This window comes from Polynucleobacter campilacus (assembly GCF_002206625.1).
GTDB classification, from domain to species: Bacteria; Pseudomonadota; Gammaproteobacteria; order Burkholderiales; family Burkholderiaceae; genus Polynucleobacter; species Polynucleobacter campilacus.
Window position 1 is genome coordinate 57,672 of the sequence record NZ_NGUP01000003.1, and the last position, 114,495, is coordinate 172,166.

Annotated in this window: 117 protein-coding genes, 4 tRNA genes and 2 pseudogenes (2 of these 123 running past the window's edge); 58 read left to right on the forward strand and 65 right to left on the reverse strand. The window is 45.5% G+C overall.

Annotation, left to right across the window (positions count from 1 at the left end):
* Nucleotides 1-1,344, forward strand: partial view of a CoA-acylating methylmalonate-semialdehyde dehydrogenase gene (locus tag CBI31_RS03710; RefSeq protein WP_088525089.1) — the 3' portion only. Its footprint begins 177 nt before the window's first position; the window shows 1,344 of its 1,521 coding nt (coding positions 178-1,521); its start codon lies off the left edge, out of view; the stop codon is at nt 1,342-1,344.
* A gap of 79 nt (nt 1,345-1,423) precedes the next feature.
* Here CBI31_RS03710 and CBI31_RS03715 read toward each other — a convergent pair whose 3' ends face one another.
* The 22 genes from CBI31_RS03715 to rpsO form a co-directional block, all read right to left on the reverse strand.
* Nucleotides 1,424-1,918 (reverse strand): DUF1178 family protein, encoded by a 495-nt coding sequence (locus tag CBI31_RS03715; RefSeq protein WP_088525090.1) that lies wholly within the window; start codon nt 1,916-1,918, stop codon nt 1,424-1,426.
* A 65-nt stretch (nt 1,919-1,983) separates the two neighbouring features.
* Nucleotides 1,984-2,583 (reverse strand): NUDIX domain-containing protein, encoded by a 600-nt coding sequence (locus CBI31_RS03720; protein ID WP_088525091.1) that lies wholly within the window; start codon nt 2,581-2,583, stop codon nt 1,984-1,986.
* Between the two features lie 14 nt (nt 2,584-2,597).
* Nucleotides 2,598-4,097, reverse strand: coding sequence for an NADH-quinone oxidoreductase subunit NuoN (gene nuoN / locus CBI31_RS03725; protein ID WP_088525092.1), 1,500 nt, complete (start codon nt 4,095-4,097; stop codon nt 2,598-2,600).
* A 10-nt stretch (nt 4,098-4,107) separates the two neighbouring features.
* Nucleotides 4,108-5,574, reverse strand: a complete 1,467-nt coding sequence (locus CBI31_RS03730; RefSeq protein ID WP_088525093.1) for an NADH-quinone oxidoreductase subunit M — start codon at nt 5,572-5,574, stop codon at nt 4,108-4,110.
* Between the two features lie 9 nt (nt 5,575-5,583).
* Nucleotides 5,584-7,635 (reverse strand): NADH-quinone oxidoreductase subunit L, encoded by a 2,052-nt coding sequence (gene nuoL / locus CBI31_RS03735; RefSeq protein WP_088525094.1) that lies wholly within the window; start codon nt 7,633-7,635, stop codon nt 5,584-5,586.
* Nucleotides 7,636-7,637: 2 nt separating this feature from the next.
* Entirely contained in the window at nt 7,638-7,946 is a 309-nt protein-coding gene (gene nuoK / locus CBI31_RS03740; protein ID WP_088525095.1) for an NADH-quinone oxidoreductase subunit NuoK, read from the reverse strand.
* Nucleotides 7,943-8,590 (reverse strand): NADH-quinone oxidoreductase subunit J, encoded by a 648-nt coding sequence (locus CBI31_RS03745; RefSeq protein ID WP_088525096.1) that lies wholly within the window; start codon nt 8,588-8,590, stop codon nt 7,943-7,945. The genes nuoK and CBI31_RS03745 overlap by 4 nt, the downstream gene beginning before the upstream one ends.
* Before the next feature lie 21 nt (nt 8,591-8,611).
* Nucleotides 8,612-9,103 (reverse strand): NADH-quinone oxidoreductase subunit NuoI, encoded by a 492-nt coding sequence (nuoI, locus tag CBI31_RS03750; RefSeq protein ID WP_088525097.1) that lies wholly within the window; start codon nt 9,101-9,103, stop codon nt 8,612-8,614.
* Nucleotides 9,104-9,114: 11 nt separating this feature from the next.
* Complete coding sequence (gene nuoH, locus CBI31_RS03755; RefSeq protein WP_088525098.1) at nt 9,115-10,188, reverse strand: NADH-quinone oxidoreductase subunit NuoH; 1,074 nt, start codon at nt 10,186-10,188, stop codon at nt 9,115-9,117.
* A gap of 8 nt (nt 10,189-10,196) precedes the next feature.
* Entirely contained in the window at nt 10,197-12,512 is a 2,316-nt protein-coding gene (gene nuoG / locus CBI31_RS03760) for an NADH-quinone oxidoreductase subunit NuoG (RefSeq protein ID WP_088525099.1), read from the reverse strand.
* Between the two features lie 30 nt (nt 12,513-12,542).
* Nucleotides 12,543-13,841, reverse strand: a complete 1,299-nt coding sequence (gene nuoF / locus CBI31_RS03765; RefSeq protein ID WP_088525100.1) for an NADH-quinone oxidoreductase subunit NuoF — start codon at nt 13,839-13,841, stop codon at nt 12,543-12,545.
* A complete protein-coding gene (gene nuoE, locus CBI31_RS03770) occupies nt 13,838-14,344 on the reverse strand; it encodes an NADH-quinone oxidoreductase subunit NuoE (RefSeq protein ID WP_088525101.1) in 507 nt (168 codons plus the stop codon). The genes nuoF and nuoE overlap by 4 nt, the downstream gene beginning before the upstream one ends.
* 21 nt (nt 14,345-14,365) lie before the next feature.
* Nucleotides 14,366-15,619, reverse strand: coding sequence for an NADH-quinone oxidoreductase subunit D (locus tag CBI31_RS03775; RefSeq protein WP_088525102.1), 1,254 nt, complete (start codon nt 15,617-15,619; stop codon nt 14,366-14,368).
* A 3-nt stretch (nt 15,620-15,622) separates the two neighbouring features.
* Nucleotides 15,623-16,222 carry an NADH-quinone oxidoreductase subunit C gene (locus CBI31_RS03780; protein WP_088525103.1) on the reverse strand — a complete coding sequence of 200 codons (600 nt, stop codon included), beginning with the start codon at nt 16,220-16,222 and terminating at the stop codon, nt 15,623-15,625.
* A gap of 3 nt (nt 16,223-16,225) precedes the next feature.
* Nucleotides 16,226-16,708 (reverse strand): NuoB/complex I 20 kDa subunit family protein, encoded by a 483-nt coding sequence (locus CBI31_RS03785; protein ID WP_087910080.1) that lies wholly within the window; start codon nt 16,706-16,708, stop codon nt 16,226-16,228.
* A 5-nt stretch (nt 16,709-16,713) separates the two neighbouring features.
* On the reverse strand, nt 16,714-17,073 hold the full coding sequence (locus CBI31_RS03790) for an NADH-quinone oxidoreductase subunit A (protein ID WP_011902892.1): 360 nt from the start codon (nt 17,071-17,073) through the stop codon (nt 16,714-16,716).
* A 102-nt stretch (nt 17,074-17,175) separates the two neighbouring features.
* Nucleotides 17,176-17,260, reverse strand: a tRNA-Leu gene (locus CBI31_RS03795).
* An 86-nt stretch (nt 17,261-17,346) separates the two neighbouring features.
* Nucleotides 17,347-17,691 carry a preprotein translocase subunit SecG gene (gene secG, locus CBI31_RS03800; RefSeq protein WP_088525104.1) on the reverse strand — a complete coding sequence of 115 codons (345 nt, stop codon included), beginning with the start codon at nt 17,689-17,691 and terminating at the stop codon, nt 17,347-17,349.
* A 21-nt stretch (nt 17,692-17,712) separates the two neighbouring features.
* Entirely contained in the window at nt 17,713-18,471 is a 759-nt protein-coding gene (tpiA, locus tag CBI31_RS03805) for a triose-phosphate isomerase (RefSeq protein WP_088525105.1), read from the reverse strand.
* 16 nt (nt 18,472-18,487) lie between these two features.
* Nucleotides 18,488-19,486, reverse strand: coding sequence for an NAD(P)H-quinone oxidoreductase (locus CBI31_RS03810; RefSeq protein ID WP_088525106.1), 999 nt, complete (start codon nt 19,484-19,486; stop codon nt 18,488-18,490).
* Between the two features lie 32 nt (nt 19,487-19,518).
* On the reverse strand, nt 19,519-21,672 hold the full coding sequence (pnp, locus tag CBI31_RS03815; protein WP_088525107.1) for a polyribonucleotide nucleotidyltransferase: 2,154 nt from the start codon (nt 21,670-21,672) through the stop codon (nt 19,519-19,521).
* A 267-nt stretch (nt 21,673-21,939) separates the two neighbouring features.
* Nucleotides 21,940-22,209, reverse strand: coding sequence for a 30S ribosomal protein S15 (gene rpsO / locus CBI31_RS03820; protein ID WP_068948469.1), 270 nt, complete (start codon nt 22,207-22,209; stop codon nt 21,940-21,942).
* Nucleotides 22,210-22,484: 275 nt separating this feature from the next.
* On the opposite strand from rpsO, the gene CBI31_RS03825 reads away from it, so the two are divergent.
* Nucleotides 22,485-22,871: a DUF3302 domain-containing protein gene (locus tag CBI31_RS03825; RefSeq protein WP_088525847.1), complete on the forward strand. Its 387-nt coding sequence runs from the start codon at nt 22,485-22,487 to the stop codon at nt 22,869-22,871.
* 2 nt (nt 22,872-22,873) lie between these two features.
* Entirely contained in the window at nt 22,874-23,830 is a 957-nt protein-coding gene (locus tag CBI31_RS03830; RefSeq protein ID WP_088525108.1) for an HlyD family secretion protein, read from the forward strand.
* 282 nt (nt 23,831-24,112) lie between these two features.
* On the opposite strand, the gene CBI31_RS03840 is transcribed toward CBI31_RS03830, so the two are convergent.
* Genes CBI31_RS03840 through CBI31_RS03850 form a run of 3 tightly spaced genes read right to left on the reverse strand, consistent with a single transcriptional unit; the run spans nt 24,113 to nt 27,146 of the window.
* Complete coding sequence (locus CBI31_RS03840) at nt 24,113-25,087, reverse strand: GNAT family N-acetyltransferase (RefSeq protein ID WP_088525110.1); 975 nt, start codon at nt 25,085-25,087, stop codon at nt 24,113-24,115.
* Nucleotides 25,087-25,473, reverse strand: coding sequence for a lactoylglutathione lyase (gene gloA, locus CBI31_RS03845; protein ID WP_088525111.1), 387 nt, complete (start codon nt 25,471-25,473; stop codon nt 25,087-25,089). Before gloA ends, CBI31_RS03840 begins: the two co-directional genes overlap by 1 nt.
* Before the next feature lie 2 nt (nt 25,474-25,475).
* Nucleotides 25,476-27,146, reverse strand: a complete 1,671-nt coding sequence (locus CBI31_RS03850; RefSeq protein WP_088525112.1) for an electron transfer flavoprotein-ubiquinone oxidoreductase — start codon at nt 27,144-27,146, stop codon at nt 25,476-25,478.
* A gap of 190 nt (nt 27,147-27,336) precedes the next feature.
* Here CBI31_RS03850 and CBI31_RS03855 point away from each other — a divergent pair, with 190 nt between their 5' ends.
* The 17 genes from CBI31_RS03855 to CBI31_RS03935 all read left to right on the forward strand — a co-directional run bounded on the left by CBI31_RS03855 (nt 27,337) and on the right by CBI31_RS03935 (nt 42,297).
* Complete coding sequence (locus tag CBI31_RS03855) at nt 27,337-28,038, forward strand: CoA transferase subunit A (protein ID WP_088525113.1); 702 nt, start codon at nt 27,337-27,339, stop codon at nt 28,036-28,038.
* A gap of 39 nt (nt 28,039-28,077) precedes the next feature.
* A complete protein-coding gene (locus CBI31_RS03860; RefSeq protein WP_088525114.1) occupies nt 28,078-28,728 on the forward strand; it encodes a CoA transferase subunit B in 651 nt (216 codons plus the stop codon).
* A gap of 35 nt (nt 28,729-28,763) precedes the next feature.
* Nucleotides 28,764-30,626: an alpha/beta fold hydrolase gene (locus tag CBI31_RS10615; protein WP_088525115.1), complete on the forward strand. Its 1,863-nt coding sequence runs from the start codon at nt 28,764-28,766 to the stop codon at nt 30,624-30,626.
* 13 nt (nt 30,627-30,639) lie between these two features.
* Complete coding sequence (locus CBI31_RS03870) at nt 30,640-32,652, forward strand: RelA/SpoT family protein (protein WP_088525116.1); 2,013 nt, start codon at nt 30,640-30,642, stop codon at nt 32,650-32,652.
* A 32-nt stretch (nt 32,653-32,684) separates the two neighbouring features.
* A complete protein-coding gene (locus CBI31_RS03875; protein WP_088525117.1) occupies nt 32,685-33,470 on the forward strand; it encodes a M48 family metallopeptidase in 786 nt (261 codons plus the stop codon).
* Nucleotides 33,471-33,581: 111 nt separating this feature from the next.
* A tRNA-Val gene (locus CBI31_RS03880) sits at nt 33,582-33,658 on the forward strand.
* 127 nt (nt 33,659-33,785) lie between these two features.
* On the forward strand, nt 33,786-35,708 hold the full coding sequence (gene thrS, locus CBI31_RS03885) for a threonine--tRNA ligase (protein ID WP_088525118.1): 1,923 nt from the start codon (nt 33,786-33,788) through the stop codon (nt 35,706-35,708).
* A 33-nt stretch (nt 35,709-35,741) separates the two neighbouring features.
* A complete protein-coding gene (gene infC / locus CBI31_RS03890; protein ID WP_420812073.1) occupies nt 35,742-36,275 on the forward strand; it encodes a translation initiation factor IF-3 in 534 nt (177 codons plus the stop codon).
* A gap of 140 nt (nt 36,276-36,415) precedes the next feature.
* Nucleotides 36,416-36,613 carry a 50S ribosomal protein L35 gene (gene rpmI / locus CBI31_RS03895; RefSeq protein ID WP_011902674.1) on the forward strand — a complete coding sequence of 66 codons (198 nt, stop codon included), beginning with the start codon at nt 36,416-36,418 and terminating at the stop codon, nt 36,611-36,613.
* A 25-nt stretch (nt 36,614-36,638) separates the two neighbouring features.
* Nucleotides 36,639-37,004 carry a 50S ribosomal protein L20 gene (gene rplT / locus CBI31_RS03900; protein ID WP_088525120.1) on the forward strand — a complete coding sequence of 122 codons (366 nt, stop codon included), beginning with the start codon at nt 36,639-36,641 and terminating at the stop codon, nt 37,002-37,004.
* Nucleotides 37,005-37,029: 25 nt separating this feature from the next.
* Complete coding sequence (pheS, locus tag CBI31_RS03905; protein ID WP_088525121.1) at nt 37,030-38,076, forward strand: phenylalanine--tRNA ligase subunit alpha; 1,047 nt, start codon at nt 37,030-37,032, stop codon at nt 38,074-38,076.
* A gap of 18 nt (nt 38,077-38,094) precedes the next feature.
* The gene (gene pheT, locus CBI31_RS03910; protein ID WP_088525122.1) at nt 38,095-40,551 is read left to right on the forward strand and encodes a phenylalanine--tRNA ligase subunit beta; all 2,457 of its coding nucleotides are present in this window, start codon (nt 38,095-38,097) and stop codon (nt 40,549-40,551) included.
* A 48-nt stretch (nt 40,552-40,599) separates the two neighbouring features.
* A complete protein-coding gene (locus CBI31_RS03915) occupies nt 40,600-40,923 on the forward strand; it encodes an integration host factor subunit alpha (protein WP_088525123.1) in 324 nt (107 codons plus the stop codon).
* Nucleotides 40,901-41,251, forward strand: coding sequence for a MerR family transcriptional regulator (locus tag CBI31_RS03920; protein WP_088525124.1), 351 nt, complete (start codon nt 40,901-40,903; stop codon nt 41,249-41,251). The genes CBI31_RS03915 and CBI31_RS03920 overlap by 23 nt, the downstream gene beginning before the upstream one ends.
* A gap of 25 nt (nt 41,252-41,276) precedes the next feature.
* A tRNA-Pro gene (locus CBI31_RS03925) sits at nt 41,277-41,353 on the forward strand.
* Nucleotides 41,354-41,383: 30 nt separating this feature from the next.
* Nucleotides 41,384-41,806, forward strand: coding sequence for a PaaI family thioesterase (locus CBI31_RS03930; RefSeq protein ID WP_088525848.1), 423 nt, complete (start codon nt 41,384-41,386; stop codon nt 41,804-41,806).
* Nucleotides 41,807-42,012: 206 nt separating this feature from the next.
* Nucleotides 42,013-42,297, forward strand: coding sequence for an H-NS histone family protein (locus CBI31_RS03935; protein WP_088525125.1), 285 nt, complete (start codon nt 42,013-42,015; stop codon nt 42,295-42,297).
* Between the two features lie 61 nt (nt 42,298-42,358).
* Here CBI31_RS03935 and CBI31_RS03940 read toward each other — a convergent pair whose 3' ends face one another.
* Complete coding sequence (locus tag CBI31_RS03940; RefSeq protein ID WP_088525126.1) at nt 42,359-43,057, reverse strand: helix-turn-helix domain-containing protein; 699 nt, start codon at nt 43,055-43,057, stop codon at nt 42,359-42,361.
* Between the two features lie 298 nt (nt 43,058-43,355).
* Between CBI31_RS03940 and CBI31_RS03945 the strand changes: the two genes are divergently transcribed.
* The 9 genes from CBI31_RS03945 to bamC all read left to right on the forward strand — a co-directional run bounded on the left by CBI31_RS03945 (nt 43,356) and on the right by bamC (nt 54,763).
* The gene (locus tag CBI31_RS03945; protein ID WP_088525127.1) at nt 43,356-46,211 is read left to right on the forward strand and encodes a 2-oxoglutarate dehydrogenase E1 component; all 2,856 of its coding nucleotides are present in this window, start codon (nt 43,356-43,358) and stop codon (nt 46,209-46,211) included.
* Between the two features lie 38 nt (nt 46,212-46,249).
* Nucleotides 46,250-47,449: a 2-oxoglutarate dehydrogenase complex dihydrolipoyllysine-residue succinyltransferase gene (odhB, locus tag CBI31_RS03950; RefSeq protein WP_088525128.1), complete on the forward strand. Its 1,200-nt coding sequence runs from the start codon at nt 46,250-46,252 to the stop codon at nt 47,447-47,449.
* A gap of 12 nt (nt 47,450-47,461) precedes the next feature.
* The gene (gene lpdA / locus CBI31_RS03955; protein WP_088525129.1) at nt 47,462-48,898 is read left to right on the forward strand and encodes a dihydrolipoyl dehydrogenase; all 1,437 of its coding nucleotides are present in this window, start codon (nt 47,462-47,464) and stop codon (nt 48,896-48,898) included.
* Complete coding sequence (gene zapE, locus CBI31_RS03960; protein WP_088525130.1) at nt 48,899-50,002, forward strand: cell division protein ZapE; 1,104 nt, start codon at nt 48,899-48,901, stop codon at nt 50,000-50,002.
* Nucleotides 50,003-50,011: 9 nt separating this feature from the next.
* On the forward strand, nt 50,012-50,863 hold the full coding sequence (locus CBI31_RS03965) for a 3',5'-nucleoside bisphosphate phosphatase (protein WP_088525131.1): 852 nt from the start codon (nt 50,012-50,014) through the stop codon (nt 50,861-50,863).
* 29 nt (nt 50,864-50,892) lie between these two features.
* Entirely contained in the window at nt 50,893-52,095 is a 1,203-nt protein-coding gene (locus CBI31_RS03970) for a tryptophan--tRNA ligase (protein ID WP_088525132.1), read from the forward strand.
* Nucleotides 52,082-52,669: a class I SAM-dependent methyltransferase gene (locus CBI31_RS03975; RefSeq protein ID WP_255530897.1), complete on the forward strand. Its 588-nt coding sequence runs from the start codon at nt 52,082-52,084 to the stop codon at nt 52,667-52,669. Before CBI31_RS03970 ends, CBI31_RS03975 begins: the two co-directional genes overlap by 14 nt.
* A 76-nt stretch (nt 52,670-52,745) precedes the next feature.
* Nucleotides 52,746-53,618 (forward strand): 4-hydroxy-tetrahydrodipicolinate synthase, encoded by an 873-nt coding sequence (gene dapA / locus CBI31_RS03980; protein ID WP_088525850.1) that lies wholly within the window; start codon nt 52,746-52,748, stop codon nt 53,616-53,618.
* Complete coding sequence (gene bamC / locus CBI31_RS03985; RefSeq protein WP_088525133.1) at nt 53,615-54,763, forward strand: outer membrane protein assembly factor BamC; 1,149 nt, start codon at nt 53,615-53,617, stop codon at nt 54,761-54,763. Before dapA ends, bamC begins: the two co-directional genes overlap by 4 nt.
* 61 nt (nt 54,764-54,824) lie before the next feature.
* Here bamC and CBI31_RS10415 read toward each other — a convergent pair whose 3' ends face one another.
* Both CBI31_RS10415 and CBI31_RS03990 read right to left on the reverse strand, forming a co-directional pair.
* Nucleotides 54,825-54,992: a hypothetical protein gene (locus CBI31_RS10415; protein ID WP_169709854.1), complete on the reverse strand. Its 168-nt coding sequence runs from the start codon at nt 54,990-54,992 to the stop codon at nt 54,825-54,827.
* Nucleotides 54,993-55,088: 96 nt separating this feature from the next.
* On the reverse strand, nt 55,089-56,225 hold the full coding sequence (locus CBI31_RS03990; protein ID WP_240553721.1) for a cupin domain-containing protein: 1,137 nt from the start codon (nt 56,223-56,225) through the stop codon (nt 55,089-55,091).
* 161 nt (nt 56,226-56,386) lie between these two features.
* Here CBI31_RS03990 and CBI31_RS03995 point away from each other — a divergent pair, with 161 nt between their 5' ends.
* Entirely contained in the window at nt 56,387-56,995 is a 609-nt protein-coding gene (locus CBI31_RS03995; protein WP_088525851.1) for an FKBP-type peptidyl-prolyl cis-trans isomerase, read from the forward strand.
* A 15-nt stretch (nt 56,996-57,010) separates the two neighbouring features.
* Here the strand turns inward: CBI31_RS03995 and cysE are convergent, their stop codons facing one another.
* The gene (gene cysE / locus CBI31_RS04000; protein WP_088525135.1) at nt 57,011-57,769 is read right to left on the reverse strand and encodes a serine O-acetyltransferase; all 759 of its coding nucleotides are present in this window, start codon (nt 57,767-57,769) and stop codon (nt 57,011-57,013) included.
* Between the two features lie 23 nt (nt 57,770-57,792).
* Nucleotides 57,793-58,542 carry an RNA methyltransferase gene (locus tag CBI31_RS04005; protein WP_088525136.1) on the reverse strand — a complete coding sequence of 250 codons (750 nt, stop codon included), beginning with the start codon at nt 58,540-58,542 and terminating at the stop codon, nt 57,793-57,795.
* Nucleotides 58,543-58,640: 98 nt separating this feature from the next.
* On the opposite strand from CBI31_RS04005, the gene CBI31_RS04010 reads away from it, so the two are divergent.
* Complete coding sequence (locus tag CBI31_RS04010) at nt 58,641-59,429, forward strand: inositol monophosphatase family protein (protein WP_088525137.1); 789 nt, start codon at nt 58,641-58,643, stop codon at nt 59,427-59,429.
* 21 nt (nt 59,430-59,450) lie between these two features.
* On the opposite strand, the gene CBI31_RS04015 is transcribed toward CBI31_RS04010, so the two are convergent.
* Genes CBI31_RS04015 through CBI31_RS04025 form a run of 3 tightly spaced genes read right to left on the reverse strand, consistent with a single transcriptional unit; the run spans nt 59,451 to nt 61,596 of the window.
* On the reverse strand, nt 59,451-60,239 hold the full coding sequence (locus tag CBI31_RS04015) for a UDP-2,3-diacylglucosamine diphosphatase (RefSeq protein WP_088525138.1): 789 nt from the start codon (nt 60,237-60,239) through the stop codon (nt 59,451-59,453).
* Nucleotides 60,236-60,739 carry a peptidylprolyl isomerase gene (locus CBI31_RS04020; protein WP_088525139.1) on the reverse strand — a complete coding sequence of 168 codons (504 nt, stop codon included), beginning with the start codon at nt 60,737-60,739 and terminating at the stop codon, nt 60,236-60,238. Before CBI31_RS04020 ends, CBI31_RS04015 begins: the two co-directional genes overlap by 4 nt.
* On the reverse strand, nt 60,739-61,596 hold the full coding sequence (locus CBI31_RS04025) for a tetratricopeptide repeat protein (protein ID WP_206075451.1): 858 nt from the start codon (nt 61,594-61,596) through the stop codon (nt 60,739-60,741). Before CBI31_RS04025 ends, CBI31_RS04020 begins: the two co-directional genes overlap by 1 nt.
* An 87-nt stretch (nt 61,597-61,683) precedes the next feature.
* Between CBI31_RS04025 and cysS the strand changes: the two genes are divergently transcribed.
* The 10 genes and pseudogenes from cysS to cobA all read left to right on the forward strand — a co-directional run bounded on the left by cysS (nt 61,684) and on the right by cobA (nt 72,263).
* Nucleotides 61,684-63,102 carry a cysteine--tRNA ligase gene (cysS, locus tag CBI31_RS04030; RefSeq protein WP_088525140.1) on the forward strand — a complete coding sequence of 473 codons (1,419 nt, stop codon included), beginning with the start codon at nt 61,684-61,686 and terminating at the stop codon, nt 63,100-63,102.
* Nucleotides 63,087-63,758: a DNA-3-methyladenine glycosylase family protein gene (locus CBI31_RS04035; protein WP_088525141.1), complete on the forward strand. Its 672-nt coding sequence runs from the start codon at nt 63,087-63,089 to the stop codon at nt 63,756-63,758. The genes cysS and CBI31_RS04035 overlap by 16 nt, the downstream gene beginning before the upstream one ends.
* Before the next feature lie 9 nt (nt 63,759-63,767).
* Nucleotides 63,768-64,740, forward strand: a pseudogene (locus CBI31_RS04040) (acetyl-CoA carboxylase carboxyltransferase subunit alpha).
* A complete protein-coding gene (gene tilS, locus CBI31_RS04045) occupies nt 64,706-66,001 on the forward strand; it encodes a tRNA lysidine(34) synthetase TilS (RefSeq protein WP_088525142.1) in 1,296 nt (431 codons plus the stop codon). The pseudogene CBI31_RS04040 and the gene tilS overlap by 35 nt, the downstream one beginning before the upstream one ends.
* 84 nt (nt 66,002-66,085) lie before the next feature.
* Nucleotides 66,086-67,336 (forward strand): aspartate kinase, encoded by a 1,251-nt coding sequence (locus CBI31_RS04050; RefSeq protein ID WP_088525143.1) that lies wholly within the window; start codon nt 66,086-66,088, stop codon nt 67,334-67,336.
* Between the two features lie 77 nt (nt 67,337-67,413).
* Nucleotides 67,414-67,508: transfer RNA gene (locus tag CBI31_RS04055), tRNA-Ser, on the forward strand.
* A gap of 173 nt (nt 67,509-67,681) precedes the next feature.
* A protein-coding gene (locus CBI31_RS04060; RefSeq protein ID WP_088525144.1) for an IS3 family transposase occupies nt 67,682-68,823 on the forward strand; the annotation gives its coding sequence in 2 pieces (ribosomal slippage) (nt 67,682-67,949 and nt 67,949-68,823; 1,143 coding nt in all).
* Between the two features lie 328 nt (nt 68,824-69,151).
* Nucleotides 69,152-70,873 carry a nitrite/sulfite reductase gene (locus CBI31_RS04065; protein ID WP_088525145.1) on the forward strand — a complete coding sequence of 574 codons (1,722 nt, stop codon included), beginning with the start codon at nt 69,152-69,154 and terminating at the stop codon, nt 70,871-70,873.
* On the forward strand, nt 70,870-71,469 hold the full coding sequence (locus tag CBI31_RS04070; protein ID WP_240553723.1) for a DUF934 domain-containing protein: 600 nt from the start codon (nt 70,870-70,872) through the stop codon (nt 71,467-71,469). The genes CBI31_RS04065 and CBI31_RS04070 overlap by 4 nt, the downstream gene beginning before the upstream one ends.
* Nucleotides 71,466-72,263 (forward strand): uroporphyrinogen-III C-methyltransferase, encoded by a 798-nt coding sequence (cobA, locus tag CBI31_RS04075; RefSeq protein ID WP_088525146.1) that lies wholly within the window; start codon nt 71,466-71,468, stop codon nt 72,261-72,263. The genes CBI31_RS04070 and cobA overlap by 4 nt, the downstream gene beginning before the upstream one ends.
* Here the strand turns inward: cobA and CBI31_RS04080 are convergent.
* The gene (locus CBI31_RS04080; protein WP_088525147.1) at nt 72,183-72,548 is read right to left on the reverse strand and encodes a sirohydrochlorin chelatase; all 366 of its coding nucleotides are present in this window, start codon (nt 72,546-72,548) and stop codon (nt 72,183-72,185) included. The two genes, cobA and CBI31_RS04080, sit on opposite strands and share 81 nt — an antisense overlap.
* Before the next feature lie 414 nt (nt 72,549-72,962).
* Between CBI31_RS04080 and CBI31_RS04085 the strand changes: the two genes are divergently transcribed.
* Nucleotides 72,963-73,178, forward strand: a complete 216-nt coding sequence (locus CBI31_RS04085; RefSeq protein WP_088525148.1) for a hypothetical protein — start codon at nt 72,963-72,965, stop codon at nt 73,176-73,178.
* A gap of 38 nt (nt 73,179-73,216) precedes the next feature.
* Nucleotides 73,217-74,440, forward strand: a complete 1,224-nt coding sequence (locus tag CBI31_RS04090) for a glycerophosphodiester phosphodiesterase family protein (protein ID WP_088525149.1) — start codon at nt 73,217-73,219, stop codon at nt 74,438-74,440.
* Nucleotides 74,441-74,740: 300 nt separating this feature from the next.
* Here the strand turns inward: CBI31_RS04090 and CBI31_RS04095 are convergent.
* A pseudogene (locus tag CBI31_RS04095) lies at nt 74,741-75,355 on the reverse strand (glutamate synthase-related protein); the annotation flags it as partial.
* 147 nt (nt 75,356-75,502) lie between these two features.
* Nucleotides 75,503-76,171 carry a ceramidase domain-containing protein gene (locus CBI31_RS04100; protein WP_088525150.1) on the reverse strand — a complete coding sequence of 223 codons (669 nt, stop codon included), beginning with the start codon at nt 76,169-76,171 and terminating at the stop codon, nt 75,503-75,505.
* Between the two features lie 208 nt (nt 76,172-76,379).
* Here CBI31_RS04100 and CBI31_RS04105 point away from each other — a divergent pair, with 208 nt between their 5' ends.
* Nucleotides 76,380-76,820, forward strand: coding sequence for a tautomerase family protein (locus CBI31_RS04105; protein ID WP_088525151.1), 441 nt, complete (start codon nt 76,380-76,382; stop codon nt 76,818-76,820).
* Between the two features lie 177 nt (nt 76,821-76,997).
* Here CBI31_RS04105 and trpB read toward each other — a convergent pair whose 3' ends face one another.
* From trpB to CBI31_RS04185, 16 genes are all read right to left on the reverse strand, one after another.
* Complete coding sequence (trpB, locus tag CBI31_RS04110) at nt 76,998-78,191, reverse strand: tryptophan synthase subunit beta (RefSeq protein ID WP_088525152.1); 1,194 nt, start codon at nt 78,189-78,191, stop codon at nt 76,998-77,000.
* A gap of 30 nt (nt 78,192-78,221) precedes the next feature.
* Nucleotides 78,222-78,899, reverse strand: coding sequence for a phosphoribosylanthranilate isomerase (locus CBI31_RS04115; protein WP_088525153.1), 678 nt, complete (start codon nt 78,897-78,899; stop codon nt 78,222-78,224).
* A gap of 17 nt (nt 78,900-78,916) precedes the next feature.
* On the reverse strand, nt 78,917-79,744 hold the full coding sequence (gene truA, locus CBI31_RS04120; RefSeq protein WP_088525154.1) for a tRNA pseudouridine(38-40) synthase TruA: 828 nt from the start codon (nt 79,742-79,744) through the stop codon (nt 78,917-78,919).
* 18 nt (nt 79,745-79,762) lie between these two features.
* Entirely contained in the window at nt 79,763-81,052 is a 1,290-nt protein-coding gene (locus tag CBI31_RS04125; RefSeq protein WP_240553725.1) for a FimV/HubP family polar landmark protein, read from the reverse strand.
* Nucleotides 81,053-81,152: 100 nt separating this feature from the next.
* Nucleotides 81,153-82,310, reverse strand: a complete 1,158-nt coding sequence (gene asd / locus CBI31_RS04130; RefSeq protein WP_088525155.1) for an aspartate-semialdehyde dehydrogenase — start codon at nt 82,308-82,310, stop codon at nt 81,153-81,155.
* 32 nt (nt 82,311-82,342) lie between these two features.
* Nucleotides 82,343-83,413, reverse strand: a complete 1,071-nt coding sequence (gene leuB, locus CBI31_RS04135; RefSeq protein ID WP_088525156.1) for a 3-isopropylmalate dehydrogenase — start codon at nt 83,411-83,413, stop codon at nt 82,343-82,345.
* Nucleotides 83,414-83,434: 21 nt separating this feature from the next.
* Nucleotides 83,435-84,082 carry a 3-isopropylmalate dehydratase small subunit gene (gene leuD / locus CBI31_RS04140; RefSeq protein ID WP_088525157.1) on the reverse strand — a complete coding sequence of 216 codons (648 nt, stop codon included), beginning with the start codon at nt 84,080-84,082 and terminating at the stop codon, nt 83,435-83,437.
* 23 nt (nt 84,083-84,105) lie between these two features.
* Nucleotides 84,106-84,321 carry a hypothetical protein gene (locus tag CBI31_RS04145; RefSeq protein WP_088525158.1) on the reverse strand — a complete coding sequence of 72 codons (216 nt, stop codon included), beginning with the start codon at nt 84,319-84,321 and terminating at the stop codon, nt 84,106-84,108.
* A gap of 12 nt (nt 84,322-84,333) precedes the next feature.
* On the reverse strand, nt 84,334-85,743 hold the full coding sequence (leuC, locus tag CBI31_RS04150; RefSeq protein ID WP_088525159.1) for a 3-isopropylmalate dehydratase large subunit: 1,410 nt from the start codon (nt 85,741-85,743) through the stop codon (nt 84,334-84,336).
* 18 nt (nt 85,744-85,761) lie between these two features.
* Nucleotides 85,762-87,075, reverse strand: a complete 1,314-nt coding sequence (gene gltA / locus CBI31_RS04155) for a citrate synthase (protein ID WP_088525160.1) — start codon at nt 87,073-87,075, stop codon at nt 85,762-85,764.
* A gap of 56 nt (nt 87,076-87,131) precedes the next feature.
* A complete protein-coding gene (locus tag CBI31_RS04160) occupies nt 87,132-87,401 on the reverse strand; it encodes a succinate dehydrogenase assembly factor 2 (protein ID WP_088525161.1) in 270 nt (89 codons plus the stop codon).
* Nucleotides 87,398-88,102, reverse strand: a complete 705-nt coding sequence (locus CBI31_RS04165) for a succinate dehydrogenase iron-sulfur subunit (protein ID WP_088525162.1) — start codon at nt 88,100-88,102, stop codon at nt 87,398-87,400. The genes CBI31_RS04160 and CBI31_RS04165 overlap by 4 nt, the downstream gene beginning before the upstream one ends.
* A gap of 16 nt (nt 88,103-88,118) precedes the next feature.
* A complete protein-coding gene (sdhA, locus tag CBI31_RS04170; RefSeq protein WP_088525163.1) occupies nt 88,119-89,897 on the reverse strand; it encodes a succinate dehydrogenase flavoprotein subunit in 1,779 nt (592 codons plus the stop codon).
* Nucleotides 89,898-89,901: 4 nt separating this feature from the next.
* A complete protein-coding gene (sdhD, locus tag CBI31_RS04175; protein ID WP_088525164.1) occupies nt 89,902-90,267 on the reverse strand; it encodes a succinate dehydrogenase, hydrophobic membrane anchor protein in 366 nt (121 codons plus the stop codon).
* Between the two features lie 24 nt (nt 90,268-90,291).
* On the reverse strand, nt 90,292-90,711 hold the full coding sequence (gene sdhC, locus CBI31_RS04180; protein ID WP_088525165.1) for a succinate dehydrogenase, cytochrome b556 subunit: 420 nt from the start codon (nt 90,709-90,711) through the stop codon (nt 90,292-90,294).
* A gap of 131 nt (nt 90,712-90,842) precedes the next feature.
* Nucleotides 90,843-91,580: a GntR family transcriptional regulator gene (locus CBI31_RS04185; RefSeq protein WP_088525166.1), complete on the reverse strand. Its 738-nt coding sequence runs from the start codon at nt 91,578-91,580 to the stop codon at nt 90,843-90,845.
* Between the two features lie 149 nt (nt 91,581-91,729).
* On the opposite strand from CBI31_RS04185, the gene CBI31_RS04190 reads away from it, so the two are divergent.
* Together CBI31_RS04190 and CBI31_RS04195 are read left to right on the forward strand one after the other, a co-directional pair.
* On the forward strand, nt 91,730-92,719 hold the full coding sequence (locus tag CBI31_RS04190; RefSeq protein WP_088525167.1) for a malate dehydrogenase: 990 nt from the start codon (nt 91,730-91,732) through the stop codon (nt 92,717-92,719).
* Between the two features lie 13 nt (nt 92,720-92,732).
* A complete protein-coding gene (locus CBI31_RS04195; protein ID WP_088525168.1) occupies nt 92,733-93,107 on the forward strand; it encodes a hypothetical protein in 375 nt (124 codons plus the stop codon).
* Nucleotides 93,108-93,181: 74 nt separating this feature from the next.
* On the opposite strand, the gene CBI31_RS04200 is transcribed toward CBI31_RS04195, so the two are convergent.
* Entirely contained in the window at nt 93,182-94,393 is a 1,212-nt protein-coding gene (locus tag CBI31_RS04200) for a DUF2863 family protein (protein ID WP_088525169.1), read from the reverse strand.
* Nucleotides 94,393-95,169 (reverse strand): peroxide stress protein YaaA, encoded by a 777-nt coding sequence (gene yaaA / locus CBI31_RS04205; RefSeq protein WP_088525170.1) that lies wholly within the window; start codon nt 95,167-95,169, stop codon nt 94,393-94,395. The genes CBI31_RS04200 and yaaA overlap by 1 nt, the downstream gene beginning before the upstream one ends.
* A 59-nt stretch (nt 95,170-95,228) precedes the next feature.
* On the opposite strand from yaaA, the gene CBI31_RS04210 reads away from it, so the two are divergent.
* From CBI31_RS04210 to CBI31_RS04245, 9 genes are read left to right on the forward strand one after another with little or no spacing between them, the layout of a single operon-like run.
* Nucleotides 95,229-96,428 carry a pyridoxal phosphate-dependent aminotransferase gene (locus tag CBI31_RS04210; RefSeq protein WP_088525171.1) on the forward strand — a complete coding sequence of 400 codons (1,200 nt, stop codon included), beginning with the start codon at nt 95,229-95,231 and terminating at the stop codon, nt 96,426-96,428.
* A 32-nt stretch (nt 96,429-96,460) separates the two neighbouring features.
* Complete coding sequence (locus CBI31_RS04215; protein ID WP_088525854.1) at nt 96,461-97,168, forward strand: glutathione binding-like protein; 708 nt, start codon at nt 96,461-96,463, stop codon at nt 97,166-97,168.
* Nucleotide 97,169: 1 nt separating this feature from the next.
* Nucleotides 97,170-98,024 carry a 3-hydroxybutyryl-CoA dehydrogenase gene (locus CBI31_RS04220; RefSeq protein WP_088525172.1) on the forward strand — a complete coding sequence of 285 codons (855 nt, stop codon included), beginning with the start codon at nt 97,170-97,172 and terminating at the stop codon, nt 98,022-98,024.
* 36 nt (nt 98,025-98,060) lie between these two features.
* Nucleotides 98,061-98,540 carry a DUF3429 domain-containing protein gene (locus CBI31_RS04225; protein WP_088525173.1) on the forward strand — a complete coding sequence of 160 codons (480 nt, stop codon included), beginning with the start codon at nt 98,061-98,063 and terminating at the stop codon, nt 98,538-98,540.
* 4 nt (nt 98,541-98,544) lie between these two features.
* The gene (locus CBI31_RS04230) at nt 98,545-99,858 is read left to right on the forward strand and encodes a replication-associated recombination protein A (protein ID WP_088525174.1); all 1,314 of its coding nucleotides are present in this window, start codon (nt 98,545-98,547) and stop codon (nt 99,856-99,858) included.
* Nucleotides 99,859-99,868: 10 nt separating this feature from the next.
* A complete protein-coding gene (locus CBI31_RS04235; RefSeq protein ID WP_088525175.1) occupies nt 99,869-100,492 on the forward strand; it encodes a 2-hydroxychromene-2-carboxylate isomerase in 624 nt (207 codons plus the stop codon).
* A 48-nt stretch (nt 100,493-100,540) separates the two neighbouring features.
* Nucleotides 100,541-101,116, forward strand: a complete 576-nt coding sequence (locus CBI31_RS04240; RefSeq protein WP_088525176.1) for a peptidylprolyl isomerase — start codon at nt 100,541-100,543, stop codon at nt 101,114-101,116.
* A 23-nt stretch (nt 101,117-101,139) separates the two neighbouring features.
* Entirely contained in the window at nt 101,140-101,346 is a 207-nt protein-coding gene (locus tag CBI31_RS10275) for a hypothetical protein (RefSeq protein WP_133062485.1), read from the forward strand.
* A complete protein-coding gene (locus CBI31_RS04245) occupies nt 101,315-101,725 on the forward strand; it encodes a M23 family metallopeptidase (RefSeq protein ID WP_240553727.1) in 411 nt (136 codons plus the stop codon). The genes CBI31_RS10275 and CBI31_RS04245 overlap by 32 nt, the downstream gene beginning before the upstream one ends.
* A gap of 85 nt (nt 101,726-101,810) precedes the next feature.
* On the opposite strand, the gene CBI31_RS04250 is transcribed toward CBI31_RS04245, so the two are convergent.
* The gene (locus CBI31_RS04250; protein ID WP_088525177.1) at nt 101,811-102,251 is read right to left on the reverse strand and encodes a universal stress protein; all 441 of its coding nucleotides are present in this window, start codon (nt 102,249-102,251) and stop codon (nt 101,811-101,813) included.
* Nucleotides 102,252-102,335: 84 nt separating this feature from the next.
* Here CBI31_RS04250 and CBI31_RS04255 point away from each other — a divergent pair, with 84 nt between their 5' ends.
* A complete protein-coding gene (locus CBI31_RS04255; protein WP_088525178.1) occupies nt 102,336-102,737 on the forward strand; it encodes a DUF2177 family protein in 402 nt (133 codons plus the stop codon).
* A 22-nt stretch (nt 102,738-102,759) separates the two neighbouring features.
* The gene (locus CBI31_RS04260) at nt 102,760-104,388 is read left to right on the forward strand and encodes a SulP family inorganic anion transporter (RefSeq protein WP_088525179.1); all 1,629 of its coding nucleotides are present in this window, start codon (nt 102,760-102,762) and stop codon (nt 104,386-104,388) included.
* A gap of 89 nt (nt 104,389-104,477) precedes the next feature.
* Here the strand turns inward: CBI31_RS04260 and CBI31_RS04265 are convergent, their stop codons facing one another.
* The gene (locus CBI31_RS04265; protein ID WP_240553729.1) at nt 104,478-105,680 is read right to left on the reverse strand and encodes an MFS transporter; all 1,203 of its coding nucleotides are present in this window, start codon (nt 105,678-105,680) and stop codon (nt 104,478-104,480) included.
* Nucleotides 105,681-105,798: 118 nt separating this feature from the next.
* Between CBI31_RS04265 and CBI31_RS04270 the strand changes: the two genes are divergently transcribed.
* Complete coding sequence (locus CBI31_RS04270; RefSeq protein ID WP_088525181.1) at nt 105,799-106,782, forward strand: Bug family tripartite tricarboxylate transporter substrate binding protein; 984 nt, start codon at nt 105,799-105,801, stop codon at nt 106,780-106,782.
* Nucleotides 106,783-106,789: 7 nt separating this feature from the next.
* On the opposite strand, the gene CBI31_RS04275 is transcribed toward CBI31_RS04270, so the two are convergent.
* The 9 genes from CBI31_RS04275 to ccmD form a co-directional block, all read right to left on the reverse strand.
* Nucleotides 106,790-107,545 (reverse strand): 2OG-Fe dioxygenase family protein, encoded by a 756-nt coding sequence (locus CBI31_RS04275; protein ID WP_088525182.1) that lies wholly within the window; start codon nt 107,543-107,545, stop codon nt 106,790-106,792.
* Nucleotides 107,546-107,571: 26 nt separating this feature from the next.
* Nucleotides 107,572-108,546: a Bug family tripartite tricarboxylate transporter substrate binding protein gene (locus tag CBI31_RS04280; protein WP_088525183.1), complete on the reverse strand. Its 975-nt coding sequence runs from the start codon at nt 108,544-108,546 to the stop codon at nt 107,572-107,574.
* A gap of 8 nt (nt 108,547-108,554) precedes the next feature.
* Entirely contained in the window at nt 108,555-109,853 is a 1,299-nt protein-coding gene (locus CBI31_RS04285; protein WP_088525184.1) for a TAXI family TRAP transporter solute-binding subunit, read from the reverse strand.
* A 79-nt stretch (nt 109,854-109,932) separates the two neighbouring features.
* Complete coding sequence (gene ccmI / locus CBI31_RS04290; RefSeq protein ID WP_088525185.1) at nt 109,933-111,117, reverse strand: c-type cytochrome biogenesis protein CcmI; 1,185 nt, start codon at nt 111,115-111,117, stop codon at nt 109,933-109,935.
* A complete protein-coding gene (locus tag CBI31_RS04295; RefSeq protein WP_088525186.1) occupies nt 111,114-111,587 on the reverse strand; it encodes a cytochrome c-type biogenesis protein in 474 nt (157 codons plus the stop codon). Before CBI31_RS04295 ends, ccmI begins: the two co-directional genes overlap by 4 nt.
* Nucleotides 111,584-112,114: a DsbE family thiol:disulfide interchange protein gene (locus tag CBI31_RS04300; protein ID WP_088525187.1), complete on the reverse strand. Its 531-nt coding sequence runs from the start codon at nt 112,112-112,114 to the stop codon at nt 111,584-111,586. The genes CBI31_RS04295 and CBI31_RS04300 overlap by 4 nt, the downstream gene beginning before the upstream one ends.
* Entirely contained in the window at nt 112,111-114,030 is a 1,920-nt protein-coding gene (locus tag CBI31_RS04305) for a heme lyase CcmF/NrfE family subunit (protein ID WP_088525188.1), read from the reverse strand. Before CBI31_RS04305 ends, CBI31_RS04300 begins: the two co-directional genes overlap by 4 nt.
* A complete protein-coding gene (gene ccmE / locus CBI31_RS04310; protein WP_088525189.1) occupies nt 114,027-114,461 on the reverse strand; it encodes a cytochrome c maturation protein CcmE in 435 nt (144 codons plus the stop codon). The genes CBI31_RS04305 and ccmE overlap by 4 nt, the downstream gene beginning before the upstream one ends.
* A protein-coding gene (ccmD, locus tag CBI31_RS04315) for a heme exporter protein CcmD (RefSeq protein WP_088525190.1) crosses the window boundary here: on the reverse strand, nt 114,458-114,495 show its end. The gene runs 151 nt beyond the window's last position; only the last 38 of its 189 coding nucleotides appear in the window; its start codon lies off the right edge, out of view — the gene reads right to left on this strand; its stop codon occupies nt 114,458-114,460. The genes ccmE and ccmD overlap by 4 nt, the downstream gene beginning before the upstream one ends.

Here is a 114,495-nt window from a genome sequence, read left to right on the forward strand (position 1 = left end):
CAAACCGCTTTTGAGAGCTGGGGTCAAACTAGTCCATTACGCCGTGCGCGCATATTGTTTAAGTATCTGGAGCTGCTCAATGCCAACCGTGATGCCCTAGCAGCCATCATTACTGCCGAACACGGCAAGGTATTTACTGATGCCCAAGGTGAAGTGACTCGGGGCATTGAAATTTTAGAATTTGCTACCGGCATCCCTGAATTACTCAAAGGTGATTACACCGAACAGGTTTCTACCGATATTGATAACTGGATCATGCGTCAACCTTTGGGTGTAGTGGCTGGCATAACGCCATTTAACTTCCCTGTCATGGTTCCGATGTGGATGTTCCCTGTGGCGATTGCCTGTGGCAATACTTTTATTCTCAAGCCTAGCCCAACCGATCCATCTGCTGCTTTATTGATGGCTAAGCTACTGAAAGAGGCAGGTCTTCCTGATGGCGTATTTAACGTGGTCCAGGGTGATAAAGAAGCTGTAGATGCCCTGATTGAGAATCCAGATGTGAAAGCCGTGAGTTTCGTTGGCTCAACGCCAATTGCCAATTACATTTATGAGCGTTGCGCTCACTTTGGTAAACGCTCTCAAGCTTTAGGTGGTGCTAAAAATCATATGGTCATCATGCCTGATGCAGATATGGATAAAGCGATTGATGCTCTGATTGGTGCTGCCTATGGATCTGCTGGTGAACGCTGTATGGCGATTTCAGTAGCAGTTTTGGTTGGTGATGCAGCTGACAAAATTATGCCAAAACTCATCGAACGCACCAAAACCTTGAAGGTTAAAAATGGTATGGAGCTAGATGCCGAAATGGGTCCTATCGTCACTAAGGCAGCCTTAGAGCGCATTACAGGCTATATCGAAAACGGCGTTGCTTCTGGTGCCAAGCTATTAGTAGATGGCCGCGGCTTAAAAGTTCCTGACAATGAGAATGGCTTCTTCATCGGTGGCACACTCTTTGATAACGTCAAACCCGATATGAAGATTTACCTTGAAGAAATCTTTGGCCCGGTGCTATCTTGCATGCGAGTAGCCAACTTTACGGATGCACTCAATTTAGTTAACTCCTGCGAGTTTGGCAACGGTGTTGCTTGCTTCACCAGCGATGGCAATATCGCCCGTGAGTTTGCTCGCCGCGTACAAGTGGGTATGGTTGGTATCAACGTACCTATTCCAGTACCAATGGCTTGGCATGGTTTTGGCGGCTGGAAGAAGTCGATCTTTGGCGATATGAATGCGTACGGCAAAGAAGGTGTGCGCTTCTACACCAAGCAAAAGAGTGTGATGCAGCGTTGGCCTGAAAGTATTGCCAAGGGTGCAGAGTTTGTGATGCCAACCTCTAAGTAAAGCGTTAGAGGCGGTATTAATAAAAATAGCGATCTACGGATCGCTATTTTTTTACTCTCAGCCTTATTCTTGCGAAGTATTACTGAAGTGTGTTTTTGAATGCGGGCATCATTGGCATTGCCAATACATCGATACCCTCTTCCCTCAAAGACTCTGCCTCATCTAAAGTGGTCTGGCCACGGATGCTACGTTCAGGAGATTCATTGTAGTGAATCTTTCTAGCCTCTTTAGCAAAAGAATTACCAACATCCTCAGATCGGCCCATCAGTTCACGCATACCCTTTAAAAAAGCTGCCTGGACTTGAGCTTCTAAATGGGAATGGTCTGGACTAGTCAAGGCCACAACATCACCACTCAAATGACCAGCGTCCGCTTTGGATACTGCTAATTCTGAAGATGAAGTCGATGAAGACTTAGCAATATGAGGAGCCGAAGGCATACGGGCAATATTGGTGTTATCGCATACAGGACAGGCGAGCATACCCTTGTCTTGCTGAGCAAGACAATCTGCTTCAGAGGCAAACCATCCCTCAAAGCGATGATCTAGGGGGCAAGCGAGGTTATAAACTTTCATAAAACCTATTTGGGGGCAAAAGTACTAAATTCAATAGCCCTATTTTAAGCGGGTTTGCTATATGCCTATTTAATTGGCTCTGGACTCACTAAACCGCGGCGGTAGCGGTCTAGCCAGTAGGCCGAGATAGTGGTTTTAACATCCGTAATTTCGCCTTCCTCCACCCAAGCAATGAGTTGCTCTAAGGGCGCTGCAAAGACATCTAGAAATTCTTCTTCATCCAAATGACTAGCACCAGGTACAAGACCTTCGGCTAAATAGATATCAATAAATTCTGTTGAATACGAAATCACTGGATGGATGCGGCGTATATAACTCCATTTTTTTGCCGTGTACCCTGTCTCTTCAGCAAGCTCACGTTGCGCACATAGCAGTGGATTTTCATTGGGATCCAATTTGCCTGCAGGAATTTCAATACAAGCCTTGGCAATGGGGTAGCGATATTGGCGCTCCAAGAGGACCCTACCATCATCTAGCAAAGCCACAATCGCAACAGCTCCCGGGTGAGTTAAGTACTCTCGTACTGCTTGTTGGCCATCAGGTAATGAAACCGTATCGCGTTTCATCTTCAAGAAAATGCCGCCGTAGATATCTTCACCAGCAATGCGCTCCTCACGCAAATGTTGATCACCACTAGGCAAATCTTTAAATGATTTTTCGGACATCTCTACCTAAGAATTTAGGAGCCTAATAAGGTACGGCGCATGGCGTCGAGACAAAGACTCATTAAGCCTGCAGGAACAATACCCAGCGCTAACACCAAAATACTATTTAAGCCCAAGATGCCTTTGGCAAAGCCAGAACCGCTAATGGTTGTCTCATGCACCGGTTGATCAAAATACATTACCTTGACGACACGCAAGTAATAGAAAGCGCCGATCAAGGATGCCATTACGGCGACGATAGCCAAGAAGGTATGACCGCCATCTACTAGCGCTTCTAGCACACCTAATTTAGCTGCAAAGCCTACTGTTGGCGGAATACCTGCCAAGGAGAACATCATTACTAGTCCAATAAAAGCAAACCATGGATGCTTTTGATTCAAACCTTTGAGGTCGTCTAAGGTCTCACAGTCATGCCCCTTGCGAGACAGAACCATAAGTAAGCCAAAGGTACCCAAGGTTGTTAATACATAAGTAATGACATAAAACATGGATGCGCTAAATGCATGATCATCAAATACAGATAGCAGGCCTAATAGAACGAAGCCCATTTGCGCAATCGCAGAATACGCCAACATACGCTTCAAATTGGTTTGCGCAATGGCCGTGACGTTGCCAAGAACTAAGGACAGGACTGCTAAGATCACCAGCATTGGCTGCCAATCACCCAAGAGCGGCAGCAAGGTGTTAACCAGCAGACGGAACAACAAGGCAAAAGCAGCAAGCTTAGGTGCTGCCGCAATCATCAGTGTTACTGCTGTTGGTGCGCCTTGATAGACATCTGGTACCCACATATGGAAAGGCACTACACCTAACTTAAATGCCAGGCCAGCAACAATGAACACTAAGCCAAAGGCCATCACCAGATGATTTACACGTGGATCGGCAACTACTTTGAAGATTTCGATAAGATCTAACGAGCCTGTTACGCCGTAAAGCATCGACATGCCATATAAGAAGAAACCTGAAGCCAAAGCACCTAAGATGAAATACTTAATTGCGGCCTCTACGCTCTTCTCGCTGTTATGGCTCATTGCTACGAGTGCGTAAGTTGGCAATGCCATTAACTCCAAGCCCAGATAAAGAGTTAACAAATTTGCCCCGGAGATCAAGACAAATTGACCAAGTAAGGCAAGCAAGGTCAAAACAATAAAGTCTGGGCGGAATAAGGCGCGATCTTTGAGGTATTGCTTGGAGTAAATCAAGCTGACCAAGACAGCACCGCATGAACAGGCTTTGAGTAAATTAGAAAAAGGGTCTGATTGAAATAAGCCATTCATCGCTAATAGCGCTGGATCTCCCATTCGGCCAATGAATGCCAAAATCAGATAGACCAAGAGAATGATCGTAAAGAAATAGACAAATCCAACTCCGCGGGGAGTATGGAAGATGTCCTGCTCTACACCTGGAGTAGATAGCACTCTCTCAGGCACATAAACGCTAGCCAGCAATAGCAAACAGGCTGCAACGAGCAGAACAAGTTCAGGCAGGATAGCGTATAGGTCGAATGCTTGCATTTGCTTTTACTCAGAGTTTGCTAACAGCTACATGCTGTAGCAGATTAATCACGGCAGGATGAATAATGTCTGTAAAGGGTTTTGGATAAACACCCATTCCGATTACACAAATGGACAATACTGCCATCAAGAAATATTCGCGGGCATTCAGGTCTTTTAGCTCCTCTACATGGGCATTGGTAATAGCGCCAAAGAATACGCGCTTGACCATCCACAAGGAATAGGAAGCCCCCAGAATCAAGGCTGTTGAAGCCAAGATGCCAATCACAAAGTCATAGTCCACTGCTGCAAGAATTACCATGAACTCACCAACAAATCCTGAAGTTGCTGGAAGGCCGCAGTTTGCCATTGCCATCAACACGGCAAAAGCAGTAAATGCAGGCATGCGATGCACTACTCCACCGTAATCAGCAATTTGGCGAGTATGCATACGGTCATAGAGCACGCCAATAGAAAGGAACATCGCACCAGCCACAAAGCCATGAGAAATCATTTGCACAATACCGCCCTCAATACCTAGAGGACTGAAGAGGAAGAAGCCGAGCGTTACAAAACCCATGTGGGCGACAGATGAATACGCCACCAGCTTTTTCATATCCTTCTGAACCAAGGCTACTGCACCTACATAAATCACCGCCACTAATGATAGGAAGATGATAAATGGGCCGAGATATTGGCTAGCATCTGGTGCAATCGGCAATGAGAAGCGCAAGAAACCATAGGCACCGAGTTTCAACATAATCGCTGCCAACACGACAGAACCACCGGTCGGCGCCTCTACGTGAACATCGGGCAACCAAGTATGCAATGGCCACATTGGTACCTTTACAGCAAACGCCATAAAGAACGCAAAGAACAGCAAAATTTGCTCAACGATATCGAGGCGCGCCTGTTGCCAAACCAAAATATCAAAGCTATTGGTCACGTTGTAGAGATAAAGCATGGCAACTAGAGTGAGCAAGGAGCCAAGCAAGGTGTACAGGAAGAACTTGAATGCTGCATAGATGCGGTTATGCCCACCCCAGACGCCAATGATGATGTACATCGGAATTAAGGTTGCCTCGAAAAAGACATAGAACAATAAGGCATCTAGCGCACAGAAAACACCAATCATTAATCCAGAAAGGATCATGAAAGAAGCCATATATTGCGAGACCTTGATCTCAATCACTTCCCACGCTGCTATCACTACAATAATATTGATGAAAGCTGTGAGAACAATAAACCAAACAGAGATTCCGTCAATACCTAAGAAATAGTTAATGTCGTAGCGCGGAATCCAACTTAATTTCTCAACAAACTGCATCCCAGGATTGGCAATATCAAACTGAATAATGAGAGGGAGAGTGGCAATGAAGCCAAGGATGGCGCCAATAAGGGCTAACCAGCGAACACCAGCAGATGGCTTCTCAGACCCAAATATCAAAATAATGAGTCCAAAAACAATCGGTGTCCAGATAGCGTAAGAAAGAATCATAATGGCGGCCTAGCGAACAAAAGGCAGATAAGCATACAAAACCCAAGCTAGCAACGCCGCTAAGCCTGCAATCATTGCAAAAGCGTAGTGATAAAGATAACCAGATTGCAAATGGCGAATAACTCCGGCAAAGCGCCCTACTGTGTACGCGCTGCCATTCACAAAGAAACCATCAATCACTTTCTGGTCGCCGCGATGCCACAGGAAACCACCGATCCAAATCAGACCCTTGGCAAAGACTACTTGGTTTAAGTCGTCAAGATAGTATTTGTTATCGAGCAATTTTTTGATGGGTGCTAGTGCTTGTGCAACCTTGGCAGGTAACTTAGGAGCCCAAAGGTAGCCAACCGCAGCTGTTAGTACGCCAAGAACTACCAACAGTAAGATTGGTGATGTGAATGCATGCATCGCCATTGCTACCGGACCATGGAACTCGTCTTCGAGCTCTTTCATAATTGGATGACGGAGAACATCGATAAAGATGGAGTCACCAAAGAAGGTGCCAAATAAGAGTGGCGTAATCGTATAAAAACCAATGATGACCGACGGAATCGCCAAGAGGATTAATGGCAAAGTTACCACCAATGGAGACTCATGGGGCTTTTCACCTGGCGCTAAACCGTGATGCGCATGGTCATCGCCCTGCTCTGCATGATGATCGTGCGCGTGTGAATCAGCATGACCCCAACGTGCTTTGCCATGAAATACCCAGAAGTAGAGGCGGAATGAATACAAAGCCGTTACAAAGACACTAGCCATCACTGCAAAGTAAGCAAAGCCTGCGCCAGGAATATGGCTGGCAGCAACGGCTTCAATAATAGAATCTTTTGAATAGAAACCAGAGAAGAATGGTGTACCGATCAAGGCCAAATTACCAAGCAACATCATGAGGCAAGTAATGGGCATGTATTTCCAGAGGCCACCCATCTTGCGCATATCTTGCTCGTGGTGCATACCGAGAATCACGCTACCGGCCGCCAGGAACAATAGGGCTTTAAAGAATGCATGGGTCATTAAATGAAAGATCGCCACTGGATAAGCAGAAACCCCCAGTGCTACGGTCATATAACCCAATTGAGACAGAGTTGAATATGCCACTACGCGCTTGATGTCATTTTGCACAATTCCCAAAAAGCCCATGAAGAGCGTCGTAATCGAGCCAATAATGAGGATAAAGCTCAAAGCCACATCAGAAAGCTCAAACAATGGTGACATCCGAGAAACCATAAAGATCCCTGCCGTAACCATCGTTGCCGCGTGAATCAATGCAGAAATTGGGGTTGGGCCTTCCATGGAGTCTGGCAACCAAACATGTAATGGGAACTGTGCTGATTTACCCATCGCACCAATGAATAAACAGATGCAAGCTACCGTCAATAAATTCCAGCTAGTTCCAGGCAATGTTTGTGCTGCTAAGGCAGTGTTCTGAGAAAAAATGACGTCATATTGCATTGAGCCAGTACTAGCTAGTAGCAAGCCAATGCCGAGAATAAAGCCGAAGTCACCAACACGATTAACCAAGAAGGCTTTCATATTGGCAAATACTGCAGACTGACGCTCGTAATAAAAGCCAATCAAGAGATAAGAAACTACACCCACCGCTTCCCATCCGAAGAAGAGTTGCAAAAGGTTATTACTCATCACCAACATCAACATGGCAAAAGTAAATAAAGAGATATAGGAGAAGAAGCGGTTGTAGCCTTCTTCCCCCTGCATATAGCCAATGGTGTAAATGTGAACCATGAGTGATACAAATGTCACTACACACATCATGGTCGCTGTTAATGGATCGATTAAGAAGCCAATATCTAAATTGAGTTCACCCAATTCCATCCAGCGGTATACGGTGCCATTAAAGTAGAAGCCATCCATCACCTGAACCAACACATTGCAGGACAGTGCAAATGCAATCGCTACACCCAAGATGGTGACAAATTGGCATGCCCCTTGACCAATACGGTTACCACCCAATTTAGTGCCAAAGAAGCCCGCAATCATGGAGCCAATCAATGGCGCGAGAGGAATCGCGCAAAGAACAGGAATAGTTAAGGTCAATTGCATGACTAGCCTTTTAGGTGGTCAAGATCATCGGCATCAATGGTGTCAACCTTACGGAAGAGCACAACCAAAATTGCCAAACCGATAGCTGCTTCCGCAGCTGCCACAGTCAAAATAAAGAATACAAATACTTGGCCCGCCATATCACTCAAGTAGTGGGAGAAAGCGATAAAGTTCATGTTCACAGAAAGAAGCATCAACTCAATTGCCATTAAAAGCACAATCACATTCTTGCGGTTCAGAAAAATGCCGATTACGCTAGTTGCAAACAAAATCGCACCAAGTACTAAGTAGTGGGCAAGAGTGATATTCATTTCTTCTCCCCTTTGGTGTCTTGCTTTGCACCCATATCTGAATCCATCTTAACTACACGCATACGGTCCGCTGCAACGACGTTGACTTGTTCATGAATATTCTGTGACTTGGAGTCTTTGCGGTTGCGTAAGGTCAAGGCAACCGCAGCAATAATCGCCACTAACAGAATGACGCCAGCAACTTCAAAGGCATAAACGTAGTCTACGAAAATTAATCTGCCTAATGCCAAAGTATTGTTTGCTGCAATCTCTTCTGGCATTGGTTGTACAGGAGCATTTGTACCGATAAAGCTGCGAATGATCACAATGGATAGCTCTAGAACAATCACAGTGCCCATCAAGAAAGCGACTGGCAAATATTTTCTGAAGTCGCGACGTAAATGCTCTAAATCAAGATCTAGCATCATCACTACGAAGATAAACAGAACCATCACAGCACCAACGTAAACCAAGATCAGCGCCAAACTGAGGAACTCGGCCTTGAGCAACATCCAAAGGCCTGAGGCGCAGAAGAAGGCCAACACCAAAAAGAGCGCAGCATGAACTGGGTTACGGGCTGTGATCACGCGTACCGCAGAAATCACCAGCAAGCCCGCAAATCCGTAGAAGAAGGCAGCAAATAATGTGGATGGATCAAATGTCATAGTAATGTGTGCTCTATCCGATTAGCGATAAGGTGCATCAGCTACACGGCTAGCGGCGATATCTTTTTCATACTTATCGCCTACTGCCAATAACATGTCTTTAGTGAAGTACAGATCTCCCCGCTTATCGCCAAAGTATTCAAAAATATTGGTTTCGACAATAGCGTCAACCGGACATGCTTCTTCACAGAAGCCACAGAAGATGCATTTTGTTAAGTCAATGTCATAACGGCTAGTACGACGTGTTCCATCTTCGCGCTCAGCCGTTTCAATGGTGATGGCATATGCAGGGCAAACAGCCTCACACAATTTACAGCCAATACAACGCTCTTCTCCGCTTTCATAGCGGCGCAAAGCGTGCAGGCCGCGGAAACGGGGTGACAAGGGCGTCTTCTCCTCGGGGTATTGCACAGTAATTTTTGGCTTAAATAGATAACGACCGGTTATAGACATACCAGTCAAGATGTCTTTAAGCATCAAGCTATCGAGAAATTGGGAAATTTTCTTAAACATAATTGATCAACTTATTTCCAAATATTCCATGGGGATACCACCCACGCGCCAACGACAACCACCCAGAATACGGAGATGGGAATGAAGATCTTCCAGCCCAAACGCATGATTTGGTCGTAGCGATAGCGCGGCAAAGTAGCCCTTAACCAAATAACGCAAGACAAGAGGAAGAAGGTCTTAGCAAATAACCAGAAGAAGCCAGGAATATCTCGCAAGATTGGGAAATCCACAATCGGCAACCAGCCGCCCAAGAACATAATGGAAGCTACTGCAGCAATCAGAATCATATTGGCGTACTCAGCCAAGAAGAACATGGCAAATGACATGCCGGAATACTCCACCATATGTCCTGCAACAATCTCTGACTCACCTTCAACCACATCGAATGGGTGACGATTTGTCTCCGCAACACCCGAGATAAAGTAAATCAGGAACATCGGCAGTAGTGGCAACCAATTCCAAGATAAGAAGTTCAATCCCATATCAGCAAAAACGCCCTGCTCTTGGGAAGCGACAATCGTACTCAAATTCAATGAACCTGAAGTTAATAAAACTGTAACCAAGGCAAATCCCATAGCAATCTCGTACGAGATCATCTGTGCTGATGCACGCATGGCACCTAAGAATGGATATTTAGAGTTAGAAGACCAGCCAGCCAGAATCACGCCATAAACGCTGATCGATGAAATCGCCATGATGTACAGCAAACCAGCATTAATATCTGCCAGCACCATTTTGGCCTGAAACGGAATGACCGCCCATGCAGCAAAGGCAGGCATGATCACCATGATCGGCGCAATAAAGAACAAAACCTTAGATGACTGAGCAGGAGAAATAATCTCCTTCATCAATAATTTCAGTGCATCAGCAATAGGCTGCAGTAGACCTAATGGACCAACACGATTTGGTCCTAGGCGTATATGCATCCAGCCAATTAACTTTCTTTCCCAAAGTGTTAAATAAGCCACGCAAGCAAACATCGGCAATACGATGATGACAATACGAACTAATGCCCAAACTAGTGGCCATAAAGAACCAAAGATGGCCTCGCCTTGAGTAGTAATGAGGTTCAAGAAATGATCCATTTCTGACCTTACGCCTTAGCAACCGTAATTGGGCCATTCATGGGCCCTAATTTCGCACTTGCCATGGTGCCCGCAGAAATCCTGACGGCGCCTGGTGCTAGATTGGCTTCTAATGTTGCAGGCATATCAACGGACTGGCCGCCTTGAGATACCCTCACCGCTTCACCCTCTTTGATGCCAAGCTCTGTGAATAGCTTTTGATTTAAACCAGCTTGATTGCCACGCTTTGCATCACGTGTTAATTGCAATGCTGATGAGCGGCGTACGATTTGGTCGCCCGCGTAGATATTCACATCCGCAATTCGCTCAAGACCACTGGTTGGAGTCGTGCTTCCATGGGTAATGGTATTACTTGTCGCCTTATTACTTAGGCGAGTGCAATAGCTTTCATCAAGAGCTTCACCCAGCACTTCTTCTGGCAAGTTGAACAAGAAACCATCAAGATCTAAGAGACTACCGAGGGCACGCAGCACTTTCCATGCTGGGCGGGAATCACCTAATGGCTTAACTGAAGGTTGAATAGTCTGCGCGCTACCTTCTGCATTCACAAAGGTGCCAACCGTTTCAGTAAAGGTGGAAATTGGCAGAATGACATCAGCCACTTCAAGTAAATCAGCGCTCTTGTAAGCACTCAATGCAATGACTGTATTCGCTTTTGCGAGGGCAGCGCGCGCTTGAAGAGGATTAGGTAAGTCTGCATCTGGTTCGATATTCATCAGCAGTACCGCTTTGCGATCACCAGAAAGAATCGATTCAACACCTACACCATTGGCATTGACTAATGAAGCACCAACAGCATTACCACCTACTGGCAAGAAGCCTAAAGTGGCGCCAGTTTGCTCCGTAATAAATTGCGCCAATACATGCAAGTCAGATGCATGAGGATGTGCAATAGCTGCGGAACCTAGGAGTACCGCTTTTGCAGAACCAGAAATTAAACTGTCAGCAATCTTCTGTGCTGCCGGAAAGACCGATAAATTGGCTACTCCAGCAGGAGCAGTAAGCGATTTTGCTTTCGCAACTGCTAAAGCAACTTCACTCAGGCTATTGAGCCATGAACTGGGGGCGGACGAGATGCCACTGCTGGAGATTAACCAATCATCGCCACCAGCATCAATCCGCATCACTTGTAACCCACGCTTTGAAGCTGTACGAATACGCGCTGCAATAATGGGTTGATCCTTACGTAAGAAGCTTCCAATAATCAAGGCGCGGTCTAACTCGCTCAATTTTGCAATTGGCATACCTAGCCACGGTGCAGTTGCGGCAGCCTTTACATCTGCTTGACGCAGACGGGTTTCTACTTGAGTAGAACCCAAGCCACGAACCATTTTTTGCAAGAGATGCAATTCTTCAGCACTAGAAATTGGATGGGCTAATGCACCAATCGACTCTGGACCACTTTGGGCAGCGATCGTCTTGAGTGAATGGGTCACATAATCAAGCGCTGACTGCCAATCGGTTTCAAGCCATTGACCACCCTGCTTCACCATGGGTGTAGTCACACGATCTGCGCTATTTAAACCTTCATAGGAAAAACGATCACGATCGCTAATCCAGCATTCATTAATCGCTTCATTTTCTAAAGCCACCACACGCATGACTTTGTTGTCTTTAGTTTGTACGGTGGTATTTGCACCCAAGCTATCGTGTGGACTTACAGAACGCTTACGCCCTAATTCCCAAGTACGCGCTGCATAACGGAAAGGCTTGCTAGTCAATGCGCCAACCGGGCATATATCAATCATGTTTCCAGAAAGCTCTGAATCCACTGTTTGACCTACGAAGGTAGTAATTTCTGAATGCTCGCCACGGTTGATCATGCCCAATTCCATGACGCCAGCCACCTCTTGCCCGAAACGAACGCAGCGGGTGCAATGAATACAACGGGACATCTCTTGCATCGAGATCAATGGGCCTACATTCTTATGAAAGATAACACGCTTCTCTTCGTCATAGCGTGAGTTTGACTTGCCATAGCCAACAGCCAAGTCTTGTAGCTGACACTCACCACCCTGGTCGCAAATTGGGCAATCCAATGGGTGATTAATTAACAAGAATTCCATTACAGAGCGTTGCGCCTCGACTGCTTTTGCAGAATGGGTAAACACTTTCATGCCTTGAGTGACTGGTGTAGCACAAGCAGGTAATGGTTTTGGTGCCTTCTCCACCTCAACCAAGCACATACGGCAGTTAGCAGCAATAGATAATTTCTTGTGATAGCAGAAGTGAGGAACGTAAGTGCCTAGCTTATTCGCGGCGTGCATCACCATCGAACCTTGCGGAACTTCTACCGTCTTGCCATCTAATTCGATTTCTACCATGCTCACTTAAAAATATCCCGGCTCAATAGCTTATAAAGGTTGTGCAGAATCTAAGCAGCGCTTATGTTCTACGTGATACGCAAATTCATTCATGTAATGCTTCAACATGCCACGCACTGGCATTGCAGCAGCGTCACCTAAAGCGCAGATCGTGCGCCCCTGAATATTGGCTGCTACATCATTCAGTAAATCTAAATCTTCAGGGCGTCCTTGACCATGTTCAATGCGATGCACAATACGATACAACCAGCCTGTACCCTCACGACATGGAGTGCACTGACCACAAGATTCTTCATGATAGAAGTAAGATAAACGCTCTAAAGCCCTTACCATGCAACGGGTTTCATTCATCACGATCACTGCACCAGATCCCAACATGGAACCTGCTTTAGCGATGCTGTCGTAATCCATTGTTAGATCCATCATTTGCGCACCAGGAATCACGGGGGCTGAAGATCCACCAGGAATCACTGCTTTTAATGCCTTACCATCGCGCAAACCACCAGCAAGCTTTAGTAAATCAGCAAACGGCGTGCCCAATGGAACCTCGTAATTACCTGGATGAACTACGTCACCAGATACCGAGAAAATTTTAGTGCCGCCATTGTTGGGTTTGCCCAGATCTAAATAGGCTTGACCGCCTATTGCTAAGACAAATGGCACAGCTGCAAATGTTTCAGTGTTATTAATAGTGGTTGGCTTGCCATACAAACCAAAGCTAGCCGGAAACGGTGGTTTAAAACGGGGCTGGCCTTTTTTACCTTCGAGAGACTCTAGTAAAGCAGTTTCTTCGCCACAGATATAAGCACCCCAACCTGGTGTGGCATGCAACTGAAAGGAGAAATCACTTCCCAGAATCTTGTCACCCAAATAACCTGCAGCACGCGCTTCTTCCAATGCCTCTTCGAAGCGTGAATATACATCCCAGATCTCGCCATGAATGTAGTTGTACCCAACCGTAATGCCCATGGTGTATGCACCAATAATCATGCCCTCGATCAACGCATGTGGGTTGTAGCGCATGATGTCGCGGTCTTTAAAAGTACCAGGCTCACCTTCATCGCTGTTACAAACTAAATATTTTTGCCCCGGGAATTGACGTGGCATAAAACTCCACTTCAGCCCTGTTGGGAAACCTGCACCACCGCGACCACGCAATGATGAGGCCTTTAATTCAGTAATGATGGCATCTGGTGCAACCTTGTCATTTAATAAACGACGCAACTGCTGATAACCACCACGACTCTCGTAATCTTTTAAACGCCAGTTATTGCCGTTTAATCCTGCCAGGATCAAAGGCTTAATGTGGCGGTCGTGCAAGCTGGTCATGCTGCTTTCCCTTCTGCACGAAGTTCACTTAATAGTGAGTCAATTCTTTCTTTGCTCATAAAGCTGCACATGCGCTTGTCATTCACTAACATGACTGGTGAATCGCCACAAGCACCCATACATTCACCCTCTTTGAGAGTAAAAGTGCCACAAGGGGTAGTTTCGTTAAAGCCGATCCCTAGGGTATCTTTAAGATGATTTGCTGCAGTTTGGCCATGCGTTAATTGGCAAGGTAAATTGGTACAGATGACCAACTTGTATTTACCAATCGGCTTGGTGTTGTACATATTGTAGAAAGTAGCCACCTCATCTACCGCGATCATTGGCATCTCAAGGATTTGCGCAACAGTAGCGATAACTTCTGGCGACACCCAACCTACTTCAGTTTGAGCGGCAATCAAAGCAGCCATCACAGCAGATTGTTTTTGCTCTGGAGGATATTTGGCGACATTGCGGGCAATATCTGCCAGTGTTTTATCAGATAGTTGGAGAGTAGTTGTCATGAATAATCTTGGCACGCTTAATTAGCGGTCAATCTCCCCAAACACAATATCCTGCGTGCCAATAATAGTTACCGCATCAGCCAGCATATGGCCACGTGACATTTCATCCATGGCTGAGAGATGAACAAATCCTGGCGCACGAATTTTTAGGCGATATGGCTTATTAGCGCCATCAGAAATCAAATAGATACCAAACTCACCTTTTGGATGCTCAACAGCAGAATAAGCTTCGCCATTAGGAACATGAATACCCTCAGTAAAGAGTTTGAAGTGATGAATCAGTTCTTCCATATTGGTTTTCATATCCACGCGCTTGGGTGGAGAAACTTTATGGTTATCGCTCATGACAGGACCTGGGTTTGCTTTAAGCCAAGCAATGCACTGCTTAATAATGCGATTGGATTGGCGCATTTCTTCCATGCGAACTAAGTAACGATCATAGGAGTCACCATTGACTCCTACCGGGATATCAAAGTCGAGACGGTCATAGACTTCATATGGCTGCTTCTTGCGCAAATCCCATTCAATACCAGAGCCACGCAGCATGGGACCAGTAAAGCCGAGCTGCAATGCGCGCTCAGGCGTCACGATACCAATATTGACTAGACGCTGTTTCCAGATACGGTTATCAGTTAAGAGATTGCAATACTCATCCACGTGGGCATCAAAGCCATTAGAAAACTGCTCAACAAAGTCGAGCAATGAACCGCTACGATTCTCGTTCAAGCGTTTGACAGCCGATGGGCTGCGAACCTTAGATGTACTGTACTGCGCCATTTGGTCTGGCAAATCACGATATACACCGCCTGGACGATAGTAGGCAGCATGCATACGAGCACCAGATACGGCTTCATACATATCAAAGATGTCTTCACGATCGCGGAAGGCATACAGGAAGACCGCCATCGCACCAACGTCAAGACCATGACAGCCGATCCAGAGTAAGTGATTGAGTAAACGCGTGAGCTCGTCATACATCACCCGAATATATTGTGCGCGCTCAGGAACTTCCACTTGCAACAACTTCTCAATGGCCATGACATACGCATGCTCATTGGACATCATGGAAACATAATCTAAGCGATCCATATAAGGAACGTTCTGAATCCACGTACGTGTCTCAGCTAATTTCTCGGTTGCGCGATGTAATAAGCCAATATGGGGATCAGCGCGCTGAATCACTTCACCATCAAGCTCAAGCACTAGGCGCAATACACCATGTGCCGCAGGATGCTGAGGCCCAAAGTTGAGAGTGTAGTTCTTAATTTTCGCCATGACTTAAGCCGGGCCTCCGTACTGCTCTTCACGAACGATACGGGGAGTAATCTCACGCGCCTCAATAGTGACGGGCTGATAGACAACGCGCTTTAACTCTGGGTCATAACGCATTTCTACATTACCGCTGATAGGGAAATCTTTTCTAAAGGGATGGCCAATGAAGCCATAGTCAGTCAAGATACGGCGTAAATCATCATGACCTTCAAATAAGATTCCAAAGAGATCAAACGCTTCCCGCTCGAACCAGTTAGCAGAGTTCCATACTGGAGTGATCGATGCCACTAACGGATAGCTATCATCGAGAGCAAAGACTCTGACCCGTAAACGCCAGTTGTGCTGAATTGATAAAAGGTGACTGACAACACCAAAACGTTGACCACTCCAGCTTCCATCGCCAAAGTCTTGATAGTCAACACCACATAGATCAATCAACTGTTCAAATGCAAGTGATGGCTCATCACGCAATAGCATGGCAGACTCTAAATAGGTGTCCGCAGCCACTACTACGGTCACTTCACCTAATGCCGTCTCAATCGACAGCGCACGCTTACCCAGAACTTTTTCGAGGTTGGCGGATAATTGAACTAAACGATCTGACATAGCTTAGCCCTTCCGCGCAATCGTGCTAGTACGTGCAATCTTCGATTGCAACTGAATAATTCCATAGATCAACGCTTCGGCAGTTGGAGGGCAACCAGGAACATAAATATCGACTGGCACGATGCGATCGCAACCGCGCACCACTGAATAAGAGTTATGGTAGTAACCGCCGCCATTGGCACAAGATCCCATGGAAATGACCCAGCGTGGTTCTGGCATTTGGTCATAAACTTTGCGTAATGCTGGGGCCATCTTGTTACATAAGGTACCCGCAACAATCATCAAGTCCGATTGACGTGGAGATGGCCGAAACACGACACCAAAACGGTCTAAGTCATAACGCGATGCGCCGGCATGCATCATCTCAACCGCGCAGCAAGCTAGACCAAAAGTCATTGGCCATAAAGAACCGTTGCGAGTCCAGTTAATCAACTGATCCGCAGTAGTAGTAACAAATCCTTCTTTGAGAACGCCTTCTAGTGCCATATCAATCACTCCCAGTCGAGAGCGCCCTTTTTCCAGATATACACAAATCCTACAATGAATTCCAAGAGGAAGATCACCATAGAGGCGTAGCCAAACCAACCAATATCACGCAAAGCAACACCCCATGGAAATAGGAATGCAGTTTCAAGATCAAAAAGGATGAAAAGAATAGCAATAAGGTAGTAGCGCACATCAAACTTCATGCGCGCATCTTCGAAAGCTTCAAAACCGCACTCATATGGAGAGAGTTTTTCAGCGTCAGGCTTCGAAGGGGCCAGAATTTTTCCGAGGAACATGGGGACTAATCCCACCCCAATACCTACGAGGATAAAAAGCAGAACAGGAAAGTAATTAGCGAGATTCAAAATGGTCCTGATTCGTTCGTCTGGAAATACTTAAAACTACAAATTATTCGTTCACTTCTTACAACCTTGATCTAGAGCAAAAACTCTATAAATTCTTTATTTTGGTGCCGACGGCGAGACTCGAACTCGCACAGCCTAAGCCACTACCCCCTCAAGATAGCGTGTCTACCAATTTCACCACGTCGGCATCTTGCAAAACCTGTCAATTCTACTGCATTGCAACACTTCACTACCCCTATTTTGGGCTAGTTAAATCTGTAAAACCCTACTGTTTTACTTAGGGACTGCAGGCTTGGTTGGATCCTGTACTGGTGCCACTGGTGCTGCCGGCGCCACTACTGGAGCAACTGTTCCAGAGAGAACCCCGGGAGCAACTTCTTTCTTATTACCAAGCCAAGTAATGCCCAAAGTACAAATAAAGAAAATTGCCGCAAAAACAGCTGTTGTATGGGATAAAAAATTGGCAGAGCCACTAGCGCCGAATAAGCTGCCCGACGAGCCAGATCCAAAAGCAGCACCCATATCTGCGCCCTTACCTTGCTGCAACAGCACAAGCAGAATCACAGCCAATGCTGAAATTACTTGAAATACGATTAATAAAGTCTTAAGCCATTCCACGATTGATCTCCAAATAAAAATCTACGCCTTACAGATAGCCAGAAAGTCTTGAGGATTTAAAGAAGCACCCCCAACCAATCCGCCATCAATATCAGGCATTGCAAACAACTCAACGGCATTATCCGGTTTGATACTGCCGCCATACAAAATTCCAACGTGAGAAGCAACGTCCTCATCAAATTCTGCCAATTGCAGACGAATAGCCCGATGCATATCTTGGGCAACCTGAGCGCTAGCAACCTTACCGGTACCAATTGCCCAAACGGGTTCATAAGCAATTAAGCAATCTGCTAAACGATCCTGAAGTACAGACAACTGCTTTGCAACCTGTCCGCGGACAACCTCTACAGCTCTACCTGAATTTCTCTCATCAGCAGTCTCACCAACACAAATCACTGGAGTCATTCTGCTATCTAAAACCTGCAAGGCTTTGCCTGCTACAAGCTCATCAGCCTCATGATGAGTTTCACGACGCTCAGAGTGGCCAACAATCACGTAGCTACAATCCATTTCTTTCAAGGCAGAAGCAGCCACCTCACCGGTATATGCGCCAGATTCAAAGGCTGAAGCATCTTGCGCTCCGAGACTTAAGAATGCCAAAGAATATTCTTTAATTAATGCAGCACATTGCGCCAAATAGGGAAATGGCGGGCAAACAGCAAACTTGCGGCCTGATGGCATACCACTTTCCATACCACGAGCGACGGTCTTGATCCAATCTTCATTACTAGCAAGATTGCCATTCATTTTCCAGTTGCCGATGATGATGAGTGGTCGCATTTTTAATTCAGATCTTCTAGACCGTTAAAACAATCTTACCGACATGCTCTGATGACTCCATCAAGCTATGAGCATCTGCTGCCTGATCGAGCGTAAAGGTTTTGTAAATGACTGGCTTTAATTGACCAGCATTTAGTAACGGCCAGATATTGTCGAACAGCTGCTTTGTAATCTGCTTCTTAAAGGAGACTGGGCGCGGACGCAAGGTTGAACCAGTGATAGTTAAGCGACGGCGCAAAATTTGGTTAGTACTAACCTCCGCCTTTGATCCACCCTGAATGGCAATGATCACAATGCGGCCATCGTCGGCCAAACAATCGATTTCACGTTGCACATAAACGCCAGTCACCATATCAAGGATGACATTGACACCTTTACCATCAGTCGCCTTCTTAATCTCTTCTACAAAATCTTGTGTTTTGTAATTCACCGCTAAATCAGCACCCAACTTAACGCATGCTGCGCACTTTTCATCCGTGCCAGCAGTCACAAATACTTTGTGGCCTAAAGCCTTAGCAATCAGAATGGCAGTAACCCCAATACCGCTAGAGCCACCTTGCACTAACAGGGTTTCGCCCTCTGCTAGTTGACCACGCATGAAGACGTTGCTCCATACAGTGAAAAAAGTTTCCGGTAAGGCTGCAGCCTCTTGGTCAGTAAAGCCTTTTGGATAAGGCAAGCACTGAGCAATAGGTGCCGTGCAGAGCTCAGCATAACCACCACCTTGCACTAAAGCACAAACCTTATCGCCAAGCTTGAGACCAAAACAATTATCTGCGTGAGTTAAATCACCACCAATAATCTCTCCAGCAACCTCAAGACCAGGAATATCGGATGCGCCTGCAGGTACAGGATAAAAACCCTTACGCTGCAGGACATCTGGTCGGTTAATGCCGGCTGCAATTACCTTAATCAAAATCTCGCCGGTACCAGCAACAGGAACAGCTGGATCCGGACGAGTGGCTGGCACCAACATTTCTGGTGCGCCAAATTCTTTGATTTCCATTACGCGCATAAGAGCTTCTCGCAGTAGTAGGTGTGAATAGCTTAAGCTGTTTCGTCAGCGGACGGAGCGACTTCAGCGCCAGCTAAAGGAGCAATCGAGCCGCCCTCTTCTGCCATTGCAGCTTTCAGTGATAAACGCAAACGACCACGCTCATCAGCAGCAAGCAACTTCACGCGCACAATTTGACCTTCTGCCAAATAGTCTTTGACTTCTTTAACGCGCTCGTTAGAGATTTCAGAGATATGTAATAGGCCATCTTTACCTGGGAGAATATTTACCAAAGCGCCGAACTCAAGCAACTTCACCACTGGGCCTTCGTAGATCTTGCCTACTTCAGCTTCTGCGGTAATGCCTTCGATACGAGCTTTTGCCTCGGCCATGCCTTCAGCACTAGTAGATGCAATTGTTACAGTGCCGTCATCTTTAATGTCGATGCTGCAACCAGTTTCTTTAGTCAAGGCTTGGATAGTTGCACCGCCCTTACCAATTACTTCACGAATCTTGTCTGGATGAATCTTGAATGACACCATGCGTGGAGCATGTGCTGAAAGTTCTGTTCGAACTGAGCCCATCGCTTCTTGCATTTTGGTCAAGATGTGCAAACGGCCTTCTTTAGCTTGTGCTAATGCCACTTGCATAATTTCTTTGGTAATGCCTTGAACCTTAATGTCCATCTGCAACGCAGTAATACCATTTGCTGTACCTGCTACTTTGAAGTCCATATCGCCTAGGTGATCTTCATCACCCAAGATGTCAGTCAAGACAGCAAAACGGTTGCCATCGAGAATCAAGCCCATGGCAACGCCAGCAACGTGCGCTTTAACTGGAACACCAGCATCCATCATTGCAAGACAGCCGCCGCAAACGGAGGCCATTGAGGATGAACCGTTGGATTCAGTAATCTCTGAAACCACACGAATGCTGTATGCAAAATCTTCAGCACTTGGCAATACTGGAATCAGTGCGCGCTTAGCCAAACGGCCGTGACCAATTTCACGACGCTTAGGGCTACCTACACGACCAGTTTCACCAGTAGCAAACGGAGGCATGTTGTAGTGGAACATGAAACGATCGCGGTATTCACCTTCGAGCGCATCAATGATTTGCTCATCGCGTGCAGTACCTAAAGTAGCTACTACCAATGCTTGAGTTTCACCACGAGTAAACAAGGCAGAGCCGTGGGTACGTGGCAATACACCATTACGAATTTCAATTGGACGAACAGTACGAGTATCACGACCATCGATGCGTGGCTCACCATTCAAAATCTGGCTACGAACAATCTTTGCTTCGATTTCAAACATGATGTCGCTTACAGCAACCGCGTCAACATCACCCTCTTCGGCTAACTTGGCTAAAACAGTTTTAGAGATTTCTTTGAGCTTGTCTGAACGAGCACCCTTTTGACGAATCTGATAAGCCTCACGCAATGGTGCTTCAGCTAATGCAGTGACCTTAGCAATGAATGGCTCATCTTTAGGAGCTGCAGTCCAATCCCACTCTGGCTTACCAGCTTCACGTACCAATTCGTTAATGGCGTTGATCGCAGTTTGCATTTGGTCATGACCATATACAACTGCACCTAACATCACTTCTTCAGAAAGTTGGTTTGCTTCTGACTCCACCATCAATACGGCAGCTTGTGTACCAGCAACGATCAAATCGAGTTCGCTAGTCGCTTGTTCTGTACGTGTAGGATTTAACAGGTATTGACCGTTGGCATAACCCACGCGAGCTGCGCCAACTGGGCCAGCAAAAGGAATGCCAGAAATAGCCAAGGCTGCAGAGGCAGCAATCAAAGCAGGAATATCAGCAGGAACATCTGGGTTGATAGATAACACATGAACTACCACCTGAACTTCGTTCAAGAAACCCTCTGGAAACAATGGACGCAATGGACGATCGATCAAACGGGAGATTAATGTCTCACCTTCTGATGGACGGCCTTCACGACGGAAGAAGCCACCAGGGATCTTGCCTGCTGCGTAAGTCTTTTCTAAATAATCCACTGTCAATGGGAAAAAGGATTGGCCTGGCTTTGCAGACTTAGAGGCAACTACAGTACCCATTACAACAGTGTCATCCACGTTAACGATAACGGCACCACCAGATTGGCGAGCGATCTCACCTGTTTCCATTGTTACTTGGTGATTGCCCCACTGAAAACTCTTTACTGCTTTTTTAAACATAGTCATTCTGATCTTCTCCAAATTGTTCACGCAAAACTCACATGAGCATTGCGCTTGTCGTGGGATAAAGCAGTGTCACGACAACACTGGAGCGATTGATGATCAAAAGGGATGCCATTCCAATGAGACTCTGTGGGGCATTCAGAACCCCATTGGAATGACACGATCCCCTACACAAATGATCGAAAAGCGCCCAAAAAACATGCCATCTGCTTAAGACTGGTTCCGCTAAGAAACAACCCTAAGAAAGATGGCATTGCATACTAATAAAAATTACTTACGCAGACCTAATTTGTCGATGAGTGCGCGATAGCGATCCAAATCTTTGCCCTTGAGATAATCCAAGAGGCGACGGCGACGTGAAACCATCTTCAACAAACCACGACGGCTGTGATGATCTTTAGCGTTAGCCTTGAAATGGGGGGTTAATTCATTGATTCGGGCTGTTAGCAATGAAACTTGAACTTCAGGGCTACCCGTATCGTTTGCGCTGCGCGCGTTCTCTTTGACGATTTCTGCCGTCTTAATATCAGCAACTGCCATTTTTAATACTCCTTACTTGCGAACACTTGAGCTTTCACCCATTTTGTGTCGTGCGTTATTAACAAAATAATACAAAAAAGCTTTATAAATCAAAGCCATCGAATTGTATCAGAAAGAGCCTCTGCGGGCTACTTGGCGTCATGTAATGCGCTATTATTAGTGTTAAATCTAATAATAGACATCAAAAGAATATTAAAAAATTGCTTAATAATCAATGATTTAAAGTATTTTAGAGCTATATCCACTAAATGAAGAGCCCTTTGAGAGTTAAGACTATGAGTAAGTACATTTTTACCCCTGTTGTAATGGCATTCTTACTTGTGCCAGCCCTTGCAAATGCCTCTTTTTTACCCCCAGACCTGATTGATGGATTCGCCAATATCATTTCTTGGATAGTTCTCATCGTCCTGCCCGTGGCTTTCATTGCTGGATTTTGGTACGTCCACATCCTTCCAGATACGATTGCCAAACGAAGAGAGCATCCCCAAAGAGATGCCATTCACGCTCTGTGCCTCCTCTCCCTGTTTGTGGGGGGCTTGCTATGGCCTTTCGCTTACCTTTGGGCATATACCCGACCTACGATGTACAAGCTTGCTTATGGAACAGATAAATACACCTCCTTAGATAAAGAGCATGAAGAAGAACAGACTGGGGTGAAATAAGCATGGAAGCACTGATTCTTGGCATTTACGCCTGCATCGTTTGGTTGATCTTTTTTAAGTACAAATTATTGCCTTGGAACACAGTAGCAAAGGTGATCGTTTTTACGATTCCGGTTGTCGGCATGATTACCTTGATATTGCTACTCAATATCTTTTCACCCTCCTCTAGCAATGTTGTTGTTGTCAGAAACTCCGTTGGCATTGTGAGTCAAGTCAAGGGTCGTGTTACTGAAGTTCCTGTCACCGTGAATCAACGCGTCAAAAAGGGAGATGTCCTTTTTAAAATTGATTCCACTCAGTATCAAGCATCAGTCAATGCTCTTAGGGCCAAGCTTAATCTAGCAAAGATGCGCGTTAAACAAAATCAGGCTCTAGTAGAAAGTGGTTCTGGCAATCGCTTTGATTTAGAAAAAGCGCAAGCAGATCTTGCAGAGCTAAGCGAGCAAACTCTCAATTCTGAATATGATCTTGCGCAAACAGTGGTTCGGGCGCCAAGCGATGGCACAGTGATCAACGTGCAATTGCGCCCCGGTGCTTTTGTAGCAGCCTTTCCTATTGCCTCTGTCATGACATTTATGGAAGATGCTCCGCAAATTTATGCGCTATTTAATCAAAATGAATTGCATCAAATTGAAGTTGGTAATGAGGCTGAGTTTTACATTCCCAGTTTTCCTGGAGAGATCCTTAAAGCAAGAGTAGAGTCCATCATTCTCGCTGAAGGGCAAGGTCAAATCAGTGTCAGTGGCAATCTACCCACCATCGGCTTAAGAGAAATTCCAGTCAATCGATTTGCAGTCAAGCTAGCAATGGATGATCGTCATGCCGATCTGTTATTGCCAGCTGGGGCGGTAGGTGATGGCGCTGTTTATACCGATCACCTTGCGTTCTTGCATGTTATCCGCAAGGTGATGTTACGGATTAGCACTAAGCTCAATTACATCATTCCGAAATTACATTAAAAATAGAGATGCATAAATCCGGTATGAACGCGTTTCATCAAGCTGCGCTCTATTTATTGGGGGCTATCGCATTAAGTGCGTGCACGATTAGCCCATTGCAGAAAAATAAAGAGCTAGTAGATAAATCATTATCAAACACGACTATTCCAGGGCAGTTTCAAGCAGTTAAAGTCGGCGACAAAGATGTTGCCCCTGTTGATGATGCTTGGTTAAAGCAATTCAACGATCCAGAACTCAATGCCTTAGTGATTGAGGCCTTGAAAAATAATCCCAGCATTCGGGTTATNAATGCTCTTCTTCAATGCAGTATTCAATAGCTTGGTAATAGGCTGTTTCAAAGTGTAGGCAAGGGATATGTTCTATTGCACCCCAATATCTTCCATAGGCCTTAGAAGAGTCTTTATCAACCACTAGTAGTGAGGCAGCTATGGGGGTTTGATCACGCTGGGCGATGATGAGATGTAAATTGTCTGGCATACGCTGTGCCCACAACTTAAAAAGGGCTTCATTTAAGTAGGGGCTAGATAGATGCTCGAGATAGGTATTTTGATAACAGCGGTAAAAGAATTCCCAGTCTTGATCATTGGATAATTTCCCAGGAACGTGCCTAAAGCTAATCTGCTCTCTAGAGACTTGCTCTCGTTCACGCCGAATATTTTTACGACGCTTCATCGTCAGGACGGCTAAAAAATGCTCAAAACTTTTGAAGGCTTGGTTATGCCAGTGAAACTGTACCGAGTCACGCAACATAAATCCTTGATCTTCAAATGCTTGAGCCTCAGAGGCTAATGGAAACAGGGCATGCGCAGACGAGAGATGATTGGCCACCAATAATGATTTGAGCCCCGCAATGATGTTCGAGTAAATTTCTGATGTATTTTTTTCAGGAGAGTGCAGGATGCGAGCGCCTTGAACGGGGGTAAAGGGGATGGCGCAAAGTGCTTTTGGGTAATAGCTCATGCCCTGTTGTTCATAAGCTTGTGCCCATGACCAATCAAAGACAAACTCTCCGTAAGAATGTTGCTTTAAATAAAGGGGTAGTGCCCCGACCAATGTATCTTGCTCTCTTAAGCCAAGATGGACAACCTGCCAGCCAGTATTACCTCCTACGCATCCAGTTTCTTCAAGGGCGGATAAGAATGCGTGATTTAAAAAGGGCCCTGCATCCCTAGGTAAAAGCTTGTTCCACTCAGATGCAGGTATCTTGGCAATACTGTCAATAATTTCTAGCTGATATTGATCTGCTTGTGTTGCCATTAACGCTGGATGAGTTCTATCTTATAACCATCGGGATCAGTTACAAAGGCAATGATGGTGTCACCACCAGCTACAGGACCAGCCTCGCGAGTGACATTACCGCCTGCTGCTTTAATCTTCTCGCAAGCAGCATAAGCATCTGGTACGCCAATTGCAATATGCCCATAAGCGGTGCCTAAGTCATATGAAGAGACCCCGTGGTTGTAGGTGAGCTCAATTTCAGCCTGGCCATCTGCGTTGCCTTTACCAAAGGCAACAAAGGCTAGGGAATATTTCTGATCAGGGCGTTCGGTAGTGCGCAGTAAATTCATACCTAAAACTTTGGTGTAGAAATCAATCGAACGATTCATATCGCCGACGCGCAGCATAGTGTGAAGGATCATCATATTTACATTGCCGAGTAGTTAGGGCCACCACCACCTTCTGGTGTGATCCAGATGATATTTTGGCCAGGGTCTTTAATATCGCACGTTTTGCAGTGGACGCAGTTTTGCGCATTAATCTGTAAACGGGGCTTACTGTTGGTTTCTACATATTCATAAACACCTGCAGGGCAATAGCGTTGCTCTGGACCAGCATAAGTCTTCAGGTTGACATCTACTGGCACAGAATCATTCTTCAGAGTTAAATGACTGGGCTGATTCTCGGCATGGTTGGTGTTAGAGATAAATACCGATGACAGGCGATCAAAGCTAAGCTTCCCATCAGGCTTTGGGTAGATGATCGGTTGATGATGTGCTGCGGGCTCTAGACATTCATGATCCGCATGTTTGACATGAGCTGTCCATGGCACATTACCGCCCAAGAGTTTTTGCTCTAAGCCAACCATCAGAGTCCCAAGGTAGAGCCCTTTAGACATCCAGGCCTTGAAGTTACGAGCTTGATTTAGTTCTGTATGCAACCAGCTATTTTGGAATGTGGCTGGATAGGCAGAGAGAACATCAGCAGAGCGATTTTCAGATATAGCAGCTACTGCCGCTTCTGCAGCCAACATACCTGTTTTGATTGCAGCATGACTGCCTTTAATACGTGATGCATTTAAGAATCCTGCATCACAACCAATGAGTGCGCCACCTGGAAAGACTGTCTTAGGCAAGCTATTTAATCCACCAGCAGTTAGTGCACGTGCACCGTAAGCAATTCGCTTGCCGCCTTCAAATGTTTCACGGATCTTGGGATGCAATTTATAGCGTTGGAATTCTTCAAAAGGAGAGAGGTAAGGATTTTTATAAGAAAGCCCAACCACCAGGCCAACAGCTACTTTGTTATCCCCTAAGTGATACAGAAAAGAACCGCCATAGGTATCACTCTCCAATGGCCAGCCGGCAGTATGAACAACTAGACCCGGCTTACTCTTAGAAGGCTCAACTTCCCAAAGTTCTTTAATGCCAATACCGTAGCTTTGTGGATCAGCATCTTTATCTAAAGCAAACTTAGAAATGAGTTGCTTGCCAAGATGGCCACGAGATCCTTCAGCAAAGAGGGTGTATTTGGCGCGCAGTTCCATGCCAAGCTGGAACTGATCGGTTGGTTTACCTTCTTTATCCAGACCCATAGAGCCGGTAATGACGCCACATACTGCGCCTTGCTCGTTATATAAAACTTCTGCCGCCGGAAAGCCGGGGAAAATTTCTACACCAAGGCTCTCTGCTTGTTGCCCTAGCCAGCGAGTGACATTCGCTAGACTAACGATATAGTTGCCTTCATTTTTAAAGCAGTGAGGCAAGATCCAATTGGGAACTTGATAAGAGTTATCAGCTGTCAGGAATAAAAATTCATCTTGACTAACTTCGGTTTCAAGCGGGGCACCCATTTCTTTCCAGTTGGGAAAGAGCTCAGTAAGTGCCTTGGGGTCCATGACAGCTCCAGACAGAATATGGGCGCCAATTTCAGAGCCTTTTTCAAGAAGGCAGACACTGATATCTTTGCCAGAGGACTGGGCCAATTGTTTGGCTTTAATTGCTGCGGATAGACCAGCGGGGCCACCACCAACGATGACTAAGTCATAGTCCATAGACTCCCTAGGCCCAAATTGCTCTACGAGTTCTGCAGCATTCATTCCAATTCCTCAAAAATACGCTTTTTAGCCCCATTAGTTTAGTGCGAATAGCTAAAAACCAATTTGCTGCCTCAGTAGTGCCTAAGGAGCACCTAAGGAGCACCTAAGGAACACCTCAGCTACCTAGACTTAGGACCCTGAGGCGTTATGATTACTTTTTTACCCATTTTGGCAATATTAGGAAAAAGTGATGAATAAAACCTACCCATCAGCAGAAGATGCCTTGCGGGATATTTTAAAAGACGGACAAAAACTCGGTGTTGGTGGTTTTGGTCTATGCGGCATTCCTGAGGCCTTAATTGAGGCAGTGAAACAACTTGGCGCGCAAAATTTGACCGCAGTATCGAATAACGCGGGCGTAGATGGCTTTGGCTTAGGTCTTTTATTGAACTCTCGTCAAGTAAAGAAGATGGTTGCTTCTTATGTTGGTGAGAATAAAGAATTTGAGCGTCAATATCTTGCAGGCGAACTGGAGCTAGAGTTCACCCCACAAGGTACCCTGGCAGAAAAATTGCGCGCTGGTGGTTGCGGCATTCCTGCTTTTTATACAAAGACTGGTGTTGGTACATTGGTTGCTGAGGGTAAAGAGGTAAAAGAATTTGATGGTGAAAAATACATCATGGAGCGCTCCATCATTACTGACATTTCTTTAGTAAAAGCTTGGAAGGCAGACCGCTCAGGTAATTTGGTTTATCGACACACTGCTCGTAACTTCAACCCAGTGGTTGCTATGGCAGGAAAGATTACGGTGGCTGAGGTGGAAGAGATTGTTGAGAATGGCGTTTTAGATCCTGCCGAGATTCATACTCCAAGTATCTACGTGCATCGCCTTGTGATTAATACAAGTCCTGAGAAGCGAATTGAGCAGCGCACTATTTCGGCTGCACGCTAATTACCCCATAGAACACTTAAAGAATTTAGGAAGATCAAAATGCCTTGGACTAGAGATGAGATGGCAGCACGTGCTGCCAAAGAGTTAAAAGACGGTTATTACGTAAACTTGGGAATCGGCATTCCCACCTTAGTCGCCAATCACGTGCCTGCAGGTATAGAAGTATGGCTGCAATCTGAAAATGGTTTACTGGGTATTGGACCATTTCCAACGGAAGATCAGATTGATGCTGATCTGATCAATGCTGGAAAACAAACCATTACAACTTTGCCTGGCTCTTCCATTTTTTCATCAGCTGATGCTTTTGGCATGATTCGTGGTGGAAAAATCAATATTGCATTTTTAGGTGCGATGCAGGTAAGCGAGCAGGGCGATATTGCCAATTGGATGATCCCTGGCAAGATGGTTAAAGGCATGGGCGGTGCGATGGATTTAGTTGCAGGCGTAAAGCATGTAGTGGTCTTGATGGAGCATGTTGCCAAAAAGAAAGATGGCTCAGAAGAGCTCAAGATTCTGCCTAAATGCACCTTACCGTTAACTGGTGTGGGCGTGATTAGTCAGATCATCACCGATCTTTGTGTTTTGGATGTCACTCGCTCTGGTTTGATCTTGGCTGAATTGGCTCCTGGCGTGACTAAAGAGGAAGTGATCGCCAAAACTGGTGCCCCTGTCGATACAAGCGGTTTTTAACCCTGTTTATCGTTTAATGAAATAATGGGATCACCATGTCGGGATCCCATCATTCACAGTCAGCAATACTAAAAACTCAGAAGAGTACTGAGCTTGATCCCTCGTTGCATGCCCACAAGAAGGGTGATGCGCAGCATAGCCATAGCAAGCAAGTTTCAAATCAAAACCTACTTTTAATTGCTCTTGTCCTTACGCTTGGTTTCGCAGGAGTTGAGGGAACCGCTGCTTATTTTGCCAATTCTTTGGCCTTGATCTCTGATGCTGGTCACATGGTGACCGATGCTGCTGCTCTAGGTTTAGCGCTCTTGGCGCAAATTATTTCTCGTCGACCACCTTCACCAAAACATTCTTTTGGCTTTGGTAGAGCAGAGGCATTAGCCGCTTTTGTGAACAGCATTGTGATGTTGGCCTTGGTTGCATGGATTGTGTATGAGGCGATTAGCCGTTTCTATGAACCACATAAAGTTGATGGATTAACCGTTACTGTCGTCGCTGCCATTGGCCTAGTAATGAATATTGTGGTTGCCTGGGTTCTATCGCGTGATAAGAAAAGCGTTAATACCCGCGCCGCCCTAGTTCATGTCATGGGTGACTTGCTTGGATCGATCGCTGCCTTGATTGCTGGTGTTGTTATTCAGTTGACGGGATGGATGCCAATTGATGCGATTCTATCTATTCTGGTTTCTCTTTTGATTCTCAAATCAACCATTTCTATTCTCAATGAGTCTTATCACTTCCTCATGGAGGGTGTACCGCTCCATATCGATTATTTGCAAGTGGGAAAAGATTTGAGGGGGGTACCTGGCGTATTAGCTGTACATGATCTACATGTTTGGGAGATGACGCCTAGCTTTCCAGCATTGATTGGCCATATTGAAATTGCTGAAATGCAAGAGTGGCCGCAAATTTTGTCACTTATCAATACCATGCTTTTAGATCAACATGGCATTGACCATGTGACTTTGCAGCCTGAGGTATTTGGCACCATGGATGATCACACTCATGATGAGCCTTTGCAAGATGAGGCGAGTTCAGCGCCAGTCAATCACCAGGGCGATACCTTTTATGTGCAGTGTAGTGATGGCAGTCATCGCATGGCTTACCACGCCTGGGGCAATCCCAGAAATCCAAAAGTATTGCTATGCGTGCATGGATTGACAAGGCGCGGAAGTGACTTTAAGACTCTGGCTGAAGCAATGTGTAATGACTATTACGTGGTTTGCCCAGATATCGTTGGTAGGGGAGACTCTGATCGCTTAAGTAATCCAATGCAATATGCTGTTCCACAGTATGTTGCTGATATTGCTCAGCTAGTAAAAACGCTAGGGGTATCTCAGGTCGATTGGTTTGGAACTTCAATGGGTGGTTTGATTGGCATGGTTTATGCAGCGATGCCAAATTCTCCAATCCGTAAAATGTTGATTAACGATGTGGGGCCAAAAATTGAGGCTGAAGCTATCAAGCGCCTAGGCTCCTACGTAGGCCAACCTTTTTCATTTCCTAACCGTGCCGATGCCTTAAATAGGCTCAATACTATCTGTGCTAGCTTTGGTGAGCATACCCCGGATGAGTGGGAAACTTATAACGGCCCTATGCTGATTGAACGTAATGGCCTATGGATCATGCATTACGACCCGGATATTGCCGTACCGTTTGCTGCTGTAAACCCCATCATGGCCAAGGCGGGCGAGATGGCGATGTGGCATGCATTTAAGCAAATTCATATTCCAATGTTGATCGTGCGTGGCGCCCAATCAGACTTGCTCTCTGCAGCTACGGTTACTGAGATGTGTAAAGTAAATCCGTATGCTCATAGTATTGAGATTCCAAATGTGGGTCATGCACCTGCATTTGTAAAAAAAGAACAAGTTGCTCTAGCGCAAGAATTCTTTAGCTAAGACTTGATTGCCAATGGCAAATGTTCCTAGCAAACCAATATATATTGACGCTTGGTACGGAGAGCCAGCAGAAGCACATGCTGCTGGCGCCTTTTCAATTCTGCAGGCCCTTGCTCTAGATGAGGCTACATTAACTGCCGCTAGTAATATTGCGCGTACCCATGGCAGAGAAGCGCTGATTAAGCTGATTGGTGAAGAGCCTGCAAAGTTATTAATTGGCTACCGGGGTCTACGTCAGGCACAAGCAAAATTAGTGCGTGATGACGGCGGCTTAAGTGTCGCAGGCCAAGAAGAGATGTTGCGCAAGATGCTGTTAGCTTTCGGCGATGATCTTCGGGTAGTCCTCATCTATTTGGCTTCTCGTCTGCAAACGCTGCGCTGGATTACGCATGAAGAAATAGCTATGCCTGCCCCTTGGGCTAGAGAGATTCTTAATATTGACGCCTCACTGGCCAATCGCTTGGGTATCTGGCAAATGAAGTGGGAGATGGAGGACCTGGCTTTTAGAGCAATGTCGCCCGATACCTATCGCGATATTGCCAAGATGCTGGATGCTAAAAGAATAGAGCGCCAATCATTCATTGATCGGATTGTTTTACAACTTCAAGAAGAATTGAAGCTAGCGCATATCAATGGCGAGGTTCTTGGGCGACCAAAACATATCTACAGTATCTGGAAGAAAATGCAAGGCAAGTCACTGGACTTCGCTGATCTTTATGATGTGAGAGCATTTCGTGTCCTAGTGACGGATGTCAAGTCTTGCTACACAGTCTTAGGCATCGTGCACAATATCTGGCAACCAGTGCCACGTGAGTTTGATGATTACATTGCGCGCCCCAAACCAAATGGATACCAATCACTCCATACAGTAGTCATGAATGAAGATGGCACAGCCTTTGAGATTCAGGTTCGTACTCAAGATATGCATCAACAAGCAGAGTATGGTTTAGCAGCCCACTGGCGTTACAAAGAGGGCGCTTATATTGGCATGCCTACTCCACCCAATTCTGCCAAGGCAAGTAAACCTGGTGTTATCCACCAACAAGGTACCGATAGCGCAGAAGTTGCCTATGAAAGACAGATTGCTTGGGCAAGGCAGCTTATCTCTTGGAAAGAGGATGCCTGGGAGCAGCTCAAGCATCACGAGATTGATGATCACATCTACGTACTCACACCCTTAGGTAAAGTCATTTCCTTAGAAAAAGGCTCTACGCCAGTTGACTTTGCCTATGCTGTGCATACTAACTTAGGCCATCGCTGCAGGGGTGCACGCGTCGATGGCGCAATGGTGCCTCTAGAGACTGCCTTGCAAAATGGCCAAACCATTGAGATTGTTGCTGTCAAGCACGGCGGCCCTTCGCGCGATTGGATAAGTCCAGATAAACATTATTTACGCTCCCATCGAGCGCGTTCGAGAGTGCGGGCTTGGTTCAATGCTCTCGATGACGAAGAGGCCGGTCTTACAGCAAAGCCTGTAGAAACTAAGACTGAGTTCACCCCAGAAGAAAAAGAAGCCACTCCAGAAATTGTTTTGCGCAGCAGCACTCGTAAAACCGGACAGAGTAGCGATGTCTTGGTAGTGGGCGTAGATTCTTTGCTGACACAATTGGCGCGTTGCTGCAGGCCAGTCCCGCCGGATACGATTGCAGGGTTTGTAACTCAAGGTAGAGGTGTTTCCATTCATCGTCGCTCATGCAAAACCTTTAGAGGACTTTTGGAAAGGGCTCCTGAACGCGTGATTCAAACTGCCTGGACAGCAAGGAGTCAATCAACTCGAGAGCATGATCAAAAGCGTGTGTTCCCAGCAGATTTGGTGGTGACTGGCTTAGATCGCCAAGATCTCATGCGTGAGCTATTTGAGATCCTGACTAGACAAGGGGTGCACGTGATTGATTTGCGTAAATCTGCTAAAAAAGGTCTAGCCCAGATCCTCTTAACAGTGGAAGTGCAGGATTCTGAAGTATTGCGCCTCATCCAAAATGGTCTAGAAGAAGTTAAAGGGGTCACCCAAGTGCGTCGTCGATGAATGATTGCTCGACATAAAAGCCAAAAGATCTCATGCTCAATTTAAAAACCTTATTTTTTCTGATTCTAATTTCAGCAGGATCTTTACTCACCGGCTGCGCAGGTGTTAAATCCGATCAAGCCTCTGTTGTACAAATTCCCAGCGAGGAGTGGTGGAGGGGCGCTTTAAGTGGACGCCAAAAACAGCCAGCATCAGAAAAGCAATCCGCGATTCAAGCTGACGCCAATATTCAAAAAAACTTTGCATTGGTGCGACAAAAAATGATCGCAACAAGCGCAATTCCTTTTACTATTGGTTTTTCAGAAAGTGTTGATATCAATGCCTTTGCTAGCATGCAAAATGGGCAGCAGCTTATTATTTTTACAGCTGGCTTTGTAAAAGTTTTTGGCAACGATCCTGATGTGTTGGCAACTGTACTTGGCCATGAATTAGGACATCATCAGTTAGGGCATACTCAGCCCGACTATGGAAAGGATAGAAATACTCTGATTAATGTGGCGAGCCAAAGCCTAGGTATGCTCTCGAGTTACTTTGTTCCTTTTAGCGGTTTTTTAGTCGGCAATGCCGTTAAGGGCGCTGGACTCACCTATAGTCGGGATGATGAGCGTGACGCTGATCAATTCGGTATGAAGTTAGCTTTAGCGGCCGGATTCTCGCCCTGTGGAAGCTATCGCTTTTCTTCGAAGATGAGCCAATTAGGCCAAAGCTCCTCACTCACTTTCCTTTCTACTCACCCTGGTAGCGACGAGCGAAAGAAAAATTCAGAAGAATTTAGCCTGCTACAAAAAAATGAATCTTGTGAAAAGGTCGGAAAGTAGGTATCAAGGCCCATCCTCTGGGTTATCACTCAGGACTTAGATAAGCTGCTCATGAACTAAAAAATAGGGATGTCTGGGCAAATAAGGCCATTAGGGTAAAATTGTCAGATTAGGCTCGTAGCTCAGCTGGTTAGAGCACCACCTTGACATGGTGGGGGTCGTTGGTTCGAGTCCAATCGAGCCTACCAACGAATAAGACCCAAAGGGGAATGCCAAAGAGTGGTGAACCCAAGGCGCGGATGCCCTAAAGCTGCCGCGCTTTATTTTTAGGTCATAGTAGTAAAACGGAAGTTCAGTAAATAAGATGGAGTCATCATGCTAGTTGTTACTCTGCCCGATGGATCAAAACGTGAGTTTGAGGCCCCCGTTCGCGTAGCGGATGTTGCCCAAAGTATCGGAAGCGGTCTTGCGAAAGCGGCTTTAGGTGGCATCGTTGATGGGAAGATGGTTGATACCAGTTTTGTGATCGACAAAGATAGTCAGCTTGCCATCATTACCGACAAAAGTCCTGAGGCGCTCGAGATTGTGCGTCATTCTACAGCTCACTTATTAGCATATGCTGTGAAAGAGTTATTCCCAGAAGCGCAAGTAACCATTGGTCCAGTAGTAGAGAACGGTTTTTATTACGACTTTGCCTATCACCGTCCCTTCACACCGGATGACTTAGTTGCGCTTGAAAAGAAAATGACTGAGCTCGCAAAAAAAGATGAGCCGGTAACACGCACTGTTATGCCAAGAGATGAGGCGGTGAAGTTTTTCAAAGATCAGGGCGAAAATTACAAAGCAGAACTTATTGCAAGCATTCCGCAGGGAGAAGACGTCTCACTTTATGCTGAAGGTAAATTCACTGATTTATGTCGCGGCCCCCATGTGCCTTCTACTGGAAAGTTAAAGGTATTTAAGCTCATGAAGCTTGCCGGCGCTTACTGGCGTGGCGATAGTAAGAATGAGATGTTGCAGCGTATCTATGGTACTGCTTGGTTGCGCAAAGAAGATCAAGATGCCTATTTGCATATGCTCGAAGAGTCTGAGAAGCGCGATCACCGTCGTCTAGGTAAACAGCTTGATTTATTCCACTTCCAAGAAGAAGCCCCTGGTTTGATTTTCTGGCATCCCAAAGGCTGGTCAATTTGGCAAGAAGTTGAGCAGTACATGCGGCGCGTGTATCAGCAAGAAGGTTATCAAGAGGTCAAAGCTCCTCAAATTTTAGATCGTGGGCTTTGGGAAAAATCGGGTCACTGGGAAAACTATAAAGAAAACATGTTCACCACTGAGTCAGAGAATCGTGCTTATGCATTAAAGCCGATGAACTGTCCTGGTCATGTGCAAATCTATAACTCTGGCTTGCATAGTTACCGTGAGTTGCCATTACGCTTTGGTGAGTTTGGGCAGTGTCATCGCAATGAGCCATCAGGTGCTTTACATGGTTTGATGCGTGTGCGTGGTTTCACACAAGACGATGGCCATATCTTCTGTACTGAAGATCAAATTCAGTCTGAGGTGGCAAGCTTTGATAAAGCAGTCAGAGCTGTTTATCAAGATTTTGGATTTACTGAAGTGGCTGTGAAGCTTGCCTTACGTCCGGCAAAACGCGTTGGTGACGATGCGATTTGGGATAAAGCGGAAGAGGCCCTTCGGGGTGCTTTGAAGGCTTCTGGCCAGGAATGGGAAGAATTGCCAGGTGAGGGAGCTTTTTACGGTCCAAAGATCGAATATCACCTCAAAGACTCCATTGGACGTACTTGGCAGTGCGGCACGATCCAGGTGGATTTCTCGATGCCAGAGCGTTTGGGGGCTGAGTATGTGGCCGAAGACAATAGCCGTAAGACTCCAGTCATGCTCCACAGGGCAATTGTGGGCTCTTTAGAGCGTTTTATCGGCATTTTGATCGAAAACCACGCTGGAAACATGCCAGTTTGGCTTGCCCCAACCCAGGCTGTAGTCCTTAATATCTCCGGAAATTCTGCTGCATATGCACAACAAGTGCAGCAATCGCTGAAAAAACAAGGGTTTAGAGTCGAATCCGATTTGCGGAATGAGAAAATTACGTATAAGATACGCGAGCACGCATTACAGAAGATCCCGTTTTTGTTAGTTGTTGGGGATAAAGAATCTGAAAGTAATACGGTGGCCGTTCGTGCCCGTGGCGGAGTCGATTTAGGTGTAATGCCTCTTGATGCTTTCGTTGCCCGACTCCAGCAGGATATATCCCAGAAAGTCGGACCCGAGCCTAGCTAGGGTTAAGACGGTTTTTATTGTTTTTTTAAAGGAATTAAGAAGATCGCTACTGAAAAATTGCAGCGCATTAACCGGGAAATTACTGCTCCTGAAGTGCGTTTGATTGGAATTGATGGAGAGCCCATCGGTGTAGTTAAGTTGAGTGAAGCCTTGGCTGCAGCAGAAGAGAAAGAAACCGATTTGGTGGAAATTGCTCCGACAGCTGAACCACCTGTAGTTCGAATTATGGACTTCGGCAAATTCAAGTACCAAGAAGCCAAGCGGATGCATGAAGCAAAGCTGAAGCAAAAAGTGATTCAGGTGAAGGAAGTTAAATTCCGTCCCGGCACTGATGATGGTGACTACGGTGTGAAGCTACGCAATCTAATCCGCTTTTTGGAAGATGGCGATAAGACAAAGATTACGCTGCGGTTTCGGGGTCGTGAAATGGCCCATCAAGAAATCGGAGTCAGAATGTTGGAACGTTTGAAGTTGGACCTTGTAGAGCATGGCCAAGTTGAACAGTTTCCAAAAATGGAAGGCCGCCAGATGGTGATGGTGTTGGCCCCCATTCGTAAGGCTAAGTAATCAGGTTCTACCTGGTTCTGATGTAGGGAGGCGCTCTCAGTGAATCACTGAGGGTGCTGGTAGTTAGAAGTGCTTCTGGGTACAGGAAGAGTAACCGTCGGTTACCACCTATGTTGCACAAGTAAATGAAGGGGTGCTTTATGCCCAAGATGAAGAGTAAGAGTAGCGCAAAGAAGCGCTTCACGGTTCGCGCAGGCGGAACGATCAAACGAGGTCAGGCTTTCAAACGCCACATCCTCACCAAGAAGACCACCAAGAACAAGCGTCATTTGCGTGGTTCCACAGAAGTTGCGAAAGCTGACGTTAAGTCAATTCGCTCCATGCTTCCATACGCTTAACCTCAGACTAGATTAGGAGAATTCAATGCCAAGAGTCAAACGTGGGGTTACAGCAAGAGCCCGTCATAAAAAAATCACTGATGCCGCAACAGGTTACCGCGGTCGTCGTAAAAACGTATTCCGTATTGCTAAACAAGCGGTTATGCGTGCTGGTCAATATGCATATCGTGACCGTCGTAATAAGAAACGTGTATTCCGCGCTTTGTGGATTGCTCGTATCAACGCGGCAGTACGTGAGCATGACATGACCTATAGCGTATTCATGAATGGTATGAAGAAAGCATCTATCGATCTCGATCGTAAGGTTCTTTCCGATATGGCCATTGCTGACAAGCCGGCTTTCGCCGCTTTGGTTACTCGGATTAAATCCGTAGTAAACGCTGCAGTTTAATCTTAGTTTTCTAAACTAAGCTGCAATGGTTTCTCTCGACCACATTGTCGAGGATGCTAAACGTGATTTCCTCGGGGCTGCTGATGCAGCAGCTCTGGAGGACGCGAAAGCCAAGTATCTCGGTAAATCAGGTGTTCTCACTGAGCGTTTAAAAGCGCTCGGTGGAATGTCGCCTGAGGAGCGCAAGAGTGCTGGCGCCCAAATTAATCAAATCAAAACTCAGGTAGAAGATGCGCTGCAAGAGCGTCGCCAATCTTTGGCTGATGCTGTGTTGACGCAACGTCTTGCAGCCGAGTCGATCGATGTTTCTATGCCAGGCCGTGGCCAAGCAGTAGGCAGTTTGCACCCAGTGATGCGGACCTGGGAGCGAGTTGAGGAGGTCTTTAGCTCCATTGGTTTTGATGTTGCAGATGGTCCAGAAATTGAAACTGATTGGTTTAATTTCACCGCCTTGAACAGCCCAGAGAACCATCCGGCTCGTTCTATGCAGGATACTTTTTATATTGATGGCAAAGACTCTCATGAGAAACCTTTGCTATTGCGTACCCATACCAGTCCGATTCAGGTGCGCTATGCCAGTGAGCATGTCAAGAAATATGCCAATGCTGATGTCATGCCGCCGATCAAAGTGATTGCACCAGGCAGAACGTATCGTGTTGATAGTGATGCAACCCATTCACCGATGTTTCATCAAGTTGAAGGTTTATGGATTGCAGAGAGCGTTTCATTTGCCGATCTGAAGGGTGTATACACTGATTTCTTAAGAACTTTCTTTGAAACAAACGAGTTACAAGTTCGTTTCCGTCCATCCTATTTCCCATTTACAGAGCCTTCTGCAGAAATTGATATGGCCTTTGGTAGTGGCAAACTTGCCGGCCGTTGGCTGGAGATTTCTGGAGCAGGGCAAGTTCATCCAAACGTCCTACGCAATATGGGTATTGATCCAGAGCGCTATACCGGCTTTGCTTTTGGTTCTGGTTTAGAGCGTTTATCGATGTTGCGTTATGGCATAGATGACTTGCGCCTTTTCTTTGAAAATGATTTACGTTTCTTAGCGCAGTTTCCTGCATAAGAAAGAATAGAAAGCGCTATGCAATTTTCTGAATCTTGGCTCCGGCAGTATGTAAACCCATCGCTCGATAGCGACGCTTTGGGACATGCCATGACGATGGCGGGCTTAGAGGTTGAGGAGCAACACTCTGTTGCACCTGCATTTACAAAGATTGTGATTGCACAGATTCTCTCGGCTGAGCAGCATCCTGATGCCGATCGTTTGCGCGTGTGCAAGGTAGATGCTGGGACGGGTCAAGAGTTACAAATAGTTTGCGGTGCGCCTAATGCACGTGTTGGCATCAAGATTCCCTGTGCCCTTGTAGGCGCAGAATTACCACCTGCAGAAGCCGGCGGCAAGCCTTTTATGATTAAGGTGGGCAAACTCCGTGGTGTTGAAAGCCAAGGTATGTTGTGTTCTGGTCGCGAGCTCGGTCTTGGCGATGATCACGAAGGTATCTTAGAGCTCCCGGCCGATGCGCCAGTAGGCAAAGATATTCGCTCATACCTTAATCTAGATGATCAAATCTTTGTTATTAAGTTGACCCCGAATAAAGCGGACTGCTTATCTTTAATGGGCATGGCAAGAGAAGTATCTGCCATTACTGGGGCCGCACTCTGCGCTCCCAAATGGACTCCACCATCAGTATCAATCCAAGATAAACGTAAAGTCACGGTAGAGAGTAAAGAGCTTTGTGGTCGCTTTGCAGGTCGCGTGATTCGTGGTGTTAACCCACAAGCAAAAACTCCTGACTGGATTGTGCAACGTTTAGTGCGTGCCGGTCAAAGAAGCATTTCCGCATTAGTTGATCTTTCGAACTATGTCATGTTAGAAATGGGTCAGCCAACCCATGTGTTTGATATTGATAAGTTAGAAGGTGATATTTCTGTTCGTTGGGCTAAGTCCGGCGAAACACTTGAGCTCCTTAACGGACAAACAGTGACTTTGCAGGGCCCAGATTCTGCTGGCAAGATACAAGAGGCAGGTGTAGTAGCAGATCAAAAAGGCCCAGTAGCGCTTGCAGGAATCATGGGTGGTAATCATTGCGCTGTGAGCGATGACACTCAGAATATTTATGTTGAAGCAGCTTATTGGCTGCCTTCAGCGATTCAGGGACGTGCCCGCCGTTTTAATTTCAGTACTGATGCAGCACATCGCTTCGAGCGTGGCGTGGATCCGCAAAATACCGTCAATTGCCTTGAGTACCTATCCTCTCTCATCTTAGAGGTATGTGGTGGCCAAGCAGGCCCAGTAGATGACCAGGTTCTAAACGTGCCCGAGCGCAAAAAAGTGAAGTTACGTTTAGCGCGCGCTGAAAAAGTGATTGGCATTCCGCTAACTCATGAGATTGTTGCCGACGTCTTTAAGCGCCTTGGTTTTGAATTTCAGCAAGAGGGCGATGTATTCGTTGTAACACCTCCTAGCTATCGCTTTGATATTGAGATCGAAGAAGATTTAATCGAAGAAGTTGCGCGCATGTACGGCTTTGAAAACATTCCCGACATTCCTCCGATTGCTTCATTAAAGATGAGTGCAAAACCTGAAGCTAAGCGTGGCATTCATGTATTACGTCAGCGTTTTGCTCTGCAAGGCTATCAAGAAGCGGTTAACTTTGGCTTTACTGATCTTGAAAGCGAAAAGCGTCTTTCTGCTACCGCTGAGAAAGAGGTCATTGCTGTTCTCAATCCAATTGCAAGTCAATACGGCGTAATGCGTAGTACTCTTTGGGGCGGCTTACTTAATAACCTGAAAGCCAATTTGAATCGTGGCGCGGGGCGTGTACGTCTTTTTGAGACTGGTCGTGTATTTAAGCGTGATGCTAGTGTTTTAGAAATGCCAGGCAAGGTAGCCGGCTTTAGTCAAATACAAAAAGTAGGGGGCTTGGCTTACGGCTCTTTTGTAGCAGAGCAGTGGGCAAGCGCTAATCGTGCGGTAGATTTCTTTGATGTGAAGGGTGACCTTGAGAGGGTTCTAGATCCCCTGCATTTTGTGACTGAGGCTGCACAGCACCCAGCTTTACATCCAGGTCGCTCTGCACAAATTTTCCTCAAGACACATTCTGGAAAAACTTCCGTTGGTTGGGTTGGAGAATTGCATCCAGGTTTACAGCAAGCCTATGAGCTGCTACAAGCACCTGTTTTGTTTGAATTAGATCTAGATCCAATTAGAGAACTTGGTTTACCGCAACCTGAAGAATTGAGTAAGTTTCCTGCGGTGCAGCGTGACTTAGCTCTAGTGGTCAAACAGCAGGTTTCTGCGCAATCTTTGCTAGATGCAATGATGTCAACTAAGCAGAATTTTGTTCGTGCCATTGAGCTCTTTGATGAGTTCAGGCCAAAGGCAGGTTCAAGCAGTATGGCCGACGATGAAAAGAGTTTGGCGTTCCGCGTGATCCTGTTAAACCCTAATGAAACATTGCAAGACCCCCAAATTGATGCAGTTATGGCCGCTTTACTGAGCGCCGTAGAAAAAAAATGCGCAGCCCGTCTGCGCTAGGTTTAATATTAGGCAAACATTAAAAAAACGTTACATAAGAGATTAGCAATGAGTGACTTAAACATCAGCGACACCGTTACCAAGAATGAGCTTTCAGAAGCGCTCTTTGATCAAGTAGGCCTTAATAAGCGTGAAGCAAAAGATATGATTGATGCTTTTTTTGATCGGATTGGCCACTCGCTTGAGTCCGGTGTTGAGGTAAAGATTTCTGGTTTTGGTAATTTCCAGTTGCGCAATAAATCGGCTCGTCCTGGCCGAAATCCAAAAACAGGCCAAATGATTCCAATAGCAGCAAGACGTGTAGTGACATTTCATGCAAGTCAAAAGCTTAAAGATGTAGTGGAGTCACATGCTCGAGAAAACCGAGTTTGATGCTAGCTCGGCTCTGCCGAGCTCTCAACTTCCCCCGATACCCTCTAAACGCTATTTCACGATTGGCGAAGTAGCAGAATTATGTGGCGTACGATCACACGTGTTGCGTTACTGGGAGCAGGAGTTTTCACAGCTTAGCCCCCAAAAACGACGCGGTAATCGTCGCTATTATCAGCACCATGAAGTGGTGTTGATTCGTAAAATAAGAGCGCTTCTTTATGAAGAGGGCTTTACCATCAGTGGCGCTAGAAACCGCCTTGATGAAGTGCGCGGTGAACTTCGTCTCCGCGATGAATTGCAAGCTGTTATGCAAATTCTGTCTAAATAGTTACTGATACAATTTTGTCTCTTGTCGGGGCGTAGCGCAGCCTGGTAGCGTACATGCATGGGGTGCATGTGGTCGGAGGTTCAAATCCTCTCGCCCCGACCATCATTTTTTAATGTTTTAATGGATCACTATATGACTCCAACAAGCCCCAATCCTGATAATCAAGAGCGAACCAGTTTTTTTGGTCTAGACATTCCTTTTCTGCACCATCTGGGAGTTGTCCCGGAATACGCACGGGATGGTAAGTCGCGCGTCAGTCTTGAGTTAAGGCCAGAATTTACCAATAGCTTTCATGTTGCTCAGGGCGGTGTGATTATGACTTTGCTCGATTTTGCGATGGCCTGCGCAACGCGAAGTGCCCATAATCATCCTTTGGGCGTGATTACGATCGATATGAATACGAGCTTCTTACGTCCGAGTATTGGCAAAATCGTGGTTGAGGGTTGCGTTCTCAAGACTGGTAAGACTATTAATTACTGCGAAGCGGTAGTTTTAAATGACGCCGGAGAGATTACTGCCAAAGCGAGCGGTACATTTACCCTGAGAAAACATTAATTACTATAGATTCACCATAATAGATCATAATATTTATAACGATTATATTAATTAATAAATATTTATCCAGTAATATAAGCCTTTAAACAAAAGGTTAATAATATATATTGCTACCCAAGTTCATTTATATATAATGGGTTATTAAATAGTTTCAATGCAGTGTTTTTGGCTATTTCATATAAACCATTATTCGGAGAAAAATATAGATGTCTTCTTATAAAGACCTACTAGCTCAGCGCGAGCACCTAGACAAGCAGATTAAAGAGGCAATTGCCCGTGAAAAGGCTGATGGTATTGCTCAGGCTAAGGTAATTATTGAGCAATATGGTTTAAGTGCCTCAGATTTATTCAGCCGTAAAGCAGGTGTTAAAAGTGGTGGTGGCAAGGTTGCCCCTAAATACCGCAATCCATCTACCGGTGAGGCCTGGACAGGCCGTGGTAAGGCTCCTAAGTGGATTGATGGCAAAGATCGCAGTAGTTACTTGATCTAAATCCCAGTCTTTGCATTAAAAAAGGCCGCTATTGCGGCCTTTTTTAATGCCATAAATGCTCTTATAGGCATTTCTTTCCTAGTGCTTCGATAAAGATAGGCTCCAAAAGTTCGTGCCATCCTCCTGATGGCCATGACTGATCTACCTCCATATTGGTTGCAGGGTAGCCAATAATGAGGGGATTATGCTCAATAAGGCCATTTTCTAGCTCTTTTTGAATATTGTCCGCATATGGGGGTCTATGACAGCTGTTTTCATCGGCTAGGGCAACAACCCCTGGGTGAAGCTTAATAAATCCTTCATCTACTAGTATAGGAATCCTCTGTGTGTCCTTGTTTTTGCTCAAATAATGGATCAAGTGAACCTGTTCTACTGGAGGGATTAAGGCATCTAAAAAGATTAAATCAGGCGCAATTGAGACCGCCTTCATCAAGCCCTCTAGGCTATCAATCGCGACCTCCATTTCTACCTTTAATTGCCAGTCTTGAATCGACTCTAGGAGATCTTGGCTATTTTCAGCTCTACGAAATATGCCCATAGCAATGCAGTTTTGGCTGGTTTTTTGCCGCATTGCTCTTTTTCTACGTTGAAGTTGTTGTTCTAAAGAGCTAGCCAATATCCGTCGGTGTCCGCCTCTGGTCTTCCAGGCGATTAATTCGCCTAATTCGACCATTTTTTGGACAGTTCCAAGAGAGACCTGCAAAATCTTGGCGCTTTGCCTGGTACTGAGATACTCCATGTCTGGGGTGATGGTTTTCATATTTCCCTTAATTTCATTAATTCACTCGAAGATTTAGAGAATAAAAATCAAATCCAAGGGAATCTGTCAGGAAACCTTGAAAGCCTGGTAGGAAAGTTCTTATTAATTTCTTCCGGCGAGATAATTGCCCCTAAATCACAACAGATGGGGAAAGTCCTTTTGTAGTAAATGGTCAATCGTGTTAAATTAGTCGCGTAGTAGCAGTATTTGCACAGATCAATTCGTGAAACGGTGAAGCCGCGTAACGGATGGTTATAACCACAGTTTTAGTCGGGAAACCCGATGAAAGGTGAGCATCATGATGCAGGAATCAAGAGATAACTCTTATCTCTTCGGCGGTAACGCACCCTATGTAGAGGAGCTCTACGAATCCTATTTGCACGATCCAGCTTCTGTAGCTGATCATTGGCGTGCCTATTTTGATAATGTGAAACAAGTTCCAGCGGTCGATGGTTCATCTCGAACTGATATTGCGCACGGACCAATTGTTGCTTCTTTTGCCCAGCGCGCTAAACAAGGCGCCATCAGAACCATTTCTGATTCAGCAGACTCCGACATGGGGCGTAAACGGGTTGCAGTACAGCAGTTGATCGCGGCGTATCGTAACGTTGGTAATCGCTGGGCAGATATTGACCCTTTAAAACGCACTGAGCGCCAAGACATTCCTGAGTTAGATCCAGCATTCTATGGATTTACTGATGGCGATATGGATATCGTCTTTAATATTAGTAATACATTCTTCGGCAGAACCGAAATGAGCTTGCGGGATTTACTGCAAGCATTGCGTGAAACCTACTGCGGCACGATTGGTGCAGAGTACATGTTCATCGCCGATCAAAAGATTAAGAAGTGGTGGCAAGAGAAGCTAGAGTCTGTGCGCTCAAAACCCGCATTTAATGTGGAACAAAAGCGTCAAATTTTAGATCGCATTACTGCGGCAGAAGGCTTGGAGCGTTATCTGCAAGCCAAGTATGTTGGTCAAAAACGCTTCTCTCTTGAGGGTGGTGATAGTTTCATCGCCTGTATGGATGAGTTGATTCATCAAGCGGGTGCAAAAGGGGTTCAAGAGATTGTGATTGGTATGGCGCACCGTGGCCGTCTCAATGTCCTGGTAAACACGCTAGGCAAAATGCCAAAAGATTTATTTGCAGAGTTCGAACACAAAGGTCCTGAGACTTTACCTGCAGGAGATGTGAAGTATCACCAAGGTTTTTCTAGTGATATCTCTACGCCAACTGGTCCAGTCCACGTTTCCTTAGCATTCAATCCTTCTCATTTGGAGATTGTCAATCCCGTAGTGGAAGGTTCAGCACGGGCCCGAATGGATCGTCGCGGGGATGCTTTGGGAAAGCAGGTATTACCAGTACTGGTTCATGGCGATGCTGCCATTGCCGGCCAGGGTGTGGTGCAAGAGACTCTAGCGATGGCTGAGGTGCGTGGCTACTCGACCGGCGGCACTGTTCATATTGTGATCAATAATCAAATTGGTTTCACAACTTCAGACCCGCGAGACTTGCGCTCCAGTCTTTACTGTACAGACATCATGAAGATTATTGATGCACCTGTATTGCATGTGAATGGTGATGATCCTGAGGCAGTGGTATTGGCAACTCAATTAGCCATAGAGTTTCGTACACAGTTCCACAAAGATGTGGCTATCGACATTGTTTGTTTTAGAAAGTTAGGTCATAACGAGCAAGACACACCCTCGATGACTCAGCCTTTGATGTATAAAATTATTGCTGCACATCCAGGCACACGTAAGCTTTATGCAGACAAGCTAGAGGCGGAAGGTACATTGCCGGTTGGTACGGGAGATCAGATGGTGAAGGATTTCCGAGCTGCGATGGATGCCGGTATACAGACCTCTGATCCGGTTCTCAGCAATTACAAGGGTAAGTTTGCCGTAGATTGGGCACCATTTTTGAATAAGAAATGGACAGATGAAGCCGATACAGCTATTCCCTTGACAGAGTGGAAGCGCTTGGCTGAACGTGTATCTACGGCACGAGAAGGCTTTAAAGTTCACCCCCTAGTTGAAAAGGTATTAAACGATCGCGCAGCAATGGGGCGTGGCGAAACAAATATTGACTGGGGTATGGGCGAGCATATGGCATTCGCATCCTTGGTCGCAAGTGGTTATCCAGTGCGTTTATCCGGTGAAGATAGTGGTCGCGGAACCTTTACGCATCGTCATGCGGTTTTACATAATCAAAATCGCGAGAAATGGGATACCGGGGTTTACATTCCCCTGCGCCACATTGCTAAAGATCAAGCACCATTTTTAGTGATTGACTCGATTTTGTCTGAAGAGGCAGTGCTTGGGTTTGAGTACGGCTACGCTTCAGCTGAACCCAACACCTTAACCATCTGGGAGGCGCAATTTGGTGACTTCGCTAATGGTGCTCAAGTAGTGATCGATCAATTTATTGCTTCGGGTGAGGTGAAGTGGGGTCGCGCCAATGGCTTGGTCATGATGTTGCCACATGGATATGAGGGTCAAGGCCCAGAGCATTCATCGGCTCGTCTTGAGCGCTTCATGCAGTTATGTGCTGATACGAACATGCAGGTGATTCAGCCAACTACGGCAGCGCAGATCTTTCACGTATTACGTCGCCAGATGATTCGTCAGTTCCGCAAACCGCTGATCTTGATGACGCCAAAATCATTGCTCCGTAATAAAGAGGCTTCTTCGCCTTTATCGGAATTTACCAAAGGTAAGTTTCATACAGTATTGCCTGAACGTGATGACACTATTGACGCTAAACAAGTCACCCGTTTGGTAATGTGTTCCGGTAAGGTGTATTACGACCTCGTGAAACAGCGCGCAGAGAAGAAGATTGCTGATGTTGCCATCATTCGCTTAGAGCAGCTATATCCCTTCCCACATAAAGCACTTGTCACTGAGTTAAAGAAGTATCCAAAGATTGCAGAGGTTGTGTGGTGTCAAGATGAGCCACAGAATCAAGGTGCTTGGTTCTTCGTGCAACATAATATTTTGGAGAATATGTCTGAGGGCATGAAGTTGGCTTATGCAGGGCGTCCTGCATCTGCTTCACCTGCCTGTGGATATGCTCATCTCCATCAAGAACAGCAGAAGTCTTTATTGAATGCGGCATTTGCCAATTTAAAAGGTTACGTGATCACGAAATAATCGTTCTCACACCTCAACATATATAACTAGGAATAATCATGGCTATTTTTGAAGTTAAAGTTCCACAACTCTCTGAATCCGTTGCTGAGGCAACTTTATTGCAATGGAAAAAGAAAGTTGGTGATGCTGTTGGTCAAGACGAAATCTTGATTGAAATTGAAACTGATAAAGTGGTGCTCGAAGTGCCATCACCTTCCGCTGGGGTCATTACTGAAATCGTAGTAGCTGATGGTGGCACCGTTGTAGCTGAGCAATTGATTGCGAAGATTGACAGCACTGCCGTGGCTGCTAAGTCTGCTCCAGCAGCAGCTCCTACCGCAGCTCCTGCAAAGGCTGCTCCAGCTGCTCCAGCGGCTAAGGCTTCTGCTGCAGCTGCAGCTCCTTCAGCAGCAAAAATTTTGGCGGAAAATAATCTGAGCGCCGCTCAAGTGGCTGGCTCAGGTCGTGATGGCCGTATCACTAAGGGCGATGCCTTAAATGCCGCCGCTGGTGGCACAAAATCTGCTGCTATCCCAACTGCATCCATCCCAATGGGTGATCGCCCAGAAGAGCGCGTTCCAATGAGTCGCTTGCGCGCTCGTATTGCTGAGCGTTTGTTAGAGTCACAAGCAAATAACGCCATATTGACTACATTCAATGAAGTGAATATGGCCCCAGTGATTGCGCTTCGTAATAAATACAAAGATCAATTTGAAAAGACTCATGGCGTGAAGTTAGGCTTCATGTCTTTCTTTGTCAAAGCAGCAACACATGCTTTGAAGAAATTCCCATTACTCAATGCCTCTGTTGATGGTAACGACATCGTATACCACGGTTACTTTGATATTGGCATCGCTGTTAGTTCGCCACGCGGCTTGGTAGTGCCGATCCTGCGAGATGTTGACCAAATGAATTTAGCTGACATTGAGAAGAAGATTGCCGAGTTTGGAGTTAAAGCGCGTGAAGGTAAATTGTCGATTGAAGAGTTGACTGGCGGTACATTCTCCATCTCTAATGGTGGTGTATTTGGCTCCATGCTCTCTACGCCGATCATCAACCCGCCACAATCTGCCATCTTAGGTATCCACGCTACCAAGGATCGTGCTGTCGTTGAAAACGGTCAAGTGGTAGTGCGCCCAATGAACTACCTTGCTTTGTCGTATGACCACCGCATCATCGATGGCCGTGAGGCTGTCCTTGGTTTGGTTGCCATGAAGGATGCTTTGGAAGATCCAGCACGTCTTCTTCTTGATTTGTAAGAGGGGAAGATCATGAGCCAAGCTTTTGATGTAGTGGTAATTGGTGCTGGCCCTGGTGGCTACATCGCCGCAATTCGTGCAGCGCAACTCGGTTTTAAGGTTGCCTGTGCAGAATCGAGTTCTTATGATGATCCTAAAGGCGAGCCGCGTTTAGGAGGTACGTGCCTAAACGTGGGCTGTATTCCATCGAAGGCATTGCTAGCCTCTTCTGAGGAGTTCGAGAAGATTGGGCATCATGCAGCTGATCATGGAATTAAGGTTGGATCTGTCAGTATTGACTCTAAGAAGATGATTGCTCGTAAAGATGACATTGTTACCAAAATGACTGGCGGCATTGCGTATCTCTTTCGCAAGAATAAAATTACTTTATTAAAAGGTCATGCCTCCTTCGAAGCTAAAGGTGCCGATGGCTATCAAATCAAGATTGATGGAAAAGATCAATCAACTGTTACCGCCAAGAACGTCATCATTGCGACTGGTTCTAAAGCCCGTCACTTGCCTGGTTTGACGGTTGATAATGTTTTGATCTGCGATAACGAAGGTGCTCTCAAATTTGATTCAGTACCCAAGAGGCTGGGTGTCATTGGCGCTGGTGTGATTGGTCTGGAGCTCGGCTCCGTATGGCGCCGCTTAGGATCAGAAGTGACTGTGCTCGAAGCATTGCCATCTTTCTTAGCCGCATGTGACGTGGGTATTGCTAAAGAAGCCCAAAAGCTATTTGTGAAGCAGGGCCTGAACATCAATATGGGTGTGAAGATTGGCGACGTGAAGGCTGATAAGAAGGGTGTGGTCGTTAACTACACCGACAGCGCTGGTAAGGCTACTAAGTTAGAGTGCGATCGCTTGATCGTTTCCGTTGGCCGCGTTCCAAATACGGATAAGCTAGGATTAGATAAGATTGGTCTGAAAGTGGATGAGCGTGGTTTCATTCCTGTTGATGATCACACTTGCGCTACTGCTGCACCTGGTGTGTATGCCGTTGGGGATGTCGTGCGCGGACCGATGCTGGCCCACAAAGCAGAGGATGAGGGCGTGTTGGTAGCAGAAGTGATTGCTGGCCAAAAGCCACATATCGATTACAACTGCATTCCTTGGGTGATCTACACCGATCCTGAAATTGCTTGGGTTGGTAAGACTGAGCAAGCCTTAAAAGAAGCTGGCATTGCCTATAAGGCTGGCCAATTCCCATTTGGGGCCAATGGCCGTGCATTGGGTATGGGTCGCGCCGATGGGTTCGTCAAAATCTTGGCTGATGCTAAGACAGATGAAATTCTGGGCGTTCATATCATCGGTGCAAATGCTTCAGATTTAATTGCTGAAGCTGCTGTGGCAATGGAATTTAAAGCGGCAGCTGAGGATATTGCACGCATCTGTCATCCGCATCCAAGTCTGTCAGAAGTCATGCGTGAAGCAGCATTGGCGACTGACCAACGCGCATTAAATATGTAATTGAAAACCATTGAGTACTACCAACAAGAGTTAAAAGCGCGCGGGTATCATACCGATCCCGCGCAGCTTCGTACTGTAGAGCGTTTACAGCAGTGCGAAGATGAATGGATTGCTTACAAAGAGATTCGTAGTAACAATCTCAAGAAGGCACTATTTAAGCCAGTTCTACCCCGTGGTTTGTATATATGGGGTGGAGTAGGGCGAGGCAAATCCTTTGTGATGGACTGCTTTTATGCAGCCTCCCCAGTAGAAAAAAAGATTCGCATACATTTTCATGAGTTCATGCGCGAGGTTCATCGCGAATTGCATGAGCTATCCGGTATGGCAGACCCCTTGGATGAGCTTGCCAAGAGAATATCGCAGCGCTTTCGCTTGATCTGCTTTGACGAGTTCCATATTAATGACATTGCTGATGCGATGATTTTATATCGTCTCTTAAGCGCTCTATTTGAAGACCGTGTGCAATTTGTGATGACATCAAACTATCGTCCAGATCAGCTCTATCCCGACGGCTTACATCGCGATCGATTGATGCCAGCGATCAAATTACTCGAAGAAAGATTGGACGTTCTCAATCTTGATGCAGGCAATGACTATCGTCGTCTGCAGATGGCACAAGTAGAAGCCTATTTAACGCCTGCGAATGCAGAAACTCAAGTCAAGTTAGGTCAAATGTTTCAAACACTGATAGGCAATCGCAAAGAAGTTGCGATGCCTGTCTTGAATATTGAGTCTCGTGAGCTCAGGCCCTTACATATGGCTAATGGAGTAGTTTGGTTTGATTTTCAAACTCTATGTTGTGGCCCACGCTCCCAAAATGACTATCTTGAGATTGCCAAGCAGTTTCATACTGTAATTGTTTCTGGGGTACCTTATATGCCCCCTAGGATGACCAATGAAGCACGTCGTTTTATTTGGCTCATTGATGTCTTATATGACCATAAAATCAAGTTAATCATCTCTGCTGAGGTTCCAGCCCCAGATCTGTATACCGAGGGCCAAATTACAGCAGAATTCTCCAGAACGGTGTCTCGCCTCATTGAGATGCAGTCCCGTGACTACCTGGATGCGCCGCGCCGGGTAATTGATACCAGCTTGACCTAAAATAGGGTCATGAGCAGCCTTTCTCTTATAAACGCCGATTTGCATTGCCATTCAGTGGTCTCTGACGGTACGCTGACGCCTGAACGACTCGCAGAGCGGGCTAAATCTAATGGCGTTAATTTATGGGCGCTCACTGACCATGATGAGTTGGGTGGTCAGCAGCGCGCCAGAGATGCAGCTAGCGCTTTGAAAATGGATTATCTAGCAGGCGTAGAAATTTCAGTCACTTGGATGGGGCAAACCATTCACATTGTGGGCCTTGGTATTGATGCTAACCATATTGGAATTCTAGAAGGACTACGTCGCACGCGCGAAGGTCGCGGAAATCGCGCTCAACTCATGGCAGATCAATTATTAAAAGTAGGCATTCCTGGTGCTTATGAAGGTGCGCTCCATTTTGCAGGTAATGATCAGTTGATTTCGAGAACACACTTTGCACGTTTCTTGGTGGAGCAGGGCATTTGCCGAGATACTGAACAGGTATTTAAAAATTACCTGGTTGAAGATAAGCCAGGCTATGTTCCGCATGTGTGGGCAACATTAGACGATGCGGTTGCTTGGATCAAAGCGGCTGGCGGAGTTGCGGTGATTGCCCATCCGGGGCGCTACAGCAGACTCAATGCAATGCAGATGGATGAACTCTTCAAGCACTTTAAAGATATTGGCGGTTTGGCAATTGAGGTCATCACCGGAAGTCATAGCCCAGATCAATACCAAACCTTTGGGAAGATTGCTCAGCAGTATGGTTTCTTGGCATCTCGAGGATCAGACTTTCATGATCCTGATGAGAGTCATATTGACCTCGGTAATTTGCCCCATTTACCAGACCACCTTACACCGGTATGGTCTGCATTTCATTGATTCATTAACAATAAAGATAAAGAATAAAGATGTTTGCTGAACGTGTTCTCTCCGGTATGCGACCTACGGGTAATTTGCATCTTGGCCACTACCATGGCGTACTCAAGAATTGGGTGCGATTGCAATCTGAGTATCCCTGCTTTTTCTTTGTTGCAGATTGGCATGCTCTAACTACTCACTATGAAACCCCCGATGTGATTGAGCAATCTGTTTGGGATATGGTGATTGATTGGTTGGCTGCAGGCGTAGATCCAAATCAGGCAACTTTATTTATTCAAAGTAGGGTCCCAGAGCATGCAGAACTTTTTTTGCTACTTGCCATGGGAACCCCATTGGGTTGGCTTGAGCGGGTGCCGACCTATAAAGACCAGATTGAAAAGTTAAAAGAAAAGGATTTACAAACCTACGGCTTTTTAGGCTATCCCTTGCTACAAGCTGCCGATATTCTGATTTATCGCGCTCAACATGTACCAGTCGGTGAAGATCAAGTACCCCATGTAGAAATGACACGTGAAGTAGCACGCCGTTTTAATTATTTATATGGTCGTGAACCTGGTTTTGAAGAAAAAGCTTTAGAGGCTGTAAAAAAGTTAGGTAGTAAACGCGCCAAAATGTATGCGGAGTTACGTGTTGCGTTTCAGGAGCGTGGCGATGATGAGGCTTTAGAGCAAGCTAAAGCATTACTACAAGAAGCACAAAGCTTATCAATGGCAGATCGTGAGAGATTATTTGGTTTCTTAGAAGGCTCACGAAAAATTATTCTTCCTGAGCCGCAGGCATTATTAACTTCAGCATCGCGCATGCCAGGAATTGATGGTCAAAAGATGTCTAAGTCTTATGGCAATACGATCAGCATTCGCGAGGCACCTGAAGAAGTTATTAAAAAAATCCGCACGATGCCTACCGACCCCGCTCGCGTCCGCAGAACAGATGTGGGTGACCCTGCGCGCTGCCCAGTATGGCAATTGCATGTTGTGTACTCCAATGAAGAAACCAAGCAATGGGTTGAAAAGGGTTGTAAATCAGCAGGCATTGGCTGTCTTGAATGTAAGCAGCCAGTAATCGATGCCATTCTTGCAGAGCAGCAACCGATGTTTGAGCGTGCGCAGAAGTATTTGGATGATCCAAGTCTTTTGCGATCCATCATTGCCGATGGTGGTGATAAAGCTCGCAAAGTTGCTCAAGAAACGATGCGTGAGGTCCGCGAAGCGATGGGCCTTGACTACGATTAAGGCTGTTGGCTTGCTTGGTTCGCACGATTCAATTGTGAAACCATCTTCTTGGGTGGTGCGTTTTGCACCACTGATTCCCAAGGGCGCTATAGCACTCGATCTTGCATGTGGGTCAGGTCGCCATTCTCAGTTATTGGCTCATCTGGGTCATTGCGTCTTGGCTGTAGATCAAGATATCTCAGCGATCCAGAATGTACTGTCTTCCGCCATTACTCCAAAATGTCTCAATCTTGAGGAAGGTGCTTGGCCTTTATCTGGGTCAAAGTTTGGCGGTATTGTGGTGACCAATTACCTATATCGCCCTCATCTGGATCGTTTGCCTGAACTATTGGAAGAGGGCGGGGTTCTGATTTATGAAACTTTTGCCCTAGGCAATGAAAAGTTCGGCAAACCATCAAACCCTAATTTCCTTTTAAATCCTGGGGAATTATTGGCTTTTGCCGCTCGCCATGGCCTCAAAGTCCTTGCCTATGAGGATATTTATGTGGACGAGCCCAAACCAGCCATGGTTCAGCGCCTTTGCGCTGTAAAAGGGATGTTAAAAGACCGCATTCCGTTACAATTTCAAGCTTAAGACAGTCCATATCGGTGCATATTCGGTGACAAATACAGTTCAATCTAAAAGCAACAAAAAGACCATTGCTGGCAGCATGCCTGCCATCGTTACTCCGATGCATGAAGATGGTAGCTTGGATTACCCTGGCTTGCGATCTTTACTAGATTGGCATGTGGCTGAAGGTTCTGATGGCATCGTCATTGTTGGTACTAGCGGTGAATCTCCAACGGTCTCTGTAGAGGAGCACTGCGAATTAATTCGTGTTGCGGTAGAGCAAATTGCTGGTCGTATTCCGGTGATTGCAGGTACCGGCGGCAATTCTACGATTGAGGCTATTGAATTAACCCAGTTCGCTAAAAAAGTAGGCGCTGATGCTAGCTTGCAGGTTGTTCCTTATTACAACAAGCCAACACAAGAGGGTATGTATGCCCACTTCAAAAAGATTGCTGAGTCTGTTGATCTACCGGTAATTTTATATAACGTTCCCGGTCGTACAGTCGCTGATTTGGCTGGGGATACTGTTGTACGTCTAGCGGGTGTTCCGGGGATCATTGGCATCAAGGATGCAACTGGAAGCTTGGAACGGGGCACTTTGTTGATTGCGGACTTAAAGCGTTCAGGCCATGCTGACTTTTCAGTATTTTCGGGTGATGATTTAACTGCTGCAATGCTGATGCTCATGGGTGGCAAGGGTAACATTTCAGTAACAGCCAATGTGGCGCCGCGCTTGATGCATGAGTTATGCGTTGCAGCGATGTCAGATGATGTGAAAAAAACCCGCGAGATTCAATATAAATTGCTAGCAGTACACAAGGCGATGTTTACGGAAGCAAATCCAATCCCAGTGAAATGGGCCCTTCATGAAATGGGTAAGATCACTGCGGGCATTCGCTTGCCGTTAACTCCTTTAAGCGCTTCTTTACGTGAATCCTTGAAGGCGGCATTAAAACAGGCTGACTTGATATGAAGAATTTGATGCAACTACTTCGCCATTACATGGCGATTCTTGGTCTTGTGATCATAGCCGCAGGTGCCTTGACAGCTTGTAAATCAGTTACTAGTAACGATACTGTTGATTACAAAGCTACTGGAGCGGTGCGCGGCCCTAATTTATCTTATCCGCCGGATTTGATTACCGCTCAAGCAGATCGTCGTTATATTGTTCAAGACGGCACTGCAACGATGTCGGAATATAACGCAGCGATGAAAAAATCAGTTCAGATGCGCAATAGCGTGATGACCGGCATACCAGGAATGCGAATTGCACGAGATGGTGAGCGTCGTTGGTTGGTGGTTGAAAAACCCGCCACAGAGCTTTACCCGCAGGTTAAGGATTTTTGGCAAGAAAACGGTTTCTTGTTAGTGGTTGATTCACCATCTACTGGGATCATGGAAACCGATTGGGCAGAAAATCGTGGCAAGATTGCTCAGGATTGGATTCGCTCAACCATTGGTGGCGCTTTAGACTCTATCTATGACACTGGTGAGCGCGACAAATATAAAACCCGTTTAGAGGCTCCCAAGCCTGATGAAACTGAGATTTACATTACGCAAAAAGGCGCCCTCGAAAAGTGTGTGACGGATGCAACGAGTCAGTGTATCTCCACCATATGGACTAGCCGTCCTAACGATCCTGAATTAGAGGCTGTATTCTTAGCGCGCTTAATGGAGCGTCTGGGCATGACTCAAGAGCAGGCTAAGGCAATGGTGGCTGCGCCTTTAGGCCCCAAGACTCCAAAAGCAAAATTAGTCCAAGAAGCCAATAATCAGACTTATATCCTCTTGAGCGCTGGTTTTGATCGCTCATGGCGTGATGTAGGTTTGGCTCTAGATCGTTCTAACTTTACAGTTGAAGATCGCAATCGCTCTGCTGGCGTTTACTATGTGCGTTACGTAAACACCAAGGAAGTGGGCGATGCCAAGGGCTTCTTCTCAAATCTCTTCAGCAGCAAGGATGATGCATTGTTGAAAGCCAAGAAGTATCAAGTGGTCGTTAAGAGTACTGGTGAGAATTCAGCGAACGTCTATGTCCAAGATGCCGATGGTAAGCCAGAAAATACTCCGTCTGGCGTTCAATTGTTAACTTTGCTCAATGATCAGCTAGCAAAATAGAACAGTTCAAGTAATAAAAAAAAGACCGCTTTAGAGCGGCTTTTTTTCATCCAGAAGAAGATTACTTCTTAGCGTCAGCAGCAGGAGCAGCGGGAGCAGCAGCAGGAGCTTCAGCAGCAGGAGCAGCTGGAGCAGCAGCAGGAGCTTCAGCAGGTTTTGCTTCTTCTTTTTTACCGCAAGCGGCTAAGGCGATAGCTAACATTGCAACGAATACGAGTGACTTCTTCATTTGTGATTCCCTCTAAAAAATTAAACAACAATGATCTGTAATTGTGATGAAAATTCCTAGGGATTGCCCCTAGGTGATTTCCAGTATAGATTATATCTATACTGACTTTGCACTCTCAAAAACCAGCCAGCCTGCAAGGTAGGCTTCATAAAGGGTACTCTGATTACTAAGTTGCGGTTTCGTGCCCACCAGTACTTTTTTGGCTGAGAGGATTCGCCAAGCTTGTGCGATATCCTCGGGCTGACCTTGGCTCATATTTTCGCCATTGCAAAAGACTTCTTTGCCAAGACTCAGAATGCGTGTTTGGGGGCTTGGTAGAAGCTTCTTTAAACCAAGTTGTTTGGAAAATCGACTAGGGCTTAGAGGCTTTGCTGGGCCCTCAAAAAAAGCCTGTGGTTTAGGTTCGGATAGGTAGGCTGTGATGCCAGGTAAAAACCGATGTACTTGATCTAATTGCAACTCGCGAAGCTTGACTGTGATTTGCTTGATGAGCTCTTCTGGAAGTTGCTCGGCATTCAGGCTGGCTTTTTGCCTTGGATCGGCAAATTTCTGTTCAAGCTCAGGCATTTCTTCTAGAGATTCAGCTAAGCGCCATAAACCTTCTTGTAGTAATTCTTTAAAGCTAGGAGACCTAAAGCCTACAGACCAAGTTTGACAACCTGCATCCAGAGCAACTCCATCGTGGGCAATATGTGGCGGCAAGTAAAGCATATCGCCTGGCTCTAAGACCCAGTCATGCTCGGGTTTAAAGTGCTGCAAAATTTTGAGCGGCAGATTGGGGCTCAGACTTAAATCTTTTTGCTGGGATATTTGCCAGCGTCTTCTGCCAGACATCTGAATTAAAAAAACATCGTAAGAGTCAAAGTGAGGTCCAACGCCACCACCAACACCTGCAATGCTAATCATTAAATCATCAAGACGGGCATCTGGGATGAAACGAAACCAGGAGAGGATTTTTGCAGCAGCAGGGTGATGGGCTTCCATCCCTTGAAGTAGTAGCGTCCAATTGGGTTTACTCAATGCTGGGATAGATTTTTTTGAAAATGGACCAGCGTTAAAGCTCCATGGATTTGATTTAATGAGTCTGGATTCAACCCCATCTTGGCTGGCAAGTGCAATCAGTTCACTTGCAGTGATAGGGCTGCCCAAGCTTTCCTGATTTTGTTCGGCTAGCGTAAATGCAGGAATGGCTCCACGGATCAATAGCGGTTTTTTGTGCCAATAGCTTTCCATGAATAAATTGGGGCTAATCCCCCCAAATAATGCCCAAGGCTCATTTAGAGGCAGATTTTGAGGGGCCTTGGGGGGCTGATAGGGTTTGCTCAAGTAAAATGAAGTCATAAAGTGAAAGCTTAGCAAAAACTCATAAAAAACGAATGTTCGACAGATTTCGCATGAAGATTGAAAAAAATACCATCGTATCCCTTCGCTATAAGTTAACTGATGCTCAAAATAATGTCATTGAAGAACCAGATTCTCCGATGGTATACCTGCACGGCGGTTATGAGGGGACTTTCCCAAAAATAGAAACTCTTTTAGATGGCCAAGATATTGGTTATGAAACAACTATTCAGCTTGAGCCAAGCGAGGCTTTTGGTGAGTATGATCCAGAGCTTCTGAAGATTGAGCCACGTACGCGTTTTCCTGAGCCCCTTGAAGTGGGCATGCAATTTGAAGGTATACCAGATGCTGACGAAGAATCCGATGCAGCAGAGGATCTGGATGCTGATGATGAGCCACTCATTTATACGGTAACTGATGTTGCAGACAGTCAAGTAGTGCTTGATGGTAATCATCCCTTAGCAGGGATGGCATTGCGTTTTTGGGTTCAGGTTGAAGACATCCGCGCTGCTACAGAAGACGAGATCCAAAATCGACATCCAAAAGGGGGCGAGAGTTTTACTTTTGGAATGCCCAATGACGATGGAGATGATGCGGATGAGGAAGCGTTCTCAGGAACTACTTTAGGTTCAATGAGACCCAACCCACGCACACTTCATTAAATAGTATTACTGCATTTACTCTTTAAGCCATTCTTTAATGGCATCTAGGTCCCGCTTGGTATCGCTTGAACCCGAGGCATCCGTTGGGGTGTTGCTCAGCTTAGCTATTGCTTTTTCTAGCGCAGTAATCTTGGCTTCTTGTTCAATCGTTGCATCAATTAAGCCCTTGAGCGCCATTGATACTGGGTCATCGACATTTGGCGTTACGCCATAAGCAGAAAAATATTCTTTTGTTTTGCTGTCAGCGCTCTGTGGCAAATCTGGGTGCAGGATGCGTGCAGGTATTCCGACAGCAGTAGCACCCGCTGGGATTTCTTTTAAGACTACTGCGTTTGATCCAACCCGTGCACCGTCGCCAACAGTAAATCCACCAAGTACTTTTGCGCCAGCGCTCACAACTACACCTTTGCCCAAAGTGGGATGGCGTTTAACGCCTTTATAAAGCGAAGTTCCACCTAAGGTCACGCCTTGATAAATTGTGCAGTCATCACCGATTTCAGTAGTCTCGCCAATGACAATGCCAAGACCGTGATCTAAAAATACACGACGACCAATCTTGGCACCCGGATGAATTTCAATGCCGGTAATGAACCGAGAGATCATCGATAAGACACGCGCAATCCACTTGAGGCCCAGATTCCATAAAAAGTGAGAGATGCGATGCAGCCAAACGGCATGCAGGCCCTGGTAGCAAGTAATGACCTCAAGGCGATTTCTTGCGGCGGGGTCTCTGGCAATAATGGAGTCGACTTGGTCGAATAGTGAACTAGACATGGTTTGATTTTAACGGGATGCGCTTATTTTCTCAGGAGCATCTGTTTGGCTATCCCACGCAACAGATCGATTTCTTCTTTGTGCAGTCGACTGCGTGCAAATAAGGCCTGTAAGCGAGGCATGAGCTTTTTGGGATGATTGGGATCTAGGTAGCCTATAGCTTGCAGGCCTTCACGCCAATGCTCGAGCATGGCTGCTATGGCAGCTGGATCGGCTAGTTGTGCTAATTCCTCACGATTTACCATCATTTCTGGCTTACCAGTCTCACTCAGGCCCTCTCTGAGGGTGTAGGCGCAGACCATGAGGGCTTGGGCTAGATTAAGGGAAGGATATGCTGGATTGGCGTCTAACCAAACTCTATGGGTGCATAAAGACAGGTGATCATTGTCTAAGCCTGTTCGCTCTGGCCCAAAGACTAAGGCAACCTTTTCATGCTTAGCCACAGCTTCCTGTGCAAGGGCGCGAGCCGATACCCAGTCTATAGCTGGTGGACCAAATTCTCGATCTCTGCTAGTTAGGCCAAGTACTAAAGAGCAGCCCTGAACAGCCAAGGATAGGGAGTCTGACTCTTGGGATGACTCTAGTACATCAACTGCGCCACTGGCCAAAGCAATGGCTTCTGACTCTCTAGCCACATTCTGAATTTTTGGCTTAATCAGACGCAGATCACCAAAGCCCATCGTTTTTAGGGCTCGCGCCGCTGACCCAACATTGCCGGGATGGCTGGTTTCAACTAGAACCCAGCGTAGTAATTGGGATTTCTCGGTATTCATGGGTTTAATCGTTTAGAATCAAGGTATTCGCTTGGTATTGTCATGCAGTTTAGGCAATATTACAGGTTCGTTCTTATTTAATTTGTCCATCAATACTTATGCATCCCATGTTAAATGTGGCCGTAAAGGCTGCCCGTCGTGCTGGAACTGTGATTAACCGAGCCTCTCTGAATTTAGAGCGCTTGCAGGTTGATCGCAAACAACACAATGATTTCGTAACCGAGGTGGACAAAGCCGCAGAAGCGGCAATCATTGAAACACTCAGTGAGGCCTATCCAACCCATGGATTTTTGGCTGAAGAAACGGGCGAACATAATATCGACGCAGAGAACGTGTGGATCATTGATCCACTAGATGGCACAACCAACTTTATTCATGGCTTTCCGCAATATGCAGTGTCGATTGCATTGGCAGTTAATGGTGTAACTCAACAAGCGGTAGTTTATGACCCAACGCGTGATGAGTTATTTACGGCAACTCGCGGGGCTGGTGCATATTTAGATCGCCGCCGCTTACGTGTTGCCACCCAAGATCGCCTAGTAAGCTCTTTACTGGGTACTGGTTTTCCATATCGCGAAGATCAAGATTTGGAAAAATATTTAAAAATCTTTGCAGAGATGACGCGACAGTGTGCTGGCTTACGCCGCCCTGGTGCTGCATCCTTAGATTTAGCTTATGTTGCTGCAGGTCGTTACGATGGCTTCTTTGAGAGTGATCTAAAGCCCTGGGATATGGCAGCAGGCGCCTTATTGATTACTGAGTCAGGTGGCTTAGTTGGCAATTATCGTGGCGAGGAGGGTTTTCTCAAGAGTGGCGAAGTGATGGCTGCGAACCCCAGAATCTTTGCACAGATGGTGCAGTGTTTATCCAAATACTCTAATACCTAAGAATTTAATAAACTGATCTGATTAAGTTTTGCTCAGATCGATAGAGTGCACACCTTGATTATTAATAGATAGTGCGCTTGCTCTTGGGACAGTTCTCACTGGGTGATCTAGATCCCAGTCTGATAATACCCAGCGTTGCCACGTTTGCTGACCTAATTGCTCATGGTGATGGGCAGGTAAATGGGTATGGCCATGTATTAACTTATCCATAGACCATTTCTTCATGATTGCAGCACATGCCTCTAGGGTCACATTGGTTCGCATACCATTGCGCGCAGTTGATTTACTTGCGCTATGTTGATATTGGGTGTGACGATTGCTACGAAGGCGGTTAGCAATTGAGCGGCGCCAGTTGAGCGGCATGCTTAAGAACAATTTCTGGATCCAAGGCTTCCTGACGATACCGCGAAAGATCTGATAGCCAATATCTGCGGTACACAAAGAGTCACCATGGCAGACAAGATATTTTTCGCCAGCGATTTCAATGAGGGATGGATCGGCCAATAGAGTCATACCTGTTTTTTTCAAAAAACTATGGCCTATTAAGAAATCCCGGTTACCGTGAACATAATAGGTTTTAGTTTTCGCTGACAGATTTGCCAGTGCGCTCAATACTTCCTGCTGGAATGGTGAACTCGAAGAAGTGTCATCACCTACCCAATACTCGAACAGATCACCTAGAATAAAAACAGCTTCTGCCTTAGGAGCATCTTTTTCACAGAAGTCAAAAAAGCGTTGCGCCGTCAAGGGCATTGACGGCGTCAGATGGATATCTGAGATGAGCAGTGCGCTCGAGTATTGCGGAATCATTCCTCGAGAACGCTTGCCTTATCAATCAGGACGTCTTCAGATGGCACATCTTGATGAAAGCCAGAACTGCCAGTTTTTACTTTACCAATAGTGTCCACAATGTTCATGCCATCGGTAACTTTGCCAAAAACCGCATAACCCCAACCCTGATTATTGGGCGCGGTGTGATTTAAAAAATCATTGTTATTTGTGTTGATGAAAAATTGCGCTGTAGCAGAGTGTGGATCGCTAGTGCGGGCCATCGCTACGGTGTAGCGGTCATTCTTAAGACCGTTATTCGCTTCGTTTTCAATCTCAGCACCGGTAGTTTTTTGTTTCATACCGGCAGTCATACCACCGCCTTGAATCATAAAGTTATTAATGACGCGATGAAAGATCGTGCCATCATAGTGGCCGCTCTTGACGTATTGCACAAAATTAGCAACGCTCTTAGGCGCCTTTTCAGAATCAAGGCTTAGTGTGATGTCACCGTGATTCGTTTTTAATAGTACTTTAGCCATTATTTAGATCTGCTTTCTGGAAGGTTGGTGGGTGGAGTATCAATTCGCTGTGCATCAGCTGCATTGAGGGAGCGATTTTCGATCTGATTAAGCTGACGCTTTGGAGGGGGCTTCAATATATCTGTTAGGGCTTTAGACCTTCTTGTGTATAGGCCTTGATTGAGTTGCGTATTTTTTGCTGCATTCTCATATGCCTGCGCACCAAGACGAATATAGATTTCGCCTAAATTAGCAGAGGCAATCGCGTAACTTGGGCGAAGCTTCAAAGCGAGCTCTAAATAATCTCTGGCTTCAATCCAGTTTCCCTGGTTAGCAGCGATTGCGGCTAGATTGTTATAGGGTTCAGGTAGCTCTGGAAATTGCTGGGTAATTTCAATTAAGGTTTTTTTAGCTTGATTAAATTGACGCATCTCCATTTGTACTCGGGCCTTCACAAAACGCAGTTGTACATTACGCGGGGTCTTCTTGAGTTGAGAGTTAATCAAATCAATCGCATCTTCAAATTTACGAGCTTTGACTAGTTTTTCAACATCAGAGGGGACTGCATTTTTGGTAATAGGATCTGGCTCAATAATTAAGAAGGATAGGAGAGGCAGCGCCACAGTCTCAGAGAGCCCTGAATTTAATGGGTCATAAGCAGTATCGCTAGATAGCCGCGGAGGGTCATTGGGACTGTATCCCCCCAAATAGCCCTGAGGAGCAGTAGAAGATTTCATTTCTTGAGTATTTGCTGCCCGAATTTCCGCATCTGCACGCTGTTGGGCGGGGGTACTGCAGCCTAAAATCAAGCCTGTGGCAAACATTGCAGCAAGAATCTTGAAAATATTACGGGGTGGTGCTGGGATGGTAGCGGGCATAGGGGAGGGGGTATAAAACTGGCTCATTCGATATACTCAGCGCTCAGTCTAACAAATTGGCGCTACTTGCCCCACCTTTATAGCCCTATGCTGCAAATCTATAACACCCTAAGCCGCTCAAAGCAGGCATTTAAGCCCATCGTACCGGGCCAGGTGAAGATGTATGTCTGCGGCATGACAGTGTATGACTTCTGCCACATTGGCCATGCAAGGGTCATGATTGTCTTTGACATGGTTGTTCGTTGGCTGCGTGCCAGCGGTTATGAGGTGCTTTATGTCCGTAATATCACCGATATTGACGACAAGATTATTCAGCGCGCTATTGAAAATGGCGAACCTATTTCTACTCTTACCAATCGCTTTATTGATGCCATGCATGCCGACTCTGATGAGTTAGGTTTAATGCATCCCGACCAAGAGCCAAGAGCAACCGATTTCATTGCTCAGATGCAGGGCATGATTGGTAAGCTCATTGAAAATGAATTGGCGTATCAATCGGACAATGGTGATGTTAATTTCGCAGTGCGCTTGCTCCCAAGATATGGTCAGCTTTCTGGTAAGTCCTTGGATGAACTCAATGCGGGTGAGCGTGTGGCGATTGTTGGCGGCAAACGTGACCCCTTGGATTTTGTTCTCTGGAAAAGCGCTAAGCCACAAGAGCCTGCAGATACCCGCTGGGCATCACCATGGGGTGAGGGCCGACCAGGTTGGCATATCGAGTGCTCCGCAATGTCTTGCGACTTATTAGGTGAGCATTTTGATATTCATGGCGGCGGCGCTGATTTACAGTTCCCCCATCATGAAAATGAGATTGCCCAAAGTGAAGGCGCTTTGTATGGCAAAAATCGCAAAGAGGACGATGCTCCATTCGTAAATTATTGGATGCATAACGGCCATATTCGTGTCAATGAAGAGAAGATGTCTAAATCTCTAGGTAACTTCTTCTTAATACGCGATGTTCTTAAAAGCTTTGATCCTGAAGTACTGCGTTTCTTCATGCTCAAGGCGCATTATCGAAGCCCGATTAATTACAGCGATGCGCAACTGGAAGAGGCACGTGCTGGCTTAGTAAGGCTCTATACAGCCCTGGCCCAAGCTGAAGCTAAGACCGTTACCCTTGATCCTCAGAACCCGTGGGCTAAGCGTTTTGCAGATGCGATGAATGATGACTTCAATACCCCCGAGGCCATTGCCGTGCTGTTTGATCTAGCAAGTGAGGTCAATCGTGCCCAGGGTGACGAGCAACAGACCCTAGCTAGCACTATGAAGTCACTCGCTAACTCTCTTAATTTCTTGCAACGTGACCCAACCGAATTCTTGCAAGCAGGATCAAAGCAAGATAGTGGCTTAAGCGCAGCTCAAATTGAAGAACAAATTACTCAGCGACTAGCCGCAAAGCTTGCAAAAGATTTTGCTAAATCTGATTTGATTCGTAAGACACTTTTAGATCAAGGTGTAGTTTTAGAAGATAAGCCAGGCGGCTTGACAGAATGGCGAAGAACTTAGTGACTACAGTTAAAGAAAAATCGATTTTGCAAGAAATTGCCCCAGAGTATTGGGAGCAAGCTTGTCGTGAGCTCATGAAGCAGGATCGTATCCTCAAAAAACTCATTCCAAAATATGGCTCTGTTTTTTTAGTGACCCGTGGCGATGCATTTACGACATTAGCTAGAGCGATCGTAGGGCAGCAAATTTCGGTAGCTGCTGCTCAGGCAGTTTGGGATCGAGTAGTGATTGCCAGTAAGAAAAAAGTTAATCCTAAAAATATCTTGCTGCTATCTGTTGAAGAATTACGAGCCGCTGGCTTATCGGGTCGTAAAGTGGAATACATCAAAGATTTGGCTGATCACTTTGATTCTGGACGATTGCATGCCAATCAATGGAAAGATATGGACGATGAGAGCGTCATCAAGGAATTAAGCTCAATTCGGGGAATTGGGCGCTGGACAGCAGAAATGTTCCTGATTTTCAATATGGTGCGTCCCGACATCCTGCCATTAGACGATGTTGGCCTGATTAAGGCTATTTCCCTCAATTACTTCAGTGGGGAACCTGTAAGCCGCCATGAAGCCAGGGAGGTGGCCGCAAACTGGGCCCCGTGGCGTACGGTTGCCACCTGGTATATGTGGAGAAGTATCGACCCCATTCCGGTTGAATATTAAAATCAGACTATGAAAACGACTTTCCTAGATTTTGTAGCAGCAAATCGCCGAATTAGAAACAAAGATCGAAGAGCTGCGTTTTGTGCAAGATGAATCATCGGTCGATATTTCTGATGAGATCAAAACACTTGCTGAAAAAAGTCAACAGCTCACAAAAGATGTCTACGCTAACCTCACACCCTGGCAAGTTTCACAAGTAGCGCGTCATCCACAGCGCCCATACACTTTGGATTACATCGGTGCATTGTTTACAGGCTTTCATGAACTGCATGGTGATCGCACATTTGCTGACGATCAATCTATCATCGGAGGCTTAGCGCGTTTCGATAACCAACCTTGTATCGTCATCGGACATCAAAAGGGTCGCGATACCAAAGAGCGTGCTCTTCGCAATTTCGGTATGAGTCGTCCTGAAGGTTATCGTAAAGCGATGCGCCTCATGCGCCTTGCAGAAAAATTTGGTATTCCGGTATTTACTTTCGTTGATACACCTGGCGCATTTCCTGGGATTGATGCAGAAGAGCGTAATCAATCTGAAGCGATTGGTCGCAATCTCTATGTTCAGGCAGAGTTGGAAGTGCCCATTATTGCTACGATTATTGGTGAAGGTGGATCAGGTGGAGCCTTGGCGATTGCTATGGGTGATGTAGTGTTGATGTTGCAAAACTCCACTTATTCTGTAATCTCTCCTGAAGGATGTGCCTCCATTTTGTGGAAGACTGCTGATAAGGCACCTGAGGCTGCTGAGCAACTGGGCTTAACTGCCCAAAGACTAAAAACTTTAGGCTTAATTGACAAGATTGTGGCTGAACCGGTTGGTGGCGCACATCGAGACTACGACACTATGATGGCTAATATGCGTAAGGCCCTGAGCGAGTCCATGAAGACTTTTGATGGCATGAAGGTAGATGCGCTTCTCGAGCGTCGACATGAACGTCTAATGAGTTATGGCAAGTTCAAGGAAATCACAGCAAAGTCCTAAGCCAGGAAGGCGAATTGCGGTTGCCTTGAGTGGCGGCCTCGATTCGGTTGTGCTACTCGACACTGTTTGCAAAGCGCAAACCAAAAATCAGCACTCCCAAATTTTTGCCTTTCATATTCATCACGGCTTACAAAAGCAGGCTGATGATTGGTTGATCTTCTGCGAGAAGCTTGCCAAAAAATATCAAGTGCATTTTGATTTCAGGCTTCTTCATTTAATTGGGGAAGAGCAGGGCAATATCGAATCCCGAGCAAGGGCGGGGCGCTATGAGGCCCTGACAGATCTCTGCACTGAATATGGCATTCAGGACTTACTCTTGGCTCATCATCAAAATGATCAAGCAGAAACAGTGCTTCTACAACTCCTGCGTGGTGCTGGTGTAGCTGGTGCATCAGGGATGCCCCATAGCCGAGTCCTCATTACCAAAGAAGGTGAGATCACACTGTGGCGACCACTACTCAATCAAAGCAGAAAAGAGCTCGAGGCGTATGCCAAAGAGTACAAATTGAAGTGGATTGAGGATCCGAGTAACCAAAACGTTAAATACCGTCGCAATGCAATCCGAAAAACAATCATCCCAGCCTTAGAAAAGATTCAGCCCGAAGCTATCGCCAATCTGGCTCGTAGCGCAGGGTTGCTGGGTGAAGCACAAACCTTGCTTGATCGATTAGCTAGGCAAGATGGTAAAACTATCATTCTTAAAGACGGAGTTTTACTAAAGCAATTGCTTGAGCTTGCAAAAAAAGATTTACCTGCAGCTAATAATGTTCTGAGATTTTGGTTAAAAGAAAATTCATTAACCATGCCATCACAAGAACGACTTTCCGCTTGGTGGAGTGATCTCAATACAGTCAAGGCAGGCGCTCAATTGGAGTGGGCCCATGATGAAAAGCGTATTCGGCTTTGGCGGGGTATCTTACAAATTGAAAATACGATTGACGGCGCATGGGTTTTTAAAGCAATCTCCAGCTCAAGCAAAACCCCTGGGCTTCCAAGTCAATTAGTCAAAGAGGCTCAGAAAACTGGCCTCATCACTCAAAAAGACAGGTCCGGCTCAGAAAAGATTCAGATCAAACCTAATACGCCGCGCAAGAGCCTTAAAAATCTCTTTCAAGAGGGTGATATTCCTCCGTGGCAACGCAATGCCCCTCTCTTGTATATGAACGGCGAGTTGATTGCTGTAGCGGGGATTGGCTTGAGCTACCCCCATCTAGTTCATACGGGGCCTAGGGTACGACCCGAGTGGCAAAAGCAGGCTTAATCGGTTCAAAACCCTGTAAAATAAGCCTTTTTTGACCCTCAGGGAATTCATTTCCTGCTACAGATAGTGAAATAGACGGTTTTTATGGCTCTTATCGTTCATAAATATGGTGGCACCTCCATGGGCTCTACAGAGCGCATTGGGAATGTTGCTAAACGCGTTGCCAAATGGATGCGTGCTGGCCATCAAGTGGTCGTAGTGCCCTCAGCAATGTCAGGTGAAACCAATCGCCTGCTGGGCTTGGCAAAAGAGATTAACGCCGATGCAAATCCCCGCGAGTTAGATCAGATTGCCTCTACAGGTGAGCAGGTCAGCTCTGGCTTGCTGGCCTTAGCATTGATGCGCGAAGGTGTTGATGCAGTCAGTTACGCTGGCTGGCAGGTGACTGTTCATACTGATTCTGCGTTTACTAAGGCGCGCATCAAGAGTATTGATGACAAGAAAATTCTAAATGATTTGAACGCTGGTAAAGCAGTGGTAGTCACTGGTTTTCAGGGCGTTGATCCCGATGGCAACATCACGACCTTAGGTCGCGGTGGTTCTGATACATCTGCAGTAGCGATGGCTGCTGCACTGAAAGCAGATGAGTGCTTAATTTACACCGATGTCGATGGGGTTTATACAACTGATCCCCGCGTTTGTGAAGATGCACGGCGCTTAGATAAGATTACCTTTGAAGAAATGCTAGAGATGGCTAGCTTAGGCTCCAAGGTATTGCAGATTCGTTCAGTTGAGTTTGCTGGTAAGTACAAAGTTAAAACCCGGGTTCTGTCTTCCTTGACAGATCCTTTGATGCCTTTAGACATCGAGATGAAGTCGGGCACCTTGATTACATTTGAAGAGGACAGCACTATGGAAGCCGCAGTTATTTCCGGCATCGCCTTTGCGCGTGATGAAGCGAAGATTACCGTCTTGGCAGTACCAGATCGCCCAGGTATTGCATATCAAATATTGGGGCCAATCGCTGACGCCAATATTGACGTCGATATGATTATTCAGAATCAGTCAGTAGATGGTAAGACAGACTTTACTTTCACAGTGCCTCGTGCTGATTATCAGAAGGCATTAGATCTTCTCAAGAACACCGTACAAGCCCATATTGAAGCGAAAGAAATCTCTGGCGACCCCAAAGTCTCTAAAGTTTCAGTGGTTGGCGTAGGCATGCGTTCACACGTTGGGGTTGCCAGCAAAATGTTCCGTACATTATCGGAAGAGGGCATCAACATCCTGATGATCTCTACCAGTGAAATCAAGATTTCTGTAGTGATTGATGAGAAATACATGGAGCTAGCCGTAAGAGCCCTTCATAAGGCATTTGAGCTAGACCAGAAGTAAGACAGTAAAAGCGCGGTAAAACCCCTCAGAAGCGGTTATCCGTTAAACTGTGGGTCGTTGTAAAGAGTTAGAAATACGGAGACGTGGCCGAGCTGGTCGAAGGCACTCCCCTGCTAAGGGAGCATCGGGGCTAAAACTCTGATCGGAGGTTCGAATCCTCTCGTCTCCGCCAATTTACTAGGCGTTACAAGGGTTTGTAGAGATACAACACCCTTGTTACCAAAATCGTTACCAAAAAGCCACCTTAGAGGTGGCTTTTTATTTTTNCTTGAACTGACCTGATTTTTAGTACCACTCCAAAAGAGAGGATTTTTGATAATCTCTCACCTTAAAGGAGTGCTAAATATGGCAAAAGGCCAACGTCTTAAACCCGAGCAAATCGTCACCTTATTGCGTCAAATCGATGTCCTGACAACGAACGGCAAAACCCTAGCCCAGGCCTGTAAAGAAGTGGGAACGGTAGAGCAAAGCTACTATCGTTGGCGCAAGATTTATGGCGGCATGAAGGTCGATCAAGCTCGTAAGTACAAAGATCTAGAACTGGAAAATACCCGACTCAAGAAGCTCGTAGCGGACTTATCGCTACGAGAAGTCATGCTTAAGGAAGTCATTAAGGGAAACTTCTAAGCCCTACTAGGCGTAAAAATGCAGCGCAGCTGCTCATGGACCAGCATTCTATCTCTGAGCGGACTGCCTGCAGTTTAGTGGGGCTATCTAGAGCAGCGTATCGCTATATGCCATTGCCTAGAGATGACGAAGAGCCGCTGAGAGCCGAAGTCATCCGCATGGCCAGCACCTATGGCCGTTACGGTTATCGATTGATTGCTGGGATGATGCGTAATAGCGGCTGGGGACAAGCGACTACCGCCAAGGTCGCTCGCATCTGGCGGCAAGAAGGTCTAAAGATCCCACAAAAGCAACCTCCTAGAGGCAGACTCTGGTTTAACGATGGCAGCTGTATGAGGCTAAGAGCCAACCACCCTAATCACGTCTGGAGCTACGACTTTGTCTTTATCAGAGACGCGTATGGTGGCAAGATCCGCATGCTCACCATGATTGATGAATACACCCGAAAGTGCCTAACGATCCACTGCGCTAGAAGGATTGGATCGATCCAAGTGATTGAACAACTGGCGAATGCCATGATTGACAACGGTATCCCAGAGTACATCCGAAGTGATAATGGCCCAGAATTTATTGCTAAAGACCTGCGCAGTTGGTTATCTGGCATTGGAGTGAAAACTGCTTACATTGAACCGTGTAGCCCCTGGGAGAATGGCTTTTGTGAAAGCTTTAACGGCACTTTTAGGGACAACCTTTTAGATGGGGAGATCTTTTATAGCCTAAAAGAGGCCCAGATCATCGTGGGGGAGTGGGTTAAACATTACAACCATGTCAGGCCCCATAGCGCTTTAGGTTACAGACCTCCAGCACCCCAAACCCAAGTACCCCAATTAATCCAGAATCAACCCATGTTGCTGCAATGATTTACTATAGAAATACTCTCTTTGGTAGTGGACCTAAATTGACAGCAGTTCAGTAAAGTCCCAAACTGCATTGCACAGTTTATTACACAGTCCCGATTTATGCGTCTAAGTCATTGAAATAACAAGATATTCCAGCAGCCACGAATTCTTCTAAGGCGTAGGTCGCACGTTCGAATCGTGCTGGGCAGGCCAAAATCTTCAGAGATACAAGCAGTTGCAGTGGCAGTCGTGATAATTGGACGAAATCCAGATCTATATTACTAAAAGTAATACTCCTAGATTTTTATATTCCTTTTAGTCCTATTGTTTAACCATAACAATAGCATCCATGTATCGATATGACGAGATAGACCAAACTCTAATTAACCAGCGGGTTCAGCAATTCAGGGAGCAGGTAGCTCGCCGTCTAGACGGAAGCATATTAGAAGGGGAGTTCAAGCCATTAAGACTCCAAAATGGACTCTATCTTCAGCGTCACGCCTATATGCTTCGCATTGCTATTCCCTATGGAATGCTTGCCTCCAATCAACTTCGGACTCTAGCAAATATTTCCACCAAATATGATCGAGGCTACGGACACTTCACTACTCGTCAAAATATCCAATTAAATTGGGTGGAGTTACATGATGTGCCTGAAATACTGGAAGAGCTGTCTAAGGTAGAAATGCATGCCATACAAACCTCTGGCAATTGCATTCGCAATATTACGAGTGATCCATTTGCAGGAGTTTCAGCAGATGAGGTGGTAGATACCCGACCCGTATGTGAGTTACTGCGTCAATGGTCAACATTACATCCTGAATTTGCATATCTGCCAAGAAAATTTAAGTTTGCAATTAATGGTGCAAAAGAAGACCGAACCGTTTTACTTTGCCATGACGTCGGTATTGAATTGAGAAAAAATAATGCTGATGAATTAATTGCCAATATCTATGCAGGCGGGGGGATGGGGCGAACTCCAATATTAGGAGTGCTGATTAAAGAGAATTTACCTTGGCTGCTTTTACCTAGCTACCTTACTGCTTTATTAAGGGTTTATAACCGCTTTGGTCGGCGAGATAATATTTATAAAGCACGCATTAAGATTTTAGTAAAAGCATTAGGCCCTAAAGAATTTGCAAGCCAAGTTGATGAAGAATGGTCGCATATCAGAGAGGGCGATGAAAACTTTGCCCAGGCCGAATGGGATCGTGTCGCCAAACACTTTACAAAACCCCCTTATCAGAATTTAGATGGGGATAATTCACAAGATATATTTAAGCAATTTGAATCAGAGCTCAAAGCCCAAGAATTGATTGCATTTAAGCGTTGGTTAGAACGCAATACCAAGGATCATCACATTCCTGGTTATAGATGTGTCATTCTTTCTCTAAAGCCACACGGTACTGCAGCACCTGGTGATGCGACAGATGCCCAAATGAATGCTATGGCCGATCTAGCAGACCAATTTAGTTTTGGTGAACTTCGCGTAACGCACGAACAAAACATCGTATTAGCAGATGTTGAGCAATCCAAGCTTTTAGACCTATGGCGGGCGGCAAAATTACATTCTTTAGTATTGCCAAATATTGGATTAATAACAGACATTATTGCCTGCCCAGGTGGCGATTTTTGCTCCCTGGCAAATGCTAAATCATTACCAATTGCTAAAGCCATTCAGGAAACATTTGATGACCTTGATTACATCCATGACTTAGGTGATCTCACTCTGAATATTTCAGGATGCATTAATTCTTGTGGGCATCATCACGTAGGCAATATTGGTATTTTGGGTGTCGATAAGGATGGCGAAGAGTGGTACCAGATTACCTTAGGTGGGCAACAGGGGCACGATGCTGTAATTGGTAAGGTAATAGGCCCATCTTTTAGAGCTGATCAAGTTCATCATGTTGTTAAAAAAATAATCGATATTTTTATTGCCAATCGTGAGGATGGTGAGCTATTCATTGATGTGTATCGCAGATTAGGTATCACCCCATTTAAGAATGGTATTTATCAAAACATTGAAATAGTCGTGGAAAGTAATGCGGCTAGTGAGGAGCTGATATGAATCACTCTTTAGTCAATAGTCAGATTGCTGATCAATTAATTACCTATCAATTGGGATCTCCAGCTCATGCCAATCAAAATGACTGGAAAATAATCAGGTTTGAGAAAATAGATCCAAATTGGACAATTGCTGATGAGCATGCCGATGCAAAAATAGTGCTGCCATTTTCTCTCTGGATGAAAATTGGGAGCTCAAAGTCAATCACAGAGAAAGCCTTACGTGGCCAAATCGGCGTTTGGTTTTCAGCCGATGACGATATTCTTCAGTATTCAGACCTTATACATGCTGGTAAAAAAATATGGTCAATCATCGCTATCGACTTTCCTATTTTTAGAGATGGTCGTGGCTACAGTACCGCAGCTTTATTGAGGCAGAGGTTTGGTTGGGATGGAGAGCTGCGTGCTATTGGTGATATTTTGATTGATCAGCTGATTTACTTATCGCGAGTTGGCTTTGATAGTTTTGTATTGAGGGATGATCAAGATATCGCAATCGGATTAAAGCAGTTCGATCTGTTTACTGTAACAAACCAAAATTCCTGGAGAGCCAAGCGAAGTATTGCTGAGCTTTCGGATGATGTAGAGCTCGTATTATGAATACTGCTCTTGGGAAGGTGTTTTTAGTTGGGGCCGGACCTGGTGCTGCTGATCTGATTACGGTACGCGGCGCAAAAATATTAGAGCAGGCTGATATTGTTTTTCATGATGCGTTGGTCGAGCCTGAAATGCTATCCCTATGTCCCCAAGCCATTCAGATTGCTGTTGGTAAGCGTTGTGGAAAACTATCCTCTGCGCAGGAGTTTATTAATAAACGTTTGGTAGATGCCGCCAAAAAGTATATGGTAGTAGTTCGCTTAAAAGGCGGTGACCCGATGATGTTTGGTAGGGCTGATGAAGAAATTACTGCGCTTAAGTCAGTTGGAATTGAGGTTACTGTGGTGCCCGGTATTACTTCAGCCCTAGCTGCCGCATCGACGATTCAGCACTCTTTAAGTCTAAGAGGCGTTTCTCGAAGTGTTGCTTTTGTAACGCTTGCGCAAGCAAACGATACAAATCTAGAGTCCGCATCCATCCAGTCACCTTTAGCTGATACTTTGATTTATTACATGGGACGCAAACACGCTATCAACATTGCCAAGAGTCTGATCGATAGTGGAAATAAGAGGCCCGAGACTCCAGTTCATATATTGGAGGCTGTGAGCACTAGTCGTGAAAGACATTGCTATTTGACTTTGAGTGAACTTGCTAATGGAGAAGCCACCTCCTGGTTTAATCCTGACTCACCAGCAATGATTATGATTGGAGATGCTTTAGCTCAGCGCGCTATCGGCAAAGTCGATAATCGATTGCAGGACTCTGAGGTCTTCACCAACAGCCGGCGTTGCGCTTAAATGAATTTCTGGAAAGCGTTTTCTACAGGCATCTAAAAGAACTGGAAAATCATTTCTGAGATGGCCGCCTTGTCCAAAAAAGACTGGAACGATCTTAATATCCTTGGCCCCTTGCTTGATTAGAGAGTCAACAGCACTATCAAGACTAGGTTCCATGAGCTCTAAAAATGCTAGCTCAACTAAGGTATCTTTCTGTTGAGCTCGCCACATGGAGCACAGTAAATCAAAAGGCTCTCTCCAGCGTTTATCACGGGCACCATGGCCAAAGAAAATGATTCCATTCATATCTTAATTTTACAGTTAATAAACTGAACATAGGCAGCCAGCAGTTTTGAGAGAAGTGTTCTCTGTATATCACCACCTTCAGATAAGTTTTAATTTGTCGGTTTACCCGACAAATTCCACGCCTGACCATTTGACCGCCTGCAGATACCACGTCAGATCCAGTGAATTCCACTCCGCGCCACAAATCTCGGTGCGTATAGGACACCAAATCTTGCCAGGCTTATGCTATTGTGTAAGCTATTGATTTATATCATTTTTAAAGCTTCTAAGGCGTAGGTCGCACGTTCGAATCGTGCTGGGCAGGCCACCAAAGTTCTACCCCATCCTTTTTTTAAATCAATGCTTCGCAGTCAGCCCTGCTACTTGAGACAGCATTCAAAAGGATCTGTCATATTTCTTTAGTAATATCTGAATATGCAATTAATGGTAATCGATAGTTTTTTAGCTAAAACAGTTCTGGATGATGATGTGATTGGACTAACGCCATTGAAGGCTGGGCGATATCCAATCAAAGCAATTGAATATGAGCAATATGAGGTTGCCAAATCTAAGGCAACAATCTGCTACCTTTCAAGCCATGAGCTTGAAAAAATCATTAAATCAAAAGCCGCTGTCATTATTAATGAGTAATGATTTAACTCATCAATAACATTAACTTGTTGATTTTTATGTCAAATATCAGATTAAAAGTTGCTTTAGTTGCCCTAACTCTGCTTTGTATCAGCCTCTCGGTATTTGCCCAATCTACCCAATACGGTGTAAGACCCTTTTATTTAGTTGATACCATGAAAGAAGGGCCATTAAAAAGTAAGCTAAAAAGTTGCCTTAACAATACCCCTCAGCGCACATCATTTTCGATAGCACATCGCGGCGCACCCTTGGAGTTTCCTGAGCATACAGTGCAGTCAAATAAAGCTGCCGCTCTAATGGGTGCTGGAATTTTTGAGTGTGATGTTACATTTACCCAGGACAAACAATTGGTTTGTCGCCATGCGCAAAATGATTTACAAGCAACAACGAATATTTTGTTAACAAGCTTGCAAGAAAAGTGCACTAAATCTTTTGTTCCAGCCAATGGAACAGAGCCTGCAGTAGCGGAGTGCCGTACAACCGATATCACCTTGGAAGAATTTAAAACCCTGCGCGGCAAGATGGCGGGGTTTAATAAAAATGCCAAGGATGTTCAGTTATATATGGTGGGCACACCAAGCTGGAGGACTGAATTGTATTCAGAAGCTGGTGGAACTTTATTAACACACCAAGAATCCATTGCTTTATTTAAGCAATTTGGCGGTAAATTTACTCCTGAGTTAAAAGAGGCAGTTGTGCCTATGCCTTATTTAGGATTTACTCAAGAGCAGTATGCACAAGCTCTCATAAATGACTATAAGCAAGCTGGCGTTTCTCCTAAAGATGTCTTTCCTCAATCATTTAATTTGAATGATGTAATTTATTGGATTCAGAATGAACCAGAGTTTGGTAAGCAAGCAATTTATTTGGATGGTAGATATGAGCAGAAAGAATTTAATGCTGCCCAGCCTGAATTGCTAAAACCAACTATGCAAGAGCTCTATGCGAAAGGTGTACGATATATTGCTCCTCCTATATGGGTGTTGTTGACCACAGGCGGCGATAGAGAAATCATTCCATCGGCTTATGCTAGGGCAGCAAAGGACGCTGGTTTAAATATCATTACATGGTCTCTAGAGCGTGATGGACCGATGAATAAGGGTGGTGGTTGGTATCACCAGTCAATTAAATCTGCCATTTACACCGATGGTCAAATTTATGAGGTTTTAGATGTACTAGCTAAGCAAGTTAGTGTTAAAGGGGTATTTTCAGACTGGCCTGCAACAGTTACTTACTATGCAAACTGTATGGGACTTAAGTGAGTGCGTAATCTAATAAACCCCATCAAAGCGTTGATCAGTCTATTACACAGCGCCGTTCTTATGGTGCAAGTCTTTAAAATATTCAGGATTTCCAGAAGCTATAAACCCTTCTATGGCGTAGTTCGCACGTACGAATCCTGCTGGGTAGATCATTCTTTCGGATCTGTTCAGGATACATTGAGCAAGATTTAGGGTTCGTACAGCGCTCAATTTCAAGCATTACCAAAGCCTTGGATTAGCCTTTCTCCAGGTACTTGCTAAATAGTGATAGTCACCATTAAAGGCCATTTCTGGAGATTGATCTATAAGAGAACCAGCCTCCATATGCATAAGGCTCTTAGAAAATGGTTGAACTATGCTGTTCTCATCTCGCTTCATAATGTATTCTGGATTGAGTTCTGATACATGAGTCAAGCCTGCAGCCATGAGTATCTCAGAGAGGGCATGAAGTGTATTGCGATGGTAATAATAGACGCGCTCACCCTTATCCAAGGTGTCAAGGGCTCTTTACCTTAAATGATTCTGGGTTGCTACACCGGTCGGGCATCTATCTGTATTACAAGTTCTAGATTGAATGCACCCAATTGCAAACATAAACCCCCTAGCTGAATTACACCAATCAGCACCTATTGCGGTTACTCTAACAATATCAAATGCAGAAATAATTTTTCCAGCAGCGCCTAATCGGACCTTTTGTCGAAGATTTGCTGCAATCAGGGTGGTATGAATTAATCGTAGGCTATCGCGCATTGGCATCCCAATATGATCGATAAACTCAACAGGAGCTGCTCCAGTCCCACCCTCGCTGCCATCAACAACAATAAAATCTGGAACTAAGCCTGTTTCAATCATTGCCTTAAGAATTGCAAACCAATCCTCTGGCTTCCCGACACATAACTTGATACCAACTGGCTGTCATGTTCTGAGATAGGTATTAGGCTTCAAGCTCTTATTTAAGGGATGGGCATCCTTTACCTATTGCAAAATACAAAGCCTCGAATATCAGAGTAATGCGTCAATATCTTAGGATTATTCTGCCCACTTAAGTTATTGCACAGTTCATTACGCAACCCCATTTTTAAGCTGATATTTAGAACGTGGTTTTAGACAAAGTCCATAACTACTCAAATATAAGGTTAGCCCATTAAGTAGATGCCATAACCAATGCGAACCACCAATGAAGTCACACATGGTTATATCAAGTTGTCGACTCAGTAGGGAGAATGGAAAAATGATGACCGCCAGCCATAAGAAAAGAGCTGCTGACGGATTCGAGTATTGGGTTGTCGATGTATAAACAATTAGCGCCAACCAAGCGCCTAGGTACATACCGGGGGGTAACCATGGTAGGGCAGGTTTTAAGTAACTCATTAATAATTGAGCCAAAACAATACTGACGATCAGTAGGAGAACTGATCCCAACTGAATCAATAGCGAGTTTCTTGACCACTGCTTAGGGATCAGAAATGCAAAGGCTAATAAATATAGGGCGATTGCCAAGACATCTAGTAGCCCAGTAAGGCGATTAGCAAAAGTATGAAAGCTAAAACTGCCTAGGCCAATCAGGATCACTAAAATAGCCATCAGAGTGGAGCGGAGAGATCTTAGGCGCCACAGGAAAAATCCTGCCGCGATAAATGACAGATTGCTAATGGCATTAATGGGCTCAGCCCAAAAACTGGCATCTAAGCGCTCGCAATAGATATCTACAGAATTAAACCAAGTATTCATACAGGTATCTTAATGGGGCAATCAATGATTCTGATATGTTCTAGTCGTTAACTAAACTATTGATTTAGCTCATTTTTAGGGGGTCCAAGGCTTAATTCGTAACTTCGATTCGTGCTGGGCAGGCCAAAACTGATATTTAGACCCTGCATGTAATAAACATTTAATAAAAGGAAACTAAGATTCAAGATTATCTTGTTTAGGGACTTAGATGGCTACATACAGTATCTACTACGCAGGTGTATCTTTAAATACCCACCAAAAATTCACTCTAGCACAAGAAGTTACCAAGATTCATGCTGATGTCACTGGTGCTGAGGCTTATTTTGCTCAAGTCATCTTTAAAGAGCTTGATCTTCATGATTGTTTTATAGGTGGAGTTTTACTTGATCAGCCCCATATCTTTTTAAGTGGTCAGATTCGACTTGGACGTAGTGAGCAGATCAAAAAGCAATTACTTGTTGAGATTGAAATTGCGATTCAGATAACTACTAAGCTTTCTAGCCATCAAATATGGGCGTATCTCGATGAACTTACACCATCTCTAATGATTGAGTATGGACAAATTTTGCCATCCGTGGGTAACGATAAAGCTTGGTTTTCAACCCTGCCAGATTCCATACAAAAAAAGTTAACTCTGCTTAGTTCCTAGTCTTATAAGAAAAAAGCTCAACTAGTGGAAATTGGAACATTGCTAACCAATTACGTTGCACAAACATCTGTTCTTTAAAGTAAGTAGCCGGTGTTGGCGGCGTGAGCTTTAGATTAGCTTCTGAATCACCCATCATATTGCGCGGAACTAAGCCATGATTTTTGACATAAGAGTTGCTTAACCTTCGGAGCCGGTTGCTTGCGCAACGGTATGCATATCTTTATCACCGCGGCCAGAGAGGTTTACCAGAATAGTCTTTTCTTTTGGTAAAGTCTTGGCCAGCTTGCAGGCATAAGCAATCGCATGAGCTGACTCTAGCGCAGGAATAATGCCTTCAATTTGGCAGCAATCATGGAAGGCCTTGAGTGCTTCTTCATCAGTAATGGCAACATAGTCAGCGCGACCAGAATCTTTTAACCAAGCATGCTCGGGACCAACACCGGGATAGTCCATTCCAGCTGAGACAGAATGCGTTTCAGAAATCTGGCCGTTCTCATCTTGCAATAAGTAAGTGCGATTGCCATGCAATACGCCGGGCTTACCAACACACAGTGCAGCCGAATGCAAACCGCTACCAAGTCCATGTCCTGCAGCTTCTACACCAACTAACTTTACTTCTGGGAAATCAATGTAAGGATAAAAAATACCCATGGCATTTGAGCCCCCGCCAACGCAAGCTAAAACGTAGTCTGGCTGTCGCCCAGTCATCTCAGGCATTTGTACTTTGCACTCTTCACCAATTACACTCTGAAAGTCTCTGACCATCATAGGATAAGGGTGCGGCCCTGCTACGGTGCCAATGATGTAGAAAGTGTTCTCTACATTAGTAACCCAATCGCGCATCGCTTCATTGAGTGCATCTTTTAATGTTTTCGTTCCTGATTCCACAGGAACTACTTTGGCGCCAAGTAATTTCATGCGGTAGACGTTTTGTGCCTGACGAGCTACATCCACAGAGCCTTGATATACCGTACAGTCCAGACCAAAGCGTGCACAAATGGTTGCAGTAGCAACACCGTGCTGCCCTGCGCCTGTCTCGGCAATAATGCGTGGCTTACCCATGCGCTTAGCCAGCATCGCTTGACCAATCACATTGTTGATCTTATGTGCACCCGTATGGTTTAAGTCTTCGCGCTTGAGATAGATTTGCGCTCCACCCAGCATTTCACTCCAACGTTTAGCGTGATAAACCGGTGATGGTCTACCTACAAAGTGTTTAAGTTCGTAATGGAACTCTTCAATGAACTCTGGATCGTTTTGATATTTAGCGTAGGCTTCTTTGAGCTCATCCAATGCAAACATCAATGTCTCAGAAACAAACACGCCGCCGTAAGGACCAAAGTGTCCTCGTGCATCTGGCTTGTCGTACATAGCTACCTCTTTTGATTTATCTACAGCAAATTATTGGGATGATGATTTCTCATCTGCCGCGCGCACTGCTTTTACAAATTCAGCCATGAGCGCAGGATCTTTAACACCCCTGCTGCTTTCAACGCCACTAGAGACGTCAACCGCGCAAGGATGCAGGCGAGCAATCGCCTCGCCCACGTTGTGCGTGTTCAATCCACCACTCAAAACGACCCGAGGCGCGTTTTCGCTTACCCATGTCTGTGGAATTCCTTGCCAATCAAAAGGAACGCCTCCGCCACCATAACCCTCGACGAGGGCATCCAGCAGAAAAGCGTTTGCTTGCCTATATTGTAGGGAAAATTCGCTAAACGCGAAGTCTTGGCCCACACGGGCCGCTTTTATCCAAGGCTGGCCATCTGAAAGCTGGATACAGCGTTCTGGGGTCTCATCCCCATGAAACTGCCATACAGTGATTGGGGCGCTTGCCTTAATTGCGGCAAATTCCGCATCCGTGGCATTTACGACTAATCCTACGGAATCTACCCCTGCTGGGAGCCTGGAAATAAGCTGAGCGGCCACATTTGGGCTTACTGCACGCACACTTGGGGGGTAAAAGACAAAGCCGACCGCATCAACCCCGGCAGCAACAGCCGCGTCAACACCTTCAGAGGTCTTTAAACCGCAAATTTTGACTCGGGTTCGCCCAGAAGAGAATGTCAATAAGCCCATAAATGAATGATAAGGCCTCAGAGCTTTGTGATTTGGGAGGGCAGCCAGGAGTTTTGAAGCCATGGGGCTGGAATACCAAATTCATCTGGGTAAGCAATTTTGGCCAAGTAGAGGCCATCAGGCATAAAAGTGGGCGCCGCAATTCGCCTATCTTTGGCAGCCAAAACTGCAGTCATCCATTCTGGTTTTTGCCTGCCCTGCCCAATTTGCAGAAAGCATCCCACTAAATTGCGCACCATATGATGCAAGAAAGCATTACCGCAAATCCGAAAATACAACCATGGCCCATCAGAAACAATGTCTATGGCATAGATTGTTTTAACCGGTGTCTTACTCTGACACTCTGATGATCTAAAAGAGCTGAAGTCATGTTCGCCAATTAAGCACTCAGCAGAATTCTTCATTGCAGCAACATCAAGCTGCTGATGAGGGGGTAACATTAAATAGCCTGCACGGGAATGCACCATTGGTATCCGACATGGTCCAATATGCATGGCATAAACATAAGTACGCTCAAATGCGGAGAATCGAGCGCTGAAAGTATCGGGAACGGGTTTGGCCCAATTGACAACAATCGATGGGGGCAAAAATGAATTTACTCCTCGAACCCATGAGAAATCCTCGCGCTGAACATTGGTATCAAAGTGAATGACCTGCCCTAGTGCATGGACACCAGTATCTGTTCTACCTGCAGCAATCGTTTTAATCGGACCGTCTTTACAAGAATCTCCAACAAAAGCTGAAATTGCTTTTTCCAGCCCATCTTGTACTGAATTTTGATTTACTTGTGTTTGCCAGCCAGAATATAGACTACCATCGTATTGAAGACCCAAGGCTATCCGCATCGAGATACCCTCATCATGCTAGACATTGCGGTTTAATAGCTCCGCTAGTAGACCCTGAGCCTCTACCGTGATGGTAGGGTCTACTGAATTACTAGCTTGCAAGACCTCATCCAAAGATTTTTTGGCGGCAGAGAAATCTTCGATCGTGATGTAAGCCCGAGCCAGATTTAATTTAACACGAAGGGTATCTGCCAAAGGATTTGAAATAGCGGAAGGATCTACTTGAGAGACTACTGCCGGCTTAGCAAGATCCAAATCAATGCCGGCAAAAAGCGCTTTGGTGCGCTCAGGCACTTCAAAATTAGTACTAGTCGACTTATCTGACGCATACTCCTCATGATTGTCTGACTCAATAAAGTTTGTAGGTTCTGAGCGGCGGGCATTGCGAGCAAAACCCCATAGCAATAAACCAGTCAAAGCAATAAGGCCAATAGCCAATATAGCTGGGCCAAATCCACCTAATCCAAAATTATTCTCAAACGCTTTTTTCTCCTTTGATTTATCTAAGAGACGCTTCAGATCTGCAATATTATTTTCTAGCTCAGCAACACGCGATTTAGCAAACTCCAATTGTTTTTCCTGAGCAACTAACTCTTCTGTATAGCGGCGTTCTTGTTCATCGCTATCGGCGCTAGAGCCAATCTTGAGTCGATCTTTTGGCGTAATCTCTTTAGCCTTAGAATTGCTAGACTTAGATTGGCCTTGCAATTGATTAGCATCCCGCTCTGCACGCCACTCTGCATTAGCCTCAGCCACGAACTGAGTCGCCTCAACTGGGTTGATTGAACGTAACAGCGCTTGACTTGGTTTATTTAATTCTGCGCCAACAATCAACTTATTAATGCTGCCACTAGCAAATGCATCTGGATTTGCTTTAAATAATGCCAACATAGTTTGGTCCAAAGTAGCACCATCCAAACGTGGCGCCAAAATAGTGGCAACTAGAGAGAGGCTTTGACCAGACTTGACGACTATCTTCTGAGCATCACCCAGAAGTAAGGTATATATTTTAGTCAAACTTCCACTAGACCAATTGAGGTTCACCAAGACATCTAAGAAAGGGTTATCTGTAATTGGTACAGAATTCACCGATTCTACTAGGATCATCAACTGATCTTGGCGATTGCGATACACCATTGCCTGCGGGTTGAGCTCTAAAATATTTTGAGGAATGCCAAGGCGCTCATATACAGACTTACCAGGTAAAACAACAGTCAGACTAGATAAGGCTGTCTGCTCATTTTGGCTAAACCGAATTGGGATCTCAACTCGAAGAGGCTCACCAGATTGCGATAATAATTGTGGCAATCCTAAATTGATTGCTCCAGCCGCAGAGGACCAGCCTATAAACAAAAAGTAAAATACTTTTAGTAGGTTTGATTTACTGAGACATGGCATCATTTTGATGTTACTCTTCAAGCAAAATTCTGAGCATACGGCGTAATGGTTCAGCTGCGCCCCACAACAGTTGATCGCCGACAGTAAATGCACCTAAATAGTCTGGGCCCATCGCCAATTTATGCAGACGGCCGATTGGTACAGTCATAGTGCCGCTCACTGCCGCTGGTGATAATTCACGTTCAGTGGTTTCACGATCATTCGGAATAACTTTAACCCACTGGTTATCGTTCGCCAAAAGAGCTTCAATTTCCTTCAGTGGAATATCTTTCTTCAACTTCACTGTTAACCCTTGTGAGTGGCAACGCATGGCGCCAACGCGCACACAAATACCATCGATAGGAATGCTGCCTGGAGTGCGAAAGGCAGGACGCCCAAGAATCTTATTGAACTCAGAACCGCCCTTCCACTCTTCTTTTGTTTGACCATTCTCTACTGGTACATCGATCCATGGAATCACGCTACCGGCTAAGGCAGTATTGCGGAAATTTTCCTTCGGAAAATTTGGCGAACGTAGTGTCTCGGTGACCTTGCGATCAATATCCAAAATTGAAGATGAAGGATTGGCTAATTCAGTAGCGACGCTGTCACGCAAAGCGCCCATTTGTAGAAGCAATTCGCGCATATTCTGCGCTCCAGCACCAGATGCCGCTTGATAAGTCATAGCACTGATCCACTCGACCATATCAGCCTTCACCAAACCACCCATTGCCATCATCATCAAGCTTACAGTGCAATTAGCGCCAATCCAGTTCTTGCCTCCAGCGGCCAATGCCTTATCAATCACGGAGCGGTTTAAGGGATCTAGGACCAATACAGCATCCTCTTTCATGCGCAGTGCGCTAGCTGCATCAATCCAGTGGCCATTCCAACCCGCAGCACGCAGCTTTGGGAAAATATCGTTGGTATAGTCGCCACCCTGGCAAGTAAGGATGATGTCGCAGCGTGACAAGGCCTTGATGTCATTCGCATCTTGTAAAGCGCTTTCGCTTTTGGTGACTTTTTTACCATTCATCAATGGCACTTCACCGCCTGCTTGGCTGGTACTAAAAAATACTGGCTCAATCAAGTCAAAATCTTTTTCAGCCAACATTCTATCTATGAGAACACTGCCGACCATGCCGCGCCAGCCAACTAAACCAACCAATGGTGTTTTTGTATTTGCCATGATGAACTATTTAATCAATTTTCAATTTCGTTTTATGAAAGTGCTGCGACTACTGCATCACCCATTTGTACAGTGGATACCTTTTGGGTGCCCGCGGTATAAATATCGGCAGTACGCAAACCTTGCGCTAATACTTTTTGCACTGCCTTTTCAATTCGATCAGCTTGGGCGGGCATTCCCAAGGAATAACGTAGCATCATTGCTGCCGACAGAATGGTCGCCAAAGGATTAGCAATGCCTTTACCGGCAATATCCGGCGCTGAACCATGACTTGGTTCATATAGGCCTTTGTTGTTCTTATCTAAAGATGCGGACGGCAACATACCAATTGAGCCAGTCAGCATTGCAGCCTCATCAGACAGAATGTCGCCAAACAGATTACCTGTCACCACTACATCAAATGCCTTAGGAGCCTTTACTAGCTGCATTGCCGCGTTATCCACATACATGTGGGATAACTCTACGTCTGGATACTCTTGGGAGACCCGAATCATGACCTCACGCCAAAGCTGTGATGTTTCTAAAACATTTGCCTTATCAACGCTGCAGACTTTTTTGCTACGCTTGCGCGCCGCTTCAAAGGCAACGTGAGCAATGCGCTCCACTTCTGGCTCGCTGTAGTGCATGGTGTCAAAACCTTCACGTGCGCCCTTAAATAATGGCAACTCTGAAGTACGAATACCACGGGGTTGACCAAAATAGATATCGCCATTCAGTTCACGCACGATCAAAATATCGAGTCCACCAATAATTTCCGGCTTTAGACTAGAGGCAGACGTCAGCTCTGCATAGCAAATCGCTGGCCTGAAATTAGCAAATAACTCTAAGTGTTTGCGTAAGCCTAGGATGGCCTGCTCTGGACGCAGTTCGCGAGCAAGCGTGTCATATTTCCAATCCCCCACCGCACCAAACAAAATAGCATCTGCTTTTTTAGCTAACTCAAGAGTTGCTGGCGGCAATGGATGGCCTGCCACATCATAAGCAGCGCCACCTACGGGAGCCTCTTCCAGATCAAAGTTTGGGCCGAGTGCTTTAAGTACTCGAACGGCTTGAGCAACGATTTCCGGGCCGATACCATCGCCCGGTAGAACTGCAATTTTCATGAAAGGCCTTTAAATCTTAAATTACGGCAATTGTGTCGCAAGCCAGGGCATTTTGAGAATGCGCTCAGCTTCATAAGCCTTGATTTTATCTGCATGGCGCAGAGTTAAGCCAATATCGTCCAGACCATTAAGAAGGCAATACTTTCTGAATGGGGCTACTTCAAAGCTATAGGCAGTGCCATCAGGGGTCATGACCTGCTGAGCTTCTAGGTCAACTGTCAACTGGTAACCACTAAATGCCAAGGTTTCGTTGAATAAGTGGTCTACCTGTAATTCGGTCAAAACAATGGGTAGAAGGCCATTTTTGAAGCAGTTATTGTAAAAAATGTCGGCAAAGCTAGGTGCAATCACCGCCCTAAAGCCAAATTGATCAAGCGCCCAAGGCGCATGTTCACGCGAACTGCCACAACCAAAGTTCTTACGAGCCAGCAAAATGCCTGCGCCTTTATATCGGGCTTGGTTGAGAATGAAATCGGGATTGATTGGGCGGTTGCTGCAATCCTGTCCTGGTTCACCATGGTCTAAGTAACGCCACTCATCAAATAGATTTTGACCAAAACCAGTCTTCTTAATCGATTTCAAAAACTGTTTCGGGATGATGGCGTCAGTATCAACGTTCTCACGATTGAGTGGAGCAACTAAACCTTTATATACCGTAAATTTATCCATGATTCTAAATTGGCTCTTGATGGTTACTTCACTGGGGTAACGATAACGTCTTTACCCTTAGTTTGAGACTGATTATTCTGCGGACTATTCTGCGGACTACCAGAGCTTTCCATTGACTTGCCCATAGTCTGCAAATCCTTGCCCATGCCTTCCATAGTATTGCTGCAAGCAGCAATTGCTAAACCGGCAATAGCAACAATAGTCAGTCTCGTGATTAAAGATACTGGGGAGAATTTCATTTCAGATTACCTTTATGAAATCTTACGAATGTCAACAAAATGTCCTTCAATCGCAGCAGCTGCAGCCATTGCAGGGCTCACTAAATGGGTTCTACCGCCGTTGCCCTGGCGCCCTTCAAAATTACGATTGGATGTAGAGGCGCAGCGCTCGCCTGGCTCAAGGCGATCAGCGTTCATTGCCAAGCACATAGAGCAACCCGGTTCACGCCATTCAAAACCAGCGGCCTTGAAGATGCGGTCCAAACCTTCACGCTCTGCCTGGGCTTTCACTAAACCTGATCCAGGAACAACTAGCGCTAACTTCACATTAGAGGCTACTTTCTTGCCAAGGCGATCAACCACCTTAGCTGCTGCGCGCATATCTTCTATGCGGCTATTAGTGCAAGAGCCGATAAATACTTTATCCACTGAGATGCTGCTCAGTGGTGTATTGGGAATCAAGTTCATATACTCCAGAGCGCGCTCCATTGCAGAACGTTTACTAGGATCGCGCTCTTTTTCTGGGTCAGGAACAGATTCGCCAATAGCAAGCACCATTTCTGGTGAAGTTCCCCAAGTAACTTGAGGAGCAATTTCTTCAGCGCGCAATTCGACTACTACATCAAACTTAGCATCCGCATCAGAGTGCAAAGTTCTCCAATATTGCATGGCCTGCAATAACCCTGGTCCCTTAGGAGAGTATGGACGACCTTGAATATATTCAATCGTGGTTTCATCTACAGCAACTAGGCCAGATCTTGCGCCAGCTTCAATTGCCATATTGCAGAGAGTCATGCGACCTTCCATCGAAAGATTGCGGATGGCCTCACCGGCAAACTCAATAGTGGAACCCGTACCGCCGGCTGTGCCAATCTTTCCAATGACAGCAAGCACGATGTCTTTAGCAGTAGAGCCAGGCTGTAAACGGCCATCTACTTTGACCAGCATATTCTTACTCTTTTTCATGAGCAAAGTTTGGGTTGCTAATACATGCTCAACTTCAGAGGTACCAATACCAAAGGCCAAGGCACCAAATGCACCATGCGTACTAGTATGAGAATCACCGCACACCACAGTCATGCCAGGTAAAGTTGCGCCCTGCTCTGGCCCAATGACATGAACAATCCCCTGGCGAGCATCATTCATTTTGTACTGAGTAATACCAAAGGCATCACAGTTTTGATCCAAGGTATCTACTTGTAATTTTGAAATGGGATCAGTAATACCTTCAGAGCGATCAGTTGTTGGTACGTTGTGATCCGAGACTGCTAAATTGGCAGAAATACGCCAGACCGGACGTCCAGCCAAGTTCAATCCTTCAAATGCTTGAGGACTAGTTACCTCATGCAAGAGATGACGATCAATATAGATCGTCGCTGTGCCATCTTCTTCAGAGTAAACAACGTGGTCATCCCACAATTTGTCATAAAGCGTACGAGACATAAGCAGCCTTAAATCCTTTTACTTGCGAACCGAGAGGTCCGGAACCTTGCGGGTAGTTTCACCAACATACAACTGACGTGGACGGCCAATCTTGTACTCAGAATCAGTAATCATTTCTTCCCACTGAGCAATCCAACCAACTGTTCTTGCTAAAGCAAAAATACAGGTAAACATATCCGTTGGGATACCAAGCGCACGCTGAACAATTCCTGAGTAGAAGTCTACGTTTGGATACAGTTTACGACTAACGAAATATTCGTCTTCTAAAGCAATTTTTTCAAGTGTCATTGCCAATTTGAATAAAGGATCATCTTCTAGGCCCAATTCATTCAATACTTCGTAGCAAGTCTCACGCATCAACTTTGCACGTGGATCAAAGTTTTTATATACACGATGGCCAAAGCCCATCAAACGAACGCTAGAGTTTTTATCCTTCACCTGAGCAATGAATTGATGAATATTATCAACGCCACCATTTGCCTGAATGTCATTCAACATTTGCAAACAAGCTTCGTTTGCTCCACCGTGAGCTGGACCCCAGAGGCATGCGATACCAGCAGAAATGGCAGCGAATGGATTAGTGCCAGAAGATCCGCACAAACGCACCGTGGATGTAGAAGCATTTTGCTCATGGTCTGCATGCAATATGAAGATGCGATCTAAAGCGCGTACTAATACTGGATTGACTTTGTACTCTTCACATGGCGTTGCAAACATCATGCGCATAAAGTTAGCGGTGTAAGACAAAGAGTTATCTGGATAAATAAATGGCTGACCTATAGAGTACTTATAAGACATAGCTACCAGAGTTGGCATCTTTGCAACCAAACGAATTTGCGCTACTTCACGAGCGTATGGATCGGTGTAATCAATCTTGTCATGGTAGAAGGCAGCCATTGCGCCAACTAAACCAGTCAATACAGACATTGGATGCGCATCACGACGGAAACCACGTAAGAAGAATTGCATTTGCTCATGAACCATTGTGTGGTGCATGACCATATTTTCAAAATCTTTTTTCTCTTTTGCGTTTGGCAAATTGCCATTAATTAAGAGATAACAAACTTCCAAGAAGTCACAGATATTCGCCAGATCTTCAATTGGATAGCCGCGATACAGTAACTCACCCTTATCGCCATCGATATAGGTGATTTTGCTGTTACAAGAAGCGGTGGAAAGAAAACCTGAATCGTAAGTGAACTTACCGGTCTGACCATAGAGTTTACGAATATCGATGACATCAGGGCCCACAGTCCCTTTATAAATTGGCAGATCAATATCTGGAGTGCCATCCGAAAACGAAAGCTTTGCTTTGATGTCCGATTCAATCATTTCTAATCCTTAGTCATTCAAAATATTATTAATATGCTACCTACTCAAAAACTGAATTACTTTTCTCTCAACTTTTGTAAAACCATTTTGAAAGAGTCAGACTGCATCTCTTTCTCCAGCGCCGCTACAGAATCTTTACGGCCAATCAACAAATCCATCAGGTCATTGTCATCTAAAGCCAATAACTGACTCAAAACCTTTCCATCTTCTGCGCTTAATTGGGCGCCATAGCGCTCAAAAAAACGTTGCAGAATTAAATCATTCTCTAGTAAGCCTCTGCGAGCATCACTCTTGAGTCGATACAGCTCTGCATTATTCAGGGTCATACTGCCCTACGAACCATCAACTCCTTGATCTTGCCGATTGCCTTTGTTGGATTGAGGTGCTTAGGACATACATCTACGCAATTCATGATGGTATGACAACGGAACAAGCGGTACGGGTCCTCTAAGTTATCTAAACGCTGCGAGGTTTCTTCGTCACGGCTATCAGCAATAAAGCGATACGCCTGTAACAAACCTGCTGGGCCAACAAACTTATCCGGATTCCACCAGAAGGATGGACATGCGGTTGAGCAAGAGGCGCACAAAATGCACTCATACAAACCATTTAACTCTTCACGCTCTTCAGGACTTTGGAGGCGCTCTTTTTCTGGAGGAGGATTGTCATTTACCAAGTAAGGCTTGATAGACAGGTATTGCTTGAAGAACAAAGTCATATCAACAATCAAGTCACGCACTACCGGTAAGCCAGGCAATGGACGCAATGTGATGACCTTAGGCAAAGTCAACATATTAGTCAGACAAGCTAAGCCATTTTTACCGTTGATATTCATTGCGTCTGAACCGCACACACCTTCGCGGCATGAACGACGATAAGAAATCGTTTCGTCTTGCTTTTTTAAAGAGATCAAAGCATCTAGCAGCATACGCTCGCCAGTGAGCTCTAACTCATAGCGTTCCATGCGTGGAGCTGCATCGACGTCTGGATCGTAGCGGTAAATTTCAAATGTACGGATATCACTCATCTTCTATCTCTTTTACTTAAAAAGTACGTTCTTTTGGAGGCACTGAATCAACGGTTAATGGCTTTAACTGAACCGGCTTGTAATCCAAACGATTGCCCTCGCTATACCAAAGCGTATGCTTCATCCAATTGTCATCATCTCGATGCTGGTGATCATCGTGCGAATGGGCGCCACGACTTTCTTTACGAGCTGCTGCTGAAATCATTGTTGCATTGGCAGTCTCAACCAAGTTGGCCACTTCTAAAGCCTCAATGCGGGCGGTATTGAAAATTGCTGATTTATCTTTTACCCAGAGATGCTTAGCGCGCTCGGTCAACTTAGCCATTTGACGAACACCTTCATCCATTAACTCTTGATTGCGGAATACACCCGCATATTTCTGCATGGTTTTGCGGATGTCGTTTGCAACATCTTGCGCATACTCACCAGAAGTAGAGTTATCCAAAGCAGCAATACGGGCCATTGTTTGCTCGCCAGCATTGACAGGCAATGGTTTGAACTCTTGATTCTTCAGATTTAATCCAACAATGTGATTGCCAGCTGCACGGCCGAATACTAAAAGGTCAAGCAATGAGTTTGTGCCTAAGCGGTTTGCCCCATGCACAGAAACGCATGAGCACTCACCGATGGCATACAGACCATGAATGACTTCGTTGTGCTTGCCATTCGCTGGTACAACGACTTGACCATTGATATTCGTTGGAATACCACCCATTTGATAGTGAATGGTTGGTACAACGGGAATAGGCTCTTTGGTTACGTCAACGTTTGCAAAGTTAATCCCGATTTCATATACAGAAGGCAGGCGCTTCATAATCGTCTCAGCACCAATGTGTGTCAGGTCCAGTACTACATAGTCACCATTAGGGCCGCATCCGCGTCCTTCTTTAATTTCTTGATCCATGCAGCGAGAAATGAAATCCCTTGGCGCCAGGTCTTTATAGGTTGGTGCATAGCGTTCCATGAAACGCTCGCCATCTTTATTGCGCAAAATAGCGCCCTCACCACGACAACCTTCAGTCAACAATACGCCTGCACCAGCTACGCCAGTTGGGTGAAATTGCCAGAACTCCATGTCTTCCAATGGAATCCCTGCGCGAGCTGCAAGACCCATGCCATCACCGGTATTAATAAATGCGTTAGTTGATGCATCCCAAATACGCCCAGCACCACCAGTCGCCATCAAGATAACCTTTGCCTCAAGGATATACACCTGGCCCGTTTCCATTTCAAGGGCAGTAACACCAACAACATCACCCGCGTCATCACGAATCAAATCCAGCGCTAACCATTCAACAAAGAAGTTTGTTTTAGCGCGTACGTTACGTTGATACAAAGTGTGAAGCATCGCATGACCAGTTCGGTCAGCAGCGGCACAAGCACGCTGAACAGGCTTCTCACCATAGTTTGCAGTGTGGCCACCAAATGGGCGCTGATAAATCGTGCCGTCAGGGTTGCGATCAAATGGCATACCGTAATGCTCAAGCTCATAAACTGCTTTGGGCGCTTCACGACACATAAACTCGATGACGTCTTGATCACCCAACCAGTCAGAGCCTTTAATCGTGTCGTAAAAATGATAGTGCCAATTATCTTCACTCATATTGCCCAGTGAGGCACCGATACCGCCTTGCGCAGCAACGGTATGTGAACGCGTTGGAAATACTTTTGTTAGCACAGCAACATTGAGGCCAGCTTCTGCAAGCTGTAATGAAGCACGCATACCTGAGCCACCCGCACCAATAATCACCGCATCAAAACGGCGGCGGGGCAATGGTTTTTGAATCGCAGTCATCGAATTACACTTTCCACAAAATTTGTACCGCATAGGCTGCACAAGCCACGAGATAAAGCACGGTCAACACTTGCAGCGTTAAACGAATGCTGACGGGCTTGATGTAATCCATCCAGATATCACGTACACCAATCCAGGCGTGATAGAACAAACTGAACAAAGCCAAAAAGGTCAGGAGCTTCATGAACTGATTAGCAAACAAGGCAGACCAGCCTTCATAAGTTGCGCTACCAGTAATGCAATAGTCGACTAATAAAACAATCGTAAAGACCACCATCACAATCGCTGTTACGCGCTGGATGATCCACTCCTTAAGGCCGTAATGAGCGCCTACAACTAATCGTTTTGGTCCAATTTGATAAATGGGCATGAAATATCCTGAATATAGAAATGCTTAGTAAAAACCAAATAATTTAAGGCCGACTACTGCTGTTAAAGCCAAGCCAAGTAAAAGAACGATGATCGCTGAGCGATTGGCTTCAGACTTTTCGACACCGATCTCTAAATCGAGCAAGAGGTAGCGGATACCAGCACAGAAGTGGTGCAAGAACGACCAGATCAAGCCAAGGCAAATGATTTTTACAAGGATGTTGCCAGTGAAGGCTTGGAATTTTTGGTAGCTTAATTCAGAGGCTAGGCTCTGATCGAATAGATACAGAATGAATGGCAATAAGAGAAACAAGGCTGCCCCGCTAATGCGGTGAAGGATGGAAACTTTACCTGCCCAAGGAAGGCGATATTTAACCAGCTGAGCAAGACCAATGTTTCGATAAACTGGTCTCATTTTTTTTACATCTTGCTGTGCATCAACCATGGGTAATCTCTATGCGTATGTAAAGGTGTAATGTATTTTTGTTGTGTCGCAACATATTCTATTGGAAACCTTAATGGTGGTGAGGATTTTTAGTGTTTAAAAGCGATAAAGGGGGGTTTTAACGGATCTCTTTAGTTCAATTTATTCTCATAATGCTGCTCAGAAGTGTCATACCTAGCGTGCCGAATTTCTACTGGTTTATTCCCGTAGGTAAAGGCCACCCGCTCTACAGAAAGTAGGGGCGATCCAGCCGCTATTTGGAGATGGCCCGCTAAGACCCCATCAGCTGATATCGCTTTTATCTTTTCCTCCGCTCGCACCATATGCGTTGCGAATTGGCTCTCGTATAGGGCGTATACCGGACCATGCCAGGCATTCAGAGCATCGAGATCGAGGTCCTTAAAGCGGGTTGCAGGAAGCCAAATCTCTTCAAAAACAATGGGTTTGCCCGCAAAGCTCTGGACCCGATCAATTTGAATCACGGTGTCACCTGCCTTTAATTTAAGCAAATTGGCAATATGAGAGCTTGCTTTAGCCTTCAGGCAGGATAAAAATTGGCTAGTCAGCAGAAATTTCTCGCCAGAGTCTGGTGCTAAGCGTAAAAAACGGTATTGCCAGTCATCCTCCTGGTGGGTGGCCACAAAAGTGCCCTTCCCTTGGCGTCTGACCAATAGATTTTGGGCTGCCAACTCATCAATAGCCTTGCGTACGGTACCCTGGCTCACTGCATAGCGCGCAGCCAACTCCATTTCGCTAGGAATCACAGCCCCCGGAAGCCATTCAGCGGCTTGCAGGCTAGCCAAAATCATCACCTTAATCTGCTCGTAAAGCGGACTAAATGAGGCAACAGGCAAATTTACTTCTGACAAACCGACTCCAGTTCATATCAATTGGATAAAATTTAGGGTAATTCTAGTCTTATATAAGACGTCATTGATAGTGTAAAGCGAAAATCCATACACTTGAATGGATAATAGAAAAGTTTTGATTAATTAACCTTCCCTGGAGTTCTAAGTAAATGGCAAAAGCCCCAATGCGCGTCGCTGTAACCGGTGCAGCCGGTCAAATCGGATATTCCCTTCTATTCCGCATCGCCAATGGCGATATGCTGGGTAAAGATCAGCCCGTTATTCTTCAATTGCTCGAAATTCCAGACGAAAAAGCTCAAAAAGCCTTAGCGGGCGTCATGATGGAATTGGAAGACTGTGCATTCCCACTATTGGCTGGCATGACAGCCCACTCTGACCCAATGACCGCATTTAAAGATATCGATGTGGCCCTTTTGGTTGGTGCTCGTCCACGCGGTCCTGGCATGGAGCGCAAAGATTTACTCTCCGCGAATGCGCAAATTTTCACAGCTCAAGGTAAAGCCTTGAATGCAGTAGCCAAGAAAACGGTCAAGGTTTTGGTTGTTGGCAATCCAGCAAATACCAATGCTTACATCGCCATGAAGTCTGCTCCAGATATTCCTGCGAAGAACTTCACTGCAATGTTACGTCTGGATCACAATCGCGCGCTCTCGCAGTTAGCAAGCAAGTTAAACAAACCTGTTGCAGACATTGAAAAATTTGTTGTGTGGGGTAACCACAGTCCAACAATGTACCCAGACTATCGTTTTGCCACCATTGATGGCAAGTCAGTTAAAGATACGATTAACGATGCAGCCTGGAATAAAGATGTTCATATCCCAACAGTTGGTAAACGTGGCGCTGCCATCATTGAGGCGCGCGGCCTCTCATCTGCAGCCTCTGCAGCAAATGCCGCTATCGATCACATGCATGATTGGGTCCTGGGCACCAATGGCAAATGGGTTACTATGGGAATTGCTTCCAAGGGCGAATACGGTATACCATCTGAAGTGATTTATGGTTTCCCGGTAGTTTGCGAAAACGGTGAATACAAAATGATTGAAGGTTTAGAGATTGATGAATTCTCCCGTGAGCGCATGACTCATACCCTCAATGAATTGCTTGAAGAACAGGCTGGTGTGAAGCACTTACTTTCCTAAGGAAAATTGACCCATGAAAAAGAATCTTCTCACCATGAGCGTTGTACTTGCTAGTATTTTTTCCGCTGCGAATGTTAGCGCCAGTGAAGAAGTATTCACATGGTCTTGCAGCGAGAGTAAGCAGTTCAAAACTTCTGGCACTCTTGAGAAGATTCGCTTAACTTGGGAATCTAAGACTTATGACTTAGAGCGTCAAACTTCCTTGCCAGGCAGCTTGCGTTATAAAAACACAAACAGTGGTCACGACCTTGTAGTGTTGGGCAATAAAGCAATGTTGTTTAATATTAGAGCTGGCGTCAGACTGGCTGATTTCTGCCAAACCGCAGAAATGAAAGCCGGCAAGTTACCGCACTTGTTTGCTGGTGCGGAGCCCTTCGTACAGAATTAATTTCTCACATTGAATCAAATAAAAAAGCCGAGAGATCCTCGGCTTTTTATTATTTGTTGTTACGCTTGTTGTTTCTAATGAAATAAGGGTTGCTGTGATGGCGCATCGTCTGGCATCTCAGCATGTACAGCCTCTCCTGAGCGATCCGGAAATAGTGGCGCTCCACAATCATCACAGAGCTCTGGATCAAAGAGCATTGCATGGCGGAATACGTCTTCAACACCAGCATCATGCAATGCGTCACATATCTTCTTAATCGGACTTTCATCATCCGACAAATCATTTAAAGCATCGCTTGCGACACTCTCACGGTCATATAAAGGCCAGATCACGCCATACATGATCTCTGAAGAGCCTTTTGCGCTAAAGGAAATGCGATATTCATCGGCCTGTTCTTCACCAAATGCACCGACTACACAAGATAAGCCAGGAGGCAATATACCCAAACTGCTCTCTAAGTAATTCACTGCGGCACGAATACTTAAAGGGCGCACATGCTTATCAGCCAAACGGCAATTCGTGAAATAAGACTCTGGCAAAAGAAGTTCGAACTCGCAGCCTGGCAACAAAGAGGCCATCGGCTCATGCATCGCGTTTTGCCAGCCAATCAAGCTCACTCCGCGTTCTTGACGTGCCGGAGGTTCGGCTTGCCAACGGAAAATGGGGGTGCCACTCGGGGCGCTCAGGGCGGCAATAATAAAACGCGGATCAGCCAAAACCGCAATCGTCTCAGACATATCTCGCAACTCTAACTTCACATCTTGATTGCAGATCGCTGCATTTGCCAAAGATTCAGTCAAGATACGCGTTTGACAGTGGGAGTGCGGCATCTGATCAATGCTATAGAGCCAAGGAACAATGGCAAGACGGGTATCGGGCGCTGCGATAGCAGAATGCAAAGCTTGTGCGATTGCTTCAACTATACTTGTTTGCAATGGCCCAGACGGAATTTGATAACGGGTATGCGCAACAATGGGCATTGCCAACAAGAGGACGTCCCACTCTTGTCCTTCGTGCTCCATCTTGAGAGATTCTGCCAAGGTTTCAGCAGAATCTGCAAGCACTTCAAAGGCTACGGTATTAATGCGAAAGGTTTGATCTAAGGCCGCATCAATCACATTTTGGTTTTGACTTTTCAGTAAGCGCATCAATCGAACATTCAGGCGCTCTTCCCAAAAGCGATCCTCTATTTGACTACCAGAGGCGGCTAAAGAAATGGCATCCGCTACAAGCTTCTCAACCTCAGGAGAGCTCCGCTGCGAGGACTTGGTGCGATGTACAGCCATTATTTTTTCTCTGCCCTTCTAAAGACCGGCTTATCAGGCTTAGATTCTGCCGCAAAATATTTGTAACCATCCAAATTGAAACCCTTTAAGTCTGCCGGATCAGTAATGCGATTCTCAACCACATAACGCGCCATTAAACCGCGCGCCCGTTTGGCATAAAACGAAATAATTTTGTATTTTCCGTCTTTACCATCCTGAAATACCGGAGAAATAATGGGGCAACCCAAGTCTTTAGGCTGCAAGACCTTGAAATACTCTTCAGAAGCTAAATTCAGCAGTACAGGCTTTTTTTGCTTTTCTAATATCTGCCTCAGTGAATCGCTGACCCGACTACCCCAAAAAGAATAGAGATCTTTTCCTCTCGCATTCTTGAATGCGGTGCCCATCTCTAGGCGGTAGGCTTGCATCAAATCTAAGGGTCTCAAAGCACCATAAAGACCAGACAAAATCCGGACATGGTCCTGGGCAAAGTCGAGGGCCTTAGCATTGAGGGTTTTGACGTCAAAGCCATCATAGACATCACCATCAAAAGCATAGATGGCTGGTTTGCTGTTCTCTGCGGTAAATTTCTTGGTCCAATCGCGGTAGCGACCCACATTTAAAGCGGCCAATTGATCAGATAAACCCATCAACTTAGCCACATCCTGGGGGGATAGCTTTTTCAGATCGGCGATCAATTTGGCTGATTCTGAGACAAATTCAGGCAAGGTCGAGGTTTTGACCTTGACTGGAGTCTTGTAATCTAAGGATTTAGCGGGAGAAAGTACGATCAGCATGGCACAATTTGTATATGAATTTTTACCATTCTAGCGACTACTAGATTTCCCCGCCTTAAATGACTGCACAAGAGATCTCCCCCTCCTTTCCAAGCCGCCTTCCCAATGTGGGAACGACCGTATTTACGATCATGTCTGCGCTGGCAGCAGAGCATCGGGCTATTAACCTAGGCCAAGGCTTTCCGGACTTTCCATGCGATCGCAAACTGCTCACTAGCGTGAACGACGCCATGCTCGCAGATCGAAACCAATACCCTCCCATGATTGGAATTACAGAGCTACGTAATGGCATTAGTCAGAAGATCAAAAATCTATATGGTCACTACTATGATCCCGAATCAGAAATCACCATCACCGCAGGCGGTACCCAAGGAATTTTGACGACTATTCTGGCTTGCGTTAGTCCTGGTGATGAAGTCGTGATCATTGAACCTGCTTACGATAGCTACCGACCTTCCATTGAATTAGCGGGCGGCAAAACCATTGCCGTATCGCTAGAGGTAAGACGTGATGCACACGGTCAAGTCGCTTCCTATGAAATTCCTTGGGACGCTTTAGCCAAAGCCATCAATTCCAAAACACGCCTACTCATGATCAACTCTCCACATAATCCTACTGGCATGGTGTGGCAGAAAGCAGACTTAGATCGCCTAGCTCAGTTAGTGAAAAATACCTCTACCCTGATTTTGAGTGATGAGGTGTATGAACATATGGTCTATGAGGGTGCAGCGCATCATAGCGTGGCTTCGCACCCAGAACTCGCTGCCAGAAGTTTTCTCATTTCTAGCTTTGGCAAAACCTATCATGTCACCGGCTGGAAGGTCGGCTACGTCGCCGCGCCACCAGCTTTGACAAAAGAGTTTCGTAAAGTTCACCAATTCAATGTCTTTACTGTCAATACGCCTATGCAATATGGCCTTGCCTCTTACCTAGCAGATGCATCGCATTACCTTAACCTGCCTGCCTTTTATCAAGCTAAGCGTAATTTTTTCCGAGCTGGTTTAGAGAAGACTGCTTTTAAATTGCTGCCAACACCAGGCACTTACTTTCAGTGCGCAGATTACTCTGCGCTCAATATTCCACAAGCTAAATTGAATGAAGCTGATTTTTGTAAATGGCTTACAACTGAAATTGGTGTAGCAGCTATTCCCGTTTCTGCTTTTTATGATCGCCCTACTGAATCTGGCGTGATCCGTTTCTGTTTTGCCAAGCAAGAGCAGACTTTAGCGACAGCCTTGCAACGCCTACAATCTTTATAGAGAGACCTATAGCAATGAAGAAATCAAACAATATGATCGATGTCTACAGTTGGCCAACACCGAATGGCCACAAAGTCCACGTTATGCTCGAGGAATGCGGCTATCGCCTGGGTAAGGATTGGAATGCTATTCCGATTAACATTGGTACCGGCGATCAATTTGCTAAAGACTTCTTAAAGATTAGCCCAAATAATAAGATTCCCGCTTTAGTTGACCCCAATGGACCAGATGGAAAACCCATCAGCATTTTTGAGTCAGGCGCTATCTTGCTGTATCTCGCTAGTAAGACTGGCAAATTTCTTCCTAAGACAACTCGCGCCAAGTATGAAGTTTTGCAATGGCTAATGTTCCAAATGGGTGGCTTAGGACCGATGCTTGGGCAAAACCACCATTTCCGACTCTATGCGCCTGAGAAAATTGAGTACGCAATTAATCGCTATACCAATGAAGCCAAACGTTTATATGGTGTTCTCGATCAGCAACTCAAAGATAATCCCTATATTGCCGGCAAAAGCTACTCCATAGCAGATATCGCTATTTTCCCTTGGACCCGCAATTGGAAAAATCAAGGTATGGAGATCAATGACTATCCCCATTTCAAGGCTTGGTTCGAAATGATTGGTGAGCGCCCCGCCGTCAAACGGGGTTGCGAAGTACTCACAGAATTCCGCAAGCCTTTGACTAATGACAAGGCTCGAGAGCAGTTATTTGGTTCAACACAGTATCAAAAGAGGAAATGAAATGAAGATTGAATCAGTTGGCGTGATCGGTGCAGGAACGATGGGCAATGGTATTGCGCAGGTTTGCGCTGTTGCCGGACTAGACGTCGTCATGGTGGATATCAATGAAGCGGCTGTGCAGCGTGGCTTAGATCAGATCAGCAAAAGCCTAGATCGCCTTATTAAAAAAGAAACACTGACTGCCGATGGAAAAGCAGCAGCGCTAAAGCGCATTAAAGGCAGTACCTCTTATGCTGATTTAAAAGGCTTGGGTTTTGTTATTGAAGCTGCTACCGAAAACCAGGCAGTCAAAGAAAAAATTCTCAAGCAAGTTGATGAGATCGTGAGCAAAGACACCATCATTGCGACTAATACTTCCTCCCTGTCTATTACCAAGTTAGCCGCGCTAGACTCAAATCCAGGCCGGTTTATCGGAATGCACTTCTTCAATCCACCGCCCCTCATGGCTTTGGTAGAGGTTATTCGTGGCCTACAAACCAGTGATGCAACCCATGCCGCGATTATTGACATGGCCAAGCGTGTCGGCAAAGAACCGATCACGGTAAAAAATTCGCCAGGGTTTGTGGTAAACCGCATTTTGTTACCAATGATTAATGAGGCATTCTTTGTATTGTCAGAAGGACTAGCTAGCCCTGAAGATATTGATGCTGGAATGAAGTTAGGCTGTAATCAACCGATTGGTCCTTTAGCTTTAGCTGATCTGATCGGTTTGGATACTTGCCTGGCAGTCATGGAAGTGTATTTTGAAAACTTCAGCGACTCTAAATATCGTCCGTGCCCTCTCCTTCGCGAAATGGTAGCGGCTGGTTACCTCGGTCGCAAAACCGGTCGCGGTGTTTATACCTACGATCAATAAGCCCCATCAATTAATCCCTCCAATACTGAAGCGCTCGTGAACCCAATTCCACCTCTATTACAAAAACTAGCCTACGCTGGTCTGATTCCTTTTATTGGGCTTGCATTAATGGTGCAATTAGCACCAACCCCCTTAAATTATTTAAGCGCAGAATCTCTGGCAGGTTATGGCGCAGTCATTACTGCATTTATGGGAGCCTTACATTGGGGCGCTAATCTACATACTTTAGGCAAGGCGCCTAGTGGTGATCGCTGGATTGATCGTAATGCTTGGATTTGGGGTGTTATTCCTGCTCTTGTCGCTTGGCTTGCACTGCATATCTACATTCCAGTGGGCTTATTAATCATGGCATCCACCTTAATTATTCAGCGCAATATTGATCAGAACACTTATCAATATTATTTTTCTGATGAAGTTGCGAGGAGCGCTTTTATGACGATTCGTAATCGCTTAACTTATATCGCTGCCGCTTGCTTGACATGGGCTGCCATCGTTATTCTCTTTATCCAAGCATGATTTAATGAGTAGTCTTTTCGATAGCACTCCTCCGCCACCCTTAGCGGAAGCATTGCGCCCGAAAACCATTGAAGAAGTTATTGGACAAACCCATTTATTAGCCCCAGGTAAGCCACTCAATCTAGCATTTGCTTCTGGCAAGCCACACTCCATGATTTTGTGGGGACCTCCGGGTGTTGGCAAAACGACTTTAGCTCGTCTTTCAGCAAAAGCCTTTGATCGTGAATTCATTGCAATCTCTGCAGTATTGGCTGGAGTCAAAGAGATACGTGAAGCCATTGAAAAAGCCCAGCAAAATATGGCGCAATACGGCAAGCAAACTATCTTATTTGTCGATGAGATCCATCGCTTTAATAAGAGCCAGCAAGATGCTCTGCTACCACATGTGGAATCGGGCTTATTTACTTTTATTGGCGCCACTACTGAGAATCCCTCATTTGAAGTGAACTCAGCACTTCTATCTCGTGCCCAGGTCTACGTTCTGAAGTCCTTAACTGCAGATGAGCTCAAGCAACTATTTAAACGTGCACATCAACATGCCATGCCGGATGTGCAATTTGACGATAGCGCAATAAATACCCTGATCTCGAATGCTGATGGTGATGCTCGTCGTCTATTAAATCTGCTTGAACAAATCCGAAATGCCGCTCTAACGCCAAACTCTCCCATTAAGGTCGTTGACCAAGTCTTTATTGAAAATGCTCTCACTACTCAAGCACGTCGTTTTGATAAGGGTGGTGATCAGTTTTATGACCAGATTTCTGCGCTACATAAATCAGTACGAGGCTCTGACCCAGATGCAGCGCTCTATTGGTTTTGTCGGATGCTTGATGGCGGCGCAGATCCTCGTTACCTAGCGCGCCGCATTATTCGGATGGCTTGGGAAGATATTGGTTTGGCCGATCCTAGGGCCATGCAATTGGCAAATGATGCTGCGCAGACATTTGAAAGATTAGGCTCGCCTGAAGGTGAGCTTGCTCTGGGTCAAGCAGTAGTGTATCTAGCAGTAGCTTCAAAAAGTAATGCTAGCTACAACGCGTTTAATGCTGCACGCGCTTATGTTGCGCAGGACCAATCTCAAGCTGTACCTAACCATCTACGCAATGCGCCAACCAAACTCATGAAAGAGCTTGGGCATGGCAAGGAGTATCGCTACGCCCATGATGAGCCACACGGCTATGCTGCTGGTGAGTCTTATTTGCCTGAGGGAATGCCAGAGCCCCACTGGTATGAACCTGTTGAGCGTGGACTGGAGAGTCAAATTAAAGAAAAGATTGCTTTCTTACGCAAACTCGATGCTGAACATCAAAAGAAATAGGAATGCGCAAATGAGTGAGAAAACTTCAGCCACTTTGTATTACGACATTATTTCGCCTTTCGCCTATCTTTATGTGAAACAAAGACAGCGTCTGAAACAGCTTGATATCAAGCCAGTGCCTGTTCTTCTAGGCGGCCTTTTAAGGTCCACTGATAATGTAGGTCCGGGAGAAGTGGCTGCCAAGAGGCCGCATACCTATCAATTTTGCGTATGGCAAGCAGAAAAATTAGGCATCCCCCTTCGTTTTCCTGAGCACCACCCTTTCATGACAGTGGCAGCCCAACGTCTTCTAGTGCAAGAAAAAGCCGACTGGGCAATGGTAGAGCGTGCCTTTGATTATGTTTGGATTGAAGGTAAAGATCCCAATCTTTCTTGGTCAGAGTTTTGCGTCTATCTCGGTTTATCGCCGGATACAGCAAAACCTGAGAGTCCTGAGGTAAAAGCTGCCTTAGTTGCGAATACCAATCAAGCTAAAGCAGATGGTGCCTTTGGGGTGCCTACCCTCATTCTCAATCAACATTGCTTTTGGGGTCTTGATACCATCGATTGGGCACTCGATTATCTTGCCAGGCCAGGGATGTTCGAAGAAGCCTCCTATGCCTATGCTGGGAATGTTCCCAACGGTCTTACCTAATACTTTGCACAATACAATGGTTCTATTCATTTCATTCAAGGAGTCTTTATGCGTAAGCTTTTCACCAGCCTAGTCCTCGCTGCCGCTTGTATTACTAGCCAAGCAGTTATTGCTGGCCCTCAGGTTGAATTCAAAACTACTCTGGGTAACTTTGTCGTTGAGCTAGATGATGTAAAGGCACCGAAGACTACTGCCAACTTTTTGAACTACGTGAAGAGTGGTTTTTATAATGGCACCATCTTTCATCGCGTCATTGATGGCTTCATGATTCAAGGTGGTGGCTTTACTCCAGACCTCAATCAAAAGTCGACCAATTCCCCAGTTGTTTCAGAGGCGCAAAATGGTTTAAGGAATAATCGTTACACCATTGCGATGGCACGTACATCTGATCCAGATTCTGCCACTTCCCAATTCTTCATCAACGTCAATGACAATGTCGCACTGGACTTCCCCAATGCCATGGGCAATGGCTATACCGTTTTTGGCAAAGTGATTTCTGGCACACAAACCATTGATACCATCCGCAAGGTGCCGACAATGGTTGCTCCAGCCCCACGCATGGGCAGAATGGCCGACGTTCCTTCTAAGACAGTGACGATTGAATCAGCTACCCTGCTGAAATAAATAGAAGAGATAGGTCAGCCGCAATGATTTTGCTCGATGATGCGCAAAGTACAGCGGCCAAACCGTCTAGTCGCCATTATGAAAGCCCGCTCCATTATTGGCGGATTCTTTCTACTGGTGATAACTCACTGGATTTATCGGCCACTCAGACTTGTTTAGCCCAAATTGCGACAGCTCTTGATAGAGGGGAGTTTGTTGTTGCTGCACTATCGCACCCATATGGGCATTGATTATGCTGCCCCAACCGGCACCCCTGTCTTTAGCGTAGCGAATGGCAAAGTTGCTCATCTTGGCTATAGCGGCGCCTTTGGTAATCTCATTATTTTGGAGCACCCCGGCAACTATCACACCTACTATGCACACCTCAGCAACTATAACGTTGAGCTTGCAGTAGGCAATGAAGTGCGCCGCGGCTTGGAGATTGGCTATGTTGGATCAACTGGAAGATCAACCGGTCCACATCTCCATTTTGAATTGAGAAAAAATGGTATCTATGTTGATCCATACGCAATCAAGACTCAGCTCGATTTATGGTCTATGCGAAACAATGAAAGCGGTCAGCTCACAAGAGAAATTCTTTTGCTAGGAAGCCCTATCAAATTGAATTGATAGGGCTTTGGAGAAAACCCTGACCTAGAAATAAAAATAGGGTCCATATGGACCCTATTTTTTTAAGTAATGAAAAATTACTTGATCAGCCGAGAACCAATACCGGCAATTTTGAATGCACAATCACCTCATGTGTCTCACTACCAAGCAAAAAGCCTTTTATGCCAGTGCGTTTATGTGATGCCATCACAATGACATCTGCTTTTGATTTTTTAGCCCCATCCAAAATGCCTTCGGATAAAGTGGAATTAGAGATATGTAGTGTTTTTGCTTTGATGCCTACGCCCAAAGCAGTAGCAGCTTTTTTAAAGACATCTTTTGCGTATACATCGCAGGCTTTCTGGTGATCTTTTTGAGTAATTCCATAGCCTAAAGTACTATCAGAATACACCATTGGCGGCAAAGAGTCGGAGACATACACTAAGGTCACAGCAGCGCCATCAGCTTTTGCAAGCTGCGCCACTTTCTTCAAAGATTTTTTGCTGGTATCTGAGCCATCAACCGGCACCAATAAATGTTTAAACATATTGACTCCCTTTAAATTGAACTACTGATTTATACTTTCTATCATATTCTTATTAGGCTGTAACGGCCAACAAAGGAGACTTAATTGCTCAAGTATTTCGCCATCTACAGTTCATTTTTAATCACCATGCTTGTAATTGATTTAGTTTGGCTCTTAGGCATCGCTAAAAGCCTTTACCGAGATGAAATGGGTGATCTGATGGCTACTGAGCCCAAACTCGTTGCGGGGCTCGCCTTCTACCTAATCTATGCATTGGGAGCCATTATTTTTGTCGTTATTCCAGCCCTATCAAAACAGTCTTTGATATATGCACTGCAATATGGCGCTTTGTTTGGACTATTTTGTTATATGACTTACGACCTCACCAATCTTGCTGTGATTAGAGATTTTCCAACGCGACTGGCATTTATTGATATTGCTTGGGGTAGCTTTGTTACTGCAATTGTTTCTGGTGTTGCCTACTGGGTTGGCAATCGTTTTTCCTAAATAGCCTGTATCGAACATCTCGATGTTCTTTCAACCTAAAATCCTCAACTCCTTTTCGGGCTATAGCAAAACTTTATTTATAAAGGATGTTTTAGCGGGATTGACGGTAGGTATTGTGGCACTTCCTTTGGCAATGGCATTTGCTATTGCTAGCGGACTTAAACCAGAAGCTGGCATCTTCACTGCCATTATCGCTGGTGGGCTCATCTCCCTTCTTGGCGGCAGTCGAGTTCAAATTGGTGGCCCCGCAGGCGCCTTCATCGTAATTGTGTACGGCATTGTTGAACGCTATGGCGTTGCTAATTTATTGCTTGCAACAGCAATGTCAGGGGTGTTTCTCATTTTGATGGGTGCATTCCGCTTGGGAACGCTTGTGCGCTTTATTCCTATCGCCGTCATCATTGGCTTTACTAATGGCATTGCCTTTTTAATTGCTCTATCGCAACTCAAAGATTTTTTGGGGCTGAGTATTAATAAAATGCCTGCGCAATTTTTTCCTGCTATTCAAACGCTATATAAAGCTCTCGATACTTTTAACCCAACTGCGCTTGCTGTTGCATGCGGCAGCCTTGCCTTGATTATTTTCTGGAAATTATTTCAAAAGCACCTTGGCCATTTACATCATATTCCAGGCACGGTGATTGCAATGGTAGTAGCGACAATTGCTACCGCCCTATTAGACTTGCCTATTGACACCATTGGTAGTCGCTTTGGTGGCATTCCTTCCGAACTTCCCCATTTTGAGTGGATCCCAATCAACTGGGGCGATGCTCAATTCATGATTGGCCCGGCCCTCACTCTGGCCTTACTTGGCGCAATTGAATCCCTACTCTGTGCTCGTATAGCGGATAGCTTGATTCATACACGCCATGATTCAAATCAGGAGCTTATGGCGCAAGGCATTGCTAATACAATCATCCCTTTCTTTGGCGGCATGCCTGCAACCGGCACTATTGCACGAACCGTAACCAATGTTGAAAGTGGTGCTAGTACCCCCATTGCTGGCATTGTCCATGCTCTTACTTTGTTGATGATTATTTTATTTGCAGCTCCCTTTGCGCAAGATATTCCCTTGGCAGGTCTTGCTGCCATCCTGATGTATATAGCCTGGAATATGGGTGAGTGGAAAAAGTTTATCGACCTCAAACAGTTCCGCATACCTTATCGAATTACTATCTTGAGTGTTTTTTTGTTAACGGTGATGATGGATTTGACGGTTGCAGTTGAGGTCGGCCTACTCTTAGCCTTTATTACCTTTATCTACAGAATCTCCAGCCTCTCCCGTTGTGAAATTGCTGAAGCTAAAAATTTTCCTGCCCTTGAGAACCAGCAAGGTCGTATTGATGCCTATCGGATCTACGGAGCAATCTTTTTTGGAGCGGTAAAACTACTAGAAAAGATTGAAAAAAATCTCCCGTCAAGAACTCTACTGCTTGACTTAAAGAATGTCATCTATGTGGATACCTCAGGCATGGATTCGATCTCAGAGTTGGCGCACCTTTGTAAGATACGTAATATCCAGCTGATCATTTGCGGCTTAGATCATCAGCCCTATGAAATGGCGCAGCGTAGTGGTTTCCTTAAGAGACTCCCAGAGGATTGCCTCTATCCAGACCTCATCTCTGGAATAGAGGCGGCGATATATTCTTAATCCTCATCGCTCAAGAAATACAAAATCTGTCTTGATCAGCTCATGCGTGGAAATAATACTCGAGCAGTGATAGCAAATGAGGGAATGACTCATTGCACCGGCTTAGCGACCCAACCATTACGACGCTCATACAAGACAAATAGAACGCCCCATATGACGATTGCAATATAAGCCCAAATCCAAGCAATTTGGGATGAACGTGAACCTGAAATATCTAATACAAAACCAAAAATTGCAGGGCCCACCATACCACCGCCAAATCCCAGTAAGGAATGCAATCCCATAGCTGCACCTTTGATGTTTTCTTGTGCGCTAATCACAAGACCCGCAGTGAGCGTCGCAGAGTCAGCCATGATAAAAATAGCATGTCCAATTGCAAGGACAACAATCAACCACCATGCTTGGCCGGTAGAGCAAGCTAAGGCAATTCCGAGTGCCGCACTAGTTAGCATCACAATACATACCCACTTTTGACGCCCTACTCGAAGGGCGATTTCATTTCCCAGAATAGAGGCGGGTACGCCAAAGAAGTTAATTACCCCTGCCAAAGTGGTTGCTGTCAAGATAAAAGTCTCTCCGGATACTGCACCACAAAATACAAAGAAGGCTACGAGCCAGATTCTTGAGGCAAATAATTCTAATGAGTGTGCGGTATAACCAAAAATAAATCCTGATGCCTTTTTATCCTGCAATACTAACTTCCACTTCTCTAATGGAAATATGTCGCGTAAACGAATTTGAATTGCTCCCTTCCACTTTTCATGCTGCAAAGGTGGTATCAGAAGTAGAACAATTAAAAACGCTGTAAAGGGTCCTAGTGCGATGATGCCAAATACATAATGCCAGCCAAGTGCATCTAAGATCCAACCTGAACATAAATATGAAAATCCAGTCCCAATACCAAAGAAAGCGGTATAAAAAGAAATATGTCGGGTAATCTCACCGGACTGAATACGATCAGACAAAATTTTGAGGCCAGGCATATAAGTACCAGCAAGACCAGCGCCACTAATCACCATGAAAAATAGAGCAGTCCAAAAGTTAAATGCTAATAGACCCATACCTAATAAACCAGCTGTAGCGAAGAGGCCGCCAACCAAATAGACCTTACGTGCATCCACTCGATCAGTCAGCGCTGTAGCTAAAGGAACAGCCAACATATACCCAAAGAAAAAAGCGCTTGCAAGTAAGCCAGACTGTAAATTGCTTAAATGCCATTCTTCCTGCAAAGTAGTTAGTACCACTGCGTAGCAAGCAAAACCTAACAAAGCACAGGTTTGTGCCGTAAGCATCAGAGGGGTATAAGCAGACGATCGAAAGCGCATAAGGTATCAGTAAAAACGTGAACTCATTTTACTCGCCCTCAAAAGCCAAGACCCGCTACACTAATAGAAATCAGATGGAGGGAGTATGAAAAATAATCGTATTTTGGGTCATTTAATCAAGTTAAGCCTAGGCCTAATGATCAGTCTAGGCTGCACCTTAGCGCTAGCAGATAGCTATCCCTCAAAACCCATTAAAGCCATTGTTCCATTTGCCCCTGGCAGCACAACTGATCAAATTGGTCGAGCCTTTGCAGCCAAGATGACTGAGCTCTTAGGTCAGCCTGTCGTTATTGAAAATCGACCTGGTGCAAATGGCCTGATTGGTGCAGATCTTGTTGCTAAGGCGCCTGCTGACGGCTACACGATCTTATTCGGGACTAATAGCACTAATGCTGCACTAAAGAGCTTAGTCAAGAACTTACCTTATAACCAAGATACTGCTTTTACCCCAATTGGCTACTTTGGCTCGGCACCACTCATCATTACCGTCAATAACGATGTGCCTGTTAAATCACTCAATGGCTTTGTCTCATTAGCTAAAGCCAATCCCGGCAAAATGACTTTCGCTTATGCAAGCACCTCACAACGCGTCTCTTCAGAGATGCTGGCAAGTGCAGCTGATATCAAAATGACTGGGGTCTCTTATAAGAGCGGACCGAATGCGATGACAGATGTGATTGGTGGACAAGTCAATATGTTCACAGCCGACTTTGGAGTCACATTACCGCAAGTACAAGCAGGGAAAATTCGTGGTCTAGCAGTAACCTCTCTTAAGCGCTCACCAGCTATACCAGAGCTGCCGACTGTCAATGAAGCACTTGGTATTAAGGGCTATGAACTCATTGCCTTCTTTGCTGTATTTGGACCCGCTGATATGCCTAAGGATGCTATTCTGAAACTGAATAAGGCAATTAATGATGCAGCCAAGTCAAAGGATGTAATTGATAGATTTTCTGCCATGGGTTTTGAAACTCAACCTGGCACACCAGAAGCACTTGGTCAAAAAATTAAAGTAGAGACTGCAAAATGGGCCAAGGCTATTAAAGAAGCGGGCATTGAACCAGAATAAGACTCGCTTATTGTTGGCTGAGGTTTGGGGAGTCTTGAAAACCGTTGGATCTAAACGTTAGTACCAATGTATCGCGATAGCCATAGTCTCCAAGCGGCTGAATCGGGGTAGATTCATGAATCATCCGCTCATCATTCAGGAGCAATACAGACCAAGGTTGAGCTAGCGTAAAGCGTAATCCAGCTGAACCGCTAGTATCAAATATTCTAGTCTCACCACCTTTAATACCCACGCGGTCTAATAAAAATACTGCCACAAAGTCAACTCCATCACGGTGCGCACCCTCAGGTGTTGGTCTACCAATGCCGTCAGCGGTATCAATTCTAAATTGATGCGCTTCAACAAACCAAGTAGTCACCAGCTTTACACTGCTCAAGAGCTGAGCAAGGCCTACTAATAGAGATTGCCAGGCGGGATTATTTAATAACCCCGCTTGCACAGGCTCAAACCATCGCTCAATTCCACCATGCAGCGCGTTGTAATTGACCGACTGCCAGTGCGCCCGATGCGGGACTAAATTCAGTTGGTCGCCTGTAATCTCATAACTCGCGTGACGACGAAAACGGTAACGACCGCCATCTTTTAAATAGGGATCACGAGGCAAGCCCTCCCAGAATGGAGTTAAGTTCTGCAAATTTGCTAGCGCCACCTTACTAATTTCAGCAACGCTTTCGGCCGATGCCACAGCATATCCTTGCGAACGTAAAGCCTGTGCAAGCTCTTTAGCCGGAGTGAGTGGTGGCACTAGTGTGGCGTGAGTCATCAGCTTATTTTATGGGCAGCGCAGTATTAATCAAGCTGAGCGCCAGATGCTTTCACAATTTTTGCCCATTTAGCCAGCTCATCTTTGAGTAAGGTCCCCAGTTTTGCAGGGGGTACTGGGCTAAGGTCTAAACCCTGTGCAGAAAGCTTCTCACGTACATCAGCTCTTGCCATGACTTTTTCCATTGCAACTTGATTTTTCTTGATGACATCGGCATTCACTCCCATTGGAGCAAAAGTTGCTACCCACACCTCACCCACACAATCGGGATAAGTTTCTGCAATTGTAGGGATTTCTGGAGCCACACTAGAGCGCTTAGCAGAACTAATCGCAATGGCCTGCAACTTACCAGCTTTGATGTAATTGATTGCGGATGGCAGACTTGCAAAAGCAAAAGGAACCTGACCGCCTAAGACATCATTAATGGCAGGAGCAACCCCTTTATAAGGGATATGTTGCATCTCAATACCAGCGCTGGTATTGAGCATTGCACCAAGCAGATGACTAATTGTTCCGTTACCAGCAGAAGCATAGGATAGTTCGCCAGGCTTCTTCTTTGCGGCAGCCACAACCTCAGCTAGTGTTTTATATGGGGATCCCGGAGGAGACACTAAAACATAAGGTGTAGCACCAATGTAATAGAGTGGCACAAAATCATTTACCGGATCAAATCCTGGATTCTTATAAAGGGATGGATTGATGGCTTGCGCACTATTAATCGTTAATAGCAAGGTATAGCCATCTTTAGCAGAACGCCCCACACTCTGAGTACCAATATTACCGCCTGCACCAGGTCTATTTTCAACCACAATAGAAGCGCCAATTGTCTCACCAAAAGCAGGCGCAATTAAACGCGCAACAATGTCGTTGGTGCCGCCTGCAGCCTGCGGAACCACTAAATTAATAGGCTTATTAGGATATGGTTGTGCAGTCAATTGGGCAGTAAAACACAAGCCAAGTAGGCCAAATAAATATTTCCATTTGTTTTGATTGATTTTCATGGCTAATCCTATCCCAGTAAATTAAGACGATTACGTACGTCAGTTACATGGCCCTTGAGGTCATACAACTCCTTAGCATCTAACATCGATACTTTGATATTCGCAACTTTTCTTTCAATCACCTCAAGATCTTTATAATTTTTTTCTTTTAGTTCTGGATTAAAAGCATTTTTTTCAATTGCCTTTAGCTCTTCGTATACCTGGGCTAGCTTTAATTTTAAGAAAAAGTTATTGACTGCTGGAAGATAGGTAAATAAAGGAATAAAAATCACCAAGAGCGGAATAACAATTTTTATAAATCGACCAGCCCAAACAGCGGTCCAGAATGGTAAATGGCGGTGCAAAAAGGATGGCCCATCTTTTAAATAGATTTCTGCATCCACGTGCAGAGGAAAATCTAGACCAGCATTAGAGGGGAACTCACCCACTTTTTGCAAACGTGAATACGATTTCAAAATATCGTACGAAGCACCTAACAAGAGGGTTACTAAGGCAGGGCTAATATCCTTCCTGGCAACTAGCGTGGCCGTAGGGGCAATGACCTGTATATCCTGGCGCGGTAAATCATGCTCAATACTAAGCAAACCTCTAGGAACATTGACCTTAGAAAGGTATGACAGATTCCTTGTATAAGCATCAGCCTGCTCAAAGCTCATCAAACGAATACCTGGAATTTGATAGAATTTTTTTAGAACAGGTGCTTCAGCTGCTACCACAATGAACGCAACATCCAGCTCCCCATTATTGAGCTTATGAATAGCCTCATCTGGCTTCAGTTTTTCTGTACGAACATCGGCGCTTGATAAGCCGCTTATTTTTAATAAAGCGTTACTGAGTGCTAAGGTGCCGCTACCTTCATTGCCAATGGATACTCGCTTACCCTTTAATTGGCTTAAGACACGTAATCCACCATCGCTCTTAAAAGCAGCTTCGCGGTACCAAACCCAGACTGGCTCATAAAACATTCCAGCAATCGAAACGAGCTTTGGATATTGAGTAATATCAGAAACGCCACCTTGTACGATTGCAAAATCAACTTCTGATTTTGAATCTCCCAGCAGCTTCAGATTATCAACTGAACCACCAGTTTCCATAACATCGAGCTTGATCCTATCCTCAGCAAGCTCTATTTTCAGGCGCTCTCCAAACTGGTAATACAGCCCTGTTGGAAAGCCCGTAGCCATCTCGATTGTTTTGGGCGGCGGTGGAATCAAAATCCACAAAACACCAAAGAGCACAATTAATGCTGCAAAAAACACAGCTGCAATCGCAATAGGGTTGTATATATGTCTTTTGATGGATTTCATAATAACTTGATTGTTTTTTGCATTATGCCCCGCACACCAAAATAGGCAATGATTAACTACCCAGGGGGCTAAAGCGAGCTTACTGGCGTACTTGGTCGATCACTAGCCGAACATTATTCGCCCCGACTTTAACTATTTGTGGGGCTGAAATTAAATCCCCCACCTCTGGCTTTGCCATCCCAGTTTTAGAAATCCTGACCTCGATAGAAGCCTCGGATAATCCCGATAGTGGCGAGCTTGGATTCATCGCCAAAGCATCAGTTAATGAGAAACTCATCGGAAACTCGGAAACAGAAGTCTTTAGCACTGCAACTGGCATCCGTTCGCCTGGTTTGCGTGCGATGACCATCACAATATCGCCAGATTTCACTTTAGACTTCATATCAACTGCGATCTCGATCTTTCCGCTAACACCCTTCGTATTGATACCAGCCTTAGATGGGAGACCGCCTTTAGCGCGTGCATCAGCAATCGATGCCTCGATTGAGCGCGCATCTTCTGTTCCTGGAGGTAATTGTTGTGCTAGCCTTTCCCATGTCTGTACGGCAGCCTTGTAGTTGCCTGCTGCGTATGAGGCTGTTCCAGAAAGCCATAGCGCCATTAAGTTATTGGGATCTAATTTCAGCGCTTGGTTAATGAGCTTTAACGGTTTACCAGCGAAGCTTCCATTAGCATTGGAAGCTAATACATCTGCATAGTCTGCCAAAAGCTGTGGATCAGAGTCGATAAAATTTCCAGCGCGCTCATATGCTTTTGCAGCTTCTGCATTGCGCCCCAGGATTCGATAGGACCGAGCTAACATTACCCAGCCCTGCAAATTAGTTGGATCTTGCTCCATTTTTGCTGCAAACTGGGCAACCATTTTTTCAACGCCATCTTGTGTCATCGGTTGTTGAGTATTCTTCTCGGCGATACGAGTAGCATCACCCAAGAAAAAATAGAAACCTGCTGAAAGTACTGTGATAAATAGACAAAGGCTAATCACAGTCAGCTTGCTTGAACCCATTACAGAGCGATCATCCTCTTCATTGGTGTCCTGAAAGAGGCGTTGACGCATTTCAGCATGGGCGATTTCATAGTCAGCGTCATTAATAGAGCCAGCTGCGCGCTCTAGCTCTAATTTATCGAGCTCTTCACGATAAATCGCAGCATTCATTTGACGGCGAGACGTTGCCTCTACTTTTGGCGGGAAAATAAATGGGCGTAATAGGAGAACAAGCACCAAAACTAGTAGCAAGAAGGCGGGAATGAGAAAACTGGTCATTGAGCACCCTTCCCATTCTTATTACCAAGCAAGGCATCAATCCTTTTATTGTCATCATCTGACAAAACAATATTACTTACGGCATTATTTCTGTGCCGAAGATAGGTCAATAGCCCTGCTATACCTATTAGAAGAATGATAAATGGACCAATCCAAAGAGGCCAAGTAATAGGCTTAACAGGTGGACGATAGAGCACAAAATCCCCATAGCGCTCAACCATGAAGCTTCTAATTTGATCATCGCTCTTACCCTCTTTAATCAGAGCGCGAATTTCTCGACGTAGATCGTTCGCTAAATCAGAGCGTGATCCAGCTAATGACTCATTCTGGCAAACTAAGCAACGCATCTCTTCGGAGATGCTAATTAAGCGCTGCTCGATCACAGGATCATCTGCCAAGGGAGCTGCATCTTTAGCAAAGGATGAGCTAAAACCCAGAACACAGAGAACGATTAATAAAATCGGCTTCATGATTTCGAAAGCTCACTAATCAATGGATAGATCTTTTGATTGAGTATGTTCATCGTAATGGGGCCAATATGCTTAAAGCGAATAACTCCTGCTTTATCAATCACATAGGTTTCAGGCACACCATAGACGCCGTAATCAATCCCAACGCGGCCATTAGAGTCAAATGCGGATAGTAGATAAGGGTTGCCCTGCATGGCTAACATAGCAAGAGCATCTTCACGCTTATCCTTGTAGTCCAAGCCAATAATGGGGGCAACTTTTGATTTAGCAAGCTCCACTAGAACTGGGTGCTCCTCACGGCAAGCAACACACCAAGATGCCCAGACATTCAATATCCAAACCTGCCCCTTCATGCTCGCAGGCGAGAAAGACTGATTAGCATCAGATAATTGTGGAATTTCAAATGCTGGTGCTGGCTTATTGATTAATGGCGAGGGAACTTCTTGTGGATCTCGATTTAAACCAATCGCCAAGAAAACAACCAAGACTATAAACAGCAGGAGGGGAAGTAAAAATTTTAACTTCATGCGACTTGTTTCTTTAATTTGATGCGATAGCGTCTGTCAGAGATCGCTAATACACCACCAAGAGCCATCAATAAGCAACCACCCCAAATCCAATCTACAAAGGGCTTGTAGTACACGCGGACTGCCCAGGATTTATCTGGCAACTCCTCACCAAGAGAAACATAAATATCTCGCGTTAAGCCCACATCAATAGCAGCTTCAGTCATTGGCATAGTAGATGAGAAATAATTGCGTTTCTCTGGGTACATTGTCGTCTGGATCTTGCCATTCTGATTGAGCAAGAAGGTTCCGCGCATTGCCTGGTAGTTTGGTCCCGGGACGATATTCACGCCTTGAAACTGAATTTGATAGCCGCCCACTGCAACAGTGTCACCAGCGGACATACGCACATCTTTTTCTTCTTGATAAGCGCCAACCATAGTAACGCCAATCACAAATACAGCGATGCCAATATGGGCTAATTGCATACCAATAAATGAGCGCGTTGGCTTGCCTACTTTTGCCTGACGGATCCACTGTAAGCAACCGGAAGCAATGACCCAAAAAGCCAATAAGAATCCAAGGCCAGCTAACCAAGTGAACTCACCCATCATCAATGGAATGCCGATACCAGCAAGCACTGCAACCAAGCCTGCAAGCCATAAGCGCTTGATCACGTTAAACAGGTCAGAGCTTTTCCAGTTAGTCCAAGGGCCAATTCCCATCAATACCAATAAAGGCGCCATCAGGGGCACAAAGACACTATTAAAGTATGGCGGGCCGACAGAGATTTTTCCTAAATGAAGAGCATCAATCAATAAGGGATATAAAGTCCCAAGCAATACTGAGCCAGCAGAAACAACTAAGAAGACATTGCCCAAGAGAATAAATGTCTCTCTTGAGCTCAAGCTAAATTTACCGCCAAGGGAACTCTTAGGCGCACGCCATGCATAGAGAACTAAAGAAGATCCCACTACGAGAACCAAAAAGATCAAGATAAATACACCGCGCCTAGGGTCAGTAGCAAAGGCATGCACTGATGTGAGAACACCTGAGCGTACTAAGAAAGTTCCCAGCAGAGATAAAGAAAAGGCGGTAATTGCTAGCAACACCGTCCAACTTTTAAAGCCACCGCGCTTCTCTGTAACTGCCAATGAATGCAATAGCGCAGTACCAACTAACCAAGGTATAAACGATGCATTCTCAACAGGATCCCAGAACCACCAACCGCCCCAACCCAGTTCGTAGTAAGCCCACCAAGAGCCTAGTGCAATTCCGAGCGTTAGAAATACCCACGCAGCTGTTGTCCAGGGACGCGACCAACGCGCCCATGCAGCATCCAATCTTCCAGACAATAAAGAAGCAATTGCAAAAGCAAAGGCTACTGAGAAACCAACATAACCCATATACAACATAGGCGGATGAAACACTAGACCAGGATCTTGCAATAGTGGATTTAAAGAACGGCCATCTTGCGCAGCAGGCAGCAAGCGTTCAAATGGATTAGAAGTTGTGATCACAAAAAGTAGGAGCCCACTCATCACCAAGCCCAAAACGCCAATCACTCTAGCAACCATAAACTCATCTAAAGCTTTAGAAAGCTGGGCAACCAAAATAGTCCAAGTACTTAGTAAGAAAACCCATAAGAGCAATGAACCCTCATGCCCACCCCATACAGCACCCAAGCGATACATAACAGGCATCTGAGAATTAGAATGTTCAGCGACATACAGCACAGAGAAGTCATTGATATAAAAACTCCAGGCCAAAATTACAAAGGCAGTGGCAAGTAATAGGAAAACTGTTTGAGCGGCTGGCCTTGCGAGGATTAACCACTCGCGACGGCCTTGATGCGCCCCTACTAATGGAAGCACACCCTGAATCAGGGCAATACAAAGCGCCAAGATTAATGCGTAATGTGCAAATTCAGGAATCATTTATTGCTTCCATTTTTCTGGGCTTGATCTAAGGCATGTTTAGCCTCTGGTGGCATATAGTTTTCATCATGCTTAGCAAGCACTTCACTAGCAATGAATTCTCCATTAGCATTCATGCGACCTTGAATTACGGCGCCCTTACCTTCTTTAAATAAATCTGGAAGAATGCCTGTATACGCAACGGGAATATCTTTCACAAGATCAGTAATAACAAAATGTACCGTTAAGCCATCACGCTTTACAGATTCATCTTTCACCATACCGCCAATCCGAAAAGCTTGGTCCTTCGGCGCCTTACCCGCTGCCACTTCACTAGGAGTAACAAACAAAGCAATATTGCTATTAAGCGCATTCAGAATTAATGATGCAGCAACCCCAATCACCACTAGAGCAGCAATAATGATCAATGCGCGTTTATATCTGGATTTCACTGACTACTTTCTCTATCAAACTGCTCGGCGAGTT

Bases quoted from the DNA above. Each gene is read 5' to 3' on its own strand.
- CBI31_RS03715 (WP_088525090.1), bottom strand. From the start codon at position 1,918: ATGAAAGTTTATAACCTCGCTTGCCCCCTAGATCATCGCTTTGAGGGA.
- CBI31_RS03720 (WP_088525091.1), bottom strand. From the start codon at position 2,583: ATGTCCGAAAAATCATTTAAAGATTTGCCTAGTGGTGATCAACATTTG.
- nuoN (WP_088525092.1), bottom strand. From the start codon at position 4,097: ATGCAAGCATTCGACCTATACGCTATCCTGCCTGAACTTGTTCTGCTC.
- CBI31_RS03730 (WP_088525093.1), bottom strand. From the start codon at position 5,574: ATGATTCTTTCTTACGCTATCTGGACACCGATTGTTTTTGGACTCATT.
- nuoL (WP_088525094.1), bottom strand. From the start codon at position 7,635: ATGCAATTGACCTTAACTATTCCTGTTCTTTGCGCGATTCCTCTCGCG.
- nuoK (WP_088525095.1), bottom strand. From the start codon at position 7,946: ATGAATATCACTCTTGCCCACTACTTAGTACTTGGTGCGATTTTGTTT.
- CBI31_RS03745 (WP_088525096.1), bottom strand. From the start codon at position 8,590: ATGACATTTGATCCATCCACATTATTTGCTGCCTTCTTCTACGGATTT.
- nuoI (WP_088525097.1), bottom strand. From the start codon at position 9,103: ATGTTTAAGAAAATTTCCCAATTTCTCGATAGCTTGATGCTTAAAGAC.
- nuoH (WP_088525098.1), bottom strand. From the start codon at position 10,188: ATGGATCATTTCTTGAACCTCATTACTACTCAAGGCGAGGCCATCTTT.
- nuoG (WP_088525099.1), bottom strand. From the start codon at position 12,512: ATGGTAGAAATCGAATTAGATGGCAAGACGGTAGAAGTTCCGCAAGGT.
- nuoF (WP_088525100.1), bottom strand. From the start codon at position 13,841: ATGACCAGCTTGCACGACCGCCACATTAAGCCTTTGATCCTGGCAGGA.
- nuoE (WP_088525101.1), bottom strand. From the start codon at position 14,344: ATGACAACTACTCTCCAACTATCTGATAAAACACTGGCAGATATTGCC.
- CBI31_RS03775 (WP_088525102.1), bottom strand. From the start codon at position 15,619: ATGGCGAAAATTAAGAACTACACTCTCAACTTTGGGCCTCAGCATCCT.
- CBI31_RS03780 (WP_088525103.1), bottom strand. From the start codon at position 16,222: ATGTCAGATCGTTTAGTTCAATTATCCGCCAACCTCGAAAAAGTTCTG.
- CBI31_RS03785 (WP_087910080.1), bottom strand. From the start codon at position 16,708: ATGGCACTAGAAGGCGTTCTCAAAGAAGGATTTGTTACTACTACTGCG.
- tpiA (WP_088525105.1), bottom strand. From the start codon at position 18,471: ATGCGACCACTCATCATCATCGGCAACTGGAAAATGAATGGCAATCTT.
- CBI31_RS03810 (WP_088525106.1), bottom strand. From the start codon at position 19,486: ATGCGCGTAATGGAAATCAAAGAATTTGGCGCACCAGAAATGTTGGTG.
- pnp (WP_088525107.1), bottom strand. From the start codon at position 21,672: ATGACTATGTTTAAAAAAGCAGTAAAGAGTTTTCAGTGGGGCAATCAC.
- rpsO (WP_068948469.1), bottom strand. From the start codon at position 22,209: ATGGCAGTTGCTGATATTAAGACGGCAGAAATCGTCAAAGAGAACGCG.
- CBI31_RS03825 (WP_088525847.1), top strand. From the start codon at position 22,485: ATGAGTAAGTACATTTTTACCCCTGTTGTAATGGCATTCTTACTTGTG.
- CBI31_RS03830 (WP_088525108.1), top strand. From the start codon at position 22,874: ATGGAAGCACTGATTCTTGGCATTTACGCCTGCATCGTTTGGTTGATC.
- gloA (WP_088525111.1), bottom strand. From the start codon at position 25,473: ATGATGATCCTTCACACTATGCTGCGCGTCGGCGATATGAATCGTTCG.
- CBI31_RS03850 (WP_088525112.1), bottom strand. From the start codon at position 27,146: ATGAATGCTGCAGAACTCGTAGAGCAATTTGGGCCTAGGGAGTCTATG.
- CBI31_RS03855 (WP_088525113.1), top strand. From the start codon at position 27,337: ATGAATAAAACCTACCCATCAGCAGAAGATGCCTTGCGGGATATTTTA.
- CBI31_RS03860 (WP_088525114.1), top strand. From the start codon at position 28,078: ATGCCTTGGACTAGAGATGAGATGGCAGCACGTGCTGCCAAAGAGTTA.
- CBI31_RS10615 (WP_088525115.1), top strand. From the start codon at position 28,764: ATGTCGGGATCCCATCATTCACAGTCAGCAATACTAAAAACTCAGAAG.
- CBI31_RS03870 (WP_088525116.1), top strand. From the start codon at position 30,640: ATGGCAAATGTTCCTAGCAAACCAATATATATTGACGCTTGGTACGGA.
- CBI31_RS03875 (WP_088525117.1), top strand. From the start codon at position 32,685: ATGCTCAATTTAAAAACCTTATTTTTTCTGATTCTAATTTCAGCAGGA.
- thrS (WP_088525118.1), top strand. From the start codon at position 33,786: ATGCTAGTTGTTACTCTGCCCGATGGATCAAAACGTGAGTTTGAGGCC.
- rpmI (WP_011902674.1), top strand. From the start codon at position 36,416: ATGCCCAAGATGAAGAGTAAGAGTAGCGCAAAGAAGCGCTTCACGGTT.
- rplT (WP_088525120.1), top strand. From the start codon at position 36,639: ATGCCAAGAGTCAAACGTGGGGTTACAGCAAGAGCCCGTCATAAAAAA.
- pheS (WP_088525121.1), top strand. From the start codon at position 37,030: ATGGTTTCTCTCGACCACATTGTCGAGGATGCTAAACGTGATTTCCTC.
- pheT (WP_088525122.1), top strand. From the start codon at position 38,095: ATGCAATTTTCTGAATCTTGGCTCCGGCAGTATGTAAACCCATCGCTC.
- CBI31_RS03915 (WP_088525123.1), top strand. From the start codon at position 40,600: ATGAGTGACTTAAACATCAGCGACACCGTTACCAAGAATGAGCTTTCA.
- CBI31_RS03920 (WP_088525124.1), top strand. From the start codon at position 40,901: ATGCTCGAGAAAACCGAGTTTGATGCTAGCTCGGCTCTGCCGAGCTCT.
- CBI31_RS03930 (WP_088525848.1), top strand. From the start codon at position 41,384: ATGACTCCAACAAGCCCCAATCCTGATAATCAAGAGCGAACCAGTTTT.
- CBI31_RS03935 (WP_088525125.1), top strand. From the start codon at position 42,013: ATGTCTTCTTATAAAGACCTACTAGCTCAGCGCGAGCACCTAGACAAG.
- CBI31_RS03940 (WP_088525126.1), bottom strand. From the start codon at position 43,057: ATGAAAACCATCACCCCAGACATGGAGTATCTCAGTACCAGGCAAAGC.
- CBI31_RS03945 (WP_088525127.1), top strand. From the start codon at position 43,356: ATGATGCAGGAATCAAGAGATAACTCTTATCTCTTCGGCGGTAACGCA.
- odhB (WP_088525128.1), top strand. From the start codon at position 46,250: ATGGCTATTTTTGAAGTTAAAGTTCCACAACTCTCTGAATCCGTTGCT.
- lpdA (WP_088525129.1), top strand. From the start codon at position 47,462: ATGAGCCAAGCTTTTGATGTAGTGGTAATTGGTGCTGGCCCTGGTGGC.
- CBI31_RS03965 (WP_088525131.1), top strand. From the start codon at position 50,012: ATGAGCAGCCTTTCTCTTATAAACGCCGATTTGCATTGCCATTCAGTG.
- CBI31_RS03970 (WP_088525132.1), top strand. From the start codon at position 50,893: ATGTTTGCTGAACGTGTTCTCTCCGGTATGCGACCTACGGGTAATTTG.
- dapA (WP_088525850.1), top strand. From the start codon at position 52,746: ATGCCTGCCATCGTTACTCCGATGCATGAAGATGGTAGCTTGGATTAC.
- bamC (WP_088525133.1), top strand. From the start codon at position 53,615: ATGAAGAATTTGATGCAACTACTTCGCCATTACATGGCGATTCTTGGT.
- CBI31_RS10415 (WP_169709854.1), bottom strand. From the start codon at position 54,992: ATGAAGAAGTCACTCGTATTCGTTGCAATGTTAGCTATCGCCTTAGCC.
- CBI31_RS03990 (WP_240553721.1), bottom strand. From the start codon at position 56,225: ATGGAAAGCTATTGGCACAAAAAACCGCTATTGATCCGTGGAGCCATT.
- CBI31_RS03995 (WP_088525851.1), top strand. From the start codon at position 56,387: ATGAAGATTGAAAAAAATACCATCGTATCCCTTCGCTATAAGTTAACT.
- cysE (WP_088525135.1), bottom strand. From the start codon at position 57,769: ATGTCTAGTTCACTATTCGACCAAGTCGACTCCATTATTGCCAGAGAC.
- CBI31_RS04005 (WP_088525136.1), bottom strand. From the start codon at position 58,542: ATGAATACCGAGAAATCCCAATTACTACGCTGGGTTCTAGTTGAAACC.
- CBI31_RS04010 (WP_088525137.1), top strand. From the start codon at position 58,641: ATGCATCCCATGTTAAATGTGGCCGTAAAGGCTGCCCGTCGTGCTGGA.
- CBI31_RS04015 (WP_088525138.1), bottom strand. From the start codon at position 60,239: ATGATTCCGCAATACTCGAGCGCACTGCTCATCTCAGATATCCATCTG.
- CBI31_RS04020 (WP_088525139.1), bottom strand. From the start codon at position 60,739: ATGGCTAAAGTACTATTAAAAACGAATCACGGTGACATCACACTAAGC.
- CBI31_RS04025 (WP_206075451.1), bottom strand. From the start codon at position 61,596: ATGCCCGCTACCATCCCAGCACCACCCCGTAATATTTTCAAGATTCTT.
- cysS (WP_088525140.1), top strand. From the start codon at position 61,684: ATGCTGCAAATCTATAACACCCTAAGCCGCTCAAAGCAGGCATTTAAG.
- CBI31_RS04035 (WP_088525141.1), top strand. From the start codon at position 63,087: ATGGCGAAGAACTTAGTGACTACAGTTAAAGAAAAATCGATTTTGCAA.
- tilS (WP_088525142.1), top strand. From the start codon at position 64,706: ATGGCAAGTTCAAGGAAATCACAGCAAAGTCCTAAGCCAGGAAGGCGA.
- CBI31_RS04050 (WP_088525143.1), top strand. From the start codon at position 66,086: ATGGCTCTTATCGTTCATAAATATGGTGGCACCTCCATGGGCTCTACA.
- CBI31_RS04065 (WP_088525145.1), top strand. From the start codon at position 69,152: ATGTATCGATATGACGAGATAGACCAAACTCTAATTAACCAGCGGGTT.
- CBI31_RS04070 (WP_240553723.1), top strand. From the start codon at position 70,870: ATGAATCACTCTTTAGTCAATAGTCAGATTGCTGATCAATTAATTACC.
- cobA (WP_088525146.1), top strand. From the start codon at position 71,466: ATGAATACTGCTCTTGGGAAGGTGTTTTTAGTTGGGGCCGGACCTGGT.
- CBI31_RS04080 (WP_088525147.1), bottom strand. From the start codon at position 72,548: ATGAATGGAATCATTTTCTTTGGCCATGGTGCCCGTGATAAACGCTGG.
- CBI31_RS04085 (WP_088525148.1), top strand. From the start codon at position 72,963: ATGCAATTAATGGTAATCGATAGTTTTTTAGCTAAAACAGTTCTGGAT.
- CBI31_RS04090 (WP_088525149.1), top strand. From the start codon at position 73,217: ATGTCAAATATCAGATTAAAAGTTGCTTTAGTTGCCCTAACTCTGCTT.
- CBI31_RS04100 (WP_088525150.1), bottom strand. From the start codon at position 76,171: ATGAATACTTGGTTTAATTCTGTAGATATCTATTGCGAGCGCTTAGAT.
- CBI31_RS04105 (WP_088525151.1), top strand. From the start codon at position 76,380: ATGGCTACATACAGTATCTACTACGCAGGTGTATCTTTAAATACCCAC.
- trpB (WP_088525152.1), bottom strand. From the start codon at position 78,191: ATGTACGACAAGCCAGATGCACGAGGACACTTTGGTCCTTACGGCGGC.
- CBI31_RS04115 (WP_088525153.1), bottom strand. From the start codon at position 78,899: ATGGGCTTATTGACATTCTCTTCTGGGCGAACCCGAGTCAAAATTTGC.
- truA (WP_088525154.1), bottom strand. From the start codon at position 79,744: ATGCGGATAGCCTTGGGTCTTCAATACGATGGTAGTCTATATTCTGGC.
- asd (WP_088525155.1), bottom strand. From the start codon at position 82,310: ATGGCAAATACAAAAACACCATTGGTTGGTTTAGTTGGCTGGCGCGGC.
- leuB (WP_088525156.1), bottom strand. From the start codon at position 83,413: ATGAAAATTGCAGTTCTACCGGGCGATGGTATCGGCCCGGAAATCGTT.
- leuD (WP_088525157.1), bottom strand. From the start codon at position 84,082: ATGGATAAATTTACGGTATATAAAGGTTTAGTTGCTCCACTCAATCGT.
- CBI31_RS04145 (WP_088525158.1), bottom strand. From the start codon at position 84,321: ATGAAATTCTCCCCAGTATCTTTAATCACGAGACTGACTATTGTTGCT.
- leuC (WP_088525159.1), bottom strand. From the start codon at position 85,743: ATGTCTCGTACGCTTTATGACAAATTGTGGGATGACCACGTTGTTTAC.
- gltA (WP_088525160.1), bottom strand. From the start codon at position 87,075: ATGATTGAATCGGACATCAAAGCAAAGCTTTCGTTTTCGGATGGCACT.
- CBI31_RS04160 (WP_088525161.1), bottom strand. From the start codon at position 87,401: ATGACCCTGAATAATGCAGAGCTGTATCGACTCAAGAGTGATGCTCGC.
- CBI31_RS04165 (WP_088525162.1), bottom strand. From the start codon at position 88,102: ATGAGTGATATCCGTACATTTGAAATTTACCGCTACGATCCAGACGTC.
- sdhA (WP_088525163.1), bottom strand. From the start codon at position 89,897: ATGACTGCGATTCAAAAACCATTGCCCCGCCGCCGTTTTGATGCGGTG.
- sdhD (WP_088525164.1), bottom strand. From the start codon at position 90,267: ATGCCCATTTATCAAATTGGACCAAAACGATTAGTTGTAGGCGCTCAT.
- sdhC (WP_088525165.1), bottom strand. From the start codon at position 90,711: ATGGTTGATGCACAGCAAGATGTAAAAAAAATGAGACCAGTTTATCGA.
- CBI31_RS04190 (WP_088525167.1), top strand. From the start codon at position 91,730: ATGGCAAAAGCCCCAATGCGCGTCGCTGTAACCGGTGCAGCCGGTCAA.
- CBI31_RS04195 (WP_088525168.1), top strand. From the start codon at position 92,733: ATGAAAAAGAATCTTCTCACCATGAGCGTTGTACTTGCTAGTATTTTT.
- CBI31_RS04200 (WP_088525169.1), bottom strand. From the start codon at position 94,393: ATGGCTGTACATCGCACCAAGTCCTCGCAGCGGAGCTCTCCTGAGGTT.
- yaaA (WP_088525170.1), bottom strand. From the start codon at position 95,169: ATGCTGATCGTACTTTCTCCCGCTAAATCCTTAGATTACAAGACTCCA.
- CBI31_RS04210 (WP_088525171.1), top strand. From the start codon at position 95,229: ATGACTGCACAAGAGATCTCCCCCTCCTTTCCAAGCCGCCTTCCCAAT.
- CBI31_RS04215 (WP_088525854.1), top strand. From the start codon at position 96,461: ATGATCGATGTCTACAGTTGGCCAACACCGAATGGCCACAAAGTCCAC.
- CBI31_RS04220 (WP_088525172.1), top strand. From the start codon at position 97,170: ATGAAGATTGAATCAGTTGGCGTGATCGGTGCAGGAACGATGGGCAAT.
- CBI31_RS04230 (WP_088525174.1), top strand. From the start codon at position 98,545: ATGAGTAGTCTTTTCGATAGCACTCCTCCGCCACCCTTAGCGGAAGCA.
- CBI31_RS04235 (WP_088525175.1), top strand. From the start codon at position 99,869: ATGAGTGAGAAAACTTCAGCCACTTTGTATTACGACATTATTTCGCCT.
- CBI31_RS04240 (WP_088525176.1), top strand. From the start codon at position 100,541: ATGCGTAAGCTTTTCACCAGCCTAGTCCTCGCTGCCGCTTGTATTACT.
- CBI31_RS10275 (WP_133062485.1), top strand. From the start codon at position 101,140: ATGATTTTGCTCGATGATGCGCAAAGTACAGCGGCCAAACCGTCTAGT.
- CBI31_RS04250 (WP_088525177.1), bottom strand. From the start codon at position 102,251: ATGTTTAAACATTTATTGGTGCCGGTTGATGGCTCAGATACCAGCAAA.
- CBI31_RS04260 (WP_088525179.1), top strand. From the start codon at position 102,760: ATGTTCTTTCAACCTAAAATCCTCAACTCCTTTTCGGGCTATAGCAAA.
- CBI31_RS04265 (WP_240553729.1), bottom strand. From the start codon at position 105,680: ATGCTTACGGCACAAACCTGTGCTTTGTTAGGTTTTGCTTGCTACGCA.
- CBI31_RS04270 (WP_088525181.1), top strand. From the start codon at position 105,799: ATGAAAAATAATCGTATTTTGGGTCATTTAATCAAGTTAAGCCTAGGC.
- CBI31_RS04275 (WP_088525182.1), bottom strand. From the start codon at position 107,545: ATGACTCACGCCACACTAGTGCCACCACTCACTCCGGCTAAAGAGCTT.
- CBI31_RS04280 (WP_088525183.1), bottom strand. From the start codon at position 108,546: ATGAAAATCAATCAAAACAAATGGAAATATTTATTTGGCCTACTTGGC.
- CBI31_RS04285 (WP_088525184.1), bottom strand. From the start codon at position 109,853: ATGAAATCCATCAAAAGACATATATACAACCCTATTGCGATTGCAGCT.
- ccmI (WP_088525185.1), bottom strand. From the start codon at position 111,117: ATGACCAGTTTTCTCATTCCCGCCTTCTTGCTACTAGTTTTGGTGCTT.
- CBI31_RS04295 (WP_088525186.1), bottom strand. From the start codon at position 111,587: ATGAAGCCGATTTTATTAATCGTTCTCTGTGTTCTGGGTTTTAGCTCA.
- CBI31_RS04300 (WP_088525187.1), bottom strand. From the start codon at position 112,114: ATGAAGTTAAAATTTTTACTTCCCCTCCTGCTGTTTATAGTCTTGGTT.
- CBI31_RS04305 (WP_088525188.1), bottom strand. From the start codon at position 114,030: ATGATTCCTGAATTTGCACATTACGCATTAATCTTGGCGCTTTGTATT.